This is a genomic window from Phenylobacterium sp. NIBR 498073 (genome assembly GCF_027286305.1).
Lineage (GTDB): Bacteria > Pseudomonadota > Alphaproteobacteria > Caulobacterales > Caulobacteraceae > Phenylobacterium.
In genome coordinates, this window is record NZ_CP114599.1 from 3195001 (window position 1) to 3308844 (window position 113844).

108 protein-coding genes, 1 tRNA gene and 2 pseudogenes (2 of these 111 cut by a window edge) are annotated in these 113844 nt (G+C 67.3%); 56 read left to right on the top strand and 55 right to left on the bottom strand.

The annotated features are described in order from the left end of the window. A protein-coding gene (locus tag O4N75_RS16025; protein WP_267230338.1) for an Rrf2 family transcriptional regulator crosses the window boundary here: on the top strand, window positions 1-96 show its end. Its footprint begins 342 nt before the window's first position; the window shows 96 of its 438 coding nt (coding positions 343-438); its start codon lies off the left edge, out of view; the stop codon is at window positions 94-96. 3 nt (window positions 97-99) lie between these two features. Here O4N75_RS16025 and O4N75_RS16030 read toward each other — a convergent pair whose 3' ends face one another. The 4 genes from O4N75_RS16030 to O4N75_RS16045 form a co-directional block, all read right to left on the bottom strand. Further along, window positions 100-498, bottom strand: a complete 399-nt coding sequence (locus tag O4N75_RS16030; protein ID WP_269626471.1) for a hypothetical protein — start codon at window positions 496-498, stop codon at window positions 100-102. 11 nt (window positions 499-509) lie between these two features. Next, the gene (locus tag O4N75_RS16035) at window positions 510-713 is read right to left on the bottom strand and encodes a hypothetical protein (protein WP_269626472.1); all 204 of its coding nucleotides are present in this window, start codon (window positions 711-713) and stop codon (window positions 510-512) included. A gap of 449 nt (window positions 714-1162) precedes the next feature. After that, complete coding sequence (locus O4N75_RS16040) at window positions 1163-1591, bottom strand: CBS domain-containing protein (RefSeq protein WP_267230344.1); 429 nt, start codon at window positions 1589-1591, stop codon at window positions 1163-1165. A 74-nt stretch (window positions 1592-1665) separates the two neighbouring features. Then, a complete protein-coding gene (locus tag O4N75_RS16045) occupies window positions 1666-2301 on the bottom strand; it encodes a rhomboid family intramembrane serine protease (protein WP_269626473.1) in 636 nt (211 codons plus the stop codon). Between the two features lie 272 nt (window positions 2302-2573). Between O4N75_RS16045 and O4N75_RS16050 the strand changes: the two genes are divergently transcribed. The 3 genes from O4N75_RS16050 to O4N75_RS16060 all read left to right on the top strand — a co-directional run bounded on the left by O4N75_RS16050 (window position 2574) and on the right by O4N75_RS16060 (window position 7060). Beyond that, entirely contained in the window at window positions 2574-5450 is a 2877-nt protein-coding gene (locus O4N75_RS16050; protein WP_269626474.1) for a M16 family metallopeptidase, read from the top strand. Window positions 5451-5661: 211 nt separating this feature from the next. Next, a complete protein-coding gene (locus tag O4N75_RS16055; RefSeq protein WP_269626475.1) occupies window positions 5662-6393 on the top strand; it encodes a VOC family protein in 732 nt (243 codons plus the stop codon). A 121-nt stretch (window positions 6394-6514) separates the two neighbouring features. Next, complete coding sequence (locus O4N75_RS16060; protein WP_269626476.1) at window positions 6515-7060, top strand: PAS domain-containing protein; 546 nt, start codon at window positions 6515-6517, stop codon at window positions 7058-7060. Window positions 7061-7063: 3 nt separating this feature from the next. Here O4N75_RS16060 and O4N75_RS16065 read toward each other — a convergent pair whose 3' ends face one another. The 3 genes from O4N75_RS16065 to O4N75_RS16075 all read right to left on the bottom strand — a co-directional run bounded on the left by O4N75_RS16065 (window position 7064) and on the right by O4N75_RS16075 (window position 10376). Beyond that, a complete protein-coding gene (locus O4N75_RS16065; RefSeq protein WP_269626477.1) occupies window positions 7064-7657 on the bottom strand; it encodes a TetR/AcrR family transcriptional regulator in 594 nt (197 codons plus the stop codon). A gap of 31 nt (window positions 7658-7688) precedes the next feature. Further along, window positions 7689-8642, bottom strand: coding sequence for an aldo/keto reductase (locus O4N75_RS16070; RefSeq protein ID WP_269626478.1), 954 nt, complete (start codon window positions 8640-8642; stop codon window positions 7689-7691). A 75-nt stretch (window positions 8643-8717) separates the two neighbouring features. Beyond that, window positions 8718-10376 carry a choline dehydrogenase gene (locus O4N75_RS16075; protein ID WP_269626479.1) on the bottom strand — a complete coding sequence of 553 codons (1659 nt, stop codon included), beginning with the start codon at window positions 10374-10376 and terminating at the stop codon, window positions 8718-8720. Between the two features lie 211 nt (window positions 10377-10587). Between O4N75_RS16075 and O4N75_RS16080 the strand changes: the two genes are divergently transcribed. After that, window positions 10588-12276, top strand: a complete 1689-nt coding sequence (locus O4N75_RS16080; RefSeq protein ID WP_269626480.1) for a sensor histidine kinase — start codon at window positions 10588-10590, stop codon at window positions 12274-12276. Here O4N75_RS16080 and minE read toward each other — a convergent pair. The 7 genes from minE to O4N75_RS16115 form a co-directional block, all read right to left on the bottom strand. Beyond that, entirely contained in the window at window positions 12273-12536 is a 264-nt protein-coding gene (minE, locus tag O4N75_RS16085) for a cell division topological specificity factor MinE (protein WP_269626481.1), read from the bottom strand. The two genes, O4N75_RS16080 and minE, sit on opposite strands and share 4 nt — an antisense overlap. After that, a complete protein-coding gene (gene minD / locus O4N75_RS16090) occupies window positions 12533-13351 on the bottom strand; it encodes a septum site-determining protein MinD (RefSeq protein ID WP_269626482.1) in 819 nt (272 codons plus the stop codon). The genes minE and minD overlap by 4 nt, the downstream gene beginning before the upstream one ends. 42 nt (window positions 13352-13393) lie before the next feature. Then, entirely contained in the window at window positions 13394-14125 is a 732-nt protein-coding gene (gene minC, locus O4N75_RS16095; RefSeq protein ID WP_269626483.1) for a septum site-determining protein MinC, read from the bottom strand. A 175-nt stretch (window positions 14126-14300) separates the two neighbouring features. Continuing rightward, window positions 14301-14765: a DUF1579 domain-containing protein gene (locus O4N75_RS16100; protein ID WP_269626484.1), complete on the bottom strand. Its 465-nt coding sequence runs from the start codon at window positions 14763-14765 to the stop codon at window positions 14301-14303. Window positions 14766-14845: 80 nt separating this feature from the next. Continuing rightward, entirely contained in the window at window positions 14846-16363 is a 1518-nt protein-coding gene (locus O4N75_RS16105; protein ID WP_269626485.1) for an acetyl-CoA hydrolase/transferase family protein, read from the bottom strand. Between the two features lie 105 nt (window positions 16364-16468). Then, window positions 16469-17251 (bottom strand): enoyl-CoA hydratase-related protein, encoded by a 783-nt coding sequence (locus O4N75_RS16110; protein WP_269626486.1) that lies wholly within the window; start codon window positions 17249-17251, stop codon window positions 16469-16471. 67 nt (window positions 17252-17318) lie between these two features. Next, window positions 17319-17849, bottom strand: a complete 531-nt coding sequence (locus O4N75_RS16115) for a gamma carbonic anhydrase family protein (protein WP_269626487.1) — start codon at window positions 17847-17849, stop codon at window positions 17319-17321. Window positions 17850-18171: 322 nt separating this feature from the next. Between O4N75_RS16115 and O4N75_RS16120 the strand changes: the two genes are divergently transcribed. Next, window positions 18172-18936, top strand: a complete 765-nt coding sequence (locus O4N75_RS16120; protein WP_267230366.1) for a PhoH family protein — start codon at window positions 18172-18174, stop codon at window positions 18934-18936. Window positions 18937-18987: 51 nt separating this feature from the next. Here O4N75_RS16120 and O4N75_RS16125 read toward each other — a convergent pair whose 3' ends face one another. Beyond that, on the bottom strand, window positions 18988-19194 hold the full coding sequence (locus O4N75_RS16125) for a DUF3126 family protein (RefSeq protein ID WP_267230591.1): 207 nt from the start codon (window positions 19192-19194) through the stop codon (window positions 18988-18990). Between the two features lie 136 nt (window positions 19195-19330). Between O4N75_RS16125 and O4N75_RS16130 the strand changes: the two genes are divergently transcribed. Both O4N75_RS16130 and O4N75_RS16135 read left to right on the top strand, forming a co-directional pair. Further along, window positions 19331-20401 (top strand): beta-N-acetylglucosaminidase domain-containing protein, encoded by a 1071-nt coding sequence (locus O4N75_RS16130; protein WP_269626488.1) that lies wholly within the window; start codon window positions 19331-19333, stop codon window positions 20399-20401. Between the two features lie 151 nt (window positions 20402-20552). Then, entirely contained in the window at window positions 20553-21710 is a 1158-nt protein-coding gene (locus O4N75_RS16135; protein ID WP_269626489.1) for an MFS transporter, read from the top strand. Here O4N75_RS16135 and cysE read toward each other — a convergent pair. Continuing rightward, on the bottom strand, window positions 21698-22528 hold the full coding sequence (gene cysE, locus O4N75_RS16140) for a serine O-acetyltransferase (RefSeq protein ID WP_267230370.1): 831 nt from the start codon (window positions 22526-22528) through the stop codon (window positions 21698-21700). The two genes, O4N75_RS16135 and cysE, sit on opposite strands and share 13 nt — an antisense overlap. A gap of 28 nt (window positions 22529-22556) precedes the next feature. Next, window positions 22557-23171 (bottom strand): NUDIX hydrolase, encoded by a 615-nt coding sequence (locus O4N75_RS16145; RefSeq protein ID WP_269626490.1) that lies wholly within the window; start codon window positions 23169-23171, stop codon window positions 22557-22559. Between the two features lie 82 nt (window positions 23172-23253). Here O4N75_RS16145 and O4N75_RS16150 point away from each other — a divergent pair, with 82 nt between their 5' ends. Continuing rightward, window positions 23254-23865, top strand: coding sequence for a nitroreductase (locus O4N75_RS16150; RefSeq protein WP_269626491.1), 612 nt, complete (start codon window positions 23254-23256; stop codon window positions 23863-23865). A gap of 312 nt (window positions 23866-24177) precedes the next feature. On the opposite strand, the gene queF is transcribed toward O4N75_RS16150, so the two are convergent. Continuing rightward, window positions 24178-24633 (bottom strand): preQ(1) synthase, encoded by a 456-nt coding sequence (queF, locus tag O4N75_RS16155; RefSeq protein ID WP_269626492.1) that lies wholly within the window; start codon window positions 24631-24633, stop codon window positions 24178-24180. A gap of 84 nt (window positions 24634-24717) precedes the next feature. Here queF and O4N75_RS16160 point away from each other — a divergent pair, with 84 nt between their 5' ends. From O4N75_RS16160 to O4N75_RS16175, 4 genes are all read left to right on the top strand, one after another. Then, complete coding sequence (locus tag O4N75_RS16160) at window positions 24718-25521, top strand: SDR family NAD(P)-dependent oxidoreductase (RefSeq protein WP_269626493.1); 804 nt, start codon at window positions 24718-24720, stop codon at window positions 25519-25521. Between the two features lie 236 nt (window positions 25522-25757). Beyond that, window positions 25758-26456, top strand: coding sequence for a TorF family putative porin (locus O4N75_RS16165; protein WP_269626494.1), 699 nt, complete (start codon window positions 25758-25760; stop codon window positions 26454-26456). A 217-nt stretch (window positions 26457-26673) separates the two neighbouring features. After that, a complete protein-coding gene (locus O4N75_RS16170) occupies window positions 26674-28602 on the top strand; it encodes a nucleoside-diphosphate sugar epimerase/dehydratase (protein ID WP_269626495.1) in 1929 nt (642 codons plus the stop codon). Between the two features lie 59 nt (window positions 28603-28661). Then, on the top strand, window positions 28662-29684 hold the full coding sequence (locus tag O4N75_RS16175; protein WP_269626496.1) for an NAD-dependent epimerase: 1023 nt from the start codon (window positions 28662-28664) through the stop codon (window positions 29682-29684). Between the two features lie 3 nt (window positions 29685-29687). On the opposite strand, the gene ccmD is transcribed toward O4N75_RS16175, so the two are convergent. From ccmD to O4N75_RS16190, 3 genes are all read right to left on the bottom strand, one after another. Continuing rightward, complete coding sequence (gene ccmD / locus O4N75_RS16180; RefSeq protein ID WP_267230378.1) at window positions 29688-29846, bottom strand: heme exporter protein CcmD; 159 nt, start codon at window positions 29844-29846, stop codon at window positions 29688-29690. Between the two features lie 72 nt (window positions 29847-29918). Then, window positions 29919-31208 carry a nucleotide sugar dehydrogenase gene (locus tag O4N75_RS16185; protein ID WP_269626497.1) on the bottom strand — a complete coding sequence of 430 codons (1290 nt, stop codon included), beginning with the start codon at window positions 31206-31208 and terminating at the stop codon, window positions 29919-29921. Window positions 31209-31222: 14 nt separating this feature from the next. Next, on the bottom strand, window positions 31223-32350 hold the full coding sequence (locus O4N75_RS16190; RefSeq protein WP_269626498.1) for an AGE family epimerase/isomerase: 1128 nt from the start codon (window positions 32348-32350) through the stop codon (window positions 31223-31225). Between the two features lie 241 nt (window positions 32351-32591). On the opposite strand from O4N75_RS16190, the gene O4N75_RS16195 reads away from it, so the two are divergent. Then, complete coding sequence (locus tag O4N75_RS16195) at window positions 32592-33323, top strand: hypothetical protein (protein ID WP_269626499.1); 732 nt, start codon at window positions 32592-32594, stop codon at window positions 33321-33323. Here O4N75_RS16195 and O4N75_RS16200 read toward each other — a convergent pair. The 8 genes from O4N75_RS16200 to O4N75_RS16235 all read right to left on the bottom strand — a co-directional run bounded on the left by O4N75_RS16200 (window position 33213) and on the right by O4N75_RS16235 (window position 41770). Beyond that, window positions 33213-34631 carry an oligosaccharide flippase family protein gene (locus O4N75_RS16200; RefSeq protein WP_348649549.1) on the bottom strand — a complete coding sequence of 473 codons (1419 nt, stop codon included), beginning with the start codon at window positions 34629-34631 and terminating at the stop codon, window positions 33213-33215. The genes O4N75_RS16195 and O4N75_RS16200 overlap by 111 nt on opposite strands. A 100-nt stretch (window positions 34632-34731) precedes the next feature. Continuing rightward, the gene (locus O4N75_RS16205; RefSeq protein WP_269626500.1) at window positions 34732-35907 is read right to left on the bottom strand and encodes a polysaccharide pyruvyl transferase family protein; all 1176 of its coding nucleotides are present in this window, start codon (window positions 35905-35907) and stop codon (window positions 34732-34734) included. A 114-nt stretch (window positions 35908-36021) separates the two neighbouring features. After that, window positions 36022-36717 (bottom strand): exosortase-associated protein EpsI, V-type, encoded by a 696-nt coding sequence (epsI, locus tag O4N75_RS16210; protein WP_269626501.1) that lies wholly within the window; start codon window positions 36715-36717, stop codon window positions 36022-36024. Further along, entirely contained in the window at window positions 36714-37529 is an 816-nt protein-coding gene (xrtV, locus tag O4N75_RS16215; protein ID WP_269626502.1) for an exosortase V, read from the bottom strand. Before xrtV ends, epsI begins: the two co-directional genes overlap by 4 nt. A gap of 63 nt (window positions 37530-37592) precedes the next feature. Further along, window positions 37593-38306 carry a CpsD/CapB family tyrosine-protein kinase gene (locus O4N75_RS16220; protein ID WP_269626503.1) on the bottom strand — a complete coding sequence of 238 codons (714 nt, stop codon included), beginning with the start codon at window positions 38304-38306 and terminating at the stop codon, window positions 37593-37595. Window positions 38307-38320: 14 nt separating this feature from the next. After that, a complete protein-coding gene (locus tag O4N75_RS16225; RefSeq protein ID WP_269626504.1) occupies window positions 38321-39664 on the bottom strand; it encodes a Wzz/FepE/Etk N-terminal domain-containing protein in 1344 nt (447 codons plus the stop codon). Window positions 39665-39691: 27 nt separating this feature from the next. Next, complete coding sequence (locus O4N75_RS16230) at window positions 39692-40549, bottom strand: polysaccharide biosynthesis/export family protein (RefSeq protein WP_267230390.1); 858 nt, start codon at window positions 40547-40549, stop codon at window positions 39692-39694. 18 nt (window positions 40550-40567) lie between these two features. Next, complete coding sequence (locus O4N75_RS16235; protein WP_269626505.1) at window positions 40568-41770, bottom strand: outer membrane beta-barrel protein; 1203 nt, start codon at window positions 41768-41770, stop codon at window positions 40568-40570. Window positions 41771-42037: 267 nt separating this feature from the next. Here O4N75_RS16235 and O4N75_RS16240 point away from each other — a divergent pair. The 6 genes and pseudogenes from O4N75_RS16240 to O4N75_RS16265 all read left to right on the top strand — a co-directional run bounded on the left by O4N75_RS16240 (window position 42038) and on the right by O4N75_RS16265 (window position 48335). Beyond that, window positions 42038-43053: pseudogene (locus O4N75_RS16240) on the top strand (IS110 family transposase). Window positions 43054-43684: 631 nt separating this feature from the next. Next, the gene (locus tag O4N75_RS16245) at window positions 43685-43930 is read left to right on the top strand and encodes a hypothetical protein (protein ID WP_269626506.1); all 246 of its coding nucleotides are present in this window, start codon (window positions 43685-43687) and stop codon (window positions 43928-43930) included. Window positions 43931-43963: 33 nt separating this feature from the next. Beyond that, a complete protein-coding gene (locus tag O4N75_RS16250) occupies window positions 43964-44839 on the top strand; it encodes a glycosyltransferase (protein WP_269626507.1) in 876 nt (291 codons plus the stop codon). Beyond that, complete coding sequence (locus O4N75_RS16255; RefSeq protein WP_269626508.1) at window positions 44836-45765, top strand: glycosyltransferase family 2 protein; 930 nt, start codon at window positions 44836-44838, stop codon at window positions 45763-45765. The genes O4N75_RS16250 and O4N75_RS16255 overlap by 4 nt, the downstream gene beginning before the upstream one ends. A 119-nt stretch (window positions 45766-45884) precedes the next feature. Then, window positions 45885-47011 (top strand): IS3 family transposase gene (locus tag O4N75_RS16260; protein WP_269629384.1). Its coding sequence is split into 2 segments (ribosomal slippage): window positions 45885-46104 and window positions 46104-47011, totalling 1128 coding nucleotides; the frame shifts between segments, so codons are not numbered across the junction. A 217-nt stretch (window positions 47012-47228) separates the two neighbouring features. Then, the gene (locus O4N75_RS16265; protein WP_269626509.1) at window positions 47229-48335 is read left to right on the top strand and encodes a glycosyltransferase; all 1107 of its coding nucleotides are present in this window, start codon (window positions 47229-47231) and stop codon (window positions 48333-48335) included. Between the two features lie 94 nt (window positions 48336-48429). On the opposite strand, the gene O4N75_RS16270 is transcribed toward O4N75_RS16265, so the two are convergent. The 3 genes from O4N75_RS16270 to O4N75_RS16280 all read right to left on the bottom strand — a co-directional run bounded on the left by O4N75_RS16270 (window position 48430) and on the right by O4N75_RS16280 (window position 54185). Further along, complete coding sequence (locus O4N75_RS16270; RefSeq protein ID WP_269626510.1) at window positions 48430-50493, bottom strand: right-handed parallel beta-helix repeat-containing protein; 2064 nt, start codon at window positions 50491-50493, stop codon at window positions 48430-48432. A gap of 322 nt (window positions 50494-50815) precedes the next feature. Continuing rightward, window positions 50816-52897 (bottom strand): right-handed parallel beta-helix repeat-containing protein, encoded by a 2082-nt coding sequence (locus O4N75_RS16275; RefSeq protein WP_269626511.1) that lies wholly within the window; start codon window positions 52895-52897, stop codon window positions 50816-50818. Between the two features lie 199 nt (window positions 52898-53096). Continuing rightward, window positions 53097-54185, bottom strand: a complete 1089-nt coding sequence (locus tag O4N75_RS16280; protein ID WP_269626512.1) for an acyltransferase — start codon at window positions 54183-54185, stop codon at window positions 53097-53099. 58 nt (window positions 54186-54243) lie between these two features. On the opposite strand from O4N75_RS16280, the gene O4N75_RS16285 reads away from it, so the two are divergent. From O4N75_RS16285 to O4N75_RS16300, 4 genes are all read left to right on the top strand, one after another. Continuing rightward, window positions 54244-55431, top strand: coding sequence for a Gfo/Idh/MocA family oxidoreductase (locus tag O4N75_RS16285; RefSeq protein ID WP_269626514.1), 1188 nt, complete (start codon window positions 54244-54246; stop codon window positions 55429-55431). 2 nt (window positions 55432-55433) lie between these two features. Next, on the top strand, window positions 55434-56720 hold the full coding sequence (locus tag O4N75_RS16290; RefSeq protein WP_269626515.1) for a Gfo/Idh/MocA family oxidoreductase: 1287 nt from the start codon (window positions 55434-55436) through the stop codon (window positions 56718-56720). A 50-nt stretch (window positions 56721-56770) separates the two neighbouring features. After that, window positions 56771-57661: a NosD domain-containing protein gene (locus O4N75_RS16295; protein ID WP_269626516.1), complete on the top strand. Its 891-nt coding sequence runs from the start codon at window positions 56771-56773 to the stop codon at window positions 57659-57661. A gap of 88 nt (window positions 57662-57749) precedes the next feature. After that, window positions 57750-58562: a glycosyltransferase gene (locus O4N75_RS16300; protein WP_269629385.1), complete on the top strand. Its 813-nt coding sequence runs from the start codon at window positions 57750-57752 to the stop codon at window positions 58560-58562. On the opposite strand, the pseudogene O4N75_RS16305 reads toward O4N75_RS16300, so the two are convergent. Next, window positions 58458-59419: pseudogene (locus tag O4N75_RS16305) on the bottom strand (IS481 family transposase). The gene O4N75_RS16300 and the pseudogene O4N75_RS16305 overlap by 105 nt on opposite strands. A 60-nt stretch (window positions 59420-59479) precedes the next feature. Beyond that, window positions 59480-60967 (bottom strand): O-antigen ligase family protein, encoded by a 1488-nt coding sequence (locus tag O4N75_RS16310; protein ID WP_269626517.1) that lies wholly within the window; start codon window positions 60965-60967, stop codon window positions 59480-59482. 605 nt (window positions 60968-61572) lie between these two features. Between O4N75_RS16310 and O4N75_RS16315 the strand changes: the two genes are divergently transcribed. Beyond that, a complete protein-coding gene (locus O4N75_RS16315) occupies window positions 61573-63000 on the top strand; it encodes a right-handed parallel beta-helix repeat-containing protein (RefSeq protein ID WP_269626518.1) in 1428 nt (475 codons plus the stop codon). A gap of 57 nt (window positions 63001-63057) precedes the next feature. Next, complete coding sequence (locus O4N75_RS16320; protein WP_269626519.1) at window positions 63058-64080, top strand: right-handed parallel beta-helix repeat-containing protein; 1023 nt, start codon at window positions 63058-63060, stop codon at window positions 64078-64080. Here O4N75_RS16320 and rfbA read toward each other — a convergent pair. The 7 genes from rfbA to O4N75_RS16355 form a co-directional block, all read right to left on the bottom strand. Beyond that, window positions 64077-64970 (bottom strand): glucose-1-phosphate thymidylyltransferase RfbA, encoded by an 894-nt coding sequence (gene rfbA / locus O4N75_RS16325; RefSeq protein WP_269626520.1) that lies wholly within the window; start codon window positions 64968-64970, stop codon window positions 64077-64079. The two genes, O4N75_RS16320 and rfbA, sit on opposite strands and share 4 nt — an antisense overlap. Then, entirely contained in the window at window positions 64971-65885 is a 915-nt protein-coding gene (gene rfbD / locus O4N75_RS16330) for a dTDP-4-dehydrorhamnose reductase (protein ID WP_269626521.1), read from the bottom strand. Continuing rightward, the gene (gene rfbB / locus O4N75_RS16335; protein ID WP_269626522.1) at window positions 65882-66946 is read right to left on the bottom strand and encodes a dTDP-glucose 4,6-dehydratase; all 1065 of its coding nucleotides are present in this window, start codon (window positions 66944-66946) and stop codon (window positions 65882-65884) included. The genes rfbD and rfbB overlap by 4 nt, the downstream gene beginning before the upstream one ends. Before the next feature lie 94 nt (window positions 66947-67040). After that, window positions 67041-68525, bottom strand: a complete 1485-nt coding sequence (locus O4N75_RS16340) for an ATP-binding protein (RefSeq protein WP_269626523.1) — start codon at window positions 68523-68525, stop codon at window positions 67041-67043. Between the two features lie 155 nt (window positions 68526-68680). Then, window positions 68681-71218, bottom strand: coding sequence for an AMP-binding protein (locus tag O4N75_RS16345; protein WP_269626524.1), 2538 nt, complete (start codon window positions 71216-71218; stop codon window positions 68681-68683). A gap of 175 nt (window positions 71219-71393) precedes the next feature. Next, window positions 71394-71639, bottom strand: a complete 246-nt coding sequence (locus O4N75_RS16350; protein WP_267230407.1) for an XrtV sorting system accessory protein — start codon at window positions 71637-71639, stop codon at window positions 71394-71396. 207 nt (window positions 71640-71846) lie between these two features. Continuing rightward, window positions 71847-72239 (bottom strand): GtrA family protein, encoded by a 393-nt coding sequence (locus O4N75_RS16355; RefSeq protein WP_269626525.1) that lies wholly within the window; start codon window positions 72237-72239, stop codon window positions 71847-71849. A 204-nt stretch (window positions 72240-72443) separates the two neighbouring features. On the opposite strand from O4N75_RS16355, the gene O4N75_RS16360 reads away from it, so the two are divergent. Together O4N75_RS16360 and O4N75_RS16365 are read left to right on the top strand one after the other, a co-directional pair. Continuing rightward, window positions 72444-73982, top strand: a complete 1539-nt coding sequence (locus O4N75_RS16360; protein WP_269626526.1) for a hypothetical protein — start codon at window positions 72444-72446, stop codon at window positions 73980-73982. A 100-nt stretch (window positions 73983-74082) separates the two neighbouring features. After that, window positions 74083-75141, top strand: a complete 1059-nt coding sequence (locus O4N75_RS16365; RefSeq protein WP_269626527.1) for a glycosyltransferase family 2 protein — start codon at window positions 74083-74085, stop codon at window positions 75139-75141. On the opposite strand, the gene O4N75_RS16370 is transcribed toward O4N75_RS16365, so the two are convergent. Together O4N75_RS16370 and O4N75_RS16375 are read right to left on the bottom strand one after the other, a co-directional pair. Beyond that, complete coding sequence (locus O4N75_RS16370; protein WP_269626528.1) at window positions 75138-75887, bottom strand: hypothetical protein; 750 nt, start codon at window positions 75885-75887, stop codon at window positions 75138-75140. The genes O4N75_RS16365 and O4N75_RS16370 overlap by 4 nt on opposite strands. After that, the gene (locus O4N75_RS16375) at window positions 75887-76654 is read right to left on the bottom strand and encodes a competence/damage-inducible protein A (protein WP_269626529.1); all 768 of its coding nucleotides are present in this window, start codon (window positions 76652-76654) and stop codon (window positions 75887-75889) included. The genes O4N75_RS16370 and O4N75_RS16375 overlap by 1 nt, the downstream gene beginning before the upstream one ends. Window positions 76655-76799: 145 nt before the next feature. Here O4N75_RS16375 and sfsA point away from each other — a divergent pair, with 145 nt between their 5' ends. The 4 genes from sfsA to O4N75_RS16395 all read left to right on the top strand — a co-directional run bounded on the left by sfsA (window position 76800) and on the right by O4N75_RS16395 (window position 80680). Further along, window positions 76800-77534: a DNA/RNA nuclease SfsA gene (gene sfsA, locus O4N75_RS16380; RefSeq protein ID WP_269626530.1), complete on the top strand. Its 735-nt coding sequence runs from the start codon at window positions 76800-76802 to the stop codon at window positions 77532-77534. After that, entirely contained in the window at window positions 77531-78349 is an 819-nt protein-coding gene (gene map, locus O4N75_RS16385) for a type I methionyl aminopeptidase (RefSeq protein WP_269626531.1), read from the top strand. The genes sfsA and map overlap by 4 nt, the downstream gene beginning before the upstream one ends. Window positions 78350-78428: 79 nt before the next feature. After that, window positions 78429-79178, top strand: coding sequence for a DNA repair protein RadC (gene radC, locus O4N75_RS16390; protein ID WP_269626532.1), 750 nt, complete (start codon window positions 78429-78431; stop codon window positions 79176-79178). Between the two features lie 50 nt (window positions 79179-79228). Next, window positions 79229-80680 (top strand): tetratricopeptide repeat protein, encoded by a 1452-nt coding sequence (locus O4N75_RS16395; protein ID WP_269626533.1) that lies wholly within the window; start codon window positions 79229-79231, stop codon window positions 80678-80680. 1 nt (window position 80681) lies between these two features. Here O4N75_RS16395 and O4N75_RS16400 read toward each other — a convergent pair. Next, window positions 80682-80765 (bottom strand) — tRNA-Leu (locus O4N75_RS16400). Window positions 80766-80890: 125 nt separating this feature from the next. On the opposite strand from O4N75_RS16400, the gene O4N75_RS16405 reads away from it, so the two are divergent. Continuing rightward, a complete protein-coding gene (locus O4N75_RS16405; RefSeq protein WP_269626534.1) occupies window positions 80891-81067 on the top strand; it encodes a hypothetical protein in 177 nt (58 codons plus the stop codon). Between the two features lie 7 nt (window positions 81068-81074). On the opposite strand, the gene O4N75_RS16410 is transcribed toward O4N75_RS16405, so the two are convergent. Then, the gene (locus O4N75_RS16410; RefSeq protein ID WP_269626535.1) at window positions 81075-81854 is read right to left on the bottom strand and encodes a M48 family metallopeptidase; all 780 of its coding nucleotides are present in this window, start codon (window positions 81852-81854) and stop codon (window positions 81075-81077) included. Next, window positions 81851-82486: a glutathione S-transferase family protein gene (locus tag O4N75_RS16415; protein WP_269626536.1), complete on the bottom strand. Its 636-nt coding sequence runs from the start codon at window positions 82484-82486 to the stop codon at window positions 81851-81853. The genes O4N75_RS16410 and O4N75_RS16415 overlap by 4 nt, the downstream gene beginning before the upstream one ends. Before the next feature lie 209 nt (window positions 82487-82695). Between O4N75_RS16415 and O4N75_RS16420 the strand changes: the two genes are divergently transcribed. Continuing rightward, the gene (locus tag O4N75_RS16420; RefSeq protein WP_269626537.1) at window positions 82696-83964 is read left to right on the top strand and encodes an MFS transporter; all 1269 of its coding nucleotides are present in this window, start codon (window positions 82696-82698) and stop codon (window positions 83962-83964) included. Between the two features lie 63 nt (window positions 83965-84027). Here the strand turns inward: O4N75_RS16420 and O4N75_RS16425 are convergent, their stop codons facing one another. Next, window positions 84028-84294 (bottom strand): hypothetical protein, encoded by a 267-nt coding sequence (locus tag O4N75_RS16425; RefSeq protein WP_269626538.1) that lies wholly within the window; start codon window positions 84292-84294, stop codon window positions 84028-84030. A gap of 209 nt (window positions 84295-84503) precedes the next feature. On the opposite strand from O4N75_RS16425, the gene O4N75_RS16430 reads away from it, so the two are divergent. The 4 genes from O4N75_RS16430 (at window position 84504) to O4N75_RS16445 (ending at window position 90255) form a co-directional block, all read left to right on the top strand. Further along, complete coding sequence (locus tag O4N75_RS16430) at window positions 84504-87464, top strand: TonB-dependent receptor (RefSeq protein ID WP_269626539.1); 2961 nt, start codon at window positions 84504-84506, stop codon at window positions 87462-87464. Window positions 87465-87554: 90 nt separating this feature from the next. Then, window positions 87555-88487 carry a nucleoside hydrolase gene (locus O4N75_RS16435; protein WP_269626540.1) on the top strand — a complete coding sequence of 311 codons (933 nt, stop codon included), beginning with the start codon at window positions 87555-87557 and terminating at the stop codon, window positions 88485-88487. Next, complete coding sequence (locus O4N75_RS16440; RefSeq protein WP_269626541.1) at window positions 88484-89338, top strand: ribokinase; 855 nt, start codon at window positions 88484-88486, stop codon at window positions 89336-89338. The genes O4N75_RS16435 and O4N75_RS16440 overlap by 4 nt, the downstream gene beginning before the upstream one ends. Then, on the top strand, window positions 89335-90255 hold the full coding sequence (locus O4N75_RS16445) for a 2-oxoglutarate and iron-dependent oxygenase domain-containing protein (protein WP_269626542.1): 921 nt from the start codon (window positions 89335-89337) through the stop codon (window positions 90253-90255). Before O4N75_RS16440 ends, O4N75_RS16445 begins: the two co-directional genes overlap by 4 nt. A gap of 2 nt (window positions 90256-90257) precedes the next feature. Here O4N75_RS16445 and O4N75_RS16450 read toward each other — a convergent pair whose 3' ends face one another. The 3 genes from O4N75_RS16450 to O4N75_RS16460 all read right to left on the bottom strand — a co-directional run bounded on the left by O4N75_RS16450 (window position 90258) and on the right by O4N75_RS16460 (window position 92002). Next, a complete protein-coding gene (locus O4N75_RS16450) occupies window positions 90258-90773 on the bottom strand; it encodes a DUF1993 domain-containing protein (protein ID WP_269626543.1) in 516 nt (171 codons plus the stop codon). 24 nt (window positions 90774-90797) lie between these two features. Continuing rightward, a complete protein-coding gene (locus tag O4N75_RS16455; protein ID WP_269626544.1) occupies window positions 90798-91718 on the bottom strand; it encodes a LysR substrate-binding domain-containing protein in 921 nt (306 codons plus the stop codon). A 62-nt stretch (window positions 91719-91780) separates the two neighbouring features. Beyond that, on the bottom strand, window positions 91781-92002 hold the full coding sequence (locus O4N75_RS16460) for a hypothetical protein (RefSeq protein WP_269626545.1): 222 nt from the start codon (window positions 92000-92002) through the stop codon (window positions 91781-91783). Between the two features lie 138 nt (window positions 92003-92140). On the opposite strand from O4N75_RS16460, the gene O4N75_RS16465 reads away from it, so the two are divergent. From O4N75_RS16465 to O4N75_RS16480, 4 genes are all read left to right on the top strand, one after another. Further along, window positions 92141-92506 carry a DUF4180 domain-containing protein gene (locus O4N75_RS16465; RefSeq protein ID WP_269626546.1) on the top strand — a complete coding sequence of 122 codons (366 nt, stop codon included), beginning with the start codon at window positions 92141-92143 and terminating at the stop codon, window positions 92504-92506. A gap of 110 nt (window positions 92507-92616) precedes the next feature. Then, window positions 92617-92937 (top strand): UrcA family protein, encoded by a 321-nt coding sequence (locus O4N75_RS16470; protein WP_269626547.1) that lies wholly within the window; start codon window positions 92617-92619, stop codon window positions 92935-92937. Between the two features lie 64 nt (window positions 92938-93001). Then, on the top strand, window positions 93002-93688 hold the full coding sequence (locus tag O4N75_RS16475) for a Crp/Fnr family transcriptional regulator (RefSeq protein ID WP_269626548.1): 687 nt from the start codon (window positions 93002-93004) through the stop codon (window positions 93686-93688). Window positions 93689-93841: 153 nt separating this feature from the next. Continuing rightward, window positions 93842-94222, top strand: coding sequence for a hypothetical protein (locus O4N75_RS16480; protein ID WP_269626549.1), 381 nt, complete (start codon window positions 93842-93844; stop codon window positions 94220-94222). 4 nt (window positions 94223-94226) lie between these two features. Here the strand turns inward: O4N75_RS16480 and O4N75_RS16485 are convergent, their stop codons facing one another. Next, the gene (locus tag O4N75_RS16485) at window positions 94227-95966 is read right to left on the bottom strand and encodes an adenylate/guanylate cyclase domain-containing protein (protein WP_269626550.1); all 1740 of its coding nucleotides are present in this window, start codon (window positions 95964-95966) and stop codon (window positions 94227-94229) included. Window positions 95967-96173: 207 nt separating this feature from the next. Between O4N75_RS16485 and O4N75_RS16490 the strand changes: the two genes are divergently transcribed. Both O4N75_RS16490 and O4N75_RS16495 read left to right on the top strand, forming a co-directional pair. After that, a complete protein-coding gene (locus O4N75_RS16490) occupies window positions 96174-97289 on the top strand; it encodes a histidine kinase (protein WP_269626551.1) in 1116 nt (371 codons plus the stop codon). Continuing rightward, complete coding sequence (locus tag O4N75_RS16495; RefSeq protein WP_267230435.1) at window positions 97289-98038, top strand: LytTR family DNA-binding domain-containing protein; 750 nt, start codon at window positions 97289-97291, stop codon at window positions 98036-98038. Before O4N75_RS16490 ends, O4N75_RS16495 begins: the two co-directional genes overlap by 1 nt. 64 nt (window positions 98039-98102) lie before the next feature. Here O4N75_RS16495 and O4N75_RS16500 read toward each other — a convergent pair whose 3' ends face one another. Further along, window positions 98103-98753 (bottom strand): PEPxxWA-CTERM sorting domain-containing protein, encoded by a 651-nt coding sequence (locus tag O4N75_RS16500; protein ID WP_269626552.1) that lies wholly within the window; start codon window positions 98751-98753, stop codon window positions 98103-98105. 236 nt (window positions 98754-98989) lie between these two features. Between O4N75_RS16500 and O4N75_RS16505 the strand changes: the two genes are divergently transcribed. From O4N75_RS16505 to O4N75_RS16530, 6 genes are all read left to right on the top strand, one after another. Next, entirely contained in the window at window positions 98990-99355 is a 366-nt protein-coding gene (locus O4N75_RS16505; RefSeq protein ID WP_269626553.1) for a YciI family protein, read from the top strand. Beyond that, window positions 99352-100602 (top strand): RNA polymerase sigma factor, encoded by a 1251-nt coding sequence (locus O4N75_RS16510; RefSeq protein ID WP_269626554.1) that lies wholly within the window; start codon window positions 99352-99354, stop codon window positions 100600-100602. The genes O4N75_RS16505 and O4N75_RS16510 overlap by 4 nt, the downstream gene beginning before the upstream one ends. Window positions 100603-100700: 98 nt before the next feature. Then, window positions 100701-101150, top strand: a complete 450-nt coding sequence (locus O4N75_RS16515) for a VOC family protein (RefSeq protein WP_269626555.1) — start codon at window positions 100701-100703, stop codon at window positions 101148-101150. Between the two features lie 18 nt (window positions 101151-101168). Then, the gene (locus O4N75_RS16520) at window positions 101169-101696 is read left to right on the top strand and encodes an SRPBCC family protein (protein WP_269626556.1); all 528 of its coding nucleotides are present in this window, start codon (window positions 101169-101171) and stop codon (window positions 101694-101696) included. Between the two features lie 23 nt (window positions 101697-101719). Further along, window positions 101720-102142, top strand: a complete 423-nt coding sequence (locus O4N75_RS16525; protein WP_269626557.1) for a DoxX family protein — start codon at window positions 101720-101722, stop codon at window positions 102140-102142. 14 nt (window positions 102143-102156) lie between these two features. Beyond that, window positions 102157-102528, top strand: coding sequence for a DUF1801 domain-containing protein (locus O4N75_RS16530; protein WP_269626558.1), 372 nt, complete (start codon window positions 102157-102159; stop codon window positions 102526-102528). A gap of 37 nt (window positions 102529-102565) precedes the next feature. Here the strand turns inward: O4N75_RS16530 and O4N75_RS16535 are convergent, their stop codons facing one another. Then, entirely contained in the window at window positions 102566-104053 is a 1488-nt protein-coding gene (locus tag O4N75_RS16535) for a PAS domain-containing methyl-accepting chemotaxis protein (RefSeq protein ID WP_269626559.1), read from the bottom strand. Window positions 104054-104337: 284 nt separating this feature from the next. Between O4N75_RS16535 and O4N75_RS16540 the strand changes: the two genes are divergently transcribed. Beyond that, window positions 104338-105825 (top strand): MFS transporter, encoded by a 1488-nt coding sequence (locus O4N75_RS16540; RefSeq protein WP_269626560.1) that lies wholly within the window; start codon window positions 104338-104340, stop codon window positions 105823-105825. Further along, window positions 105825-106424 (top strand): GNAT family N-acetyltransferase, encoded by a 600-nt coding sequence (locus O4N75_RS16545; RefSeq protein ID WP_269626561.1) that lies wholly within the window; start codon window positions 105825-105827, stop codon window positions 106422-106424. The genes O4N75_RS16540 and O4N75_RS16545 overlap by 1 nt, the downstream gene beginning before the upstream one ends. On the opposite strand, the gene O4N75_RS16550 is transcribed toward O4N75_RS16545, so the two are convergent. Continuing rightward, the gene (locus O4N75_RS16550) at window positions 106391-107824 is read right to left on the bottom strand and encodes a sulfatase-like hydrolase/transferase (RefSeq protein WP_269626562.1); all 1434 of its coding nucleotides are present in this window, start codon (window positions 107822-107824) and stop codon (window positions 106391-106393) included. The two genes, O4N75_RS16545 and O4N75_RS16550, sit on opposite strands and share 34 nt — an antisense overlap. An 81-nt stretch (window positions 107825-107905) precedes the next feature. On the opposite strand from O4N75_RS16550, the gene O4N75_RS16555 reads away from it, so the two are divergent. The 4 genes from O4N75_RS16555 to O4N75_RS16570 all read left to right on the top strand — a co-directional run bounded on the left by O4N75_RS16555 (window position 107906) and on the right by O4N75_RS16570 (window position 113428). Next, window positions 107906-108598, top strand: a complete 693-nt coding sequence (locus O4N75_RS16555) for a MarC family protein (RefSeq protein ID WP_269626563.1) — start codon at window positions 107906-107908, stop codon at window positions 108596-108598. Between the two features lie 62 nt (window positions 108599-108660). Beyond that, entirely contained in the window at window positions 108661-109983 is a 1323-nt protein-coding gene (gene purB, locus O4N75_RS16560; RefSeq protein ID WP_267230447.1) for an adenylosuccinate lyase, read from the top strand. A 195-nt stretch (window positions 109984-110178) separates the two neighbouring features. Then, window positions 110179-111405, top strand: coding sequence for a PLP-dependent aminotransferase family protein (locus tag O4N75_RS16565; RefSeq protein WP_269626564.1), 1227 nt, complete (start codon window positions 110179-110181; stop codon window positions 111403-111405). A gap of 118 nt (window positions 111406-111523) precedes the next feature. After that, the gene (locus O4N75_RS16570; RefSeq protein WP_269626565.1) at window positions 111524-113428 is read left to right on the top strand and encodes a BCCT family transporter; all 1905 of its coding nucleotides are present in this window, start codon (window positions 111524-111526) and stop codon (window positions 113426-113428) included. A 33-nt stretch (window positions 113429-113461) separates the two neighbouring features. Here O4N75_RS16570 and O4N75_RS16575 read toward each other — a convergent pair whose 3' ends face one another. Next, window positions 113462-113844, bottom strand: the 3' portion of a protein-coding gene (locus O4N75_RS16575) for an acetyl-CoA C-acetyltransferase (RefSeq protein ID WP_269626566.1). Its footprint extends 856 nt past the window's final position; 383 of the gene's 1239 nt are visible here — the last part of the coding sequence; its start codon lies off the right edge, out of view; its stop codon occupies window positions 113462-113464.

Below are 113844 nucleotides of genomic sequence, written 5' to 3' on the forward strand. Positions count from 1 at the left end.
CTCAAGGCCCGCGACGCCACGTCCGACGTGCTTGAGGGGTACAGCCTGGCCGACGCCGCGAAATCCGGCGGCGCCGAGGTGTTCACCGCGCCCTGACAGTCAACGGCAGGTCTTCACCGGCCTGATCGCCTCGCGCGGCAACGCCTGCCCGATCTTGAAGCCGTCGATCTCATCAAGCGAGATCAGATGCGCCGAGAAATCGGGCTCCAGCCGAACCCCCACACGATAGCGCACGCCCAGGCGTCCCAATTTTTCAGCGTCGCCATAGTCGTGGCTGCAGCGTCCCGCCGACACAACGAGACGTTCAGGAAACTCGTGCCAGTAAATAAAGCGCCTTTTGCCAGGTGCGACGTCGATTTCGAGAGGCGCCTTGGTCCCAGACCGCCAATTATTCTTCACAGCTTGAAAGCTGATCGGCGTACCAGTCTCGTTGACAACCAGCACCCCTGCGGGCGGCATGCATGCGGCCATCGACATAAGGCCGGCCACAGCAAGCATTCCCCCTCGCCTCATGGCTTCGTCACCGGCCACGGGCGAGGAGGATTCTGCAGCGGGCCAGTCTCATTCCAGTTGCCCGGCCCATGCCAGCCCTTGCCGCGCACAACCGAACTCAGTCCGCCAAGCACATTTGACGGCAGATAAAATGGCCCCAGTTGCTCCCCCTGATAGGTCTGCTGCTTCTCGTGCTCGATCGCATTCTGCGATCCGGCCAAGGCGGTCCCTTGGAATTCTTCGGATCATATGGATCCCCATTCCAGATGACGGTATTGCCCAGCGTGACCGCGCTCACGCCGCCGACCGGGTTGTTCGTGAACTGAATGGCGTTATCACGGACCCTGATACGTGGGTTCTTGCCCATGGCCTTGCCGACACCATGCCCCGCCAGGCCGACGAGCGTCCCTAGCGCCGTATTCGGCGAGTTCCAGATCTTGCCCAAGACATTTCTGTCGTCCTGCGGCTTCCGGTACTTGGCGAGTATGCCACGCCCCATTGGCGTCAACATCAAGTCGCCGGCAGATTTACCAGTCGCTCGCCACGCCGGCGCTCACCATCGTCACCTAAAGCCATCCTCAAGCTCCAACACGATTGTAGAGCTACAGCCTCTCACAACCACGCCGAAAGTCGAGAACAAAACAAGAATATCTGCGGGCGCCATCGGCCCTCAGCCCGTGGCGATGTAGGCCTTCAAGCCGTCGGCCTCAGCCTCGACCTCGGAGATCTTCCACTTCACCAGGTCGCCGATGGAGATGATCCCGACCAGGCGCTCCTCGACGCACACCGGCAGGTGACGGACGCGGCGGTCGGTCATTCGCCCCAGCAACGAATCCACCGTCTCTCCGGGCTCGGCGAAGATCACGTCGTGGGTCATGAAGGCCGACACCGGCTTGTCGAGCGCGGCCGCGCCTTCCTTGGCCATGGCGCGCACCAGATCGCGCTCGGAGACGATCCCGACCACCCGGTCGGCGTCCAGCACCACCATCGCGCCCACCCTGCGGGAATGAAGCAGGGCGCAGATCGCGCCGACGGTTTCCGCCGGGCCGACCGTGAACACCAGGTCGCCCTTGGCCTTGAGGATCTGAGACACAAGCATCTGCACGTTCTCCCTGACACCGTCAGGGAAGCGTCGCGCAGGACGCCAGCGAAATCAACGTTCTCGCGAAAACGTCAAGCTTGCTGGGCGCCCGCCACGCGGCCGAACGCGCTGATCAGCAGCAGCCCGGCGATATAGCCGAAGATGTGCGCTTCCCAGGCCACGCCCGCTCCGCCCAGGCCCGGCGCGAAGCCGACCAGGGCCAGGATCAGGTTCACCGCGATCCAGCCGAGCGTCATGCTGATCACCGGCGGGCTGAGGAAGGGACCGGGGGTCGGACGCCCGATCAGGCGCGCGGCCGCGCCAACCAGCCCAGCCACGGCGCCCGAGGCGCCGATCATCAGCGTCGTGCTGCCGGGATTGACCAGGCCATAGCCCAGGCTCGCGAGCCCGCCGCACAGCAGATAGAAGACCAGGAAGATCAGCGCGCCGCGGAGGCTGGCCCCGAAGTAGCGCGCGACCGGCGTGCCGAACGCCAGCGCCGCCCCGGCGTTCATGAGGGCGTGCGCCCAGCTGCCGTGCAGGAAGATGGCGGTGAACAGCAATGGCCAGCGCCCCTGCTCGAACGCCGCCGAGGAAAAGGCGAAGTTCGCCAGCAGCCAGTTCTGCGGCAGCAGGGTCTGTATGAAGTAACCGCCGACGATGACCAGGGTGGCCACGACCGCCGGCCACGGGGCGTTGAAGATCGGCTGCCGCTCGTCGTCGCTCAAAATCCGCACTCCGTATCCGGCCGGAGAGAAATGACCGGCGTTCACCCTGGCTGGCCCGCGACCAAATCGCGAGGGTCTAGCCCCTAGATACACTCAAGTTCAGTCAGTCTGAGCGCAATGTGCGCGCGGCTGTCGTCTTTTTCTGGGAGCCCCCGCCCTAAGGCCGCTCGGCCGCTCTTCGGGCCATCCTGCGCCGCAACCGCGCCTTGCGAAGGCCACGCTCGCCTGTGCATGGTTCCGTGGCTCAACTGGTCTCGGATCCGTAACACCTGATGCGACGTCTCTTCGGCGCGGCCTCCGTGCTCGCTATCGCCCTGTCCCTGCCCGTGGACGCCTCCAGCTTCCCCCTCCCGAAACTGGGACGCGACAAGGCGGCGGCCGACACGGCGCCGGCGGCGCTGAAGCCCGGCGAGTGGGCGCAAGCCCGCTCCGACGTCGCCCCCGACCCGACCATCCGCTTCGGCGCCCTGCCCAACGGCATGCGCTATGCGATCCGCAAGCAGACGATTCCCCCGGGCCAGGCGGCGATCCGGCTGCGCATCGGCGCGGGCTCGCTGATGGAGACCGACGCCCAGCAGGGCCTGGCCCACTTCCTCGAGCACATGGCCTTCAACGGATCCAAGGCGGTTCCGGAAGGCGAGATGATCAAGATCCTGGAGCGGCTGGGCCTGGCCTTCGGCGCCGACACCAACGCCTCCACCAACTTCGACGAGACGGTCTACAAGCTCGACCTGCCGCGCACCAACGACGAGACGGTCGACACCGCCCTGATGCTGATGCGCGAGGCGGCCGGAAACCTGACCCTCGACCAAGGCGCCATCGACCGTGAACGCGGCGTGGTGCTGTCCGAGGAGCGCGCCCGCGACACCCCGCCCTATCGCATCTACAAGGAGCGGCTCGGCTTCTTCCTGAAGGGCCAGCGTCCCCCGACCCGCTACCCGATCGGTCAGGTCCAGGTGCTGGAGGCCGCGCCGGCCGCCGAGTTCACCGATTTCTACAACCGCTACTATCGCCCCGAACGCGCCGTGCTGGTCGCCGTCGGCGACTTCGACCTCGATGCGATGGAGGCCAAGATCAAGGCCAAGTTCGGCGACTGGACGCCGACCGGTCAGGCCGGCGAGTCCCCGAATCTCGGGCAAGTGCAGCCGCGCAAGACCGAGGCCAAGCTGGTCATCGAGCCCGGTGCTCCGCTGTCGATGCAGATCGCCTGGATGCGCAAGCCAGACCTGGCCGCCGACACGGTCGCCAAGCGCAAGGCCGACCTCATCGAGCAGCTGGGCTTTTCGGTGGTCAACCGGCGACTGCAGCGCCTGGCGCGCGCCGGCCAGCCCCCGTTCCTGGCGGCCGGGGTCTTCAAGAACAACGAGTACGATGCGGCCGAGTCCACCCTGCTGATCGTCAACGCCGAGCCGGGCCGCTGGCGCGAAGCGCTGGCCGCCGTCGAGCAGGAGCAGCGCCGCGCCGTGCAGTACGGCGTGCGCCAGGACGAGCTGGACCGCGAGATCGCCGAGTACCGCGCCAACCTGAAGGCCGACGCCGCCGGCGCCGCCACTCGCACGCCGGCCCAATTGGCCGGCGAGATCGTCGCCTCGCTGGGCGAGCGCGAGGTCGTCACCGACCCGGCCCAGGATCTGGCGCTGTTCGAACAGACCGTGAAGGATCTGAAGGCCGAGAAGGTGTCCGCGGCGCTGAAGGCCAGCTTCGCCGGTGAAGGCCCGCTGCTGTTCATGGCCTCGCCCCGACCGATCGAAGGCGGCGAGGCGAGCGTGCTGGCCGAACTGGACGCCTCACGCAAGGTGGCGGTGGCCGAGCCGTCGGCCGCGACCGATGTCGCCTGGCCCTACACGTCGTTCGGCGGCGCGGGCAAGGTCGTGGAGACCAAGGAAGCGCCGGATTTCGACACGACCTTCATCCGCTTCGAGAACGGGGTGCGCCTGACCGTCAAGCCGACGCGCTTCAAGGATGACGAGGTCCTGGTGCGGGTGAACATCGGCGATGGCCGACTCGACCTGCCCAAGGACGTGCAGAGCCTGGGATGGGCCTCGGGGGCCTATATCGAAGGCGGCCTCAAGCAGATCAGCGCAGAGGACATGGAGCAGGTGCTCGCCAGCCGCGTCTACGGCGCGCAGTTCAGCGTCGCCGACGACGCCTTCGTGCTGAGCGGCTCCACCCGGCCTGAGGACCTGGATGTCCAGCTCCAGGTGCTGACCGCCTATGCGGCCGAACCCGGCTGGCGCGGCGAAGCCTTCACGCGGCTGCAGAGCGCATACAAGACCGCCAACGACCAGTACGAGTCCACCGACTCCGGCGTGCTCAGCCGTGACCTGTCGCTCTTGCTGCGCGAGGGCGATAAACGCTGGGCGTTCCCGAGCCGCGAGCAGATCGCCGACGCCAAGCTGGACGACTTCCGCAAGACGGTCGCCCCGGCCCTGGCCAACGGCCCGGTCGAGGTTGTCATCGTCGGCGACACCACGGTCGAGAAGGCGACCGAAGCCGTCGCCCGCACCCTGGGCGCGCTGCCGCCCCGTCCCGGAACCCAGGTTCCCGCGGCCCAGCGCGAGGTCGGCTTCCCGGCCGGCGTTCAGCAGCCGGTGGTCCTGACCCACAAGGGCCGCGCCGACCAGTCGATCGGCTACATCGCCTGGCGCACCAACGACTTCTTCGCCGACCCTCAAAAGGCGCGCGACACCGCCGTGCTAGGCGAGATCCTGGAACTGCGGCTGGTCGAGGAACTGCGTGAGGCGCAGGGGGCGACCTATTCGCCGAGCGTCGTCTACAGCCACAGCATGATCTGGCCGCGCTGGGGTTATGTCTCGGCCAGCGTCGAGATCCCTCCGGCCAAGCTCCCGAACTTCTTCGCCGACGTAAAGAAGATCGCCGCCGACCTGCGCGACAAGCCGGTGACCGCGGACGAGCTGGCCCGCGCCAAGAAGCCACGGATCGACCAGATCGAAAAGATCCGGGAAACCAACGGCTACTGGCTGTCCGAACTGTCCGGCGCGCAGACCGACCCACGCCGCCTGGACGCCACCCGCGCCCTGATCCCCGGCACCGAGCGGGTGACCGCCGCCGACGTCCAGCGCGCCGCCCAGGCGGTGCTGAAGGATGACGCCATGTGGATGCTAGAGGTCGTTCCGGCCAAGAAATAGGGAACGGCGCCGATCGTCGCGCCCCGCGCGGCATAGCGTCATATGGTCAAGCTGGCGCCGCTCTGGCTCTATGGCTCAAGCGAATCCGCGGCGCTGTCGCGGGGCTGGAACGGCAGTTGGGGGGCCTCGCCCGTATCAGCGACCCCATCGCGCAGGCTTGCACATGTTCGGGATTGGCCGATGATCGTTCCCCTGCCGAGGGGGCCGGCCCATGCTGCCGCTAGACCACATTCCATTTCCCGGCCCTGACCTGGCGGCGACAGCCGTGGCGTTCGCCGCGCTGGGCTTCAACGTTTCCCCCCGGTGCGCCTATACCTCCCCCGACGAGCCGGGCGCCCGCTGGGAAAATCACTGCGTCTTTCTGGACAAGGGCTGGTTCGACCTGCTGCAGGCGCACGGCGCCCCGCAACCTGTTCGGCCGGGCGGGGCGCTCTTCCTGACCGACGACCTGGACGCGGCGAGCGCGCGCCTTTCCTCGATGCGGCAGCTCCCGCCCTATCGGCTCACCCGCGGCTGGGACGACGCGCCGGGTCGCGGCCAGGAGGATTTCGCGATGTTCGCCGTGCGTGAACGGATCAGCCCGCTCGGCCTGGCGGTCATCCAGCACCACTATCCCTGCCTGGACGCCTCGCCTGCCTGGTTCATCCATCCCAACAGCGCCAAGGAAGTCGCCGGCGTGGCTTTCGCAAGCGCCGAGCCAGGGCCCTTCGCCCAGGCGGCGGCCGAAGCCCTGGACCTGTCGGGCTTTGAGTACTGGGAGCAAGCGGAATTCAGCGATGCGTTCGGCGAGGGCGTCGACTGTGCGGTCCGCGTCCGCGTGAGTTCGCTGGCGGCTGCGCGGGCGTCGCTGAGCCCCAGCCTGCCGGTGGTGGAATCAAAGGGGCGGCTGCATGTGACGCCGCCCTCCCCGCTCGGCTGCGGGTTCCTGTTCTTCGAGAGCTAGCGCCCTCGGTCTATCTCCGATCTGCAGGTTCCAGCGTCTCGTTCTGGCACGTCCGCGGCTTGGCCCTGAATCTGCTTGCAAGCCCCATGCGGTCGCCAAGGGCCGCCTCGGAGGCGTCGAGATGTTCCATTCGAACACGCAGCAGATGATCGACTACTGGCGCAGCAAAAGCGGCGTTTCGGGGCTGCCCGTGCGCGCCGACATCGATCCGACGGAGTTCGCCAAGCTGGCGCCCCAGGCGTTCATGCTCGGCCGCGAAAGCGCGGGGATCTATCCGCTGCGGCTGTCGGGGGCCCTGGTGTCCGAACTGCACCAGCGCGACCTGCGCGGGCGCAACTTCCTGACCCTGCTCGATCCGCTCGGCCGCCACGAAGTGCAGACCGCCCTGGAGACCGGCCGCCGCCGCCCCGAGCCGGTGGTCGCCCGTATCGACGCGCTCAGCGACAACGCCACGCTCGAACTGGAATTGCTGTTCGCGCCGATCGCCGGAGGCCGTGGCTCGCCGGAGCGCTACCTCGGCCTCTATCAGCCGATTTCGCTGGTCGCCGCCCTGCGCGACGAGCCGATCCGCCAACTGTTCGTGCGCGAGGTCCACGGCGTGGGCCCCGCCAACGAGGAAACCCACCGTCTGCGCCTGGCGACCCTCGACGGCCGCTGGGTCGCCTGAGGCTCAGAGTGCTTCGCCGGCGTCGTCCAAGATCCGGGATACGGCCTCTTCGGCCCGCGCGCGGGCGTTGGGGGCGTGGAACAGCTTGGCCTGCTGCTGGAACGCCAGGCTGACGCCCACCAGTTCGAAGACGACCTGCCGACAGTAGTCGGGCGGCGCCTTGCCCGCCTTAGGCAGGTCCGCGGCCACTCGGACGAGGGTGTCGTGCCACTCGCGCTGCGACTCGACCAGCCGGTCGCGGATGGCGCCGGGCCGGTCGTCGTACTCTTGGGCCGAGACCGCGAAGATGCAGCCGCGCATGTCGGGCTCACCCTCCAGCCAATCGAACCAACGGCTAAGCAGGGCGTCCATGCGCGCCCGACCGCGCGGCATGGCCAGGCTGGGCTCGATCACGCGGCTGCTGAACCGCGCGATCGCCTCCTCAAGCACCGCCAGCTGCAGCGCTTCCTTCGAGCGGAAGTGAGCGAACAGCCCGCTCTTGGAGAGCTCCAGGCTGTCGGCCAGCGGGCCGAGCGACAGTCCCTCCAGTCCTACCGCAACGGCCTGCTGGAGGGCCCGCCCGACGATAGCCTCTCGTGTCGCGGCGCCTTTTTTCATGCGCCGCACATTAGCACGATCGGTCGTTTTTTCAAGAATCGATAGCGGACGCCTTGTCCAGCGTAGCGAGGTCTTCGGCCGTCAGCGTCAGTCGGGCCGAGCCCATCAGTTCGTCGAGCTGTTCAAGGTTGGTCGCCGACGCGATCGGGCCGGTCAGACCCGGCTGGGCCATGACCCAGGCCAGGGCGACCTGCGCCTGCGACGCCGTCCGGGCGGCCGAGACCTCGTCGAGCGCATCCAGGATACGCATGCCGCGGGCGTCCATCATCCGCTTGACGCCCTGGCCGCGGGGGCTCTTCGAAAGGTCGGCCTCGGTGCGGTACTTGCCAGTCAGGAAGCCCGAGGCGAGGCCGTAGTATGGGATCACCCCCACCTCGTTCTCGATGCAGACCTGCTGCAGCCCGCTTTCGAAGCCTTGGCGGGCATAGAGGTTGTAGAGCGGCTGCTCGCTGTTGTAGCGGGCCAGGCCCTTGGCCTGGCTGATCTCGATGGCGGACTTCAGGCGCTCCGGCGTGAAGTTCGATGAGCCGATGGCGCGCACCTTTCCGGCCTTGACCAGCCGGTCGAAGGCCTCGGCGGTCTCTTCCTGCGGGGTGTCCGGGTCGTCGCGGTGCGACTGGTAGAGGTCGATGTAGTCCGTCTGCAGGCGCTTGAGGGAGGCCTCCACCGCCTCGACCATGTACTTGGCCGAGAGGCCCTTCATGCCCTCGCCCATTTCAGAGCCGAACTTGGTCGCCAGCACGATCTTGTCGCGCTTGCCGCCTTGGGCCAGCCACTTGCCGATCACCGTTTCGGACGCCCCGCCGCCGGCCGGCGCCCAGCGCGAATAGACGTCAGCCGTGTCGACCATGTTGAAGCCGCCGGCCACAAAGGCGTCCAGCAACTTGAACGAGGTGGCCTCGTCCGCAGTCCACCCGAACACATTGCCGCCGAGCACCAGCGGCGCGACCTTCAAATCGGACTTGCCCAGCCTGCGCAGTTCCATCGTCGCCTCCCATGAAAATTATTGAAAATATAAAGAAAAAGGCCCCCTCCAATCGGAGAGGGCCAAATCATAACGCTAGGCGGCCTTCTGGTCGCCCTCGTAGACCGGCGCGTCCTCCGCCGGCAGCGCGGCCCGCCCGCGGATGATGTCTGATATCTTTTCGGCGATCATGATGGTCGGGGCGTTGGTGTTGCCGCCGACCAGGGTCGGCATGACTGAGGCGTCGACCACACGCAGCCCCTCGATCCCGCGCACCTTCAACTCGCCGTCGACCACCGCCATCTCGTCGCCGTCCGCGCCCATCTTGCAGGTGCCGACCGGGTGATAGATCGTCTCGGCGTGCTTGCGGATCCAGGCGTCGATCTGCTCGTCGGTCTCGACGTCCTTGCCCGGGAACAGCTCCTGGGTGCGATAAGGATCCAGCGCCGACTGGGCGGCGACCTTGCGCATCATGCGCACGCCCTCGCGCAGGGCGCGGCGGTCTTCCTCGGTGGCCAGATAGTTCGCGAAGATCGCCGGATCGTCCGCCGGATTGGCCGAGCGCAGACCGACGCGACCGCGGCTCTCGGGCCGCAGCTGGCAGATGTGGAAGGTGAAGCCGTCCTTGGGAACCGCAACCTTGCCGTGGTCCTGCATGATCGCCGCGACGGTATGGACCTGCAGGTCGGGGCGGTCGAGGTCCGGCCGCGACTTCAGGAAGGCGCCCGATTCCAGGAACTGCTGGCGGCCCAGGCCCTTGCCGAAGAACATGTAGTTCATGCCGATCGCCAGGGTCTTGATCAGGCCCTTGCGCAGCGAGTGGGCGGTGATCGGCTGCGGGCACTCCCAGGACATGCAGACGTCCAGGTGGTCCTGGAGGTTGGCGCCGACGCCCTTCAGCGCCTTGACCACCGGGATGCCGAACTTGCCGAGTTCTTCGGGGTCGCCGATCCCCGACAGTTGCAGGATCTGCGGCGATTGCACGGCGCCGGCCGAGAGCAGCACTTCCTTGTCGGCGTGAACGACGCGCTTTTCGCCGCTCTTGGCGTCGGTGTACTCCACGCCCGTGGCGCGGCCGTTCTCGATGACGATCTTGCTGGTCCGCGCGCCGGTGATGCAGGTCAGGTTGGACCGCGACAGGGCCGGGTGCAGATAGCCGCGCGCGGCGCTCCAGCGCTGGCCGTCATGAATGGTCAGCTGGTACGGGCCCCAGCCCTCCTGCTGGAAGCCATTGAAATCGCTGGTGACCTTAAAGCCCGCCTGGCGGCCGGCCTCAACCGTGGCCGAGTAGATCGGGTTCGGGGTCGAGGCCTTGGAGACCTTCAGCGGACCATCGCCGCCGTGCCAGGCGTCGCCGCCGCCCTCAAGGCTCTCCGAACGTTTGAAATAGGGCAGCACGTCCCGATACGACCAGCCCTGGAGGCCCATCTGCCGCCACTGGTCGTAGTCGCGGGCATGGCCGCGGATGTAGATCATGCCGTTGATCGACGACGATCCGCCCCAGCCCTTGCCGCGCGGCCACCAGAGCTTGCGGTCTTCAAGATTCGGCTCGGCCTCAGTCCAGAACCCCCAGTTGTAGGTCCCTTGCTTGCTGATCAGCGCGCCGACGCCGGCCGGCATCTTCACCAGAATCGAGCTGTCCTTGCCGCCCGCTTCCAGCAGCAGCACCTTGACCTGCGGATCCTCCGTCAACCGATTGGCGAGCACGCATCCTGCGGACCCCGCGCCAATGATGACGTAGTCGAAGCGATCCATCTGTTCCGTCCCTAAACACTGTTAAGTTAGCCGCACACTGGCCGAACCCCGGGCGCGAGACAAGGCCCGCAGAACTCTGTTTTTGGGCGCCCCAGCGGCAGGTTTCCCCGGACGCCTGTCAGGAATCGGCCGGACGGCATGACGCCTTGAGTGCGATTGAGTTTCATGCGCCAATGGACTTAGGCGGCAATCCGGTCCTAACGACAGTCCCATGAGCGCCCAGCAGACGGCCTCGGCGGGAGGCGGACACCGCCTCCTTCGAGGCCTGCACCATCAGGTGACCGCCGGCCTGACCGTCGGCGTGATCGTCTTTCTCTCGGCGATCGCGGGAATCCTGCTGCGCCCCAGCGGACACCTCAGCACATTCTGGGCGGCCAATGCGATCCTGCTCGGCCTGCTGGTGCGGCGCCCCGACCTGGCGACCCCGGCCGGCTGGCTGGCGGCCGCCGCCAGCCTGATCGCGGCCGACACCCTCACCGGCAGCGGCTGGGCGCGTACGCTGCTGCTGACCGCCGGCAATCTGGCCGGCGTGCTGACCGGCTACCTGCTGTTCAAGCGCCTATCGCCCGAGGACCGGCTGCTGCAGCGGCCGGCGTCCCTGCTCTCGGTCACCCTGATCGCACTGGCCGCCTCGGCGGCGACCAGCGTGCTGGGGGCGACGGTCAACGCCCTGCTCTTCCACCGCGACCCGATCAGCGGCTTCTTCATCTGGCTGGCGACGGAACTGGCCAACTACATCGTCGTGCTGCCGGTGGCGCTGACCTTCCCGCGCCCGTCGGACCTGAAATGCTGGCTGACGCGCACCTTCACGACCCGCCCGCAGCTGCGCAAAGCCGCACCGCTGATTCTCTACCTGATCAGCCTGGCGATGGTGCCCTCGGTAGGCGGCCCCGGGGCCCTGGCGTTCCCCGTGCCGACCCTGCTCTGGTGCGCCCTCACCTATAGCCTGGCGGCCACGACGCTGCTGACGCTGTCCTTTGCGGTCTGGAGCCTGCTGTTTCTGTCGACGGCGTCGGCCTCGATGGGTTTCGTCTCGGTGATGGGTTTCGACCTCATGTCGCTGCGCCTGGGCGTGATGCTGGTGGCGCTGGCCCCGATCACGGTGGCCGGCGTCATGGCCAGCCGCAACGCCTTGCTTCGCGAAGCCGAGCTCGCCCGCCGCGCGGCCGAGGAAGCGATGAGCGCCCGGACGCTGCTGCTGGCGACAATGACCCACGAACTGCGCTCGCCGCTGACCGCCGTGGTCGGTTTCTCAGGCATGATGGCGCGCCAAGCCTACGGGCCGGTCGGTCATCCGAAATACCTCGACTACGCCCAGTCGATCGAGATCGCCGGCTCGCACCTCAGCGAACTGGTCACCGACCTTCTCGACACCGCCAAAATCGAGGCCGGGCAGATCGAACTGTCGCCGGCGCCGGCCTCTAGCCGCGAGATCGTCGAGCAGGCGTTGCGGCTGGTCCGGGGCCTGTCGATCGACGCCGGTGTCACGGTGGTGATGGAGCCCGGCGATTGGCCGGAGGTCCACGCCGACCACCGGGCCGTAAAGCAGATCCTGATCAACCTGCTGGCCAACGCAGTGAAGTTCTCGCCGGCCGCCGGCCTGGTCGAAGTCTCCTCCGAGATCAGGAACGAACGCCTGGTGATCTGCGTCCGCGACTTCGGCCAGGGAATACGCGAGGAAGACCTGGCTGTCCTCGGCCGCCCCTATGTCCAGATGGGCGATCGGGTGACCCGCGCCGAGGGCTGGGGCCTGGGCCTGGCGCTGTCGCACGACCTGATCGAACGGCATGGCGGGCGCCTGGAACTGGATAGCAAGCCCGGCGTAGGCACCCGCGCATGTTTCGACCTGCCGCTGGCCGACGCCGAGCCGGAAGCCCTGGCCGCCGGCTCGGCCCGCTAGTCTCGCGTCAGCGCCGTCTCCGGCATCTCGATGTCGATCTCCAGGGTCGAGACCTGATCGCCCCGGTCGAGCTTGACCACCACCCGATCGCGATCGATCGGGATGTGCTTGGCGATCACCGCAAGGATCTCCTGCTGCAGGATCGCGGCGAGATCCTCCCCACCGCCAAGCCCGCGCTCGTGGGCCAGCAGCAGTTGCAGCCGATCGCGCGCCACCGGGGCCGAGCGACGCCCGCGGCCAAAGAGATTCAGCAGGCTCATGCGACCGCCTTGCGGCCGAACAGCCGGCTCATGAAGCTCTGACGTTCCTTGGGCACGCTGACGGCGACGTTTTCGCCCATCAGCCGCCGCGCGGCCTCGCTATAGGCCTGGGCGGCCGGCGACACCGGATTGTGCAGGGTCACGGGACAACCGACGTTGGAGGCACTGAGCACGTCGGGGCTTTCCGAGACGATGCCGAGCAGCGGGATCGCCAGGATCTCCAGCACGTCGTCGACGCTCATCATCTCGCCCTTGGCCGCGCGGGCCGGGTCATAGCGGGTGAGCAGCAGATGCTTTTCGATCCGATCGCCGACCTCGGCGCGCTGCGTCTTGGAGTCGAGCAGGCCGATGATGCGGTCGGAGTCGCGGACCGACGAGACCTCGGGGTTGGTCACCACCACCGCCAGGTCGGCGTACCGCATGGCCAGGGTGGCGCCCTTCTCGATGCCGGCGGGGCTGTCGCAGATCACCCAGTCGAACTGCTCACGCAGATCGTCGATGACCCGTCCGACGCCCTCCTCGGTCAGGGCGTCCTTGTCGCGGGTCTGCGAGGCCGGCAGCAAGCTCAGCGTCTCGACGCGCTTGTCGCGGATCAGGGCCTGGGCCAGCTTGGCGTCGCCCTGGACGACGTTGACGAGGTCGAACACCACCCGCCGCTCAGCTCCCATGACCAGATCGAGGTTACGCAGGCCGACGTCGAAGTCGACGACCACCACTTTCTGGCCCGCCTGGGCGAGCGCAGCGCCCAGCGACGCCGAGGACGTGGTCTTGCCCACGCCCCCCTTGCCAGACGTGACGACGACTACCTTGGACATGTCTCACCGTTCCTTCCCCTCGCCCCACGACGAGCAACGCAACTAACCGAGCGCCGAGAGGCGCAAGGCCCCACGATCGCAGCGGACCTGGACGGCATGGCCATGGAGGTCGGCCCCCCAGTGCTCGGCCGTCCGATACAGATGATCGACCCCGACCAACTCGGCCTCGAGCCGGCGGCAGAAGATTCGGGCGTCGGCGCCGGTCCGCAGGCCGGCGATCGCCCGCCCCCGCAGCGCGCCGTAGACGTGGATCGAACCGCCGGCGAGCACCTCGCCCCCCGAGGCGACCGCGCCGACGATGGTCACGTCGCCCTCCTCGAAGATCACCGACTGCCCAGAGCGCACCGGCCGGTCGATCAGCAGCGACGGGGAGACCGGCGAGGCCGCGGGGACGTCGACGGCCTCGGGCGCGACCGCGGCCGCGACATCGCTGCGGGCCTTGCGTGCGACGTTGCCGTGCAGATTGGTCGGCAGGTGCGCCCACGGCGTTCCGTTGAGCCCGGCCGGGCGCAGTCCCTCGACACCGATCAGCTTGAGGCCGCGGGCGCTGATCCCATCGAGCGCGACCAGCACCGCTTCGGGCCCGACGCTCTCCAGGGCCGGGCCAAGATCGACGACGATCGGGCGGTTGTCGAACAACCCGGCCGAGGCGTGCAGTTGCTGGTCCAGCGCCGCGAACCACTGCGCGAACGGGGCTTCCGGCGCCAGGATCAGCGCCATGATGCTGCGCCCGCGCACTCGGATCTTGGGCAGGGAGAACGTGTCGGCGTTCACGTCGCGCGCCCGGCGATCCGATGCGAATTGTCGATATGCGCAGCCATGACGCCTCCGTCCGGATTGGGGGGACTGGGATCCCGCTCCGGGCGCTCCCTGGCGTCGTAAGTTCTAGATTCGTGGGGCTTTCTTGCGGCCTGATCCCGCCGCAGTTTCGGCGCCATGCGGCCAAGCTTCAACGCCCCGGGCGGCGAAATTCCATGATCCAGTTGGTCTCCCACGTGGCCCCGTCGTCATACGAGAAGGCCTGACTCCAGCGCGGGGTTTCGGTATCGGTCCCGCTCCAGTCGAACAGCACCTTCACCGGTTTGCCGTCATCGAAATCGTCGCCGGCGAAGACGCCCCGGCCGTTCTCGAAGCGACCGTAGACCGGCGGCTGCAGCTGACCGTCCCGGGAATTGATCCAGTAGATGGCCCAGCGATCCTGGCCGGGGTCGTATAGCCGCAGGGTCATGCCCCGGAAGCCCTTGGTCGGAAAGTCGCTCTCGTCGATCGAAACCGCGCCCTCCATCAGCAGCTGGGCGGTCTCGAAGGAAGGAAACACCTCCCAATCGTCCGAGCCGACGCCGCGGACCTTGAGCCGGCGGTTCGTCACGTCCCAGTCGCCGTGATTGAAATCGAAGTCGTGAGCCGCGCTCATCACCGGTGCTCCTGTCATGGATCGCCGGTCTAGCGAGGGGCTGCTGACAGGGATCTGTCAGCAGCGCGTCAGGACATTGGTCAGGGGCGCATCGAACCCGTCTCGACGAACCGTTGGTGCCAGGACAACGCCTCGTTCAGCAGCGATGGCGACTGCTGGCCGTAGGCGTGCTGGCGCGCGCGGGCGTAGTAGTCGGCCAGGGCCGGGCGATAGTCGGGGTGGGCGCAGTTGGCGATGATCACTTCCGCCTTCTGCTTGGGCGACAGGCCGCGCAGGTCGGCCAGACCCTGCTCCGTCACGATCACCTGGACGTCCTGGTTGATGTGATCGACATGGCTGGCCTGCGGCACGATCGACGAGATCTTGCCGCCCTTGGCCGTCGAGGGCGTGACGAACACCGAGACGTAGGCGTTGCGCGCGAAGTCTCCCGACCCGCCGATGCCGTTCTGGATGCGCGAGCCCATGATGTGGGTCGAATTCACGTTGCCGTAGATATCGGCCTCGATCATCCCGTTCATCGCCACGCAACCCAGCCGGCGGATCAGCTCGGGGTGGTTGCTGATCTCCTGCGGACGCAGGATCAGCTTGTCGCGATAGAAGCTCATATTGTCGTTCATCGCTGCGGCCGCCTCGGGGCTCAACGAGAAGGCGGTGGCCGAGGCCATGCGCAGCTTGCCGGCGTTCAGCAGGTCCAGCATCCCGTCCTGGATGACCTCGGTATAGGCGGTCATGTTCTCGAACGGTCCGTCCAGCAGCCCGGCCAGCACCGCGTTGGCGATGTTGCCGACCCCGGATTGCAGCGGCAGCAGATTCGCCGGCAGGCGGCCCTTGGCGACCTCGTGCTTGAAGAACTCGAGCAGGTGGCCGGCGATGGCCGAAGCCACGCCGTCGGGCGCGGCGAACGGCAGATTGCGGTCGGGGGCCTGCGTCTCGACGATGGCGACGATCTTATCCGGATCGCAGCGGAAATAGGCTTCGCCGATCCGGTCGTCGGGCTTCACCAGCGGGATCGGCACGCGATCCGGCGGCAGCGCCGTGCCGTAGTAGATGTCGTGCATCCCTTCCAGCGCTGGGTTTTGCCAGCTGTTGACCTCGAGGATCACCTGCTTGGCGCGGTCCAGCCAGGTCTTGTTGTTGCCGACCGACGACGACGGGATCAGCGAGCCGTCTGGACGGATGCCCGAGACCTCGATCACAGCGGTGTCGAGCGGGCCGAGGAACCCTTGCCAGGCCATGGGGGCGACCTGGCTGAGGTGCATGTCGAAATATTCCATCTCGCCGCGGTTGATCTTCTCGCGGGCGATCGGGTCCGAATTGTAGGGCAAGCGGAATTCGATGCCGTCGGCCTTGGCCAGGGCGCCGTCCAGTTCAGGCCCGGTCGAGGCGCCGGTCCAGACCCGCACCTGGAACTTGCGGCCGGCGGCGTGCTCGGCCTCGATGCGGCTGGCCAGGGCCAGCGGCACGGCCTTTGGATAGCCCGAGCCAGTGAAGCCGCTCATCGCGACGGTCGATCCCGACGCGATGAGCGAGGCGGCGTGGGCTGCGTCCGTCACCTTGGCGCGAAGCGTCTCGCAGCCGATCCGAGTGTTGCCTGCCATGGGTACGCCTCCGCTGAAACTCGCTCGTCTTTACTCCCCCAGGCAGGGCAAGGGCGGCGAAATCTTGTCGCAGCGTAAGGCGCCCATGAGACGGACAGTGCGGCCTCAGCGCCCCTTCCAGGCCGGGGCGCGTTTCTGGGCGAAGGCCATCGGCCCCTCGACGAAGTCCTCGGACTTGAACAGCGCGCTGACCGCCGGATAGCGGTTCTGGCCCTTGATCGCCGCCTCGAGGGTCGGCTCGTCCAGCCCCTTGTAGACGGCCTCCTTCGAGGCGCGGATCGACATCGGCGACAGCTCGCAGATCTGGCCGGCCCAGCGGCGGGCGGCGGCCATCAGTTCCTTGGGCGGCGTGACCTCGTTGACGAAGCCGAGCACCTGCCCCTCGGCGGCGCTGACCCGGCGGCCGGTGAGGATCATGCCCAGGGCCTGCTTCTGGCCGATCATCCGCGGCAGGCGGTGCAAGCCTCCGGCCAGCGCGGCCAGGCCGACCCGCGGCTCCGGCAGGGCGAAGGTCACGGTGTCCGCAGCCACGATCAGGTCGCACGCCAGCGCGATCTCGAACCCGCCGCCCATGGCCACGCCGTTGACCGCGGCGATCAGGGGCTTGGTCAGGTCGAAACGCGAGGTCAGGCCGGCGAAGCCCGACGGCGGAGATTTCATCTCGCCGCCGGTGGCCTGGTGCTTGAGGTCGTTGCCCGCCGAGAAGGCCCGCTCGCCCGCGCCGGTGACGATACCGACCCACTGGTCAGGGTCGGCCGCGAAGGCGTTGAAGGCGTCGTCCAGCTCAAAATGGGCCGGCGAATGCAGCGCGTTCATCACCTCCGGCCGGTTGAGCGTGAAGATGGTGATCGGACCCTCGCGGTCCACGCGGATGAACTCATAGGCCATCGAGGATCCCTTCCCTTTGCGGTCTGCGGCGCCCAGGGTCAGCGGGCGCCGCTACGTCGGTCAAGCGTCAGCCGACGGGACGCAGGCCGGCGCGATATCGTTTCCAGTTCTCGACATAGTGCATGGCCCCGCCGGCCAGCGCCTTGGCCTGGTCTTCGGAAATCTCGCGCACGATCTTGCCCGGCGCGCCCATGACCAGCGAATTGTCCGGGATCTCCTTGCCCTCGGTGATCAGGCAGTTGGCGCCGATCAGGCAGTTCTTCCCGATCTTGGCGCCGTTGAGCACGATCGAGCCGATGCCGATCAGCGAGCCGTCGCCGATGGTGCAGCCATGTAGCATGACCTTGTGGCCCACGGTGACGTTGGCGCCGATGGTCAGCGGATAGCCGGTGTCGGTGTGCAGGACGCTGCCGTCCTGGACGTTCGAGTTCTCGCCGATGGTGATCGGGTCGTTATCGCCGCGGATCGTCGCGCCGAACCAGACCGAGGCGTTCTTCTTGAGAATCACCCGGCCGATCACCGCCGCGTTCGGCGCGATCCAGTATTCATCTTCTTTAGGCAGTTGCGGGGCGACTTCGCCCAAGTTGTAGACACTCATCCGTACACCCCGTTTATTTAATCAAATGAGCCATTTAAGGATTCAGAAACCGCGTTAGCATCATTCTAGTGATGCGATTCGAGAGGGGCGAGAGCCCTTCCGCATCACGCCGCGAGTCGGCGTCCGGTTCGCGGCCTGCGTTATGGGGCGGGGTACTAAGGTGTCGCGTTTGCTACGGCGGGGCTTCCCGCCTGGATCACGAACCGAAGACGGACCTCCGGGCCGTTGCGCGCGGCCCCGCCGCACCATTGCGAACTTCATCGATCCTCGAGGGCGAGCCGTTTCGGCGTCGCCCTTTTTTCTTGCCCCTATGGAGGCCTAGATGACCAAGCGAGCTCTGAAGCGACAACTGCGCGAAGGCGCGTTCGACGCCGCCCAGTTCGAGGATGACGCGAAAGTCCGCCGCCTGCCGGTGGACCGCGCGTGGTCCCCCTTGGCTCATCACAACGACGACCGCGACCAGGCCTATCTCAAGACGATAAAGGCCAAGTCGCCGGGCCAGCAGGCGCTGATGGACGCGATCGACGCCAAGAACCTGGTCATGGCGCTCGGCCCGGCCGGCACGGGCAAGACCTATCTGGCGATCGCCAAGGCGGTGGAGGCGCTGGAGGCCGGCCGCGTCGGGCGCATCGTACTGTCGCGGCCCGCGGTCGAGGCCGGCGAATCGATCGGCTTCCTGCCTGGCGACGCCGAGGACAAGCTCGCCCCCTATCTGCGCCCGCTTTACGACGCGCTGTCGGACCGGCTGTCGATGAAGCGGGTGCGGGCGCTGATGGCCGAGGGCGCCATCGAGATCGCGCCGGTCGGATTCATGCGCGGCCGCACGCTGAACAACGCCTTCGTGGTCATCGACGAGGCGCAGAACTGCACCTACGGGCAGCTGAAGATGCTGCTGACCCGGCTGGGCTGGCATTCGACCATGGTGGTGACCGGCGACCCGGCCCAGTCGGACCTGCTGCCGGAGCTCTCGGGCCTGGGCCCGGTCGCCGACCGCTTCGAGGAGATCTCGAACATCGCGGTCGTGCGGCTGAAGGACGTCGACATCGTGCGCCACCCGCTGGTGGCCGAGATGCTGGGCGTGCTCTGACGCCGTCATAGAGCCCGGCCCCGGAGCCCGGGGCCGGCGCTCGACCTGCGCTTAAGGCAGGTCTTCGGCCAGGATGGCCATTTCGAACATAAACGAGCCGTCGCCGTCCTCGTCCTCGAAGACGACGCCGATGAACTCTTCGCCGATATAGACCTCGGCCGAGTCCTTCTGCTTCGGACGGGGGACCAGCGTGATCCGCGCATTGGCGAAGGTGCCGCGCAGGTGGCCTTCGACTCGGCGGATAGTTTTTTCGTCCAGCACGCTGGGCTCCTTCGTAGATTTCGGCGGGAACCTAAGGGTTTTGCGCCGAGCCGCAAAGCGCCTGCGTCCGAAAAAGCTGGGGACGCGGCGCCGGCGCCCGCTAGTCTGGCCGCCGAACGAGGGGGAGGACCGCGTGGCGGACGTCGAGCTGGGACTGGTCGAGGGTTATTACGGCAAGCCGTGGTCGTGGGCCGAGCGGCGCGCGGTGGTCGAGGCGTTGATCCCGCACGGCTACCGCTTCTTCCTCTATGCGCCAAAGGCCGACGCCTTTCTGCGCCGCCGCTGGCAGGAACCGCATCCGCAGGAAGCCGCCGCAGAGCTGCAGGCCTTTTCCGCCTTCTGCCGCGCCGCCGGGGTGCGGTTCGGCGTCGGCCTGAGCCCCTACGAGATCTATCGCGACTTCGGCCCGGCCGCGAAGGACGCGCTGGCCGCCAAGCTCGCCCAGCTCGACGCGCTGGGGCTCGATGACCTGGCGATCCTGTTCGACGACATGCGCGGCGACCTGCCGGACCTGGCCGCGAGCCAGGTCGAGATCGTTCATTGGATCGCCGAGCGGACCACCGCGCGCCGGGTGATCGTCTGCCCGTCCTACTACACCGACGATTCCATCCTCGACCGCGTGTTCGGCCAGCGGCCGGAGAGCTATCTCGAGGACCTCGGCGCGGGCCTCGCCCCCTCCATCGAGGTGTTCTGGACCGGCGAAGAGGTCTGCGCCCGCGAGTTCAGCCCCGGGCATCTGGAACGGGTCGGCCGCCAGCTGCGCCGCAAGCCGCTGCTGTGGGACAACTATCCGGTCAACGACGGACCTTTGATGTCGCCGTTCCTGCATCTGCGCGGCTTCACCGGGCGGCCGGCCAGCATCGGGGCCCAGATCGCCGGCCACGCCGTCAACCCCGCGCTGCAGCCAACGCTGTCGCTGATCCCGGCGATCACCCTGGCGCGGAGCTATGCGCAGGGCGAGGCCTACGAGTATGTCCGCGCCTTCCAGGACGCCGCCCGCCAGGTTCTGGGCGCCGACCTCGCCGCGGCGGTGGAGCGCAACATCACCCAGTTTCAGGGCTTCGGCCTCGACCGGCTGACGGACGAGAACATGAGCCGCATGCGGCCGCGCTATGCCGGCTTCGACCACCCCGCCGCGCGCGAGATCGTGGCTTGGCTGGACGGCGCCTATCGCATCAGCCTGGCCGAGATCGAAGCGACTTGAGCCGCGCCGCGCCGGAGGCCTAGACTGAATAACCGCGTTCGCGGGAGAGCCGAGAGAACCGCCCAGTGGCCGTCTGATTCCGTCCTGAACCGCCATCCGCCCGCGCAGGTCCTGGCCTGCGCCGCTCGACGCGCGCCTTCCGGACAGCCCCATGGCCTTCTTCCGCAACACCACCGTCAATCTGCTCAATCTGCACTATGGAATCCACGCCCTCGCGCTCAGCGGCGGCGGCGCGTTCTTCGCCGCCTTCCTGCTGAAGGCCGGCGTCCCGGCCCATGGGGTGCTGACGGCGATGGCCGCCATCCTGATCGGCCGCTTCCTGATCCGGCCGGCGATCCTGCCGCTGGGCCGCCGCTTCGGCCTGAAGCCGTTGGTGATCGTCGGGACGATCATCACCGCGATGCAGTACCCCTTGCTGGCCGAGGTGCACGGCGTGGGCTGGCCGCTATTTGCGCTCTGCGCGTTCTCCTCGGTCGGCGACACCTTCTACTGGACCGCCTACCACGCCTACTTCGCCTCGCTGGGCGACGCCGAGCATCGCGGCCACCAGATCAGCGCCCGCGAGGCTGCCTCGGCCTTGGTCGGCATCGCCGCGCCGCTGCTGACGGGCTGGGCCCTGGTGACGTTGGGGCCGCGCTTCGCGTTCGGGGCGACCTGCCTGGTGCTGATCCTCTCGGCCGCGCCGCTGCTGTGGACGCCTAATGTGGCGATCGCCGACGAGGCCCCGAACGCCCTGCGCGCCGCGATCCCCGGGGTGCTGCTGTTCGCCGCCGACGGCTGGACGGCCATGGGCTACGTCTTCGTCTGGCAGATCGCCCTGTTCGGCGCGCTGAAGGAGAGCTTCACGTCCTTCGGCGGCGCCATGGCCTTCGCCGCAATCGTCGGGGTGGTCAGCGGCCTTGTGCTCGGGCGGTTCATCGACGCCGGACACGGCCGGCGCGCGGTGTGGCTGGCCTGCGGGGTGATGGCCGCGACGATCTTGGCGCGGACCGGAGCCTACCTGCACCCGGCCACCGCGATCCTGGCCAACGCCGCCGGCGCGGTCGTCGTCGGGCTCTACACGCCGACCATGATGACCGCGGTCTACAACCTCTCGAAGCGCTCGCCGTGCGTGCTGCGCTTCCACATCGCCGCCGAGGGCGGCTGGGACGCGGGCGGGGCGAGCGCCTGCCTGCTCGCCGCCGGCCTCATCTGGGCCGGCGCGCCGCTGTCGGCGGCGATCGCCGTCTCGCTGTTGGGAACGGCCGCGGCGTTCGTCCTGCTGCGCCGGGCCTACGGCGCCGAGCAGCCCGCGCCTCAGATGACGTAGTCGTAGACCGCCTCGGCCAGGGTGTGGTCCATGCTGCGCGCCGGCTCCTCGCAGGTCGGGCAGTTGACCAGCCGGGCCGGCACGCCAGCCGCGGTGCAATGCGGCGGCACGGGCTTGAGCACCACCGAGCCGGAGGCGACCTTGGCGTAGTCGCCGATGGTGATGTTGCCGAGCACCTTGGCGCCGGCGCCCAGCAGCACGCCCTTGCCGATCTTCGGGTGACGGTCACCGCGTTCGGCGCCGGTGCCGCCCAGGGTCACGCCCTGCAGCAGCGAGACGTCGTCGCCGATCACCGCTGTCTCGCCGATGACGATGCCGGTGCCGTGGTCGATGAACACGCCCGAGCCGATCTTGGTCGCCGGGTGAATGTCGACCTGGAAGATCTCGGACATCCGGCTCTGCAGATAGTGGGCGATGGTCTCGCGGCCCTGATGCCACAGCCAGTGGGCCACGCGCTGGGTCTGCAGGGCCTGGAAGCCCTTGAAGAACAGGAACGGCTGGACATAGCCCTTGCAAGCGGGGTCCCGCTCGAACACGGCCTTGAGATCCAGTTCGGCGATCTCGACCAGCCGCGGGTCGGCGCGATAGGCCGCGTCGGCCAGTTCACGCAGGCTCATGGCGCGCAGTTCCTGGTCGCCCAGCTTGCGCGCCAGTTGATACGACAGCGCCGCGCCGAGGTCGTCGTGGCTGAGCACCACGGCGTTCAGCAGCGAGGCGAGCGCCGGCTCGGCCTTGGCGGCCCGTTCGGATTCCATGCGCAACGCGGCCCATACCGGCGGCGCAGCCGAGGGGTCGATCACTTCCAGGCGCTGGCTCAAAGGCTCCTCCCGTCCCAAAGGCGGTCCCCTATCCTAGCATGGCGCGCGCGAGCGGCGCCGACAAAAGCCCTTCCTGGGCCATGTGGTATGCCCGAAGCAGCATGGCAACCGTTAAGGCGTCGCGGATGTGGCCGTCGATCGCCGCCTGCAACGCCTCGCGGAACGGAACCCGGACCATGGCGATGTCCTCAGTGTCGTCGGCGTGAACAGTCCCGGAGGCCGGACGCAGATCGGTCGCGAGGTATCCGATCGCCAGTTCGTCCGTGACCGAGTTGGACAGCTGCACACGAAGGATCTCGCGCCATTTGCCCGCGGCCAGGTCGGCCTCCTCGGCCAGCTCGCGCTGCGCCCCCGCAAGCGGGTCCTCGTCCTTCGGGCCGCCGCCTTCCGGAATCTCCCAGCTATAGTCGGCGAATGGGAACCGGTGCTGCCCGACCAGCACCACCGCGCCGTCCCCGTCGATCGGCAACACCGCCAGGGCGTAGTTCTTGAACCCGACCACGCCGTAGAATGCGGCCGCACCGGTCGGCGCCGTGGCGTCGTGCTCGGTGATCCTGATCCAGGGATTCTCGTAGGCGACCTTGGATTCGCCACGAAGCCAGGGCTTTCCATGCTCGGTCAGCCACGCCGGTTTTTGCGACATATTCTCAACTAACCTTGCAGTTCACGCCCGCGGCCCCCAATAAAGGCCCGTGACGATCACTCATCCCAGCGAGAAGCCCGTCTTGTCCATCGCACTTCCCGACGCCCCGTCGTTCGGCGCTCCGGTCGACCAGCCCCCCTGCCCCGAGCTGCTGAGCTTTCTGGCCACCCGCCGCTCAGCCTCCGCAGTCACCCTGGCCGAGCCTGCGCCGGGCGACGACGACGTCGCCGCGCTGATTCGGCTGGCGGCCCGTGCGCCCGACCACGGCAAGCTGGCGCCGTGGCGCTTCATCGTGCTGCGCGGCGAGAACAAGGCCGCCTACGCCGCTCGCCTGGAGGCGTTGGCCCAAGGGCGCGGCGACGCGCGGGCGGCCGCAAAACTGGCCAAGCTGAAGACGCCGCCCCTGGGGATTGCGGTGGTGTCGGCGCCGCGCGCCCACGAGATTCCGGAATGGGAACAGGTGCTGTCGGCCGGCGCGGTCTGCACCGGACTGCTCTACGCCGCCCAAGCGCTCGGCTATGGCGCCAACTGGATCACCGATTGGTACGCCTATGACGCCGAGGCCAAGGCTGTCCTGGGGCTCAATGCGGGAGAGAACGTCGCGGGCTTCATCTTCATCGGGACGGCGAAGGAACCGCCGATGGAACGCGAACGGCCCGACAGCGCTGCGCTGACTTCGGTCTGGAAACCGTAGACCGACGGCGCCGCGCCGGAGACGCGGGGCCCAAGAATCACGGCGGCCGGACAGCGATGGCCCGCTGCCCGGCCTGATGTGACACGCCCGAGGAGAGATGGGCACGGTTCCTATATCACGCGGCGGACCGACCCGCTAGTCAATCGCGCCCGTCGGCCCCGCGGCCTGAGGCGGCTGCAGGTTCAAGAGCCGCCAAATCTACGGCCAATGCGATGTATTCAGCGGAATGAATACTGTCCGACGGCGGACCTATCCATATCCGTCAACCGTCCGGACCAAGATTACCCGGCCCCGAGCATCCAAGGATGCTGGTCAGCCCCGCCCGCGATACGTAGCGACACCCTGATCGGGAACCCAAAGGCCTTCCGGTGCGGGGCCGCTTTGCCAGAAAACGTCGATCGGAATCCCACCACGCGGAAACCAATAGCCGCCGATGCGCAGCCAGCGCGGCGCGGCGATCTCGACGATCTTGCGCCCAATGGCGACCGTGCAGTCCTCGTGAAACGCGCCATGGTTGCGAAACGAACCGAGGTACAGCTTCAAGGACTTCGATTCGATCAGCCAGTCCCCAGGCGCGTAGTCGATGACCAGATGCGCGAAATCGGGCTGGCCGGTCACTGGGCAGAGCGAGGTGAATTCAGGCGCCGTGAACCGCGCCAGATAGAGCGTGTCGCTCTGCGGATTGGGGACGCGCTCGAGGACCGCGGTCTCCGGGCTGTCGAAGCCCCGGATGTCCCGTCCCAGCTGGGTCAGATGCAGTTCTTCCATCGCCGGGATTTATCCCGACGGACGGTTTGCGGCAACCGAGCGACCCGCTATCAAACAAGCAAACAGACAAATGGGGAGAACGCCATGTCCGGCGGCGATTTCGAAGGCTTCGTAGTGGTGATCACCGGCGCGTCGACGGGGCTCGGTCGCGCCATCGCGGTGGAGACGGCCAGCCGGGGCGCCCAGGCCGTGGTCATCAACTACGCGCGCAGCGCCGACGAGGCCAAGGAAACCGCCCGCCAGGTCGAAGCGCACGGCGCTCAGGCGGTGCTGGTGCAGGGCGATGTCGCCAATGACGCCGACTGCCGCAAGATCGCCGCGGCGGCCGAGCCGTTCGGCCGCATCGACGCGCTGTTCAACAATGCCGGCGTCACCAAGTTCGCGCCTAACCACGCCGACCTCGACGCGGTGTCCGCCGAGGACTTCCTGAACCTCTACGGCGTCAATGTCGTGGGCGCCTTCCAGATGACCCGCGCCGCCCGCGCCCTGCTCGAGGCCGCCGAGCGTCCGGGCGCGGTGGTCAACACCTCGTCGATTGCCGGCGTCGCCGGCATCGGTTCCTCGGTCCCCTACGCCGCCTCGAAGGGCGCCATGAACACCATGACCCTGTCGCTGGCCCGCGCCCTGGCGCCGAAGATTCGCGTCAACGCGATCTGTCCCGGTTTCATCGACACGCCCTGGTTCGACAAGGGCGTCGGCGCCGAACGCGCCCAGAAGATGCGCGAGGGCGCGGCCGCCAGCACCCCGCTGAAGGCCGCCTCGACCGCCGAGGACGTCGCCGCCGCCGCGGTGTTCCTGGCCTCGCCCGGCTCACGTCACGTCACCGGCGAGACACTGCTGGTCGACGCTGGCACGCACCTCGGCTACGCGCCGATGGCCATGCGCTGAGCAGCAGGCAGACGCAATCTGGGGTAAAACCCTGGCTCGCAGGCAAGCCGTGGCGCCGAAGGCACAGTCATTCGCCCAAAAGCGCGGCGCCAGGGTTTGTTAACGCTCAAAAATCAAACAGCGAATACCCAGCGCAGGTGATCAGCTCCGCTCACGTTGATCTGCCGGTCAGCCGCATGGCGATCTCGGCTCGACGGTCAGCTGGAGCCTGATCGAACAATGGGGATACAACGCAAATGAAGACTCTCACCACCGCGCTTCTGGCCGCCGCAGCCACCGCCGCCATGAGCGGCGCCGCCTTCGCCCAGGACGAAAGCCCGCTGGACCTCTCGTTCAACGTCGGCGCGGCCACCGATTATGTCTGGCGCGGCGTCAGCCAAACCGATGAAAGCCCGCAGATCTACGGCGGCGTCGACGCCACCGTTGGCATGGTCTACGCCGGCACCTGGCTGTCGAACGTCGACTTCGGCACCGGCAACGACACCGACTTCGAACTCGACCTGTACGCCGGCATCCGTCCGCAGCTCGGCCCGGTGGCCCTCGACCTGGGCATCCAGTACTACGGCTACATCAACGCCCCGACCGGCTCGGACCAGGACTTCGTCGAATTCAAGCTGGCCGGCTCGGTTCCGGTCGGCCCGGCCACGGTCGGCGCGGCCGTGTTCTGGTCGGACAACTTCTACGGCGGCACCGGCAACGCGACCTATGTCGAGCTGAACGGTTCGAGCCCGATCGGGGAGAAGTTCAGCGTCTCGGGCGCCGTCGGCCATCAGGACGTCGACTATGACGGCGACTACACCACCTGGAACCTCGGCGTCGGCTATGCGCTGACCGACTTCCTGGGCGTGGACCTGCGCTACCACGACACCAACGAGCACGACTTCGGCGACCTCTATGAGAGCCGCGTCGTTCTGGGCCTCAAGGCCGCCTTCTAAGAGCCGCGAGATTTGAGGAAATGGAGAGCCGCCTCGGCGACGGGGCGGCTCTCTTGCTTTATTCCCGGCGACTACTGCGGGAATTCGGCCACAGGTTAAAAAAACATCGTTCTCCTACGGAGCGAAACCCTCGCCTTGGAGTTTCATTGGACGGTCGCGTTGACGCGTCTATGTTGCCAACCTTCGGACAGGACGCGGAGCACGATTCATGGAGCAGATGGCCAATCGGGCTCAGACCATCGCCGCTGACGCCCTGATTGCAGCTGGCGGTTTCTTCCTGGCGTACCTGCTGTCCTCTGGTCAGTTCCTGGATACTGTCGATCCTGATCTTCCTGCCTTGAAGCTACTTCAACTGATCGGAATCTATACCGGTCTGGCCGCGCTGTTTTCGACGCTGTTCCGCCGCGAGCTGTCGCCCTGGCGATACGTCTCGATCCCCGACGCCCTGGTCCTGGCCCGCACGGCCTTTCTCACCGCTGGCGTCTTCCTGCTGCTGGTGTTCGTGCTCAATCGCGCCGAAGGCCTGCCGCGCTCGGCCCTGGCCATGGCCGTGATCTTCCAGATGGGCGGTTCGATGGGCGCGCGCCTGATGCGCCGCGCCATGCACGAGCACGCACTCGACAGCTTCTCCCCGCTCAAGACCATCAAGGACCGCGCGCCGAACGCGCCGTCGCTGCTGCTGATCGGCTCGCCGGCGCTGGCCGACTCCTACCTGCGCGACGCCGCGCGCCGGCATGATCAGGCCTGGACCCCGGTCGGCATCGTCAGCCCCGACGCCCGCGACCTCGGCCAGCAAGTCCGCGGCGTCTGCGTCATCGAGAGCCTCGCCAACCTGGACGAGGCCCTGGCCGACCTGCGCCGGTGGAACCGCTATCCGCGCGCGATCCTGTTCCTCGACGAACCGGGCCGCTTGAAGGGCCTGACCGCCGACCAGTTGGGCCAGCTCAAGAACGACGGCATCCGCCTGCTGCGCCGCCCTTCGATCGTCGAACTGGCCCACCACGAGGGCATGCCGCTGCTGCCGATGCGCGAGATCAGCGTCGAGGAACTGCTGGCTCGCGATCCGATCGAGCTCGATCACGCCGCCGTCGGCGCGCTGATCCAGGGCCGCCGCGTCCTGATCACCGGGGCCGGAGGCTCGATCGGCGCCGAGTTGGTGCGCCAGGTCTCCCAGTTCCGCGCCGCCCACGTCACGGTGATGGATTTCTCCGAGACCTCGCTGTTCGAGATCGACCGTGAGATGTCCGAGACCTGGCCGCAGCTGTCGCGCACCGCCGTGCTCTGCGACGTGCGCAACGCTCACCGCCTGCACCAGGCGTTCCAGCGCGAGAAGCCCGACCTGGTGTTCCACGCCGCGGCGCTGAAACACGTCTCGATGGTCGAACAGCATCCCTGCGAGGGCGTGCTGACCAACGTCGTAGGCACCTGGAACGTGACCGAGGCGGCGCGCGCCTGCGGCGCGGCGCAGATGATCCTGATCTCGACCGACAAGGCCGTCGATCCTTCGAACGTCATGGGGGCCACCAAGCGCCTCGCCGAGGCGGTCATCCAGTCCCAGCAGTCGGGGCAAGGCACTCGCTTCTCGGCGGTCCGGTTCGGCAACGTGCTCGGCTCGGCTGGCTCGGTGGTGCCGATCTTCCGCTCGCAGATCGAGCGCGGCGGGCCGGTTCGGGTGACGCACGAGAACATCGAACGCTTCTTCATGACCATCCCCGAGGCCGCCCAGCTGGTGCTGCACGCCACCGCGCACTCGGCCGAGGGCGAAGAGACTCAGCACGCCCGCCTGTTCCTGCTGGAGATGGGCGAACCGGTGCGAATCATGGACTTGGCCCGCCAGATGATCGCGCTGTCCGGTCACGTGCCGGGCAAGGACATCGAAATCGAGGTGACGGGCCTGCGTCCTGGCGAAAAGCTCACCGAGCTGCTGCTCGACGAGACCGAGCGCTCCCTGCCCTGCGCGCCGAAGGTCATGGAGGTCGTCTCCTCCTCGGCGCTGCGGATCACCGCCAATCACCTGATCGAGCTGGAAGCCATGGCCCAGGGCGGCGACGTCGACCAGGTGCGCAGCAAGCTGTTCGACATCGTGGCCCAGGTGCGAGGCGAAAAGCCCTCGACCCCGGCCCTGCGGGTGGTGTCGAGCGCCTGAGGCCCCCTGCGGCGCGGTGCGGACGTGACGCGGCCGCGCCGAAAGTATAATCCGGCGATATGGCGATAATTCTGGTCACCGGCTCGGCCGGCTTCATTGGCTCCCATGTCGCGCATCGTCTGCTGGACCGCGGCGACACCGTGGTGGGCCTGGACAACCTCAACGCCTATTACGACCCGACGCTGAAGCAGGCGCGGCTGGCGCGGCTCGAGGCCCGCGAAGGCTATCGGCACGCCTTCATCGACCTCGCCGACCGCGAGGCCATGGCGCGGCTGTTCGCCGAGGCCAAGCCCGACCGGGTGATCCACCTGGCCGCCCAGGCCGGGGTTCGCTACAGCCTCGAACAGCCCGCGGCCTATGTGGACGCCAACCTCGTCGGCTTCGGGAACATCCTGGAAGGCTGCCGCGCGGTGCAGGCCCAGCACCTGGTGTTCGCCTCGACCAGCTCGGTCTACGGCGCCAACGGCAAGCTGCCGTTCTCCGTGCATGACAGCGCCGTGCACCCGATCACCCTCTATGCGGCGACCAAGCTGGCCAACGAGGCCATGGCCCACTCCTACGCCCATCTGTTCGGGATCCCGTCGACCGGCTTCCGGTTCTTCACTGTCTACGGTCCGTGGGGCCGGCCGGACATGGCCCTGTTCAAATTCACCAAGGCGATCCTGGACGACCAGCCCATCGACGTCTTCGGCCAGGGCAAGATGCAGCGCGACTTCACCTATGTTGACGACATCGTCTCAGGCGTGGTCGCCGCGCTCGACCGCCCGGCGCAGATCGATCCGAACTGGGACGCGATGGCCCCCGATCCCGCCACCAGCGGCGTCGCGCCGTACCGCATCCTCAACCTCGGCAACAGCCAGCGGGTCGAGCTGATGCGCTACATCGAGGTTCTGGAAGAGAAGCTGGGTCATAAGGCCAAGCTGAACCTGCTGCCGATGCAGCCGGGCGACGTGACGCGCACCGAAGCCGACGTCACCGACACCAAGGCCGCGCTGGACTACGCCCCCTCCACGCCCATCGAAGTCGGGGTGTCGAACTTCGTCGACTGGTATCGCGACTACTACCGCGTCGGATCGAACTGAGAATCAGCGGCCGCGGGCGCGGTCGCGGGCGGCGGCCGCTTCTTCCTTCTCGCGTCGGGCGGCCTCGCGCGTGGCGCGACGCTCGTCGAGCACCGACCAGACGATCAGGCCGATGATGCAGGCCGCCAGGAACGGCAGGGAAAACTGGCCAAGTCGTTCCATCCGGTAGGGTCCCTCACCGCCGCATCGAAGGTCTAGTCGATAACAGGGTTCCGCGCCCTGGCAAGCGGCCCGCTAGAGCCGCAGGTCCGCCGCCCCCTGCGGGAACATCGCCTTGACGTCGTAGAGCACCGCGCCGGGCTTGCCCAAGGCACGGATCGCCTCGACGCCCATCGCCTTGAACTCGTTGTGAGCCACGGCGACCACGATAGCGTCGTAGGCGCCTTGCTCCAGCGTCGCGACCGGCGCGACGCCGTATTCTGCCTCGGCCTCGGCCGGATCGGCCCAGGGCTCGTGGACGTCGACCGCGATTTCGTAGTCGCCAAGCTCGCGGACGATGTCGATGACCCGGGTGTTGCGCAGATCCGGGCAGTTCTCCTTGAAGGTCAGCCCCATCACCAGCACCCGCGCCCCGCGCACCTGGATCTCGCGGCGGATCATGGTCTTGACCAGCTCCTGGGCGATGTAGCCGCCCATGCCGTCGTTGATCCGACGTCCCGCCAGGATGACCTGCGGGTGATAGCCGGCGTCCTCGGCCTTGGAGGTCAGGTAGTAGGGGTCGACCCCGATGCAGTGCCCCCCGACCAGGCCGGGGGTGAACTTCAGGAAGTTCCACTTGGTGCCGGCCGCGGCCAGCACTTCCTGGGTGTCGATGCCCAGCCGATTGAAGATCAGCGCGAACTCGTTGATCAGCGCGATGTTCAGGTCGCGCTGGGTGTTTTCGATCACCTTGGCCGCCTCGGCCACGCGGATCGAGCTGGCCAGATGGGTGCCGGCCTGAACCACCGCGCCGTACAGTGCGTCGACGAACTGCGCGGCCTGCGGCGTAGAGCCCGCAGTCACCTTGATGATGGTCGACAGCCGATGCTGGCGGTCGCCCGGATTGGCCCGCTCCGGGCTGTAGCCTGCGAAGAAGTCCGCATTGAACTTCAGGCCCGAGACCTGCTCGATCACCGGCACGCAGTCTTCTTCTGTCGCGCCGGGATAGACCGTGGATTCGAAGATCACCACCGCGCCTTGGCTGATCGCCCGTCCGACCGTACGGCTGGCCGACAGCAGCGCGGTCAGGTCCGGGCGCTTGTAGCGGTCGATCGGGGTCGGCACCGTGACGATGAAGACGTTGCAGGCCTTCAGCGCCGCCTCGTCCGCGGCAAAGGTCAGACCGCCGGCTGCGGCCAGTTCCTCGGCCGACGTCTCCAGCGTGCGGTCGTGGCCGGCCTTGAGCTCGGCGATCCGCTCGGCATCGATATCGAACCCGACAACCGGGTACTTCTCGGCCAGCGCCACCGCCAGCGGCAGCCCGACATAACCAAGGCCGATCACGCCGATCGCGGCCGGCGTGCGGGTGAAGGGGTTCTGCAGCATCGCCGATAGGTCTCCTAGCGTCCGGTCGCCCGGAACAGCTCCGTGCAGGCGCAGAGGATATGGTAGAACGACGTGGCCGGCGCCGGCTCGTCGACAAAGGTTCCATCGGGCCGAAGCTTGTCGCGCCAGGCGCCCGCCGCGGGCGTGCGCAGGTAGCGCCGCAGCACCTCGGCCGCCTCGATCTTGCCGGCCTCGTCGCCGAACAGCAGCTCGGCCTTCAGGTGCTCGGTCTGCGGCCAGAGCCGCGCCGTCGCCTCGCGCACCGAAAAGTCGTCCCACAGTTCGTTCATGACCACCTGGCGGCCCGGGTCGATCCCCCGCCGGCCGGCGTCATAGAGGCCGCGGGCCGCGGCCAGGGCGTCCTCACGCCCGCGCAGGCGCCCCCACTTCTCCAACAGCCAAGCCCACTCGAACTGGTGGCCCGGCTCCACCAGCCGGCCGTCGTCTCCATCGACCAGCCGCCAGTCGGCGTCGAAGAACTCGCGCAGGAAGCCGCCCTTGGGGTCGATGAACACCCGCAGCGCCATCTCGACGATCTCGTCAGCCATGGCGTCCCAGACGCCGCCCTCGTTCTCCGCCCAGGCCAGCGCGCCTTCCAGCAGATGCATGTGAGCGTTGGCCTGGTAGGGATAGGCGATGTTCTCGGTGAAGCCGCCCGCCGGATTGCGCATCGCATCCAGGCCGTTCAGCACCCCGAGCGCGACCTGACGCAGGTCCAGTCGATCCGGATCGACCCGGTGCAGGGTCGCCGTGCCCAGCAGGGCGAAGGCCTGATCATAGAGCATCGGGGTGTCGTCGAGCGGCGCTCCGTCCAGTCCGACAAGCGTACGGAACAGGCCGTCCGGCCGCAGATAGCGGTCCAGGAAGAAGTCCATTCCGTACCAGGCCGCCTCGCGCCAGGGACCGTCCCAGCCCATCGCGCCGGCGGTGGCGAACACATAGGTCTGGCGGCCTTGCACGCGCGCGCGGCGCGGCCCCGGCCGCGGCTCTCCGGCGATGCTCAGCGCCTCGTGATAGCCGCCCCGCTCGCGGTCGGCGCCGTTCCGCCACCACAGCGGCAGCGCGGCCTCCCGCACCCAGCGGTCGTACCAGGCGCCGGCGGCGTCCAGGCTCTCGAAGGGGGCTTTGTCCCGAGGATCCACGCTCTCGTCCCGTCGCGGCGGCGAATCGACTTTCAACACTTCCAACCTTGTCCTCACAGCCCCTCGATAGCGCGTCGAGGCGTACGCGTCATCGCGATTGCGCCGGGGCCCGATAGGCGCAGCTTGAGGCGAAAATGCGGGCCTCAAACGACGCGCTCGGACGGCTGGCAACCTTTCCTCAGGGCGAAGCTGCTAAACAGGTCCCCTTCGGACGTCGCTTCTCACCCTCGACGCCTCGGAAATGCTCGGGCTGCTGAACTCCGCCGTTCTCAAGCTCAGGCTCTATCTGATGAAGCGGCGCCCGTTCGACAACCTCGCCCTGCGCCAACTGTTCCGCGAACGCTACGACATCGATGTCGGCATGTACTCATACGGATGCTTTGATCAGTGGCGGATGCCTGGACCTATCCGCATCGGACGCTACTGCTCCTTCGCGAGCACCGTCCGCTCCGCGCCGATCAGCCACCCCTTGGAAGCCTTGACCACCCACCCGGCGCTCCATGAGAAGAAGTTCGGCGTGGTCGACTCCGACATCACCTGGGACGAGCCGTTGATCGTCGAGTACGACGTCTGGGTGGCCCATAACGTCGTGATTCTGCCAAGCTGCAAGTTCATCGGTCGCGGGGCGGTGATTGGGGCCGGCGCCATCCTGACCAAGAATGTCGACCGCTATGCGGTGATGGTCGCAATCCGGCGCGCAAGATCCGCGATCGGTTCGAACCCGAACTGGCGGCGGCCATCGAGGAGAGCCGGTGGTGGGAGCTCGACACTCCCGAACTGCGGCGGCTCGTGCAGAGCCATGGCGACATGGTCAACCATCCGAGCGTCGCAGCGCTCGAAGCCTGGCGCCGAGGCGGGCGCGTCAGCGGCTAGCGGGCTTGAGGGTCCGCAGCAGGCCCACCACTTCAGTGATCGTTTCGCGTTCGCGCAGCGCCGCCCAGGCGGCGAAGCCCGCCAGCAGCATCGCAAATAGCGCGACATAGGCGTAGTGCCCGGCGTCGGCCGCCGCCGCCCCGCCGTAGGTCACGGCAAGGGCCGCGGCGAACAGCGCGACGCGGTCCCAGCCGTCCCAGCTTGAGAAGCCGACATGCCGATTGAGCAGCATCAGCGCAACGATCAGGGCCGTGAACTCGCCGAAGATAAAGCCGACCAGCACGCCCGGCAGCCCGCCCATGATGTTGAATCCGACGATCGCCGCGGGCAGCGCGACCATTCGGGCGATGTTGTTGCTCATCACGATGCGGCTCGCACCGACGCCTAGCGCCACATTGTTCGGCCACAGGCGGATGAACCGCACCGACTGCAACATGCCGATCAGGGCGACGACCGTGACCGGCAGGTGGAAGGCCGGTCCGTACAGCAGCTCAACGGCGAACGGCGCCACGAGAGCGAACCCGGCGGCGACGCCCAGCGCCAGCAGGACCGCCCGCCCGGCCAGCCTGTCCGCCGCCTGCTTGAGTTTCCCCACTTCGGCCCTGGCCGCGGAGATCACGGGCAGGTTCGTCGCGCCCAGCACCCGGCTCACCATGCCGGCCGGCGAACTGACCAACAACAGGACCGCCGTATAGTGACCGAGCTCGGTCACCCCCAGTTGATGTCCGATCAGGACCCGGTCGCCTTGCGAGCCGACAAACAGCAGCAGGCCGTTGACGACCAGCGGGCCGGCGAACATCGCCAGCCGCTGGGCGTATTCCTTGGCATATCCGATGGCGTATCGGCGCTTGGCGGTCAGGTGGGAGATGATCACCTGAACCAGCGGCCGGGTGATGAGGCCGTAGAGAATCGCCGTGAAGTCGCGGGTGAAATAGGCGGCGACGATGATCGCCGCCGTGCTCGCCAGTTCCGCCACCGCGATCCCCAGGGCCTCCGGCCGGAAATCGTGCGTCCGCTGCGCGCGCCTGAAATCAAGATGCATCCAGCCGCCGATCAACGGCGCGGCGGCCAGCATGATCAGGCCGGTGGCGAGCGCCGGCTCGTGATAGAGGCTCGCCATCGGATAGGCGGCGATGAGCAGGCCGAGCGCGATGAAGACGCCGCGCCCGACAAAGACCAGCTGGACGAGTTTCTGGACCTCAGGCTTGTCGCCATCGGGGTCCTGGATCATGAATCGGTCGCTGCCGTTGTCGCTGACCGATTCGAAGAAAGATGACGTCAGGATCAGCAGCGCCGCGAGGCCAAGCTGCTCTGGTCCCAGCAGTCGGGCCATGATCGTGTAGCGCGCCAACGAGCACACCTGCGCGAGGACCGACGCGGCGACATATGCTCTGATGCCTTGGCGAATGACTGCGCCCTCAACCTTCGATCAAGCCAACCGCCACTGCGACTGACGTCTCATCTGCACTCACGCCGGGGTTCACCCAGCGCCCCGGCTCGCGCCTCAATCAGGCCGTGGCCGCCTCGAAAATCCGACGCAACTCCGTCCTGTAAACGCCGAGCAGATTATCCACCTCACGCATTCCGCCCTTGATATCCGCCGCCATTTCCTGCCGCTGATCTAGGCAGTCCTCCAGGTACCCAAGCGCCGCCTCCAATTCGACGCCCGAGGTGGGGATCATCCAGTTGTACTCCAGCAAACCGAATAACCCGCTGAACTTTCGGCTGTAGGCCACGGGCACCACCGGCGTGCCCGTGGAAAAGGCTCCGATACAGGCATGCATCCGGCCCGCGACAAGGAAGTCCAGGCTCGAAATATACGATTTAGCGTCGGAAGGATTTGTGAAGTTCCCGACTCGAAGCGTGCTGGGGAATTCCGTCGCAAGTTTGTCCGCGATCCGACCATCGTCGTCCCAGGCATAGGCCTCGGCGGTCGCGTGGGGGACGAGATGCACCTCGACGTCGTCACGTGTCGCCAGTCGGCCGAGGAACCGGCGCATCAAGAGCGCATAGTCGATGCTGAGACCGAAGCGGTTGCGGCCGCTTTCAGCCTCATTGAACAACAGGCCCGACACATTGACGCCTACGCGCAGGCGTGCCCCCCCGCGCTCGCTGCTGCGATCGACGTAGGGCAAGGCGAACGCCACATCCACAGACAAGTTCCCCTTGACCGCCGGAGCCAGCTGACGGAGCACATCGAGCGAGGGCTGATCACGGGTCAGAACGCTGTCGGCCCGCTTCAGAGCCACCGACGCCAATTGGCGATAGGGCGAGCGCGTGAACGGGCCGATCGTCTGCGGAGACAACACGAGCGGCGTTCGCGCGGCCACCGCCTGCATCTTGGTCAGCCACAGGAACATGAAGCGGCGCAGGCCGTAGATGTCGGCGAAGCTGTCGCCGGCGCCGATGTCCAGGATGCAGTCCTGGTCGCCGATGACGCGGAGCGCTCCGCTCGGGTCCAGCAAGGTCCTGGTCGTCATCACGAAGACATCCGCCTCCGCCGGCGACACGTATACCGCCCCATCGTCCCGCATACCGATGATAGTGAAACGCGGGGTCAGCCCCATGTCCGTCGCAACCGCACGCGCGATCGCCATGTTGGCCACCGTCAGGGCGCCGACGCCGAGGTTGCCGGAATTCGGCGAGTGCCACAGCAGGCCGATCTTGATCGCCTTGTCCGCCATCGCCTTAACCCTCAACTCCAGTACTGCGGCGGCGTCATCCGGCGCGCCGCTTCGGGCGTCTCCGCCCGCTCTTCGATGATGTCGCGCCGCCGGCCCCCTTCGGCGCCGACGGGATCAGGCCTTGATGGCGCTCGCCAGCTGCGTCCCGATCAGTGCATTGCGACGCGAAGCCGGCGTCGCGGCCAGCAGCGCGGGCACGAACCTGTCGATCAGGGCGAACGCCGCCTCCGGATCCGAGCCGAGCGCGGAGAACCGCACCAGCACGCCGTCGGGGACATAGCCCTCCATCGCCGTCTTAAGGCGCACCGAGCGCTGGTCGCCGGCGCTCTTGGGCAGGTACTCGCCCATCCGCGTCCAGTAGGTGACGTACTCGATCCGGTCCGCACCCTTGGCGACGATCCGGCGCACCGGCAGCTCGGCCCCGCCCGGCAGCGCCATTTCACCGGCGCGCACCGACTGCAGTTCGAACCCCAACGCCGGATAGCAGGACTCCGGCCGGTGCAGTTGCAGCAGGTCGCTCTGGGTGTCGCCGTAAGCGATCAGCATCATGACCTGCTCGCCGGTTTCCAGGTCGCGATAAATGCGGCTGACCATCTCGCTGTAGAGCGTGGCGGCGAGCCCCTCGGTGTCCGGCTGCACCAGACCGTCGCTGTCTTCCGACGACCATTGGCCAAAGCGCACCGGGACGATCGCCTCGATCTTGTCGCCCGATTTCACCAGGCTGAGACGCCGGCGCGGCTTGAGGCCGTACGAGACCCCTGCGGCGCCGACGCAGGCGCCCAGGAACAGCAGTTCGCGCCGCCCGATCATGCCGCCGCTCCCTTCAACTTCAGCAGCCGCGACATCAGGTTGTCGACCGCGAAGACCAGCAGCAGGGCCGTGACGAACAGGAAGATGCCGGCCGCCATGTGGAGGAAGCCCTGGGCCACGGCGTCGCCGAAGAAATAGGTCAGCAGCACCAGCACGACGATCCGGATGATGTTGGCCACGATGGCGATCGGGATCACCAGAGCGACCAGGAACAGCGAGTAGCGCCAGGACGCATTGCGCAGCAGATAGATGTAGAACAGGCTGATCGCCACCAGTCCGGTGATGGAGTTCATGCCCGAGCAGGCGTCCTCCACCAGCAGCTGATAGTGGCCTATCATCAGCGTGACGCCCTCCCGGAACACCGGAATGCCCACGGCCTGCAGGCCTTCGGTGGCCGCGAACGAGACGAACAGTTTCAGCGGCGCGGTGATGCCGTCCATGAACCAGCCGGGCGGTGGAACCAAGAAGCCCAGATAGAACAGCGGGAACCAGTTGGTCAGCAGAACCCGCAGACCAAAGCAGGCGTAGAGCAGCGACAGGCCGACGCCGTAGAGCCCCACCACCTCAAGGCTGATGAAGTCGTAGGCCCGGCCGAAGATGTAGAGCGCCAGCGATGCGATCATCGCCGGAATGGTCAGCCAGTCGCTGCCGGGAGCCGCGGCCGCCAACATCTCGTCACGCTTGCGCCAAAGCAGCCACAGGCCGGTGACCAGCACGATCGGGCCGTGCGCGCCGGACTCCTTCGACCAAACCTGCTCACCCAGGGTGGCGATCGTCGGGATCGCCAACAGCGCCATACCCAGCGCGATCACCCAAGCGCCAGTGACCGCCAGGCCGGAACGCGGCGCGTTGTCTGATACCGCGGAGGCCACTGATCAGCCTTCGTTCATCACCGTGCCGACAATGCGGGCGCGGTCTTCGTTCAATTGGGCGGCCAGGGCCTGCATGTCGCCGATGAAGCTGCGATTTCGCCGAACCACGATCAGACTATAGCCGACGACCGTGCTGATCCGCCGCGCGTCGGCGCAGCTGTTGGCGGCCGGGGTATCGATGATCGTCATGTCGAAGTCGCGCAGCTGCTGGTCGACGAGGTCCTTGAAACGGTCGCTGGCGAGCAGTTCCTGCGCGTCGGGGGCTGCGCCGCCCGAGAACATGATCGACAGGTCCGGCAGGACCGACGACTGGATGACGCCGTCCAGCGGTTCTTCCGAACTCAGCGCCTGACGCAGGCCGATGACCGGCTTGGCCGGGCGAATAAGATCCTGAACGGTCGGATGGCGCAGGTCGCCGTCGATCAGCAGGGTGTTGACGCCAATCTGCGACAGCGCCACCGCCAAATTGACGGCCGTAAAGGTGCAGCCCACGCCAATGCTCGGGCCGCAGATCGCCAAGCCCCGACGGCCGTCGTCGACGTGCTGGGCCATGATATGCGTGCGCAGGGTGCGGATAGCCTCGGCCTGCTCGCCGTGCGGCGCGGACAAGCTGACGACCGAGGGCGCGAAGGCGAAGGCGCCCTCCCCGCTCCTGGGAAAGCTCGTCTCGCCGATCGAGGCGCCGCCGACAGGGACGGCTTCATTGGTCCGAGGCACTTGCGTTTCCTTGCTCATGCGTTCGCGAGCTTGCGACGCGCCGGTCCCCGGGCGCCGCCGCCGGACGGCAGCGAGAAGCCCATGAAGGTGCGCGGCTTGCGCGGGGCGGCGATCACCGCCAACAGCGGTGCGTCGATGATGGCGGTGACATCCTCAGCGCCGCGGACGCGGCGGCCGAACAGTTCGATCAGCAGGGACACCAGCACCCCGAAGCCAAGGCCAAAGCCAAGGGCGCCGAACATGATCAGCGGCATGTTGGGGAAGCTGGGGCTCTGCGGCGTCACCGCGCTGCCGAGCGGGACCAGGTTGGTTTCGCCGACCTCGGCTTCCTGGCGCAACTCGGCGGTGCGCGCGGCGGCCTTCTCAAACTGGGCCCGGCGCAGGTCGACCTCGGCCTGTAGCTGACGCAGACGCTCGACCTGGTCGCGTTGACCGATGACCTTGCTCTTCTGGCGCTCCAGGGCGCCAGCGCTGACCGCGTTGGCTCCGGCCATGCCGGCTGCGGCCGACCGCTCCTGCGCGACCTGCTGAGCCATCACGTTGCGCTGCTGGCGCATGGCGATCAGGTCGGGGTGGTTCGGGCCCAGCACGCGCGAGGCCTGGGCGATCGACGCGTCGATCTGGGCCAGTTGCAGCGCCGCCGCCGACGGGCCGGTGATCACCGGCGCGGCCGACGCGGCCGAGGCCTGGGCCAGGGCGCTCAGCTTCGCGCTTTCGATGTCGGGACCGCCGTCCTGCAGCACGATGCCGGTCTGCTTTTCGTAGGCGGTCTTGGCCGCTTCGGCCGAGACCAGCACGTTTTTGGCCTTCGCGGTCTGCTCATCGTACCACTCGGCGGTGCGGCGCGCGCCCTCGCGGCGGAACGCCAGGCTCGTGTCGATGTAGGCCTTGCGCAGGGCGTCGGCGACTGTGCGCGCCGATTCCGGAGAATTCGAGGTGTAGCTGATCTCGAGGATGTTGCTGCCCTCGATCAGCGAGGCCGAGGTGCCGTCGATCACGCGCTGAGCGGCCCAGCGGCGGAAGTCGCGGTCGTCGCCCGGTCCGCGCATGTCGTACTGAGTGATCAGGTTGGGGTCCTGGAGCCAGCCGAGGTCTTCGACCACCTGGCCAGCGACCCGATAGTCCTTGATCAGCTCGATCTGGGTCTTGGTGTAGGCGCGCGCGAAGCTCGGCGCGGCGGTGACCTGGCCGGTCACCGGGTCCGGCTTCACCAGATCCATCATGACCCGCGAATAGGCAGAGTACCGCGGCGGGACGATCAGGGTGACGATGAACGCGCCGAGGACGCAGCTGACCGTCGCGGCGATGGTCACCCAACGCCGGGCCCAGAGGATCCGCAGGAACTGGATAATGCTCATAGCCTGTCTCCGGCCCCCAAAGCCGCCTTAGAACAAACGCTCGCCGATGACGATCACGTCGCCCGGCTCGACCTTGTCGTCGAGATTGACCTTCAGTTTCTCGCCGGCCCGGGTGACCTTCAGCCGCCGATCAGAGCCCGCTGGCCCGAGGCCGCCGGCCTTAGCGATCGCCAGCCGATAGGTCAGGCCCGTGGCTACCGCATAGGAACCCGGCGAATTGACCTGGCCGCTGATGTAGAAGAGCTCGGCTTGCGGGGCGAAGATCTTGTCCCCCGCCGCGACCACCGGATCCTGCGAGGGATCGCCCGTCGCCAGATCCTTGATCAGCAGGCGCTTCTCAGCGCTGCCGTCGGCCGGACGCAGGATGATGTAGTCGGCGCCGGACGAGTTGACCCCGCCGACCCGCGCCAGGATTTCCGACAGGCGGTACGAGCGGTTGACGGTGACAAGACCCGGCGAGGTGACCGCCCCAAGCACCGTCACGTAACGGCTCGAATACGAAACCACTTCGACATTGACGATCGGGCTGGCGAAGTAGCCGCCCGCCTGCAGCGCCGCCCGGACCTGCTCGCTCAGCGCACGGGCCGTGCGGTCGCCGGCCGCGATGCGCCCGATCAGCGGCAGCTGGATGGTGCCGTCGGCGCCGATCCGCGCCCGGGTCTTGAAGTCCGCCCGGCCCAGAACCTCGACGTCGACGACGTCGTCCGGCCCCAGGATGTAGTCAGGCGACGGCGCCGGTTGTGCGTCGGGCGCCGCCACTGACGGAGCGACGGCCGGAGCCATGGCAGGGCCTGCCGCGGGGCTGTTCGTCTGCGCCTGCACGCTCAGCGGCACGGCGAGAGCAGCGCCGATGGTGACGATCAGTTTGGGCAGGCTATTGCGCATGGTCAGGCCTCGGTCCGATTAAAACGCGACCCCCGCCGCCAGCGCGACGACAGTCCGGTCATAGGTATACTGCGGGGCGTTGGCGTCCCGATCCTCGTAACGCGCAGTCAGGGACCAACGGATCCGTTCGCTCTGCGCGAACGTGACGCCCCCGAACACGGCGTAGCTCTGAGAGTCCGTCAACACCGGGAACACCGCGGCGAATGAGCCGTCGGTTTCGTTGTCCACGAACTCCGTCCCGAGCGACAATGCAATTCGCGAGCCAAGATCGTAGTCGCCGGCGAACCTGTAGGAGGTGGCGATGGTGTAGAGGCCGCCGATGCTGCTGGCGGGCATCACCGCCCGGCCCATGCTGACCTCGACGCGCATCCGCTCGGTCGGGCGATAGGTCAAGGCGACGTCCCAGGTCGATCCTTCGAAATCGCTGTCGGGGACCAGGCTGTCGGTCTCGACAGTCGTGTAGCCGTAACTGATCACGCCCTGCAGGCGGCTGCTGATCCGGCGCTCAAAGGAAACCCCGAGGGTCGTGCTCTGATAGCCGCTGGCCGAGGTCGGCAGGATCCGGTTCGGATATTCGGTGTCGGCATAGCCGGCATAGACAGTCAGCGTTCCCAGGGCGGGACGCGAATAGGTCATGCCGACGGTGGCGTCCCAGGTCTCTGAGTCATTTTGGAACACCACGGCGTTGCTGTTCTCGGACCAGGTCTTGTGGGCGGCGGCCGTCACGCCAAGGCCCGTCCCGCGCGTACAGCCGACCGTTCCGCCGATAGTGCTGCTTTCGATCGCGTTTTCGGAAGCCACCAGCGTCACGGTCTGCACATTGGCCTGGCCATGGTTGAACGCCGCGGCGAGTTGGCCCTCACACGGACCGAAGCGCAGGTTGAGCCCGCCTTGGAGGTCCAGATTCTCGCTATCGAGCTGGGTGTTCTTGTCGTGGAAATCGTAGCCGGCGCTGCCACGAAGAAAGAGCGACTGGCGGCTGAGCGGCAGCAGCACGTCGGCGGTGATCGCTGGGCTGAAGATCGTGTCTTCGCGCTGAATGCCGCGAATGGCCGCGGTCGCGGCGTCCGAGCGCGCGACGTTGCTGTCATGCACGACCGTGGCCTGCACGCCGAACTGGACGCTACGCGTCTCCTGCGCGAGCGCGGGCGTGGTCAGCGCCGCGACACCAAGCAAACTACCACAGACGATCTTTCCGTAATGCATGCGCGTGCCCCCCAATTCGTAACGCCTTCTGACGGGCCCAAAGCCCATCAGAGAGATAGCGCCCGCGATTTGCGCGTGCACTAACAAAGTAGGCCGGAGTTTGTGAACAATCTGCTGATGAGCAGTTCGGTTAACTAGCGCCTCCTAGTGAGCGTCCGGCGAACCCCACCTGCTGCGGCTGCGCGCAGAGCGCTACGCTTGACGTGATGGTGTGGACGACCTCCACCCAACCGGGTTCGCTGATGTGTCGTCGATAGGGACGTCACGTCTAGGGAGCGGGTCATGCAAGAGGTCGCCGTCGTCGGGTTGGATCTGCCGAAGAACGTCTTTCAGGTGCACGGGATCGACGCGGCGGGCGTCGTGGTGATGCGCAGGCAGTTGCGACGCAACCAGGTTCTCCCCTTCTTCGAGGGTTTGTCGCCCTGTTTGGTCGGCATTGAAGCCTGTGCGTCGGCCCATCACTGGGGTCGGCAGCTGATGGCGATCGGGGCATGAGGTGCGGCTGATGCCGCCAGCCTACGTGAAGGCCTATGTGAAGCGTGGCAAGACGGACGCGGCCGACGCGGAGGCCATCGCAGAGGCCGTCACCCGGCCGACCATGCGCTTCGTGGCCGTGAAGAGCGAGGCCCAGCAGGCGGTGCTGATGCTGCACAAGACGCGTGACTTGCTCGTCCGCCAGAGGACGATGTTGATCAACGCCCTTCGAGGTCACATGGGCGAGTTCGGATTGTAACCGCGCAAGGGGCCGCCGGCGTCCGCGCGGCCCTGGAGGCTTTGGTCCTCGAGCGGGATCGGTTGCCTGAGCTGGGCCTGACCGCGCTTCGCGGGCTCGCGGGTCAACTGGAGACGCTCCGAGGGGAGATCGAGCAGCTGGAGCATCAGATTCTTGACTGGCATCGGCAGGACGCGACCAGTCGTCGGCTCGCCACTATCCCCGGCATCGGGCCGATCACCGCCAGCGCCATGGCCGCAAGTGCGCCGGACCCCGCACTCTTCCGCTCTGGCGCCAGTTCGCCGCCTGGCTTGGCCTCACGCCTCGCGCTCACAGCAGCGGCGGCAAGGAGCGGCAGGCTGGGATCAGCAAGATGGGCGATGGCTATCTGCGACGGTTGCTCGTTGTCGGAGCGACGGCCGTGCTTCGCATGGCCCGCCAACGCGGCGTGGGAGGCGCTGGGATCCGGGGCCTGCTTGAGCGCAAGAAGCCTAAGGCCGCCGCCGTCGCACTGGCGAACAAGACGGCGCGGATCGCCTGGGTGCTCATGGCCCGACAGGAGGTCTATACGCCTGCGACGACTTAGAGATCGGCGAGAGCCCCCCGCAAGAGATCCCTGCCGTAGACGCCAGAGTGATGAGACGTGATGACGAACCGGCCGCAGCCGGGGACGGGCGAAACCCAGGGGGTCAGAGCGCTTCGAGCGCGTTGACGTGATTAGGGAGCCGGTCCGCGGACTTCATCAAGGCCAGCAGCTTCGACCGCTGCAGCAACAGGCCGAACACATGACTGCACTCGACCGAGCGCCGAATGTCCACTTCACCCTTGCGTCTTGGAGGTCGTCCACGCATGACGTCCCTATCGACGACACATCAGCGAACCCGGTTGGGTGGAGGTCGTCCACACCATCACGTCAAGCGTAGCGCTCTGCGCGCAGCCGCAGCAGGTGGGGTTCGCCGGACGCTCACTCGAGGTCGAGGTTGCTCACGTAAGCAAAATTTTCTAGCGGTGCTGTGTGTCGTGGCACATCATTTGCTCAGTCTGAATCCGGTGTCCAGCACGGAGCTGTTCCGGCCATAGTTGAGAAGCGCGCTGAATGAGCTTCCTCAGAATGCGCCCCTCTTGATAGAGGACGATGTTTGGAAATAGAGGACGATGTTTAGATTGGGCACAATGCAATCATTCTGCCAGGTTGTCGGCACATTGGACGCGGCGCGGTGATTGGCGCCGGTGCGATCGTCAACCATGATGTCGCCTCCCATTCGATTGTTGTCGGCAATCCGGCGCGAAAGTCACGAGACAGGTTCGAACCGGCGTTGGTCGAAGCCATCGAGGCGACGAAGTGGTGGGAGCTAAGTATCCACGAACTGCGAGAATTGATCGTCCGTGACAGTGAGATTGCGTTCGCCCCAACGGCGGCCAACGTCGGTGCTTGGCAGAATGACCACCGCGCTTTGGGTTAAGGGGGGCGGCCCGGTACAATGAGTATGCCGCCAATGAACAGCGCCCCGAAGGTCAGTGTGATTATACCACACTACAGCGACCTAGAACGGTTGGATATTTGTCTGGATGCGCTTCGACACCAGAGTCTTTCAAGTGACTTCGAGATCATTGTTGCGGACAACGGCTCGCCAGAAGGTCCCGACGCCGTTCGCGCAGTCATATGCGAGCGCGCGAGACTTGTTGTGGTGAGTGAGAAGGGGGCCGGACCTGCCCGAAACGGCGGAGTGGGGGTGTCAACTGCTCCCATTCTCGCCTTTACCGATTCCGATTGTGTTCCCGAGCCAGGATGGCTCGAAGCGGGCCTCAAGGCGCTCGAACGCTGCGATTTCGTGGGGGGGCGCGTGTGTGTGCTGGTTGAGGACCTTCAGCGCATGACAGGGAGCGAAGCCTTCGAAAGAGTTTTCGCATTCGACTTCAAGTCTTACATCACGCGTAAAGGGTTCACTGGCGCGGGAAATCTGTTCTGCAGGCGCGAGATGTTTGACCATGTCGGCGGCTTTGGCGTGGGCGTTTCGGAAGATATCGAGTGGTCTCATCGCGCGCGGAGTATGGGTTACCGCTTGGCGTACGCTCCGCAAGCCGTAGTCGGCCATCCAGCGCGCCATAATTGGAGCGCGCTCTGGGCAAAGTGGCGGCGCGTGAATCTAGAAACCTATGGCCTTTATCGCGAGCGGCAGTTTGGTAAGTTGCTGTGGCTCCTCCGGAGCTTGGCGCTACCGCTCTCAGCCGTGGTGCACACACCAAGGATACTCTTAAGCGATCAGTTGACTTCCTTTGAACAGCGCGGCCGTGCAGTCGGCACGTTGTTCAAGCTCCGGAGCTGGCGCGCTTGGCACGCCATATCTCTATTGGCTCGCACACGTTCATGAACACGCACGTAGCAATTTGCATTGTCGCCTTTCAGAACGCGGAGGACATAAGGAGATGCCTCCGGGCGGTTGAGCAATCCTCGCATACTGCATTCGAGGTGATAATTTGCGAGAACGGCGGGCCCATAGCTTTTGAGCAGCTCAAGGCCTCACTCCCGGAAAAGCTGCGGGGCGGGCAGCCGGTCTCGGTGATTTTGGCAGAACGAAATTTGGGTTTTGCAGGTGGCGTGAACATCTGCATCTCAGCGACGCCCGATGCCGACGCATGGTGGATCCTAAACCCGGACACTCAACCGGACCCCACAGCCCTTGAGCTCATGGTGGAGCGGCTTGGGCGCGGCGACTGCGATGCCGTCGGGGGGACAGTCTATCTTCCCGATGGGCGGGTGCAGTCGTTCGGCGGCAGATGGCGAGGATGGATGGCGCGGGCCGAATCCATCGGCCACGGTAGCCCAACATCCGCCAAGCCAGATCCATGCCGAATCGAGAGTGAACAAAATTATCTGAACGGCGCGTCGATGCTTGTTAGTAGGCGGTTCCTTGAAATTGCTGGCCGCATGCGCGAGGAGTATTTTCTATACTGCGAAGAAGTGGAGTGGTGCTTACGCGCTGTAAAGCGTGGCCTTCGTCTTGGATATGCGGAGGGCTCCATGGTTCTTCATCATGCGGGATCTACTACAGGTTCATATGAGCAGATTCGGAAGAGGCCCAGAACGCCAATATACCTAAACGAACGCAACAAGATGCTAACAACGCGCGACGTGTATCCGTTATTATTGCCGGTCGCCGCGTTTTCCTCGTTGGCGCTCATTTTCCTACGCTTTGGTCGGCGTGCTGCTTGGCGTCAGGTCGCTTATGGACTGGCTGGTTGGGGTGCCGGGTTAGCAAATGTGCGCGGCGTTCCGCACTTTTTGCAGAGAACCTAAGTCTAGATCTGTAGGCAGAGCCGATATTGACCTGCCCCCTTCCTGATCCCGCGTTTCGAGCGAGAGTCCGTCACCTAGAGGAGACGGACGTGAAGTAGAGCAGGTTCAACGAGGCGCAGATCATCGGCGTGTTGCGTGAGCAGGAGGCCGGGAGCCCGACGGCGGATGGGTGCCGGCGGCACGGGATCAGCGAGCAGACCTACCGCTGGAAGGCCAAGTACAGCGGGATGAGCGTGTCGGACGCGCAGAAGCTGAAGACGCTGGAGGACGAGAACCGGCGGCTGAAAAAGCTGCTGGTGGAGTCGATGCTGGACGTGTCGGCGCTGAAGGACCTTCTGGGAAAAAACTGATCGGGCCTGCAGCGCGCCGTGAGGCCGTGCTTCGCCTGCTGGCGGAGCGCGGCGTCTCGCAGAGGCGCGCCTGCGGGCTGGTCCAGGTCGATCCGAAGACGGTGCGTCGCGTGGCCCAGCCGGGTGACGCGGACGTGCGCGAGCGGCTGCGAGGGCTGGCGGCGGAGCGACGCCGCTTCGGCTACCGGCGGCTCGGCATCTTGCTGCAGCGTGAAGGCGTCAGCATGAACAAGAAGAAGCTCCTCCGGCTCTACCGCGAGGAGGGCCTGGCGGCGCGTGGCCGCAAGCGCGCCACCGGCACGCGTGCGCCGATGGCGCTGCCGGACGGGCCCAATCAGCGCTGGAGCCTGGACTTCGTCGCCGACACGCTGAGCTGGGGCCGGCGCTTCCAGATCCTCTGCATCGTCGACGACTTCACCCGCGAGGCCCTGGCGCTGGTCGTGGACACCTCGATTGGCGGCCATCGCATGGCCCGCGAGCTCGACGCCCTGATCGCCCGGCGCGGCAGGCCCGCGACCATCGTCAGCGACAACGGCACGGAGATGACCAGCTGGGCCATGCTGGAATGGACCAACCGCACCGGCGTCGACTGGCACTACATCGCGCCAGGCAAGCCGCAGCAGAACGGCTTCGTCGAGAGCTTCAACGGCAAGCTGCGCGACGAGTGCTTGAACGAGGAGGTCTTCGCCAACCTGGTCGAGGCCCGCACCGTGATCGAGCGCTGGCGGCTCGACGACAACCATGTCAGACCGCACTCGGCGCATGGCGGGCTGTCGCCGGAAGCCGTGCGGCTGAACCCCGCGGCCGGCCGACTGCGCAACTTGATCAGCTCCACCGGCCGGCCGCTACCGCCGACGATGGAGATCAACTATCAACCCCCTGGGCTCTCACAATGATCGAGGGAGCGGCGGGGGGCAGGTCACCGCGAAGGACGCGTTTCGACCGTAGGTGACGCCGGCAAGGCCATACTGCTTTCCCTGAACTGCGCCGACCGCACGTGGTCTCCCTACGACAAGAAAGTTTCGCGGCGGTTTAGCGGCGACTGGCCAACAAAAGTCGAGCCACGTAGTAACCCGTCTTTAGATGTCTGCCTGGTAGTGAGAGATTTCACGCGTGAACAGTGATGGCGAGACAGTGGCGGTTTCAGACGTCGTAGCTGCAGAAGCAGCGCCAGCGAACGGCGCCAAGCCCGTCGGCCGTCGGCTTCGGCTATGTCTGGCCGCCTCGGGCGGTGGTCACGTCCGCCAGTTGCTCGACCTGGAAAGCATCTGGTCGAAGCACGACTATTTCTTCGTCACCGAGGACACTGCGCTCGGCGCGACCCTCGCCGAACGCCACCGCACGCACTTCGTCCCCCATGTCGCCGTCGGCCAGGCGCGACTGGGCGCGCCCTGGCGGATGGTCCGGGCCGGCGTCAGCAACTTCTTCCGCTCCGCTGCGATCATCGCGCGCGAACGCCCCGACGTCGTCATTTCGACCGGAGCCGGAGCGGTGTTCTTCGCGGTCGCCTGGGCCCGCCTGCGTGGCGCGCGGACCGTCGTCATCGACTCTTTCGCGCGCTTCGACCGCCCGTCGCTGTTCGCCAGGATCGCTGCCCCGATCGCCCACGACGTCGTGGTGCAGTCCAAGGCGCTGGCGCCGCATTTCCCCAAGGCCAGGGTGTTCGACCCCTTCCGGCTGCTGGACACCCCGCCGCCGCCCAAGAAGCCGCTGCTGTTCGCGACCGTCGGCGCCACCCTGCCGTTCGATCGCCTGGTTTCATCTGTCGCCGAACTCAAGGCGCGAGGCGACCTGGCCGAGGACGTCATCATCCAGACCGGGGTCGGCGCCCCGCGACCGCAGGGTGTCACCGCGGTGGAAACCCTGCCGTTCGACAAAATCCAGGAACTGCTCACCGACGCCGACATCGTGGTCTGTCATGGCGGAACCGGCTCGCTGATCACCGCGCTGCGACAAGGCTGCCGGGTGATCGCGTTCCCGCGGCTGCTGGAGAAGGGCGAGCACTACGACAATCACCAGGCCGAGATCACCAGTGCCTTCGCCGCGCGCGGTTTGATTGAGGTCGCCAACGACGCCGACGAACTCGCCCTGGCGATCGAGCGGATCAAATCCCGGCCGCCGGTGCTGGCCACCACCGATCCCAGCGAGTTGATGGACTATCTCGACGGCGTGCTCGACCAGGAACGCCGCAAGCGCAGGCCGCAAACACAAAGAGCGTGACGACCGTTCGGGCCGTCACGCTCTTCGATATTGCAACCGGTCGCTCCGGACCTGGGCATGGCGGCCGGGTCCGGAGCAGTCCGAGTGGGCTGGCTTAGAGTGCGAACTCCGAGCCATCCAGGCTGTGAACGCCCGTCAGCTTGATGTGCAGGTCAGCCACCTTGTCGCCATTCATATCGCCGTAGACGTGAGTTTCGCCCTTGGTGACCTCGTAGCGAAGTTGGCCGGCCTGGCCGCTGAACGCCTTGGTCCCGATGAAGGCGAACTTGTCGTTCGCCGCCGTATTGGTGTTGGCGTCCAGCTCGCTGAGCAGGATCTTGTCGCCCTGCGCCTTCGAGAAGTCGGTGATCGTATCGGTCGCCGCCAGGTCGGCCGGGCGGAACGCGAAGCTGTCAGCGCCAGCGCCGCCGGTCAGGGTGTCGGCGCCGGAGCCGCCGTCCAGGCGGTCGTTGCCGGCTCCGCCGATCAGAACGTCGTCACCGTCGAGGCCGTTGAGCGTGTCGTTGCCATTGCCGCCTTCGAGACGGTCAGCGCCGGCGTCGCCCAGCAGACGGTCATTGCCGTCGCCGCCCGACAGGGTGTCGTTGCCTTCACGACCGCGCAGGATGTCATCACCACCCATGCCCGACAGGCTGTCGGCCTTGGTGGTGCCGGTGATGTCGTTGGCCAGCGCGTTGCCGGTGCCCGACGTGGCGCCCTCCCAGAGCCTTAGGTTCTCGACGTTGTCGGCCAGCGTGTGATTGACGTAGGCATAGACCTGGTCGACGCCGCCGTTCGCGGACTCGACGACCTTATCGTCGGCGTCCTTGATCACGTAGGTGTCGTTGCCGGCCCCGCCGATCAGGACGTTGGCGCCCTTGCCGCCGGTCAGCACGTCGTTACCGGCGCCGCCTTCCAGTTGCATGTTCTCCTTGCCGTTGACCGTCAGACGGTCGGCGCCCGAGGTGCCCTTGACCACCGTCAGCGAACCATTGCCCTCGCCCGGACCGGGATCCGGCGTCGGGTCGGGAGTCGGATCCGGCGTGGGATCCGGCGTCGGGGTCGGATCCGGGGTGGGGTCCGGGGTCGGGGTCGGATCCGGGGTGGGGTCCGGGGTCGGCTCAGGCTTCGGGTCCGGAGTCGGAGCGCCGCCCGGCAGCGGGAAGGTCGAGATGTCGCCAGCTTCACCTTCGTGCGCCTTGATCCACGCGTTGATCTTGGCGATGTCGGAGGCCGTCAGGGCGCTGATCTTGACGTTGCCGCTGTTGGCCGTCGTCGTCGTGCCCGACAGGATGAAGCTGCCCGCCTCGTTGTTGGTGACCTTGACGTTCGTCGAGTCGTTGATGCGGACCCACGACGTCATGTCGCCGTAGGGCGCGATGGTGTTGCCGTCGACGACCAGGCCGTTGGTGCTGGACACCATGATGCCGTTGTACATCCCGCCAGCGACCACGTTGTCGGTCACGGTCACGTTCTTATAGGCGTAGCCGGTCTGGTCGGTGATGAAGATGCCCTGGATGATGCCGCCTTCGCCGCGCGCAATCACGTTGCCGCTGACCACGATGTTCTCCGCCGACGAGGTGGCGCCGCGGGTCAGGAACTGGATGGCGTCCGGGTGGTCGCCGGTGGACGGGGCGAAGTCATGGAAGGAGTTATTGAGCACCTGCACGTTCGAGGTGCCCAGCGACATCACGCCGTCAGCGCGCATGTCGTGCATGTTGTTGCCTTCGATGCGCACGCCGTTGCTGTTCATCATGCTGACGCCGTGCGAGAGTTCTTGGAACTCCGAATTGGTCACCGTGACATTCGTGCTCCCACGAATGAGCATGGCGTTTTCATCATCGGCCGGGTTGTTGTTCAACGACCCATGGAAGTTCATGTTGTCGAACGAGATATTCTTGGAATTGTTGACCTGAGTGTTCCACACGGTCCACGGATTGCTGTAATCCATGTGCAGGTTCTCGAACGATAGGCCCTGGCTGTTGGCCACGGTCAGACCGGTCAAGGTCGCTGGATTACCTGCATCCTTCGAGGTGATGGTCACCTCGCCGTTGAAGACAATGCCGTTCAACGAGACATTGCCGTAATTACCGGCCGAAAGCAGGATCGTGTCGCCAGACTTAGCAGTCGTAAGAGCGGCACGCAGCGAATCTGCACTATTAACAGTAATATTAGTCACGTAGGGAGACCCTCACTATTGGTGGCAAAAGTCCGATACACTTGCGTGCACCAAAGCCACTGAATGTGAGCGTCTATCTACATACTCATATTGCACCCATCCAGGTGACGGAACGTCGCAACAAACCTGAAATGTCGCGCACTTAGACTGTCATATATCTGGATGTTGCCCGTCGATTCGCGTCCAGGCCATGTCCTGAATGGGGCGAAAACGGGGCAATCTCCAACTAATCTTCAGGTCTCCTTGGCGATAACCAAAAGAAAACCCGCCGCTGCGGGGGACGCAGCGGCGGGATGGTGTTCGAACCCGGTTTTCAGCTCGGTCAGAGCATGAAGTCGGCGCTCGTGAGCTTGGTGACACCCACGACGTTTATCTCGAAGTCGGCGATGCGATCGCCATTCATGTCGCCGTAGACGTGCGCATCGCCGTTGATGACCTGGAACCGCAACTCGCCGGCCTTGCCGCTGAAGGCGCTCGAACCGATGAACGAGAATTTGTCGTTGGCGGAGGTCTTGAGGTTGGCGTCCAGCTCCGCAAGCAGGATGCGGTCGCCCTGCGCGGAGGAGAAGCCCTCGATCCTGTCCACATCGACCAGGTCCCACGGACGGTAGACGAAGCTGTCGGCCCCCGAGCCGCCAACCATGGTGTCGGCTCCGGGCCCGCCTTCAAATCGGTTGCTGCCGGCGCCGCCGATCAGGATGTCGTTGCCCTCGCCGCCGTACAGGCTGTCATTGCCCGCGCCGCCGTCGAGGCGGTCGCCGCCCGCTTCGCCGAAGAGCTTGTCCGCGCCGTCGCCGCCGACGAGCGTGTCGTTGCCGTCGCGACCACGCAAATCGTCGTCGCCGCCCAGGCCCGACAGACTGTCGGCCTGGCCCGTGCCGACGATGCTGTTGGCCAGATCGTTGCCGACGCCGACGGTGGCGCCTTCCTGCAGCCTCAGCGTCTCGACGTTGGCGGCCAGCGTGTGATTGACGTAGGCATAGACGACATCGGCCCCACCGCCCGCGGCCTCAACGATCCTGTCGTCGCTGTCGCGGATGATGTAGGAGTCGTTGCCGGCGCCGCCGATGAGCGTGTTGACTCCCGCCCCGCCGGTCAGCGTGTCGTTGCCCGCGCCGCCCTCAAGCTGCATGTTGGCCTTGCCGCTGACGGTCAGGCGATCGTCGCCAGCCGTGCCGGTCAGCACGATCACCTCGCCTTTGATCGGGTCCGGATTGGACACGATCGGCTCGGTCGGCGTGGTCGGGACCGTCGGCGCGGTCGGAGTCGTGGGCGCGGTCGGAACCGTCGGAGACGTCGGATTCGTGGGCACGGTCGGGACCGTCGGCGCGGTCGGTTCGACCGGCGCGGCCGCACCGTCCAGCATACCCACCAGCGTGCTGGAAATGTCCGTGTTCGCGGCCAACCAGGTTTTCAGGTTCGCGACCTGCTCGTCGGTGAGCGCCGAAAGGACGATGTCGCCCGACTGCGTCAGATTGGTGTTGTTCTGCAGGACATAGGATCCCGCCTGATTGTTGCTCAGCTGAGCGTTCGTCGAATCGACCACGCGGATCCAGGACTTCTGGTCGCTGTACGAGGCCACGACATTCCCATCGATGACCACGTTGTTGGCCAGCGCGACCATGATGCCGTTGTACATCCCGCCAGTGACGACGTTGTCGGTGATGGTGACCCGCTCGTAGCCGATGCCGATCTGGTCGGTGACGAACACGCCCTGGATGACGCCGCCCTCACCGCGGGTGATCAGATTGCCGCTGACCAGGATGTCGTGGGCCTTTTCGGTCGTGCCCCGGGTCAGGAACTGGATAGCGTCAGGATGATCGCCGTCCGACGGGTAGAAGTCGGTGAACACGTTGTCGACGATCTGGACGTTCGACGTTCCCGCCCCCATCACCCCGTCGGAGCGCAGGTCATGGAAGCTGTTACCCTCGATGCGCACGCCGCTGCCGCCCATCATGCTGACGGCGTGGGAGAACTCCTGGAATTCCGAGCCCGTAATCTTGACGCCTTCGCTGTTGCGGATCAGCAGCGCGTTCTGGTCGTCAGCCGGGTTGTTGTTCAGCGAACCATGGAAATCGAGATTGTTCAGCTCGATGTTCTTCGAGTTGACGATCTGAGCGTTCCAGACCGTCCACGGCGAACTGAAGTCCATGTGCAGGTTCTGGAAGGACAGGTTCTCGCTGCCCGTCACCACCAGGCCGGTGAAGGTCGCCGGGTTGCCTGGATCCTTAGAGGCGATCGTTACCGTGCCATCAAACACCAGGTTCTTGATCTGGACGTTCGAGTAGTTCCCAGCCTCAAGAAGGATCGTATCCCCAGCCTTCGCGGAATTAAGCGCCGCGGTCAGGGTTTGAGCGCTATTCGCCGTGAGTATCACGATATCTCTCCGCCACCAGATCCGCACACGGCCATGTATTGCCGAGTAGGGGATGCCCCGTTGTGGACTTACGAGTAGCAAACGACGGCTTGAACCGACCTTAATCAGTTAGGTTAATTGAAGTATAACATAAACATCCGGAAACCATGTCTTCGGGACTAGACAGGCACGCCAAGTTTCGCCGCGTCGACGCGCAGCGTAGGGGCCCGATTTGGAGGGTTTCGACCTAGGTCTGCTGGGCGGCCAATCGGCCCGCGCGCCGATGGCGACGATAGACGTCGAGGGCCGGCCGCTCGACCAGATGCCAGGATAGCGCCGCCAGCGGAACCGTCGCGGCCATGGTGACCGCGGTCAACGCCAGGTGCGACGACATCGGCCAGAAGGCGTGGATCAGGACCATCACCGGATAGCCGTAGATGTACATGCCATAGCTGTAGTCCGGCCACGTCGCCGCGAAGACCCTGCGTTGGGCGGTCAGCAGCCCCAGGCAGAGCACCGCATAGCCGATCAGCAGCGCCCGCATGTGCAGACCGACGCCCAGGACTTGTGCGGCGAGCGTAGCGAGAAACAGCGCCCCCAGCGCCCACCAGGAGAGCGGGATGCGCTCCCGGAAAAGGTAGGCGGCGATCCCCATGGCGAAGGCCGCCCACAGCCGGTCGAAGGTATCGATCAGATAGACCGCGCCGTCGCCGGCCAGGCTGCGCGCGAGCTCCTGCACCTGCGGAATGTCCCAGACCAGTACGCCGATCAGGCTGAGCGGCAGCACCGCCCACTTCATGATCGTGGGCCGCGCCAGCCCCAGCACGCCCAGCAGCGCCAGGACCGCATAGCAACGGACCTCCCAGGGCAAGGTCCAGAGCGAGCCGTTGAGCACGCAGGCCTCTCCACCGCACTCCACGCCGGTCAGGCGGTAGGAGGCCACCGTGAAGGTCAGGTTGCTCAGAATGAAGCGCGCCGTATCGCCGCCGAGATAGCTCCCCGGCGGGGCCGACGTGAAGAAGGCGCCGGCCAAGACAGTTAAAAGCACGCAGAGCGCCAGCCCCGGCCAGAGACGCACGAAGCGCGCGGTCAGGAAACGCACCGAACTGCGCAGCCGCAGCAGGCTTGGGTAGACGAGAAATCCGCTGAGGAAGAAGAACCCGTCGACCGCGTAGGCCGAAATCGGCGCCCCCAGAATTCCGCTGAGGTCGTCGGCGTTCCTCACCCCGAAGACCGTAAAGTAGCAATGCGTGTAGATGACCGAGGTCGCCAGCAACAGCCTCACCGCAGTGAAGTTGTTGGCGTCGGCGTCCAGACGCTCGTCAGTGACCCGCATAGCGCGCCCCCTCCAGCTGGCCTGACCTCGTTGGGTGATCCGCGTTCGATGTTAGTGCATGGCTGGCCATGACGCCACGGTTTGGGCGCCTACCAAACTCAAAGTAGGATCATTTGACAAAATTGGAGTGCTAGTTGCAAAGGTGGGCCCAGCAGGGGAATTGCTTTTGCAGTCGATTAGGTGGGGAATATTCGGGACCGGTCCAGTCGCCGAGAAGTTTGTGCTGGCGCTCAAGAGCCTGCCCGGGGCGTCCGTTGAACTCGTGGTGTCGCGGACCGCAAGCAAGGCCGGGGCGTTCGCCCAGCGCCATGGGATTCCGATCGTTCGCACGCAGTACGTTCTGGAGCCGAGCGATCCAGTCGACATCGTCTATATCGCCACGCCGCCCAGCGAGCACCTAGCCCACGCCCTCGCCGCGATCGCGGCGGGCAAGGGCGTCCTGATCGAGAAGCCTTTCGCGGCCAGTCGGGCCGACGCGGCGCGCATTCTTGAGGCTGCACGCGCTGCAGGCGTCTTCTGCATGGAGGCGATGTGGACCCGCTTTCTTCCAGCGCTCACCAAGGCCCGGCGCCTGCTTGCAGACGGCGCAATCGGCGAGGTGCGCAGCCTCTGGGCCAGCTTCGCGGTGTCTCAGCGGGTTGAGCCCGCCAGCTCCCTCTTCAGCAAGGCGAGTGGCGGCGGGGCGCTTGCGCATCGGGGCGTCTATCCGGTCTCCCTCGCGCTCGACCTCCTGGGCCCGGCGCAACTCGGCGCCGCCGCCGCTCGGATCGGCGAAACCGGCGTCGACGAGGATGTCTCGGCGACATTGATCCACTCGTGCGGGGCGGTGTCGCATGTTCACGCCGGGCTTCGCAGCCAGGCGGACAACACCCTTGTGATCCTGGGCGACCACGGCCGCCTCGCCTTTCAAGGCCCGATCTACCGCCCCACGGGCATCGTGATCACTCGGTTCCAGCCGCGCGGCCCGGAGCAATTCCGAGGGGGTTTGATCTCTCGACTTAAGGAGACGTCGGCGGCGCAAGTCACGCGGACGCACCTGGCTTCGCTGCTCGCCCGGCCTCGCGTGCACGCCGCGCCCTATGCGGGCAACGGCTATGGGCACGAGGCCCTGGCGGCCATGGAGGCGATGCGTGCAGGCGAGTTGGAGCACACCGGCATGTCGCACGCCGATACGCTCGCCACGGCCGAACTCCTGGATCAAATTCGAGACAGCTGGCGCACGACAAGCCGCTCAGAGGGGAGCTAGCGATGCGGGTTGGGATCATCGGCTGCGGCTATGTGTTCGACCACTACTTGTCGACGTTCCGCAACCATCGCGGCCTTGAACTGGCCGGCGTCACGGACATCGATCGGCCGCGCGCCGAACACGTCGGGCAAGCCTACGGCCTCAAGGTCTATGCTTCGAACGAAGAACTTCTCGCGGATAGTTCCATCGAACTGGTTCTGAACCTCACGAGCATCGAGAGCCACTACGAGGTCACGCGGGCCGCGCTCCTGGCCGGCAAGCATGTCTACAGCGAAAAGCCGTTCACGCCGGACCTGGCGAGCTCTCGGGAGCTAGTGGCCCTGGCCAGGGAACGAGGGCTCCACGTGTCGGGAGCGCCTTCCAACGCCATGTCCGACACGGTGCAGACCATGTGGCGGGCGCTGCGCGCCGGCGCAGTCGGCAAGGCCCGGGTGGTGTACGCCGAGTTCGACGACAATCCGGTCTACCTGATGCACCCCGAGACGTGGCGAAGCCGCACCGGGGCTCCCTGGCCCTACCAGCACGAGTACGAGGCCGGATGCACCTTTGAGCATGCCGGCTACTATCTCAGCTGGCTTTGCGCGATGTTCGGGCCCGCCGAGCACGTTTCGGCGTTCTCCAGCTGCCTCGTGCCGGACAAGGCGCCGGGCGTGCATCTCGATCCGCCGGATACGCCGGACTTCTCGGTGGCCTGCATCACGTTCCGCTCGGGCGTCGTGGCCCGCCTGACGATCAGCATCGTCGCAACCTTCGACCAGCGGATGCGTATCATCGGCGACGAGGGCGAGCTGTCGGTGAACACCTATCGCGACTACTACTGCCCAGTGCGGCTCGAACGCTATTCCGGCCTCTCCCTCAATGCGCGCAAGGCGCGCTGGGTGCGCGAGAATTCGCTCCTGCAAATGCTTCTGGGCGTCGGAGGACGTTCGGTCCCATTGCTGTCCAGCGGCCTGCGGCCCTCGTGGCTCCGGCGCTGGAAGAACCCGATCGCGGCGCTCAAGCGCATGCAGCTCGGCCAACAGGACAAGAGCGTGGGCGTCGCCGAAATGGCGGCGGCGATCGAGGCCGGGCGCGAACCGTGGCTGAGCGCCGATTTCGTGCTGCACGTGACCGAGCTGACGCTCGCCATTTCGGCTGCGCGAGAGGGCAAGGTCACTCGCCTGGAGACCACCTTCAAGCCGCTTGAACCGCTGGACTTCGCCGCCGACGAACGCCCCCTCAAGCTGCACCTGAAGCCCGGGCTGGCGGCCCGCCTTGTGGAACCGATCCTGATCCGAATGCACGGCTAGAGCGGCGTCCCACCTGACTGCATCTCGCGGGATTCCGAGGAGCGATCCAAATGAGCATCTCAGCCACATGCGCGACCATCCTCGGCGTGCTCGCCGCCGCCAAGGGCGGTGAGACCATCACGCTGAAAGGCGATTGCGCCAGGATCACGATCACGCGGAGCTATTCGCGGCCGGTGACCATACAGGCTGACGGCGCCAAGGTTCGCGGCCTGGTCGTCACGGGGGGCCAGAACATCTCCTGGCGCGGCGGAGCCATTTCGGCGCCGCAGGGCCCGCATGGCTCCGGGCGCGACGGCTACGGCGTTCTCATCCGCGACGCCGCCAAGGTGTCGATCACCGGCGCGCTGATCACCAGCGCCAAGAAAGGCGTTGTGCTGGACGGCGCCAGGGAGGTGACGCTCAACGACAATCGCTTCCAGCACTACGGCGAGGACGGGGTCATCGCGTCAAATACCAAGGGCCTGACGATCCTGCGGAACACCTTTGCCGATCAGATCGGCAAGCCCACCCAGTGCAATGTGGCCGGCAAGATCACCCTCGGGGTCAAACGGCGCGACTGCGTCGCGCTCGGCGGCGCCTGGGTGGACGGCTACCACAACGACGCCGTGCAGATGCGCAACGGCGTCGCCGACGCCGTGATCGCCTACAATCGGGTCGAGGGCGAGACCCAGGGCCTCACCCAGATGGACAAGGACGGCGATGCGCCGCTTGAGAACATCCGGATCGAGTTCAACACCATACAAACCGACGGCTATCATCAGATCACCCTGGGCGACTGTAGGTCTTGTTCCATCCGCATGAACACCGTTCAGCGCGCCAAGGGCTCAACGAAGAAGGCGGTGATCCGCGCCCAGGCGGGCGCAATGGTCTGCGGCAACACCGTGCCGGACATGCCCTCGAGCGCCGGGCCGCGTTGCAACGACGCGCCGGCGGCCAAGTAGGCTCAGCGCCGCGGATTGCGGGCGGAAAGCAGCGACCTCGACTGGAGACGCCCTCGCCGCCGGCACGCGCCCCTATGTCAGCGTGATCGTGCCGCACTATGACGACCTCGCGTCGTTGGATCGCTGTCTTGCGGCGCTGCAGGCCCAGTCCTATCCAGCCGAACGCTTCGAGGTCATCGTCGCCGACAACATGTCGCCTGTGGGCGCCGAGGCGGTCGCCCAGCTCATCGGCGATCGCGCCCGACTGGTCAGCGTGGCCGAACGCGGCGCGGGCCCTGCCCGCAACGGCGGCGTGGCGGCCGCTTCGGGCGAGATCTACGCCTTCACCGACAGCGACTGCATTCCCGACTCCGAATGGCTTGCGGAAGGCGTTTCGGCGCTGGCGCGCAGCGACTTCGTCGGCGGCGGCATGCGCGTACTGGTCGGCGACACGAGGCGCGTCACGGCCGCCGAGGCGCTCGAGCTCGTCTTCGCGTTCGACAACCAGGCGTATGTCGAGCGCAAAGGGTTCACGGTCACCGCCAACCTGTTCTGCCCGGCGGCGGTGTTCGCTCAGGTCGGTGATTTCCGAGTCGGGGTGTCGGAAGATATCGAGTGGTCCCACCGCGCCCGCGACACCGGCTTCCGCATCGGCTACGCGCCGGCCGCGCTGGTCGCCCATCCTGCTCGCCGCGACTGGCGCGAGTTGTCGGCCAAATGGCGGCGAGTCCATTCGGAGATCTTCGGCATCGTCACGGCGCGCCCACGCGGCCGTGGACGTTGGCTGGCCCGCAGCCTTTTGCTGCCGCTCTCGGCGCTAGGTGTTTGGTCCCGAGGTCAAATGGACCAGGTCGAGCCTGAAGCGCTCCGGCGTCTCGACCCAGGCTTGGCAGATGGCTTCGTAGGGCGTGAGGCCGCGTAGGGTCTTCAGCCGCTTGGCGAAGCTGTAGGCGTCGAGGAAGGCGGCGAGGTGATCCTCGAGCTGCTGGTGGGTGTCGTAGTGGTGCCGCCGGACGGTAGCTTCCTTGAGGGTGCGGTTCATCCGCTCGACCTGGCCGCTGGTCCAGGGATGGTTGGGCTTGGTCAGGCGATGCTCGATGCCCAGCTCGTGGCATGTTCGGTCGAAAGGATGGCCGCGCCACATGGCCGTCGGGCCGGTTCGGTTCTTCGGCAGATCGGCGAACTGGATGCCGTTGTCCGTCAGCACGGTGTGGATCTGGCAGGGGACGGCTGCAAGGAGCTCTTCCAGGAACGCCCTGGCGGCCATGCCTGTGGCTCGCTTGACCAGTCGAGCGAAGGCGTACTTCGACGTCCGGTCCACGGCCACGAAGAGGTGCAGCTTGGCCTCCTCTGTGCGGATTCGGCGATGTCGATGTGGAAATAGCCCAGCGGGTAGCGCTTGAACGTCTTCTTGGCAGCCTTATCGCCCAGGGTCCCGGGCAGCCGGCTGATGCCGTGTCGCTGGAAGCAGGCAGGGCTGAGCGGGTGAGGTGCGGGATCGTCGCCTGGAGCGCGTACAGGCAGTCGTCCAGCGGCAGCAGCGCGTGCTTGCGGAAGGCGACCGCCACCGCCTCCTCTTCTGCGCTCATCACCGTCGAGCGAGGCGCCTTCGGTCCCCATCGGCGCGTCGTGGAGGAAGCTCCGCTTCCTCCACTTGGCTACGGTCTTGCGTTTGAGGCCGTACCTGGCGGCTAGCTCTTTGAGCGGAGCCTTCGATCGCTGTATCGCCGCTCGGATGGCGTACGTGGTCGTGGCGCCGCCGTGGAGTATCTGGCCCATAGCTCCTCCCGATGTGAGCACTCAGCTAAGCTGAGTCCCCCACACACCAGGACTAAACACCTAGGCTCCGGTCCGAGCCGCTACGTCGGGATTCTCGCGGGTCGCGCGGTAGACCATCGCCGTGACAATACCCATCAGCATGAAGATCAGCGGGTGATTGTCCTGCTGGCTGAACACCGACTTGATGACAATGAAGTTCACCAATGCGATGGCGGCGGGCATAAAGTAGCTAAGTTCGCCCTTGGGGGATCGGACCGCGTATTTCGCGGCATAATAGGTCGAGGCGACCAACATCCCGTAATAGACGACAAAACCGATCACGCCGTACTCTAGGCCGATAGTCAGATAGTAGGTGTCGATGGTCTGGATGCCGATCGGACTCAAGAAACCCAACGTGTCCCCGCCCGTCCCCGCGCCATGTCCCCAAGGCGCCTCGAGGATCTTGGGGATGCCCATTTCCCACTGCGTCCCGCGCGCCTCGGTGCTCGCCGCGCTGTCGCCGCCGCCCCAGACCATGTTGCGCAGCCGCCTGACAACCAGGGTCGCGGCGATGAACAGGGCGAAGATCGCCGGATACGCCAGCACGATGGCGGGCGCGAGCAGGCTGGCCTTGTCCGCCCGCCAGCGCAGCCAACTCCACAGTAGCAGATAGAGCATGAACGACAGCAGGAAGCCGACCATCCCCAGCCGTGAATCGGTGACGATCACGATGTAGAGCATCAACGGCATGGTCGCCGCCGCGGCGATACGCGTGGCGAGGTTCTTCCCGAACATCACGAAGTGGAGGATGAACGGGGCGGTCAACGCCAAGAACTCCGCCAGGCCGAGCGGCGTGGAGAAGGTGCTTTGTACGCGGTACTGACCGGTCGCCGAGCGGGAGCTCCCGGTCAGCGAACGGATCACGCTTTCGTCTTCGATTTTTAGGAAGTTGGGCACATACGCGCCCCAGGACGGGCGGCTGACCTTGTACTCAAGAAGCCCCATCAGACAGGCGATGATCGTCACCGCCCAGAGGATCAGGGCCCAGCGGTGCACGCGCCCAGGCTTGAGAAACACGAACGCGCTGGCGAAGTAGATCGCAGTCCAGGTCAGCTGCGAGTTCAGGACCCGCTGGATCGAAAGGTCCTTCGAACTGGAGAAGGCGATCGTGACGACCTGGATCAGGACAAAGCCGGCCAGCAGCTTGTAGACCTGCGGTGTGGCGTTCAGCGAGTCCTTCATCTGCGTTCGGAAATCCGGCGACATCGAGTAGCTGATGATGAGCACCAGGGTCATCGGGACGCCGACCAGCCGCATCAATGTTATCCAAGGCAGGCCCGGCAGCGCCACCGCCAGGTAATTCGGCCATAGGAACAGCACGATGAGGAAGGCGAAGCTGAGCCCGTACAGCGCTCCCGTCGGCGCAGTCTTGACGTCGGGCAGAGCCCAGACAGCGATCAGCGCAAGCAGAATGATCGGGATGACCAGCTGCTTGATCAGGAACGGCGTGGTGAGCCCGTAGAAGAAACCGAAGAACAGGCAAAAGGCCATGAACGCGAGCAGGAGCACCGCCTGCACCATGCGCCCCGGCCCTGGACGAGTGTAGGGCCTCAGGATAATCGGCCGCGAACCCCGGCCGTTATTGTCGCTGCGCGCCCACATCGGGCCTCTCCCAGTCGTTTTCAATCGCCGGCCCGCAGGTGCGCCGAAGCTAGGCGTTCACAACCTGACGCTCATGAATTAACATTCCTATCAGCGCTCGCTAAGTCGCGACGGTGCGCGACGGCGGATTTCCGGCGCTGGGCTGAGGGGCGAGTTGCGCCCCAGATTTAAGCATTTCTTAGGTATGCCAGGGCCCCATCTGGTCCGGACGGAGGCGGTACGCCTCCTGCGTCAATTTAGCCTCAGTGACCGCTGAGCTTCACACGCTATGGTCGGACGAGTTCAGCGGGGGCTGCGACCAGAATAGAGAAGACGCGAACCTCATGGCCGATATCCTGTGCGCTAGCGCCACCGAACTTACCGCTGCACTTGGCGCGGCCAAGGCCGGCGACAGAATCCTCCTCGAGGCGGGAAACTACTCTAACGTTCAACTGAGGAACCTCGTATTCGATGGCGAGGTGACGATAACGTCGAGGGATCCTGGCAATCCGGCGACCCTGACCGGACTTACGGTGACCAGCAGTCAGGGGCTGAACTTCAGCAACCTGCATATGGACTTCAGTTCGCCGTGGACGGTCTGGAATGCGCAGATCGTCAATTCCAAGAACATTACCCTGACCGGCCTCAATTTTCACGGGTCTCTGAACAACAACCCCGCTGACGACCAGAACGCGCTGCTGATCCGCAACAGCACCGGCGTCAAGGTGACCGGCTCGGAGTTCCAGGAGTTCTCCCACGCTGTCAGCTTGATGGGCGGCAGCGATGTGCGGGTCGAGAACAACAGCTTCCACGACTTGCGGTCGGACGGGGTGATGAGCGCCGGGACCTCGCGGGTCCAGGTCATCGGAAACGCTTTCACCGACTTCTTCCCGTCGAATGGCGATCACCCGGACGCCATCCAGTTCCTGACCCAAGGCACGACCGTCAAGGCGCAGGACATCCTGGTCAGCGGCAACCTGATCACGCGCGGCGCCGGCGGCGTCGTCCAAGGCGTGTTCGTCACCGACCAGATCGGCATCGGCTATGAGGGGGTCACCATCGCCGCCAACGTCGTCGTCGGCGGGATGTACAACGGCATCATGGTGGCCGGCGCAAACAACGTGGTCATCGACGGCAACCTGGTGGCCTCGTATGGCGACCAGAGGTCTTGGATCCGCGTCACGGAATCGACCAACACCCAGCTCAGCAACAATCAGGCGCCGAGCTACGTCCTTGAATCTAACGTCAACCTGAGCCAGTCGGGGAACGCGGTCATCCCGGCGCTGACGGACAACGGAGCCAACGCGCTCGCCCACTGGATCAAGGGCGGCGACGGCGATGACCAGCTCAGCGCCCGGATCGACGGCGGCAGCCGGATCGAGGGCGGGGCCGGCAACGACATCATCACCGGCCGCGAGTACGCTGACTATCTGCGTGGCGGCGACGGCGCAGACAGCATCTCAGGCGGCGGCGGCTTCGACGACATCAACGGCAACACCGGCGACGACACGCTCCACGGCGGTGCAGGCGACGACTGGGTGGCCGGCGGACAACACAACGACCTGCTGCTCGGCGGGGCGGGCTCCGACCTCGTGCTCGGAAATCTCGGCAACGACACGATTTACGGCGAAATCGGCGCAGACACCCTGCGCGGCGGCCAAAACAACGACGTCGTCATCGGCGGTGACGGCGACGACTGGCTGTCCGGGGACCTCGGCGACGACACCGTAACCGGCGGAGCCGGAGCCGATACCTTCCACATCTTCGGCCAAGCCGGCCTTGACCTAGTCACCGACTTCAACCGAGCCGAAGGCGACCGCGTCTTCGTCGGCGACGGCGCCCGCTACACGGTGAGCCAGGTCGGCGGCGACGTCGTCATCGACCTCGTGGGCGGCGCGCGCATGGTCCTGGCCAATGTCCAGATGTCGTCGCTTTCCGACGGGTGGATCGTCTCGGCCTGACGTTCAGGCCGCAACGTCTGATAGGGTGGCGCTCCGTCGCAGCGAACGGAGCGCACCATGCTGGAAATCCTGCTCTGGGCCCTCAGCGCGGACGCCGCGCCTAATCAAGCGCAGCACGCCGCGCCACCGCCCGAGCGCGTCGCCGAACTCAGACCGATCACGGTCCGTGACGCCCCAGCCCTGACCCTGGCGATGACCGCGGCCGGCCCTGGCGCGACCGTCGTTCTGGCGCCCGGCGACTACAGTCAGATCGCGCTCAGCGATCTCAGCTTCGCCACGCCGGTCACCCTGATCGCCCGGGATGCGCGAACCACCGGCTTCGTGCTGACCAACGTCGCAGGCCTGCGGATCATCGGCCTGGGCGTGGTGCTCGACCAGCCGGGCGCCGGCCGGCTCGCCGTGAACAACAGCCAGGATATCCAATTCAGCGAAGTGACAGCGCGCGGCCTGCGGACAGGCCAGGGCCTTGTCTTCACCAACTCGCGCAACGTGCGCGTGGAGAAGTCGTCCTTTTCAGGCTTTCGGAACGGGATCGTCCTCTCCGGCGGATCCGACGTGGCGATCGAGGGCAACACCTTCCGAGGGCTCGGGGCCGACGGCGTCACCAGCAATGGCGCCTCGCGGTTGCTGATCAAGGGCAACGACTTCGCCGACTTCGACCCGACGCCGGGAGCGCACCCAGACGCCATCCAGCTGTTCAGCCGCAACGCCACGGCCTCTGCCGAAGACATAACCATCGTCGACAACCGCATTCGCCGCGGCTCGGGCGGCATCATGCAGGGCATCTTCATAACCGACCAGACCGGAGCCCTGCCCTATCGCCGGGTGGTGATCCGCGACAATCTCATCGAGGGCTCGATGTACAACGGCATCGCCGTGGCGCACGCCGAGGACGTCGAAGTCTCGGGCAACACCGTCCAGCCCTACGAGGGCATGAACGCGCGCATCAGCCTCACCTACGTCACCCGCGGCCAGGTGTTCAAGAACCGCTACTGGAAGCTGCTCCAGAGCGACAACAAGAACCTCGCCGTCAAGGACCGGCCGAGCCTCAGCCCGATCCGGCCGCCGACCGCGCCCTAGATCAGCCGGCGGCTGGGCGGGGCGGCCTGCTCGGCGATGTCGAGCAGGTATTTGCCATAGGCGGTCTTCTCGAACAGCTTGCCGCGCACGCGCAGCTGGTCGCGGTCGATGAAGCCGTTGATGTAGGCGATCTCTTCGAGGCAGGCGATGTGCACGCCCTGGCGCTTCTGGACCGCGCGCACGAACTCCGACGCCTCGACCAGGCTCTCGTGCGTGCCGGTGTCGAGCCAGGCGTAGCCGCGCGACAGCTGCTCGACGAACAGGTCCCCGGCTTCCATGTACATGCGGTTGAGGTCGGTGATCTCGAGTTCGCCGCGGGCCGACGGGCGCACCCGCTTGGCGAATTCGACCACACGGTTGTCGTAGAAATAGAGACCGGTGACCGCTTGGCGCGACTTCGGCTCGGCGGGCTTTTCCTCCAGGCTGATCGCCCGGCCGGTGTCGTCCAGCTCGACCACGCCGTAGGCCTGGGGCTGGTCGACCTCGTACGAAAAGATCGTCGCCCCGTCCTCACGGTCCGCCGCGTTCTTCAGCAACCGGCTCATGCCCGCGCCGAAGAAAATGTTGTCGCCCAGCACCAGGGCGGCGCGGTCATCGCCGACGAAGCTCTCGCCGATCAGGAAGGCCTGGGCCAGACCCTCGGGCTTCGGCTGGATCGCGTACTCGATATTGAGCCCGAAGTTCGAGCCGTCCTCGAACAGCCGCCGGTAGTTGTCGATGTACTCGGGCGACGAGATGATCAGGATGTCCCGGATGCCGGCCAGCATGAGCACCGACAGCGGATAATAGATCATCGGCTTGTCGTAGATCGGCAGCAGTTGCTTGTTCACCGCCAGCGTCGCCGGATGCAGCCGGGTGCCCGAGCCGCCGGCCAGGATGATGCCCTTCATCTAAAGTCCTTGTTCCTGCGTGGCGGGAAGCAGCGCCTCGACAATATCTTCCACCACCGCCCGCCAGGGGCGCGGTTCGATCCCGTAGTCGGCCTGCAACTTGGCCGTATCCAGGCGTGAATTGGCCGGCCGGCGGGCCGGGGTCGGAAACTCAGCGGTGGTGATGGCTTCGAGCCGCGGCGCCGGGGCCCCGCGCGCCTGCGCCATTTCGAACACCGCCCGGGCCAGTTCGCACCAGGTCGCCTCGCCGGCGTTGACGAAGTGATAGGTGCCGGTCGGCGCCGACGGCTCGGCGATCATTCGGCCGGTTATCTTGAGCAGGGTCGCGGCGATGTCGGCGGCGCTGGTCGGGCAGCCGCGCTGGTCATCGACCACCCGCACCTCGGGCCGCGTCTGCGCCAGCCGCAGCATCGTCTTGATGAAGTTGGATCCATGCGGACTGACCACCCAGGCCGTACGCAGGATGAGATGGCGGCGATTGCCTGTTCGCACGGCCTGCTCGCCGGCCTCCTTCGAGCCGCCATAGACGCCCAGCGGCGCCACCGGGTCGGATTCGCGATAGGCGCCGTGCCGGGAGCCGTCGAACACATAGTCGGTCGAGACGTGGATCAGCGGAATCTGCGCGGCGGCGGTCGCCTGCGCCAGGGCCGCAGGGCCAAGGGCGTTGGCCCGCCAGGCCTCGACCACCTCGCTCTCGGCGCGGTCGACCGCGGTATAGGCGCCGCAGTTGATCACCGCTGCCCAGGGCCGCGAGGCGACCATCGCCAGGATCGCATCGGGATCGCCCAGGCTCAACGCCGCGCTCGACGGCGCGACAATGTTCATCGTCGCCGGAGCCTGGCGGCGTATCTCGGTTCCGACCTGACCGCTGCCGCCGGTCAGCAGCACGGCCGCCGTTGCGGTCGAAGAAGTCATGCGCCGACGGTCTTCAGGCCCAGCCGTTGGCCCACGTCGCTGCTCGCCAGGATCGGGGCCCACCAGGCATCGTTCTCGAGGTACCAACGGACGGTCTTCTCGATGCCGGTGTCGAAGCTTTCGGCTGCCCGCCAGCCGAGCTCCCGGTCGAGCTTGGTCGGGTCGATGGCGTAGCGGTGATCGTGGCCCGGCCGGTCGGCGACGAAACTGACCTGCTCCTTGTAGGACTTGCCGTCCCCGCGGGGCCGCAGGCGGTCGAGCGTCTCGCAGATCGCGTGCACCACCTGCAGGTTGGTGCGCTCGGCCCGCCCGCCGATGATGTAGCTCTCGCCCGGCGTACCGGCCTCGAACACCCGGGTCAGGGCCCGGGCGTGGTCATCGACATAGAGCCAGTCGCGGACATTGGCGCCCGCGCCGTAGACCGGCAGCGGCTCGCCCGCCAGGCACTTGACGATCATCAGCGGGATCAGCTTCTCGGGGAAGTGATACGGGCCGTAGTTGTTCGAGCAGTTGGTGACCAGCACCGGCAGGCCGTAGGTATGGTGCCAGGCCCGCACCAGGTGGTCCGATGAGGCCTTCGAGGCCGAATAGGGCGAGCGGGGGTCGTAGGCCGTCGTCTCAGTGAAGAAGCCGGTGTCGCCCAGCGAACCGAACACCTCGTCGGTCGAGATGTGGTGAAAGCGGAAGGCGTCCTGGGCCGCCCTGTCCAGGCCGCGCCAGTAGGCCAGCACCTCCGACAGCATTACGAAAGTGCCGACGATGTTGGTCTGGATGAACTCCGCCGGGCCGTCGATCGAACGGTCGACATGAGACTCAGCCGCCAAGTGGGTCACCACGTCCGGGCGGAAGTCGCGCAGGGCCGCGCGCACGGCGCCGCCGTCTGCGACATCGACCTTGCGGAACGAATAGCGGTTGTTCCCCGCCACGCCGTCCAGCGAACGCTCGTCCCCGGCATAGGTCAGCTTGTCGAGGTTCAGCACCTCGTGCTCGGTTTCGGCGATCAGGTGCCGGATCAGGGCCGAGCCGATGAAGCCGGCGCCGCCGGTGACAAGAATGCGCAAAACCTACTCCCCCAGAGATCGCTGGCGTCGAAGGCTACTCCATACCGCCTGCGCCGCCCTTGGCGAAAGGGCCAGCGGCCCTTTCGGTTCCCGATCAGGACCGACCGGCGGCCCTGGGGGTGACGACGGCGGCCGATGTCGCCTTCTCGGCGGGCTTGTCCGTCGCCGGCGCCTTGTCGGTGGTCGGGACCACGGGCCTGTCGGCCGGCGCGCCCGACTTGCGGTTTTCCAGGAAGCGCTGCTGCGCGGCCAGGATCCACAGATAAGGCAGCACGGCCTCTTCGGCGAAGCGATAGCCGCGGCCGAACTCGTCGTCGTGGGCCTCCAGCAGCACGTGCTTGGCGGCCAGGTCTTCGAGCGTCGCCTTGAAGCTCGAGGCGTTGGCCACGCTCGGATAGAGCGCGTCCACGTCGCGGTCGTCGAAACGGCCGTTGTTGAAGATCGCCGCGCCGGCCATCACGCCCAGCACATGGCGCACGCCGCTCTTGGCCGCCTGGTCAATCTGAACCAGCGAATGCTTGGAGATCCGGCCGCGGAATTCGGTCAGCGCCTGGTCCACGGCCTGCGACACGTCCTCGACCGTGACGTTGGTGCGCCCCTTGTCGATCGCGGCCAGCCCCGAATGGTGGCTCAGCAGGCTGGCGAAATAGGGCGAGCCATTGGCGACGAAGACAATGAAGTCGGTGGCCGACTTGTCATAGGTCAGGCCGCTGAGCTCCTCGCCGTTCTCGACCAGGTGGTTGACCTCCGAGGCGCTCATCTTCGGCACCTGCAGAGCGAAGATGTTCCGGCGGATCGACGGGATATGTTCGACCAGTTCGGTCAGGTCCGCGGCCACGCCGGCGATCACCAGTTGGGTGCGGATCGAGCGGTCCGAGAGGTTCTTGATCAGCTCGGCGATATTGCGACGGAACTCCGGGGAGTCGCAGACATCGAATTCGTCGAGCACCACGAGCACGCGGGTGCCGGTCAGCTTGGCGAAAAGATCCGCGACCAGCCGCGGCGTCAGAGTCGTGGCCGGCAGCAGGTCGGCCAGGGTGCCGCCGCGCTCAGCCTCGTTGGTCGTCGGCGCAAAGCCGCTGTGGAACAGCAGTGGAATGTCGGCGGCGACGGCGCGGAAGATCTCGTCGAAGGTCGAGCCGGCCCCGCAGGAGCAATAGACCACGATGTAGCGGGCCTCTTCGGCCGCCTGGGTCAGCACATGCACCAGCGAGGTCTTACCGATGCCCCGCTCGCCGTACATGATCACGTGGACGCGCTGGTCCTCGATCGACCGGATCAGCGTCGTCAGCACGTCCAGACGACCGGCGAACATCCGGCGGTCGGTGATCGGCTGCGAGGGCGTGAACGCGCTGCGCAGCTTGATCCGCGCGCTGGCGAAACGGTCGTTCAGGCGCGGGCTCAGCTGGTCGCCGGCCATGGACTGGAAGCGCGGAAACGCCGAGTCAGTCTGCTTTTTGACCGGGATGCCCTCGCGCGGCGCCGGCGGCGCTGCGAAGACGAGGTTCGGCTGGGGGTTCGTGGCGGCTTTCGGCTTACGCCCGAAAGAGCGCGCCATCACGCTATTGATCCAACTCACGGCGCCTCCAAGCACGCATGCTGCGGTGCATCTGCGATATCGACGGTCTACGACCGCAGGTTTGAACCCGCCACCCGTAAACACGCCGATTGTGGCGAAATCTTAAACCGGTCCGAGTTGAGTCAACGTTAATCGCCAGCTCTGCTCGACAAGCTCTACTGAACAACTTCTCGCCGCCGGCCCTCCTGGCCGCGGGCGAGCCGCTCCAACACCTTCTCCGAGACCTTGTAGGCCCCCACCCCCAGCGCGACCGACACCGCCACGATCAACGGCACGTTCTGCACGTGCAGAACGTGCAGGAAGCCGTGCACCGGCACGCCGTGGGTCAGGTAGATATAGAAGCTCGCCGCCGCGATCAGGCCAACAAAGCCGTGCAGCAGGTTAGGCAGGAAAATTCGCGGCGCCCATAGGATCAGGCCCGCCGCGGACGCCAGCCACAGGGCGTGGGTCACGTTGGCAGGATACTGGAAGTGCTCCCAGATCGCCTGCGGCCCTGCGAACTGCAGCGCCGCGATCACCAGACACACCAGGGTCAGCAGCAGCTTGCGCGGGACGGTCGTGGCCCGGTGCAGGCACCACCCGAACGCCAACAGATAGAACACGGCGTCGGGCGTGCGCTCCAGCAAGTACTCGTGCGGCATGATCAAGGAGGCGATCACCCGGACGGCCAGCGCCGCGGCCAGCAGCGCAAGGCCAAAATCCCAAGGTCGTCGCACCGCGAACCGACGCACCGGCCCGATGGCGAACAACGCCGCGAAGATCAGCATGCATTGGAGCAGCGCCTCCAGGAACCAGTACGGCTCCAGGAAGCTGCCGAAGCGGCCGAAAAAGTTGCTCACCAACAGCAGCGACGGAACGTCGAAGGTCTTTTCGGAGATCAGGTAGAGGCAGAGGATCACGTAGTAGGGTGCGATGATCCTCTGGAAGAAGGTGGCCAGCATCGAGCGCCCCCCGCCGTCGTTGAGGCGTGAGCCCTGGTAGCGGGACAAATTGTAGCCTGAGAGCAACAGCAGCACATGCGCGCTGCCGCCGATCGGCCAGGCCGAGGCGTGCGAGATCACCACGCTGATGATCGCAGCCGCCCGAATGGCGACCTCCGACTCGACGCCGCGCAGGCTGAAGACCCCGCGGCGGCGGGTGACAGCCTTGTCGGCCAGCGCCTGCAGGTCGGCGATGCTCGTCTCTTCCCACCGCTCCGGCAGGAAGCCCAGACGCCCCTCGATGTCGAGCGACAGCGCCACATAGCCCAGGGAGTCGCCGCCCAGGCTGACGAAGCTGTCCGCTGGGGTGATGGCCGCCCGCGGGAAGGCGCGGCGAAACGCGCTCTCGATGGCCCTGCCCCCGCCGCCCCGGGCCGGCGGTCGGCGCGACGGCGCAGCCCGCGCCGCGGCCAACAGCGCCTGATAGTCCATCTTGCCCGAACTCAGGGTCGGCAACTCGTCATAGCCGATCGCCACGATGCCGGAGACGGGTAGCGACAACACCTGTGACAGACCTTCGGCCACGACCTGCGGCTCGGCGGCGACCACGCCCACCGCCAGCATTTCGTCGTCGCCGGTGACGATCGCGCTCACACCCTGCCGCCGCAGCTGGTCTTCGACCTCATCGAAGCTGATGCGCAGCCCGAACAGCTTGGAGAACCGGGTCTTGCGCCCCACGATCCGATAGAGGCCCTGCGCATCGCGCATCGCCAGGTCGCCGGTCGGAAGCTCGGACAGCTCGCGCCCCTTGGCCAGGTCCGCCTCGACCAGCGCATAGCCCGACATCACGTTGGCGCCGCGGTACACCAGCTCGCCCCGAACCTCCGCACCTTCCACGACCCCGCCGGCCTCGTCGACGAGATGAAAGGCGCCCCCCGGGATCGCCATCCCGATGCAGCCCGGATTGTCCAACAGCAGCTCGGGCGGCACATAGGCCATCCGCGCCGTCGCCTCGGTCTGGCCATACATGACGAAGAAGCGCACGCCCGTCCCTCGCGCCCACTCGGCGTAGGTCCGCGCCGTCTCCGGCGGCAGGCGCCCGCCAGCCTGGGTCATCGTCCGCAGCGAGGGTAGCCGGCGGAGCCGCAAGCCGATGCGCTCGAAAAGCTCGTAGGTATAGGGAACCCCGGCCAGGGAGGTCGCCTCCTCGGCCGCGAAGAAGTCCCAGAACGCATCATCGACCACCGAGCGAGCGGTCAGCAGGATCGCACCGCCTGCCGCCAGGTGCGAATTCACGACCGACAACCCATAGCTATAGTGGATCGGCAGGGTGGTGATCGCCCGGTCGTCTGACGTCAGGCCCAGATACTCACCGATCGACTTCGCGTTGGCGTCGACCGCGGTGCGATCCAGGCGCACCAGTTTGGCCGCACCGGTCGAGCCCGAGGTCGAGAGCAGCACCGCCAGATCGGGATGCAGGTTCCGCGCACCGGGCGCGCCGGGCTCAGCGACCCAGCGCGCGCCGTCCTTACGGAAACGGACGCTTGGCCGATAGATCTCAATGGTCCGCTGCGACTGTCCGGCGCCGCCGTCGCCGGCCATGATCACCGGATGCCCGTGACGCAGCGCCGCGATGTAAGCGACCAACGGGGCCAGTTCATTGGCCGCCTCGATCAGCAGCAGGTGCCGCCCCGGCGGCAGGCTGGCGGCGAACTCGTCGGCGCGGGCGGCGAGCTCAATGTAACTGAGACGCTCGCCGGCGTCGGTGGCCACCGCCAACGCGTGGCCATGCGCCTCAAGGCGTCCGGCGAACGTGGCCGTGAGCGGGATGGACGGAGCGGCAATATCGGACGCACTCAACGGTTCGGCCCCCGCCTGTCTGGTCTGGCCGCGTCGTCAGCCCCATGCCTTGCGCGACCGAAGGGGATATGCCGGACGCGAGGTCCGGTCAGAACTTCAAGTTGAACGGCTTCAGGACATAAGCAACATAGGCCAGAACCGCGACGATGATCGCGAAGGCCGCCGCTCCATACCCTTCATTACCGACATAGTTGGCCAGCGCGCAGCCAATGCACGCCGGCAGATACTGATAGATATTATCCCTCGGCTCTTCCTGAGCTGTCGACCTGTGCAGAAATAGGACGATCAAAGCGCCGAAGATCGCGACCGTGACCCAATCGTAGATAGTCTGCAAGACACCAGCCCCTAAGCAATACTGTTAATTTCGAGCAGCCACGCCCCTGCACAATTCGGGCCAGACCGGAGGTCGCAACGGCAGGATAGCCGAATCCGGAACATCGCTACGCGAAAATAACTTGCAGATGATGAACCCGGACGACGCCCCGATCCAGCCCCGAGATGATCGCCGGCGGCGGGACGTCGCCAACGCCGGATCGGCCGGCTAGCGGAAGATCAGCCGCTTCGAGGCGGCGAAATTCAGGAACAGCCCGGCCGCCGAGCCCGCCGCAACGCCAACATAGGGGAGGTAGGCCAGCAACTCGGCGCGGCCTGCGAGCATCACCGCGCCCTGATGCAAAACGGCGACATAGACGGCGAAATTGACTAGGCCGCCAACCGCATTGACGCTCAGAAACTTCAGCCATTGGCCAAGCAGTCCGCCGCCGCGCGCCTCCCGGAACGTGTAGAGGCGATTGCAACCCCAAGTGAACGTAGCGGCGACAAGAAACGAGAAGATGCGCCCGCCATAGAGATTGAGCGACAACGCGTTCAGCGCGAACCAAAGCGCGCCCATATCGACGAACAGGCCGAAGAAGCCGATCGTCGTGAACCTCACAAACTCGCCGACTACAACGGCGTATCCACCACTGGCCTTAATGGCACACCCCCTCGCCCGCCGTATCGTCACACAAACAGCAGCAACGCTTGACGTTCCTGCTGACAATCGTCATGGCGCTACCAGAAATTGAAGCTAGACTGTTAAGAAGATCGCGCTAAGCGCCTAGTCGTTACATTTTTCAAACCGCCGCGGACTCCCTGCATGATCGATACCAACGCCACGCGGATCCAGGCCGCCTTGAGCCTCGACGTGACGGACGCCGGATCCTGGGGCGCGGCGAAGGCGATCATCTACCTCAGCTTGGCGGGCCTACTGCTCTCGGTCGTGGCGCTGATCAACCATTTTCCGGTGATCTTCTTCGACACGAGCAACTACATCGACCGCGCCAGCGCCGTGATGAAGCTGCTGCTGGGAAGCTCCACCGCCGCCCAGGAGATCGGGGTCGCCATGTCGGGCGCCGGAAAGCCGACCACGGGGGAGACCTATAGCAACCCCTTCTTCCTGCGGCCCTTCACCTACAGCGCCTTCCTGATCCCGTTCGCCACCCCGCTCACTTTCCTGTTGGTCCCGTTCGCGCACGGCGTGCTGTCGGCCTATGTGATCCGGCGGCTGCTGGTCGCCGTGGGCCTCGCCTCGACCGCCGCCTTCGCCGCCTGCATCCTGCTGCTGACCGGCTTCTCGAGCTTGCCGGTCACCGCGGCCTACGTGATGCCCGACGTCTTCACCGGCCTGCTCATCGCGTTCTCGTTCGCCGTGGTGCAGGGCTGGGAGCGCCGTTCGGCCTGGGGACGGCTGTTTGACACCGGCCTCATGACCTTCCTGGTCGCAGTGCATCTGAGCCACATCCCCATCACTCTGGCGATTGCGGTGATGTTCTTGCTGTCGCTGGCGGTGTTCCGCGGGGCCTTCCGCGCGCCCTATATTCTCGGGGGCGTCGTCGTCCCGCTGATCGTCGCGCCGCTGGTCCTGATCGCCTCGAACGTCGCGGTGGCCGGAAAGCCGGTGATCTCGGAGAGCTCCTCCCTCTTCCTGCTCGCGCGGTTCGTCGGCGACGGCGTCACCGAGCAGTACCTGCGCACCGCGTGCCCGCAGAAGGACTACGTCCTCTGCTCCGAACTCGACCGCCTGAAAGACGCCGACCGCCACGGCTCGGTCTCCGACTACTTCCTCTGGGACAAGGACGGGACGGTCTCGCGCCTGTCGAACCCCCGCCTCGTCGACGAGGCTCCGGAACTGAACCGCGAAACGCTCCGCGCCTATCCGGGCCAGATCACGATGAACGCGATCGGCAACACCATCGACCAGTTGCTGACTTTCCAGATCGACGACGACATCAACAATCCGCCCGCCGCGTTCGTCACCCAATCGATCGCCAGCGTCTCGCCCGCCCTGGCCGATCAGTACCTGAACTCGCTGCAGTCGCACGGCGTCTTCCCGTTGGAGATCGCCCGCGGCCTCGCCAACGCCGGCCTCATCGCCTCGCTGGCGGTGATCGGCTACATCGCCGCGTTCCGGCGCCAGCTGATCGACCGTCGGCTGTGGCTTCTGGGACTGTTCGCCCTGGCCGGGATCGCCGAGAACGCCCTGGCGATCGGCGCGCTGTCCGAGGTGCACAATCGCTATCAGAGCCGGGTCATGTGGCTGGTTCCCCTGGTCGCCATCATCTTTGCGGCCAGCGTGATCTCGAAGCTTCGTCAGGGAAGCGCAGCGAGCACCGCGCCGGCCCACGCCTTGAGCTGACCCGCCGCCGTTGGCCCGCGCCTTGCAGCCGATCGGATCGGCCGCGCCCGGCGCGTCGCCACCGTCCCGTCACCCACTCGCGTTTGCATAGAGTTCATTCATGTTCCAAGGCGACACGCTTGAGAAACAGGCCCGTAACGCTGTCCTCTATGCGGCCTCCAATTTCGACCTCAGCAACGGCAAGGTCTGGATCGTAATCCCCTGCTACAAGGTCAAGGCGCACATCGCGCGCGTGATCGACGCTGTCCCGGAATGGGTCGAGGGCGTGGTCTGCGTCGACGACAAGTGCCCGGACGGCAGCGCCGACTTCATTGAAAGCACAATCGCCGATCCCCGCGTGGTCGTGCTGCGTCTGCCTCAGAACCGCGGCGTCGGCGGCGCGGTGATGGCCGGCTACCTTGAGGCCGAGCGCCGCGGCGCCCGCACGGTGGTCAAGGTCGACGGCGACGACCAGATGGACCTGGCCTACCTGCCCCAACTGGTGGCTCCGATCCTGCTCGGCGAGGCCGACTACACCAAGGGCAACCGCTTCACCTCGATCAGCCACATTTCGGAGATGCCGCGCATCCGCATCTTCGGCAACGCCGCGCTGAGCTTCCTCGCCAAGCTGTCGACTGGCTACTGGAACATCTTCGACCCGACCAACGGCTACACCGCGATCGACGCCAGCCTGATCCCGCGGTTGGCGACCCGGCGCGTGGCCCAGCGGTTCTTCTTCGAAACCGACGTCCTTTACCATCTTGGGACGCTGCGGGCGGTCGCCCGCGACATCCCCATCCCGGCCAAGTACGGCGACGAAGTCAGCAACCTGAAGATCACCTCGATCATCGGGCCGTTCGCGCTCAAGCACCTGAAGAACCTGGTGAAGCGGATCATCGGCCAGTATTTCGTGCGCGACTTCAACGTGGCCACGCTGGAATTCCTCTTCGGCCTGGCTTTCCTCGGCTTCGGCAGCACCTATGCGCTGCGCTGGTTCCTGGTCCGCGCGCCGGGCGAAGACGCGTCCGCCGGGATCGTCATGGCCGCGGCCCTGCCGATCATCGTGGGGGCCCAACTGCTGCTTCAGGCGATGAACTTCGACGTGCTGAACGTCCCCAACCGCGCCATCCACCCCTATCTGAGGGCGATCGCGGCCATCACCAAGCAGGGCAAATCCTAAGACGGCGCGCCGAGCACCCGATCGCGACAGTCCTGAAGCGCCGCATAGGACACCCCGAACTGGCGCTCATAAAGCAGCGCCCCCTCGTGCGGGCGCTCGCCGACCCGCCCGGCCGCCAGCTGCTGGCTGCCGAACCCGCGCAGCAGGTAGGTCAGGAACATCGTGGGCCAAAGACCCAGCCAGGTCTTCCACTGCGAGGGATAGAACCGCACGCCCAGCGCAAAGCGCGCCCAGTCGGCGAGCGGTAGGCGCACGCGTCGGACGGGCCCGTTCTCGGGCAGCGGGCTGCCGGCCCGGAACAGGCGTCCGCGCAGGCCGCGGCCGCTGTAGAGGGCGAACTGGTCGACTCGCACGCCGCCGAGGTCCTGCGCCAGCCGCACGGCGATCAACGCGCAGGCGTCGTGATCGGGATGCCCGCCCTCCCAGGCCGTGACCACCAGACGGTCTAGCCCCGGAATCGCAGCCAGAGCCGCGCGGGCGGCGGCCAGGGCCGCCGGCGCACCGGCCCGCACGTCACCGTCCATGGCGCCGGTCCCTGCGCCGACATGCACGATGTCGGCCTCCGCCACGCCCTGGCTCTGCAGAAAGGCGCGGGTCTCGCCCAGCCGTCGTTGCGCCAGGTCCGCCGACGCGTAGTCGGCGACATAGAGAAACTTCTGGGCCACGCCGGCGCGGCGCTCTTCCAGGATCATCGGCAGCGCGAAATATTCGTCGTCGAAATGCGCCAGGATGTACGCCGTCGTCATCAGGCGTTCTCGACCTCGCGCACATCGGTGACGCCGGCCTCGCGCAACGCCGCCACCAGTTCGTCCAGCGCCCGCGCCAATTCTTCCGGGTCGCGGCTGCGCAGCACCAGGTTCGACCCATAGCCGCCGTCGCCGAAGAACGGATAGCTCCCCAGCGACATGTCCGGATGGGCCTTGGCCACCGCCTCCAGCGGCGCGGCGATCACCCCCTCGCCCGAGCCCTCGACCCGCACCGTGCGCGCCACGGTGACCGCGCCGCCGCGCAGGCGCCAACCCACGTCCTCCAGCATGCCGCGCATGATCGTCGGCACCCCGGCCAGCACGAAGACGTTGCCGATGGTGAAGCCGGGCGGGCCCTGCACCGGGTTCTTGACCAGCTCGCCGCCGACCGGCACCCGCGCCATCCGGCGGCGTGCGGCGTTCAGCTCCACGCCCCAGCGGGCGGTCATCATGGCGATGATCTCGGGATGCTCGATCAGCTCGACGCCGAAAGCCGCGGCCACCGCGTCGGCGGTGATGTCGTCATGGGTCGGGCCGATGCCGCCGGTGGTCACCACATAGTCGTAGCGCTCGCGCAGGGCGTTCAGCGCCGCGACGATCTCGTCCTGCACGTCGGGCACGGTCCGCGCCTCGGCCAGGTCGACGCCCAGCACGCCCAGATACCGGGCGATGTCGCGCAAGTTGGTGTCCTGCGTGCGCCCCGACAGGATCTCGTCGCCGATGATCAGCACAGCAGCGGTCACCCGGCCGTCCGTCGAACCCGCCATACGCACCTCCGCAACGCCCGCCATTGTGTCGCACCTGACTAGAGGCCCGAGCAGGCGCGCACAACCTGTCATGCGCCCGCCGCTTTGCGCAGCACCCCGCCCAGATGCTAGCCACCGCCTGCCCGACCCGTTCAAGGAACGCCCATTGGAATTCGCTCAGCCCCTGGTCCGCGGCCAGCTCGTCAGCCGCTACAAGCGCTTCTTCGCCGACGTGCTGCTCGATGATGGAACCCCGGTGACCGCGCACTGCCCCAATCCGGGGGCGATGCTCGGATTGAACGTCCCGGGCCTGCCGGTCTGGCTCTCGAAGTCGGACGATCCCAAGCGCAAGCTCGCCCACACCCTGGAGCTGGTCGAAGCCGACGGCGGCCTGGTCGGGGTCAACACCATGCATCCCAACCGCCTGGTCGCCGAGGCCCTGGCCGCCGACGCGATCCCGGAGGTCGCGGGCTACGCCGTTCACCGGCGCGAAGTGAAGTACGGCGCGGCCTCGCGCGTCGACTTCCTGCTCGAGCATGACGGCCGCCCGCCCTGCTGGCTGGAGGTCAAGAACGTCCACCTGCGCCGAGGCGGAACCCTGGCCGAGTTTCCTGACTGCGTCGCCGCCCGCTCGCTCAAGCACCTGGCCGAGCTGACGGCCATGGTCGACCAGGGCCATCGGGCGGTGATGCTGTTCGTCGTCCAGCGCACCGATTGCGACGGCTTCGCCGCCTGCGCCGACCTCGACCCCAAGTACGCCGCCGGCCTGATCGACGCGGCGCGGGCCGGGGTGGAAGTCCTGTGCTATGACTGCGATATAAGCCCCAGCGCCATCGCCATCGCCCGCCCGCTTCGCTGGCGAGACGCGGCGCTCACGGAAGCCGAAAGAGTACTGCCATGACCGACGTCCTCGAAGCAGCGCATCGCACAGGCCAGATCCGCATCCATGGGCCTGAAGGCTTTGAGGGCATGCGCGCCGCCGGCAAGCTGGCCGCCGAGTGCCTCGACATGCTGACCCCGCACGTGGTTCCCGGCGCGGTGACGGAAAAGCTCGACGACCTGGCGCGCGAGTTCATCCTCGACCACGGCGCCGTCCCGGCCTGCCTGTTCTATCGCGGCTACGGCAAGACCACCTGCATCTCGCCCAACCACATCGTCTGCCACGGCATCCCCGGCGAGCGGGTCCTGCGCGACGGCGACATCGTCAACATCGACGTCACGGTCATCGTCGACGGCTGGCACGGCGACACCAGCCGCATGTACGGCGTCGGCCCCATCGCCCCGCGCTCCAAGCGCCTGATCGACATCACCTACGAGGCGCTGCAGCGCGGCCTCGACCAGGTCAAGCCGGGCGCCCGCACCGGCGACATCGGCTACGCCATCCAGCAGTATGTGGAATCGATGCGCTGCTCGGTGGTCCGCGACTTCTGCGGCCACGGCCTGGGCAAGGTGTTCCACGACGCCCCAAACATCCTGCACTTCGGCCAGAAGGGAACCGGCGAGGTCCTCGCGCCCGGCATGTTCTTCACGATCGAGCCGATGGTGAACCTCGGCAAGTACCAGGTGAAGCTGCTCGCCGACGGCTGGACGGCGGTCACCCGCGACAAGTCGCTCTCGGCCCAGTGCGAGCATTCGATCGGGGTCACCGACGACGGCTACGAGATCTTCACCGCCTCGCCGGCCGGCCTCTTCAAACCGCCGGTCCAGGCCGACTGACGAGCGCGCGGCAGGGTTGCGAACACCCGCCGCCGCACGCCTCTTGCCAAGCCCGAACAAATGACGAACAGTGTTCGGCATGGATGGATCGCGCCACCTTGCCGAGGCCCCGCAGCCTGACCTCTGGTCGGCCGCGCCGACGCGCCCGGTCAAAGCGCCGCGGCCGCACTTCCACGGCCACCGCGAGCGGCTGCGCGAGCGCGCCGGCCGCGAGCTCGCCGCCCTGCCCGACTACGAACTGCTTGAGCTGCAGCTGTTCCGCTCGATCCCGCGCGGCGACGTCAAGCCGCTCGCCAAGGCGCTGCTGACTCGGTTCGGCTCGCTCGCCGGGGTGCTGGCCGCCTCGCCGGCCGAGCTGCGCAGCGTGCCCGGCGTGGGCGAGGCCGTCGCCTTCGACCTCAAGCTGATGGCCGAGGTCGGCCTGCGTGTCGGGCGCGCGAGGGTCGGCAAGCGGCCGGTGATCTCCTCGTGGAGCCAGCTGCTCGACTATGTGAAGCTCGGCCTCGCCCACGCCCCGCGCGAGCAGTTCCGCGTCCTCTTCCTCGACAAGAAGAACCAGCTCATCGCCGACGAGGTGATGAACCACGGCACCGTCGACCATGCCCCGGTCTATCCGCGCGAAGTCGTGCGCCGGGCGCTGGAGCTGTCGGCAAGCGCCGTGATCCTGGTGCACAACCATCCATCCGGCGACCCGACGCCGTCCCAGGCTGACATCGCCATGACCAAGGAAGTCGTCGAGGCCGCCCGCGCCCTGCGCATCGCCGTCCACGACCACCTGGTGGTCGGCCGTGACGGGACCGCCAGCTTCCGGGCGCTGGGCCTCTTCTGAAATCCGCTACAGCTACGCTTCAACGAACACCGCCTTGGGGGGCGCCCGCCATGATCCGTAAGTCTCTTCTCCTCGCCGGCGTCATGGCCCTAGCCCTGACGGGCGCGGCCGCGGCGCAAACTGAGGAGGAAAAGCCTGACCCGGTCGTTCAGGCCTGCATGGGCAAGGGCGGAGAGGCGGTCGAGGCGCGCCTGAACGCCTGCAACGAGCTCCTCGCCGACAACCTCGATGACGAGTTCCGCACGGCCGTGCTCAACCTGCGAGCGATACTCTTTGTCGAGATGGGTCTGAACGACCGGGCCCTCGCCGACGCCAGCACCGCCGCGCGCCTGAGCCCCAACGACCCCGGCTCCTACTACATTCGCGCCATCGTCCTGAACGCCATGGATGACCATAAGTTGGCCCTCGCCGACATTGGCCGCGCGATCAAGCTTGAGCCGAACAGCGGCCATTATCTGTCGATGCGCGGCCAATTGCGCGCCGCGACGGGCGACATGGCCGGCTCACTGGCCGACTATTCGCGCGCCATCGAACTGGAACCCGACGACCTCGATCACCGGCTCGATCGGGCCGCCGTTCGGCAGATGATGGACGACGACACTGGCGCCCTGGCCGATCTCGACGAGGCGGTGAGGCGATCGGACGGAGCGCCCAAGGCGCTGGTAATGCGGGGTGACTTCCTGCTCGACGCAAACCGCCTGGACGACGCTCAAGCCAGCTACGACCGCGCCCTGGCCAAGCAGGCTGACTTCGTGCCGGCGCTGATCGGGCGCGCACGCCTGGCTCAGGATCGCGGCGATCTGGCGGCGTCCAGAGCCGATCTCGACCGCGCCATCGCCCTCGATGCGACAGATCCCTACACCTATCGCTCGCGCGGCTGGCTGCGCTACCAGTCCGACGACGTGGTTGGAGCGCGCGCCGACCTTGATCGCGCCGTGGAACTGCAGGGTGATGCGGACTTGCTGTTGGATCGCGCCTCCTTCTTTGGAGGACAGAAGCAGTACGATCTGGCGTTCGCAGACATCGCCGAGGCCGAAAAGGCGCTTCCGAAGTCGGCGTCCATTCCGATGGCGCGAGCCAAGGTCTATGCTGTTCAGCAGGACTGGGCCAAAGCGCTCGCCGAGGCCGACCGGGCGGTGAAACTCGCGCCCGACGATGTCTATGCGCTCAACTCGGCCTGCTGGATTCGCGGGGAGGCGAACCGTGATCTGGAGCGGGCCGTCAATCTCTGCACCAAGGCGATCAGCGCCGAGCCCAGCAACTTCATGCCGCTCGACAGCCGCGCCTTCGCGCACCTTCGGCGCGGCGATCTCACAAAGGCGCTCGCTGACGCTGACGCGGCTCTGGCGCTGTTCCCAGCCTCGGCGGAAACGCTCTACCTGCGCGGCGTGATCAAGCTGCGCCTGGGCCAGAAGGCCGAAGGTGACGCCGACATCGCCGCCGCCCGAAAACTGCGCCCCAAGATCGAAGCCGAGTACGCCAGCTACGGCCTACTGCTCTAGTTGGTGCCCCCTCCCGGACTCGAACCGGGACGCCTTACGGCAAAGGATTTTAAGTCCTCTGCGTCTACCATTCCGCCAAGGGGGCGCCGATCGCTCGGTACACGTGATCGCGCGCCGTCCGCAAGCGCGCCGCTCAGGCTGTGGAACCTTTGGCGTCCGACTTGCTTATCTCCGTCCTGTGGTCCCGATCCGGGACGCCAGGAGGAACGCATGGGCGAACTGGCTTACGCGATCGATCCGGCCGACGACGGCTGGCGCTGGCGCTGGCGGGTGTTCGACGTCGAGGGCGAACTGGTCGCCGGCGGCGTGGAGCCCAGCCAGGCTGCGGCTGAATCCGCCGCCGTCGCCCTGTTCCACGACGGCGTCTGCGCCGCGTCCGCCATCTAGCCCTTGGCTATCCCTCCGGCAGGGCGGCGACCGCCTCGCGCAGCGCCGCCAGGCGCGGTCCGTCGGCCGGATGGGTCGACAGCACCTCCGGCGGCTGCTGCCGCGTCCCGCTCTCCGCCGCCATCCGCTCGAAGAAACGCACCGCTCCGGCCGGATCCATGCCGGCCCGCTGCGCCAGCTCGACTCCGACGCGGTCGGCCTCCAGCTCGTGATTGCGCGAATAGGGCAGGATCACCCCGTACATCGCGCCCATGCCCAAGGCGCCCGCGACCTCGCCGGCGTGTTCAGCGTATTCGCCATTGGCAAGGATCGCCTGCAGCACGTTGACGCCCACCTCGACCGCCATCTGCTGGCTGACCCGCTCGGACGGATGGCGCGCCAGCACATGGCCGACCTCGTGGCCCAGCACTCCGGCCAGTTCGTCGTCGTCCTGCACGAAGTCCAGCAACCCCTTGAACGCCCCCACCTTGCCGTTGGGCAGGACGAAGGCGTTGATCTCGGGCCGGTCGAAGACCACGAACTCCCAGGCCAGGTCCGTGCGGCCGCTGGCCTCGACGATCTTCCAGCCGATCTTCTCCAGGCGCGCCTGCGCGGCCGGGTCGGCGGCGACCGGGGTCTGAGCCCGCAGATCGCTCCACGCCTGGTCGGCCATCTGAGTCAGCGCCTCGTCCGGCACGACGGCGAACTGGCTTCGGCCAGTCTGCGTGTTCTGCGAACAGCTCGCCAGCAGCAGGCCCGCCGCCAGCAACGCCAGCAGACTGCGCGCCCGGCCGCGGGTCACGCTCACGTCTCCGCCCGCGCCGCCGCTTCCCATTCGCGGAATTCAGGCGTCGCCAGCAGCCGCGTCGCATAGGCGCCGCACGTCCCGTCGTCGCCATAGTCGGACAGATGCACGCCATAGGTCCGGAACCGCGTCGCCACGGGGGTGTAGAACGCATCGGCGATCGACCATTCGCCCGCCAGGAACGGTCCGCCCGAACGGCCCAGCAGGTCCGACCACAGCGCGACGATACGGCGCACGTTCTTCTGGGTGGCCTCCGACAGGCTCGTCACCTTCGGTTCGGCCTCCAGCGCCATCGGGCATTCTCCGCGCAGCGACTGGAAGCCGGAGTGCATTTCCGACGCCGCCGCGCGGGCCATGGCGCGCATCGCCGGGTCGTCCGGCCACAGCTTCGCCGCAGGAAATTTTTCGGCCAGGTATTCGCAGATGGCCAGGGAATCCCAGACGGTCAGGCCCCCGTCCTTCAGCACCGGCACCAGGCCCGACGGCGAGTGGGGCAGGATCGCCGCCTCGGTTCGTCCCTCGTCCTGGCGCAGGCCGACCAGCGTCTCGGTGAAGGTCGCACCGGTGTGCTTGAGGGCCAGCCAGGGGCGCAGCGACCACGTCGACCAGCGTTTTGTTCCGACAACCAGTTCCATAGGCCGCTCCATTTCGTTACGTCAGCCTATTGCCCAAGCCCGGGCTCCTCGTCTAGAGTGGCCCCAACAATAAGATTTCAGTTCCCAATTTTTTGCAGGAAACGCCTTTCATGACCGAGACCGTCGCGCCATCGGTTGACTCGACCGCTCCGCCGGCCGCGCCCGCGGCAAGCGCCCAGCCATACTCCGCCTCTTATACCCGGTATGCGATGTTCCTCCTTCTGGGGATCTACATCGTCAACTTCCTGGATCGCGCGGTGGTCAACATCCTGGCCGAGCCGATCAAGAACGACCTGGGCCTCCACGACTGGCAACTCGGCCTGATGAGCGGCCTGGCCTTCGCCATCTTCTACACCGTCCTCGGCATTCCGATCGCCCGGATGGCCGAGCGCAAGAACCGCCCGATCATCATCGGCACCGCCGTCGCCGTCTGGTCCGGCTTCACCGCCCTGTCAGGCATGGCTCAGAACTTCGCCCAGCTGGTTCTGTTCCGCATCGGCGTCGGCGTCGGCGAGGCGGGCTGCACCCCGCCCGCCCACTCGCTGATCGCCGACTACGTGCCGAAGGAAAAGCGCGCCTCGGCCCTGGCCTTCTATTCGATGGGCACCCCGCTCGGCGGCCTGCTCGGCCTGGTGATGGGCGGCCTGATCGCCGACGCCTACGGCTGGCGCGTGGCCTTCTTCGTGGCCGGCGCGCCGGGCATTCTCTTCGCCCTGCTCTGCTGGTTCACCCTCAAGGAGCCGCGCAAGCAGATCGCCCAGCACTCGGCCGCGATCCAGGCGACCCAGGCCACCTTCGGCGAGACCCTGAAGTACCTGGGCACCAAGAAGACCTTCTGGCTCATCGCGCTCGGCGCGGCGATCAAGGCGTTCATCGGCTACGGCCACGCCCCGTTCACCGCCTCGTTCTTCCTGCGCGTCCACGGCGAAGAGGTCGCGGGCCTGGCCTCGATGTTCAACCTCCAATCCATCGGCTTCCTGGGCCTTGCCCTGGGGCTGATGGGCGGCACCGCCGGCGCCATCTCGGCCTATCTCGGCGGCCAGATCGCCGACCGCTACGCCAAGAAGGACCTGCGCGGCTACGTGTCGGTCCCGGCCATCGCCTCGCTGCTGGCCGTGCCGATCTACATCATCGCCGTCAGCGTTCCGTCGGCCTCGATCGCCCTGTGGATCCTGGTGATCAACGGCCTGCTCGGCTCGCTCTGGTACGGCCCGGTCTACGCCATCGGCCAGTCGATCGTGCCGCCGCACATGCGCGCCACCACCTCGGCCATCCTGTTGTTCACGATCAACCTGATCGGCCTGGGCCTCGGCCCGCTGGCGGTCGGCATCCTGTCCGACATCATGAGCAACGGCGTCGGCCTCGGCTCGGCCCAGGGCGTGCGCTGGGCGCTGATGCTGTCGACCTGCTTCGGCTTCGTCGCGTTCGGCCTGTTCTGGATGGCCCGCAAGACGATCCGCGAAGAACTGGTCAGCTAAGACCCAGCGCGGGGGCGCTCCGGCGCCCCCGCGACCTCGCTCCGCCAGTGGAGCGTCGCCGCCTCAGGGCTGCAGGAACATCAGCCAGATCGCGGTCGCCGCGAAGATCACGCCGAACACCAGGTTCAGCCATCGCGCCCGCCGCACCGGCCGCCCAGTCGCCGCCTGGATCAGGAACACCGCCGCGGCCAGGGCGCAGCCGGCCCCGGCCAGCCAGAACTTGGCCGGCGGCGCGACGAAGATCGCTCCCGCCACCATCGCCAGCGCCACGGTCCGCCCGATCAGTTCAGGCGCCAGTCGCCTGCCGTTCCCGCCGCCGTCCGCCGCCATCGTCGCCCTCACTCGCAAACTACGCCGCCGGTGTGCCACGCGCGCCACCGGCCGCAAAGTGCAAGCCTGGCCCCGAAACCTTCCCATGCGGAAGCCTTCACCGAACCGTCATCTGTGGCTTTGGCGCCATGGCGCGGCCCGAGGCGATCTCATAGAATCCTGACCGAACACCCGCGAGGGTGGAATCGCGCCAAATCCCGAGGGGGGAAATGATCTCCAAGCGTTCCGGCTTGCTCTGTGCAAGCGCCCTGGCCAGCGTCATGGCCATCTACGCTGCGCCCGCCGCCGCCCAGGACACCGAAGTCTCTGAAGTCGTCATCACCGGCTCGCGCATCGCGCGCCAGGACTACGTGTCCGAAAGCCCGATCGTCACCCTGGGCCAGGAACGCATCACCCAGGCCGGCATGGTCACGGTCGAGAACACCCTGAACCAGCTGCCGCAGTTCGTGCCGTCTAACGGCGCGGGCACCAACACCACCAACTTCGTCTCCACGCCGGGCCAGGCCTACGCCAACCTGCGCGGCCTCGGGCCGACGCGTACCCTGGTGCTGGTCGACGGCCGCCGGATGGTCGCCGGCAACCCCAACGCCGTGGTCGACCTGAACACCATTCCGACCTTCCTGGTCGACAGCGTCGAGACCATCACCGGCGGCGCTTCGGCCGTCTACGGTTCGGACGCCATCGCCGGGGTCGTGAACTTCAAGCTCAAGAAGGACTTCGAGGGCCTGGTCATCGACGCCCAGCTGGGCGCCACCGACGAGAACGACGCCGGTCAGCAGAGCTTCTCGATCGGCTATGGCCACAACTTCGCCGGCGGCCGCGGCAACATCTCGGCCGGCGTCAGCTATGACCGCCGCGAGGGCCTGGTGGCCTCCGACCGCGACTGGTCGGCGATCGGCTATTCGGTGCTGACCACCGGCCTGACGCCTTCCGGCGCGGCGACGATTCCCGACGGCCGCTTCGATCCGTCGTCGAACGCCGGCGGCGCCGCCAACCTGCCGACCCAGGCGGCGATGGACGCGGTCTTCGCCAAGTACGGCCTGGCTCCGGGCAGCGTCGCCCGCGGCGCCAACCTGTCGTTCAACGCCGACGGCACCCTGTTCTCGACCTCTCCGGTGCGCAACTACCGCGGCGAGCAGATGCCCGGCTTCTCGGCCAGCAGCTACACCTTCAACAGCGCCGACTACCGCTACCTCAACCTGCCGCTGGACCGCTGGTCGCTCTACGCCGCCGGCCGCTACGACCTGACCGACAGCATCGAGGCCTACGGCACGGTCAGCTACACGACCTACGACGTCTCGCGCCAGCTCGGCCCGGCCTCGGCCTCGGACGGCGCCTTCCCCGGCCCCGACATCGTGGTGCCGACCACCAACCCGTTCATCCCGGCCGACCTCAAGGCGCTGCTGGACTCGCGCGCCAACCCCACCGCCGCCTTCTATCCGCGCCGCGCCTTCAACGAGGTCGGCGGCCGCCTGTCCAACAACACCTACGAGACCTACCAGCTCGTCGCCGGCCTGCGCGGCGACGTCGGCTTCAAGGACTGGAAGTGGGACGTCTACGCCGCCTATGGCGAGATGAACCACACCGAGAACCAGCACGGCAACGTCAGCCGCGCGGCCATGCGCGAACTGACTTTCGCCCATGACGGCGGCGTGGCGATCTGCGGCGGCTTCAACATCTTCGGCGCCGGCAAGGTCAGCCCTGGCTGCGCGGCCTACATCGCCCGCGAAGTCACCAACGAGACCAAGATCCAGCAGACCGTGCTCGAAGGCTTCGTCACCGGCTCGGTGTTCGACCTGCCCGCCGGGGCCGTGAAATTCTCGGCCGGCGCCCAGTACCGCAAGGACGAGGTCGGCTACTCGCCGGACCTGCTGCTCCAGGGCCCGGACATCGTCGGCTTCAACCCGGCGGTGCCGATCAACGGCGACATCTCCTCGACCGAGGCTTACGCCGAACTGCTGGTGCCGATCCTCGCCCAGGCGCCCTTCGCCTACAGCCTCGACCTGTCGCTGGGCGGCCGCATCGCCGATTACAACACCACCGGCACGATCAACGCCTACAAGGCCGACCTAACCTGGCGTCCGGTCGAGAGCCTGATGGTCCGCGGCGGCTATCAGCGCGCGGTCCGCGCCCCGAACGTCGCCGAGCTCTACTCCCCGCAGTCGTTGGGCTTCTCGGGCATCGGCACGCCGGGCCTGGCCACCACCGCGGGCGATCCCTGCGACGTGCGCTCGTCGTTCCGCAACGGCGGAAGCGCCGCGGCGGTCCGCGCGCTCTGCGTCGCTCAGGGCGTTTCGACCGGCATCGTCGACACCTTCCAGCAGGCTTCGACCCAGGTGGAGATCCTGGCCGGCGGCAATCCGGACCTGTCGGAGGAGAAGTCCGACAGCTTCACCCTCGGCGCGGTCTGGACGCCCAAGTTCGACGCGCCGCTCCTGCGTCGCTTCAGCGTCAGCCTTGACTACTACAAGATCGAGCTGGAGGACGTGATCGGGAACCTCTCGGTGCAAACCATCGTCGGCGAGTGTTTCAACACCGGCGGCGCCAACCCGACCTTCGACAACTCCAACTTCTACTGCCAGCAGTTCAGCCGCATCCCGAACGGCAACATCACCGGCGTGCTGACCACCCAGGTCAACCTCGCCGCCTGGAAGACTTCGGGCTACGACGCCCAGATCGACTGGGGCTTCGACCTGGCCGACCTCGGCCTGCCGGACGGAGCCGGCGCGCTGGACTTCAACCTGGTGGTCTCCAAGCTGGAGAGCTTCGAGCGGCAGGCGCGGCCCGGCGCAGCCTTCCTGCAGAACGCCGGCACCATCGGCGGCGAACTGTCGGGCGGCGCCTATCCGGAATGGAAGTCGGCGATGTCGGCGACCTATTCCGTCGGCCCGGCCAAGGTCACCCTACGTTGGCGCCACATCGACGCCATGACCGACTTCCGCAACGTGCCGGTGTTCTCGCCGACCGCGGTCAACACGCCCGACTACGACCTGTTCGACCTGACTGGGACCTGGCGGTTCGACGAACGGGTGACCATGCGCGCCGGCGTCAACAACCTCGGCGACAAGGACCCGCCCTTCTACACGTCGTACTCCAACTCCAACACCGACCCCTCGACCTACGACGTCCTGGGCCGCCGGTTCTTCGTGGGCGTCACCGCCCGCTTCTAGTCCTGGCGACATGACGAGAGCCCCGCCCGCCCGGGCGGGGCTTTTTCATGCCCGCTTGCCGAGCTTGCCGTTCCTCCAGAGAATGCGCCGGTGACCAAGCTGATTTTCGACTGCGACCCCGGCGTTGACGACGCCGTCGCCCTCTTCATGGCCTTCGCCGCGCGCCAGGACCTGGAGCTTCTCGCCATCACCACCGTCGCCGGCAACGTCGGCGGCGAGCTGACCGCCCGCAACGCCGCGATCATCCGCCAGATCGCCGGGCGCGAGGACGTGCCGATCTTTGCAGGGGCCAGCGCGCCGCTGTACCGGCCGCCCTTCGACGCCGGCGCCTTCCACGGCGAGAGCGGCCTGGGGACCCTGCCGCTGCTTGAGCCGGAGAAGGGCCTGGCCGCAGGACGCGCCGCCGACGTCATCGTCGACCTGGTGATGGCCCACGCCCCCGGCGAGATCACCCTGGCGGTCACCGGCCCATGCACCAACCTAGCGCTGGCCATACGGCTGGAGCCAGCGATCGTAGAGCGCCTTGGCCCTGTGGTGGTCATGGGCGGCGCCCGGCGCGAAGGCGGCAACATCACCGCCTCGGCCGAATACAACATCTGGGCCGACCCGCACGCCGCCGACATTGTGTTCGCGTCGGGCGCCCAGTGCGTGGTCATGGGCCTGGACGTCACGCACCAGGTCCGCTCGGATCCAGCCCGCACGGCCGCGATCGCCGCCATCGACACCCCGGCCGCCCGGGCGACCCTCAACCTGCTGGAATTCTCCAACGCCCTGGAACGCGACATCGTCGGCGGGACCGGCGCTCCGATCCACGACCCCTGCGTGATCGCCTACCTGCTGGCGCCCGAGCTCTTCACCCTGCGGCCCTGCCAGCTGCGGGTCGAGACCGCCTCGGCCCTCACAGTCGGCCACACGGCCGTCGAGTTCCGCTTGCATGATCCCGCCGCGGCGCGGATTCTGTGGGCCACCCACGCAGACGCCGACGGCGTCTTCGCCCTGCTGAACGACCTGCTCGCCCGATGAGCGCCATCACCGTCATAGGCTCGGTCAACCTCGACTTCGTGGCCACCGCCGCCCGCCTGCCCGCGCCCGGCGAGACGGTGACCGGCGCGACCCTGGCCCGCCATCCTGGCGGCAAGGGCGCCAACCAGGCCCTGGCCGCCCGCCGGCTCGGCGCCGACGTCAGCCTGGTCGCCCGGGTCGGAGCCGACGGCCTCGCCGACGAAGCCCTGGCCCTGTTGGCCGCCGAGGGCGTCGATCTTGAACAATGCGACACGGACGCTTCCGCCGCCACCGGTGTGGCGCTCATCGCGGTGGCCGCCGGCGGAGAGAACCAGATCATCGTCGCCCCCGGCGCCAACGCCGCGTTCACCCGGGACCATCTGACCGCCCCGGCGGCGGGCGCGCTCATCTGCCAGCTTGAGCTGCCCCTGGAGACGGTCGCCGCCGCCGTCGCCCAGGCGAGCGGATTCGTCTGCCTGAACCTCGCCCCCGCCGCGCCGCTGGCGCCCGCCGCCCTCGCGCGCGCCGATCTGATCGTCGTCAACGAGACCGAGGCTGCGTTCTATGGCCCGGCGCTGCACGACCTGCCCGGCCTGATCGCCGTGACCTGGGGCGCCCGCGGCGCGGGGCTGTTCCAGGGCGGGCGCCAGCTGGCCGCCGCCGCCCCGCCGCCGGTCGAGGCCGTGGACGCCACCGGCGCCGGCGACGCCTTCGTCGGCGCCCTCGTCGTCGCCCTGCTCGAAGGCCAGCCGCACGCAGCCGCCCTCGCCTTCGCCTGCACGGCCGGCGCCCTGGCCGCCAACCGCCCCGGCGCCCAGCCCTCGCTGCCGACCAGAGCCGAAGTCGAGGCCTGCCTGGAGACCGTCCGATGAGCGTTCCTACACTCAGCTTCAAGGCCTTCACCGAAGGCTCACCCGCCGACCGCGCGGCCTTTTCCGACGCTCTCATGCAGGGGCTGCAGCAGTACGGCTTCATCATCTTGGCCGACCACGGTGTTTCCGAAGACTTGCTGGAGCACGCCTACCAGCACGCGCAGGAAGTCTTCGCCCTGCCCTATACGGCCAAGCGCCATTACGCGGCCGGCATGCGCGGCTACACCCCGTTCGGGACCGAACACGCCCGCGACTCCAGTCTGCCCGACCTCAAGGAGTTCTGGCAGATCGGCCGCGATCCCGCCCCTGGCCTGCCGGCCGAGGACTTCCCGCCCAACGTCTGGCCGGCCGAGCACCCCGCCTTCGAGCGGACCTTCAGCGACCTGTTCTCGTCACTCGACGCAATCGGTCGCGCCCTGCTCTCGGCCCTGGCGCCAAAGCTTGGCCTGCCCGGCGACTACTTCGACGCCAAGGTGGCGAACGGCGCCTCGATCCTGCGCGTGCTGCACTATCCGCCGGTGCCCGACGACGCCCCCGAGGGCGCGGTGCGTTCGGCCGCGCACGAGGACATCAACTTCATCACCCTGCTGGTCGCCGCCAAGGGCGCTGGGCTGCAGCTGCTCGACCGCGACGGGACCTGGCTGCCGGTCGAAACCGAACCTAAGAACCTGATCGTCGATTCCGGCGACATGCTGCAGCGGCTGACCAACGGCGTGATCCCTTCGACCACCCACCGCGTGGTCAATCCGATCGGCCCCAATGTCAGCCGCTACTCCATGCCGTTCTTCATGCACCCGGCCTCGGACGTCTCGCTGAAGTGCCTGCCCTCCTGCGAAGGCGATGGGGCGAAATGGCCCGAAATCACCGCCGGCGAGTTCCTGGCCCAGCGCCTGCGCGAGATCGGCCTGGCCAAGTAGCCTCAGCGCGGCGGCGCGCCGATGAAGTCCATCTTGCCCACCGGCACGCCCTGGCTGCGCAGAATCCCGTGGGCGATCGCCACGTGGAAATAGAAGTTCGGCAGGGCGAAGCCGAACAGGTAGTCGTCGCCGCGGAACACGTGCCTGTTGTCCGGACCGAAGTTCAGCTCGACCGTGCGGTCCTCCGCGCCGTCCAGGGCCTTGGCGTCGATCGTCTCCAGATAGGCGATGGTGTCATTCACCCGCTGGATCAGCTGGTCGAGGGTGGTCTCGGTGTCGGGCATCGAGGGCGCCTGCACGCCGCTCAGCCGTTGCCCCGACAGTTTCGAGGTGTCGCTGGCCCGCTGCACCTGGCCGGCCAGGGTCAGCATGTCGGGCGCGAGCTGCGCGGCGACCAGCGCATTCGGGTCGCTCCCGCTCGCCGCCGCATGGCCCGCGCCCTTCTGCAGCAGGCCGCGGAGCGCGGTCAGCCCCCTTACGAAGACGGGGATCGAGGCTTGATACATGGTCAGGGACATGGCGCGCTCCAGCGATGGGAATAGTCAGCGCCGGATATGGTCGGCCTCAAGCTCTGCCGCAACGGGGGCGGCCGGCGGCGGCGGAGCGGCGGACGCCTCTTCCAGCAGCCAGTCGCGGAAGGCGGTCGTCACCGGTCGCGCGGACGCCCTGGGCGTCACGAAATGGAACCGCGCCGGGGTCGGTACGAAGCCGTAGGGCGCGGCCAGCCGCCCCGATGCGATATCGCCGGCCACGTAGATCCATGGCGAGACCCCGATCCCCAGACCCGCGACCGCCGCCTCGAGCATGTAGAACAGATGCTCGTACTCGCGGTGCTCGCCGCCGGGACCGACCGGCACGCCCGAATGGTCGGCCCACTCGCGCCAGGCCTGGCGGTGCGGGCGGGTGTGCAGCCGCGGGGCGCTCGCCAGGTCGTGCTCGGCTAGCTGCGGCGCCATCACCGGGCCGTGGTAGTTGTCGAGGAAGGGCGTCGCCTCCAGCCCGTCGCCGGCGATAGTCTCCGCCAGCCGGATCGCCGCGTCGAACGGATCGCGCCCGAAGTCGACAGGCCCGTAGGCCTCCGTCACCCGGATGCTCAGGCCCGGATGGCGCGCGTGGAAACCCGGCAGCCGCGGGATCAGCCAACGCATGGCCAGCGTCCCGACGCAGGAGACGTGCAGCTCCCGCTCGGCGGCCGAGCGCAGGGCGGTGAACGACCGCTCGATACCGTCGAAGGCGCCGCCCAGGCTCTCGGCCAGGCTTAAGCCCGCCTCGGTCAGCCGCAGGCTGTTGCGCGGCCCCTGGGTCAGCCGCACGCCGCACAGCCGCTCCAGGCTGCGCACCTGGCGGCTGATCGCCCCATGGGTGACGCAGAGCTCGTCTGCGGCCAGGTTCATTCGTCCCAGGCGCGCGAACGCCTCGAAGGCGCGCAGGGCGGTCAGCGGCGGCAGATTTCGCTTCGGCATGTGACCTCAGATCACAGACATATCGTGGTTATACGCTACGCCCGGACCCGCGAAAGCCGGCCTTACCGATCCATGTCACCAGGTCCCTGCATCACCTTCATCCAGGCGTGCGGGGGCTCTTCCAGGCAGTCGCGCGGAATGCCGTTGCGGGCCGCGACATCCACCCGGAGAATCCACCACCAGCAGGCCCAGAGCTGGTGCAGTTCGTAGACCATCCGATCGAGGAGCCAGCGGGCGACGCCACGTTCCTCGCCTGCCGCCATCGTCATCTGCTCGACCAGCATCGGTCCGTCCTCGATCTGCAGCCGGAGGATGCAGGCGCCCGTCGACGGCCGCAAACGACTACTTGGCCGCTGGTCAGTGAGCTCAACTCACTAGGCCGGGCGGTTGACAGCCCCGCCGCAGGCTCCACCCTTCACGGCATGGAAACGACGCAGATCGCCGGCCATCGCGTGCTCCTCTGGCCCGAGGACGGCCAACCCCTGGCGAGCGGCCACGACGCCAGCGACATCATCGGCGACGCCTTCTCCACCCAGGCGCAGATCGTGGCGCTGCCGGCCGCGCGGCTGTCGCCGGACTTCCTGCGCCTCTCCACCGGGCTGGCGGGCGACGTGCTGCAGAAGTTCGTCAACTACGGCCTGCGCGTCGCCATCGTCGGCGACGTCTCGGCCGCGGCCGCAGCCAGCGCGCCGCTGCGCGACTTCATCGGCGAATCCAATCGCGGTCGCCACGTCTGGTTCGTTCCGGACCTCGCCGCCCTCGAAGCCAAGATCGCCGAAATCGCATAACGACGTTTCGTGACGTGACCCAGGTCACAGCGACCGGCCTGCGCCGGGCCTACGAATCTGCCTCACAAGACGGCCGCATCCCGTGGCCCTTCACTCCCCTGGAGGCAGTCATGCATCGCTTGGTTCTCCCGACCCTCGCCGTTCTCGCCCTGTCCATCGCGGGCGGCGCTCATGCCGAAGAAGGCGTCATGCGGGTCAAAGTCGGCGACATCAACGTCCATTCGGACGCCGGCGCCCGCACCGCGTTCAAGCGCATCAACCTCGCGGCCCGCGACTTCTGCGGCCCGCTGCAGGGCTACTCGGCCGCCTACCCGGCCGAGGTCCGCGCCTGCCGCAAGGAGATGGTGGAAAAGGCGGTCACGAAGCTCGACGCCCCGCTGGTCACCGCCCTCTACTCGCCCCAGACCGCGACCCAGCTGGCGCGGCGCTGAACTGAACGGCCCACGGTTCGGCCCGCTATGATAGCCTCCGCTCTCACGAGCGGAGGCTATTGCCTTGTCCGATCTGGCCGCGAACGCCGTCCTGACGAGCCTCGCCAGAAGCCCGGTGCTCGCGCACTTCTCGCAAGGAGGCCTTGAGCGTCTGGCCGCGTCCGGCGGCTGGCTGGCGCTTGAACCGGGAGAGCTCTTGTTCCAGGCCGGGGATCCTGGCGATGCGGTCTATGTCATCGTCGACGGAGAGGTCGAGGTGCGCAACTCCACCCTCGACGGCCGCGAGGTCCGCCTGGTCGCGCTCGGCCCCGGCGCCTTGGTCGGCGAAATGGCCGCCCTCGACGGCGGACCGCGCTCGGCCGATGTAGCCGCCACCCGCCGCGCGCGGCTCTGGCGCATCGCCCGCAGCGCCATGCTCGCGGCTCTGGAGGCCGAACCCAAGGCCGCCGTTGCGCTCGTCATCGAACTCAGCGCCCGGTTGCGGGTCGCCGACGGCGCGATCAGCGACAAGACGGTGCTCGACCTGGCCGGTCGCCTCGCCCGGCTGCTGCTGACCGAGGTCGGCGCAAGCGGACTCCTCCCCCTCACCCAGACCGAAATCAGCCGCCGGCTCGGCTTCTCTCGCGAAAAGGTGAACCGCAAACTCCACGAGTGGGCGCGCGAAGGTTGGGTGGAAATCACCCCTGCTGGGGTGCGCGTCACCTCGCTCGAACGCCTCCAGGCCTTGATCGGCCGCCGATTGGGCCAATAGTCCGCCGCCGCCCGGCAGGGCGGCAGTGCGCTCGCGCGCTCTAATCCCCTTAATAGAGTTCAATCCGAAGACACGGTATGGTTAGCCAACTCGGCGCCGCCGGCCTCCCCCTGGCGCTCGCTCGGCGCTGATCCCACGACTGAGGGACGACAGATGCCTGCGCTTCAAACCGCCATGTCCAAGCTCAACACCTCGTTCACACCGGGCGAGATCGACAAGTTCGCCGCCAGCGCCGAGGCCTTCGCGCCCGGCAAGAAGATCGATCCGGGCCTGCTCGCCACGCCGGGTACGGTCCTGCATCGCGCCCTGGGAACCTATCTGGACACCCTGCCGGGCTCGTTCCACGAGAGCCTGCGCGGCATCATCTACTATGCGCTCAAAGCCACGCCCCCGATCCCGGTCACCTTCGCCTGGGCGCCGGGCTACGACTTCGAACTGAACGTCTGGCAGGCTCCCGACACGACCGAGACACGCGGCGGCGTCACCGTGCTGATCAAGAGCCGCTATCCGGCCGACAAGCACCCGCTGGCCTGAGCGCTCAAGGCTCGTCGCCCAGGAACGCCATCCGCACGCCTTCGCGCAGATGACGCTCGTCCTCGGGATTGGCGTAGGTCACCAGCCGCGGCGCTTCGGCCCGCGCGCGCGCGCGCACGTCCAGCGGATAGGCCGCGCGGGCGTCGTCGAACCGGCCTAGCCGCGCCAGGCCGGCCGCCAGGATCGCCGCGGCGCGGGAGTCGTTCAACCGCACCGCCGACTGCGCATGGCGCACCGCCTCGCCGTAGTTGCGCGCCTGATAGTGGGCCAAGGCCAGCAGCTGCAGCATCGGGGCGATCTGCGGATCGTAGGGACTGAGCCTCAGGCTGCGCTCGATCGGCTCCACGGCCTGCGCCGCGCGGCCCGAATAGATCAGCACCTGGCCTAGCCGGAAATGTCCGAACGCGAAGTTGGGGTTCAGCGACAGGGCCCGCTGGGCCTGCTCCAGCGCCTCCTCGTGGCTGCCGAGATAGAGCGCCGCCCCGGCGGCGGCGAAGTAGCCATAGGCATCGCGCGGGTCGAGCGCCACCGCCCGCAGCGCCGCCGTTCGCGCGTCCTCCAGATCGGCCATCGGCACGCGCGACCAGCCGTAGATCGCCCCGCCATAGAGCATTCGCGCCAGACCGACATAGCCCAGCGCCAAGGCCGGATCGCGGTCGATGGCCTGGCGGAACAGTTCCAGCGCCTGATGATAGTCGTCCCGGCTCATCCGGTTAAAGTGCCACATGCCGCGCTGGAAGCAGTCGAGCGCGCTGAGGTCGGCCAGGCTCTTGCGGACGCTGCGCGAGGCCTCGGTGTCGAGCATGGCCGGCTCGATGGCGGCCACGACGTGCTCGGTCACCTCGTCCTGCAGCGCGAAGAGATCGACGATGTCTCGGTCAAGGCTGTCGGCCCAGATCTGCTGGGCGCTGGCGGATTCGATCAGCCGGACATTGACCCGCACCCGCTCCCCGGCCCGCCGCACGCTGCCTTCCAGCACGTAACGCACCCCAAGGTCGCGCCCCACCTGGCGGGCGTCCACGGTCCGGCCCTTGTAGGTGAAGCTGGTGTTGCGATCGATGACGAAGAACCAGCGCCAGCGAGACAGCGCGGTCACAACGTCCTCGGTGATCGCGTCCGTGAAGTAGTCGTGCTCGGCCTCGCCGCCGAAGCTCTGGAACGGCAGCACCACGATCGAGGGCTTGTCCGGCAGGGCCAGGGCCGGACGCCGGCCCAGCTCGACGGCGCCGCCATCCAGCAGCACGCGATACACCCGCACCGGCCGCGCCAGGTTCTTCAGCGTCTGCTCGCCGACATCGTCGAACCCCACGTCGACCCGGCCCTGGGCGTCCTCCTGGACGCGGGCCGAGACCCAGATGCCACCGGGTTCGGCGAGCCCCTCCAGCCTGGCGGCGACATTGACCCCGTCGCCGAGGATGTCCTCGCCGTCGATGACCACGTCGGCGGCGTTCAGCCCGACCCGGAAGCGGATCTGGTCGCGCTCGGCCACGCCGTCGTTGCGCGCGAGCATCCCGCGCTGAATCGCGATGGCGCAGTTCAGCGCGTCGACCACGCTGGCGAACGCCGCCAGCAGCCCGTCGCCTGCAGTCTTGATGATCCGGCCGCGGGCGGCGGCGATCGACGGTTCGACCAGTTCGTGCAGGTGCTCGGCGAAGCGCGCCAGCGTCGCCTCTTCGTTGGCCTCGATCAGCCGCGAATAGCCGACCACGTCGGCGATCATGATCGCGGTGAGCCGCCGCTCCATCCAGGCCAAGCCTCCTTCGGCCCGCCCCCGCACAAGCGCGGACTATATCAGGACTGGCTCACCGCCAAACGCCTCGATGCCGAATTGCCCGCGCAAAATCATCGGCTTACGCTCACGCTGCGACAAATCCCGACTTCTGGGCGACCGGCGGGGACGCCTCGCGCAGGGGTTTGGTCTAGTCTGCCCCGATTGGACGCGAGAGGCCCGATGTTCAAGTCCGCTGAATCCCGCCAGGCCGCGTGGCTGACGCTCGGCATCTGGCTGCTGTCCGGCTCGCTGGCCTCGACGATCGCGACCATCGTCGGCGTGCAGATGACTCCGGCCTTGATCGGCACTGCTGTCGCCATCAACCTGGTCGGCATTCTCTCCTCGGTCGGGCTCTACCGGGTCGCCGTTCACGTCCGCGACAAGAGCGCGTTCCAGCGCATCGGGCTCATGGCGGCCGCGGTCGTGGTCCTCGCGAGCGTGCTGTCGGCGTCCGACATGCTGATCATGGACCTGTCGAACACGGCCAAGCAGTGGTCGCCCAACCGCACCCTATGGATGCGCTTCGCCAACAACGCCGGCGGCTTCTTCTGGATCCTCGGCGCGCTGGGCGCGATCTACACCACCCTGCAGGCCAACCACATGGTCCGTGAGCGCGAGCGTCAGCTCGCCGACGCCCGCACCGCCGCCAGCGAGGCCAACGCCGCGGCCAGCGCCGCGCGCCTGGCCGCCCTGCGCTACCAGCTCAACCCGCACTTCCTGTTCAACACGCTCAACGCCGTCTCGTCCGCGGTGATCACCGGCCGCAACGACGAGGCCGAGAGCATGCTGTCCAAGCTCGCCGACTTCCTGCGCGTCACCCTGGTCGCAGATCCCGAGGCGATGATCTCGCTCGACGATGAGATGGCCACGCTGCAGGCCTACCTTGAGATCGAGAGCGTCCGCTTCCGCGAGCGGCTGGCCCTGGAGTTCGTCTGCCCCGACGACCTGCGCACCGCGCTGATCCCGTCCTTCCTGCTGCAGCCGCTGATCGAAAACGCCATCAAGCACGCCGTCTCGCCGACCAGCGCCACCGTCACCATCCGCCTCGAAGCGACCCGCGACGGCGAGGATCTCGTGGTCCTGGTCCAGGACGACGGCGACGGCGGTCATGGCGGCGAGGTCCGCCCCGGCGCCGGCGTCGGGCTTGGCAACGTGCGCATGCGGCTTGAGGCGCTCTACGGCCCGCGCGGGGTTCTGCAGGCCGCCCCGCTCGCCCGCGGCTTCCTCGCCATGGTGCGCCTGCCGTTGCAGCGCGCCGCCACCGTCACACCCATCCGTTCAAAGGCCGCCGCCTGATGCGTCTCCTGCTCGTCGACGACGAACCCGCTGCGCTCGAGCGGCTGTCGGCCCTGCTGACCCAGGTCAGCGACGTCGAGGTGGTTGGAACCGCCCGCAACGGCCGCGAAGCCGCCGAGGCGGTCGAGGCTCTCAAGCCGGACCTCGTGCTGCTCGACATCCAGATGCCTGAGCGCAGTGGCCTGGACGTCGCCGCCGGCCTGCCGCTGGACGAGCGGCCGGAGATCGTCTTCGTCACCGCCTTCGAGCTCTACGCCGCTGACGCCTTTGAGGTCGAAGCCGCCGACTATCTGCTCAAGCCGGTCCGCTTCGATCGCCTGCGCCAGGCGATCGAACGCGCCCGCCGCCGCCGCGCCCTGCGCGCGGCCGCCGCCCGCGCCGAGGAAGCCGCCGCCAATCCCGTCGACGAGGACCCCGACGGCTTCTGGGTCCAGGTCCGCACCGGCTTCGTGCGCGTGCCGTTGGGCGAGATCGACTGGATCGAGGCGGCCAAGGACTATGTGCTGCTGCACACCGCCACCCGCAGCCACATCCATCGCGCCACCATGACCGCCCTGGAGCGCAAGATGCCGCCCGCTGAGATGATCCGCGTGCACCGTTCGGCCTTCGTGCGGCCGGCCAAGGTCAAGGAGGTCAAGCGCCTGGGCAAGGGGCTGATCTCGCTGGTGCTGGAGGACGGCGTGAACGTCGCTGTCGGCCCCTCCTACGTCAACGCCGTCACCGAGCGCCTCGCCCTCTACCAGGACTGAGCCGCCCAAACCAAAACGCCGCCCCGGGGGAGGGACGGCGTTCACAGCGGTGGGACGTTCGGGCTCAGCCGATGGCCAGGCTCCGCCGGCGGCTGCGGATCGCAGTCCCGGCCAGGCCGAAGCCCATGATCATCATCGCCCAGGTCGCCGGCTCAGGCACCGCGCTCGGCACGTTCCCGGTGACCAGCAGGTTGTCGAACTTCACCCCACGGCCCATCGCCGCATAGTCGCTGGCGAACTGGAAGCGGATGTCGACGACCTGGCCGGCCAGCGCGCTCAGGTCGTACGCCGCCCGCCCCGACTGGGTGCCGGAGAAGCCCTTGCCGCCCATCAGCGTCGCCGCCCGGCCCGACAGGTTGTAGTATTGGTCCGTCGAGACGGGGGTCAGCATCGCGCCCGGGCCGAACACGCCGGTGGTCGAGAAGGCCAGGTTGAACGCGTCGTAGCCGTACTCGCTGACTATGTCGTAGTCGAAAGCCAGCAGCACGTCGGTCGCCTTCGTCAGGTCCAGCCGCACCTGGTAGAAAGAGTACTCGTTGTTCGTGTAGGCCACCTGATGGCCGACGACGCCGCCCCCGGCGCTGAACTTGCCGCCGATGCTCTCGTTCGCCCCCAGCCCGGTGTTGAAGTTCTGCGAGAAGATCGTCGCGGCCTCGGCCGCCCCCGTCATCAGGGCGCTCGCGGCCACCGCCGCCAACACTATGCTTGTCTTCATGAGAAGCCCTCATTGAGCGCCGCGACGGTCGCGGCCCCTTTTCCGGGGACTGCTCTTGCGGACCGCCAGCCCGGGCGTCAGCGGCGCTGCGCCCAAACCCGACCGGCCGGCGCTCCGCGCGACGAAATACGACGCACGGTCGACCAGTCCTGGGCGGCGTTCATCTCTGGTTTTATATCTGGCCGATGTCGGGAACGGGCGCCCTGGCCCGTCCTTAGGGAGAACGAGACAGACCCATGCGCTACGCCATCCTTTGCTACAACGACGAAACCGTGACCTCCGCCTGGAGCAAGGAGGAGGACGACGCGGTGATGGAAAAGCTGGAACTGGTCCAGGAGCGCCTGCGCCAGGAGGGCAAGCTCGGCCCGGCCATCCGGCTGCTGCCGACCACCGCGGCCACCACCCTGCGCAAGGCCCAGAACCTGGTCGTGGACGGTCCGTTCGCCGAGACCAAGGAACAGCTGCTCGGCTTCTACATCGTCGACGTTGAAACCCTTGAGGACGGTCTGCAGATCGCCCGCGACCTCGCCGTGGCCAATCCCGGCGGCGCCTACGAGCTGCGCCCGATCGCCCTCTTCCTGCCCGGAATCGAGATGACGTGACCACCGACCCTGCCTGGATCGACGCCGCCCTGACCTCCGCCCGGCCGCAGGCGGTCAGCGCCCTGCTGCGCTACTTCCGTGACCTCGACCTGGCCGAGGAGGCGTTCCAGGACGCCTGCCTGCGGGCGCTGAAGTCCTGGCCGGAAAAGGGCCCGCCCCGCGACCCGGCCGCCTGGCTGATCCTGGTCGGGCGCAACAGCGGCATCGACGGCGTCCGCCGGCGCTCTCGCCTCCAGGCCCTGCCCTCCGAGGAAGTCCTCTCCGATCTCGACGACGTCGAGGCGCCCCTCGCCGAGCGTCTCGACGGCTCGGACTATCGCGACGACATCCTGCGGCTGCTGTTCATCTGCTGCCATCCGGACCTGCCGGCGGTGCAGCAGGTGGCCGTCGCCCTGCGCATCGTCAGCGGCCTGTCGGTCCGGCAGATCGCCCGCGCCTTCCTGGTCAGCGAGGCGGCGATGGAACAGCGCATCACCCGCGCCAAGGCCAAGATCGGCCAGGCCAATGTCGCCTTCGAAGCCCCCGGCCCCGCCGAGCGCGCCGAGCGCCTGGCCGCCGTCGCCGCGGTCGTCTACCTGATCTTCAACGAGGGCTATTCCTCCACCGTCGCCGAGGCCGACGCCCGCGCGCCGTTCGCCGAGGAGGCCATCCGCCTCGGACGCCTGCTGCTGCGCCTGTTCCCGACCGAGCCGGAGATCATGGGACTGGACGCCCTGATGATGCTGCAGCACTCACGCGCCGCCGCCCGCTTTGACGAGAACGGCCAGATCGTGCTGCTCGATGACCAGGACCGCGGACTCTGGAACCGCACTCTGATCTCTGAGGGCCTGGCCCTGATCGACAAGGCGATGCGCCACGCCGCGCCCGGCCCCTACCAGGTCCAGGCCGCTATCGCCGCCCTGCACGCCCGCGCCGCCAACGCCGCCGACACCGACTGGCCGCAGATCGACCGACTTTACGCCGCGCTGGAGCAGATGAATCCCTCGCCGGTGGTCACCCTCAACCGCTCGGTCGCGGTCTCCAAGACGCAGGGACCGGAGGCGGCCCTGGCGATGATCGCCCCGCTGGAGGGTGAGCTCGGCAGCTACTTCTACTTCCACGGCGCGCGCGGCAGCTATCTCAAGCAACTGGGGCGCAAGGAGGAGGCCCGCGTCGCCTTCGACCGCGCCATCGCCCTCGCAAACAGCGCCCCGGAGGCCGCCCACATCCGCCAGCACCTCGACGGTCTGGCCGGCGAAACCGGCTGAGCGCATTTTTTGCGGGCCCGGCTGTCGGAACGGGCTAACCTCGTTCGTCCTTGGATCAGATGCTCCTCATAAGGAGCCAGCCAGGAAGGATCGACGCCATGTCCGTCACCGCGACCATGGACTCCGCCGCCGCCGACATCGCCGCGCTCGCCGCCCCGCCGATGACGGGGATCACCCCGCACCTCAACCTTGTCGGCGCCAGCGAGGCCTCGGCGTTCTACCAGAAGGCCTTCGGCGCCCGCGAAACGTTCCGCCTGCCCGCCGACGACGGCCAGCGGCTGATGCACTGCGCGCTGGTGATCAACGGCGGCGACCTGATGATCTGCGACTGCTTCCCGGAGATGGGGCACGGCTACGAACATCAGCCGTCGGCCTCGTTCACCATGCACCTGCAGGTCGACGACATCGAGGTCTGGTTCGCGCGCGCCGTCGACGCCGGCGCCGAGGTGCTGCAGCCGATCGAGGACATGTTCTGGGGCGACCGTTACGCGCGCCTGCTCGATCCCTATGGCGTCCACTGGTCGATGGGCCAGACCAAGGCCGCCTGAACCGCAAAGGAAACCGCCATGCTCGCCGCGCTCATCGGCGTCCTGATCATCGCGCTGCTGGGCCTCATCGCCTACGTCGCGAACCATCCCTCCGATTTCCGGCTCGAGCGGTCGACCACGGTCCGCGCCGCGCCGGAGAGGTTGTTCGACCTGATCTCGGATTTTCACCGCTGGACCGCCTGGTCGCCGTTCGAAACCATCGACGCCGACCTCAAGCGCACCTACGGCGGCGCCGAACGCGGGGTCGGGGCGACCTACGGCTGGGAAGGCAGGAAGTCCGGCGTCGGCAGCATGGCGATCACCGAGGCCGACGCCCCCTCGCGGGTGCTCATCGACCTCGTCTTCGTCAAGCCGTTCCAGGCTCACAACAAGGCCGAGTTCACCCTCGAACCGGACGGCGATGCGACCAGGGTCACCTGGGCGATGTCCGGCCATAGCGGCTTCTTCGCCAAGATGATCGATGTCTTCCTCCCCATGGAGAAGATGGTCGGACCGCAGTTCGAACAGGGGCTCGCCAAGCTCAAGACGGTCGCCGAACAGGGCTGACCGCCGCTCGAAGGATCACCACCATGACCTCCCTCGACACCGCGCGCGCCGCTGCGCCGCGCCCTGCCCCCAAGGCCATGACCTGGGCCGGCTGGGCCCTCACGGGCTTGGCCACGTTGTTCATGACCTTCGATATCGCCATCAAGCTGGTCGATCTCCAGATCGTCCGCGACACCATGGTCCAACTCGGCTACCCGCCGCAGCTCGGCCGCACCATCGGGGTGATCGAGCTGGTCTGCCTGGCGCTCTACCTCAATCCGCGCACCTCGGTGCTCGGGGCGGTGCTGTTCACCGGCGTCATGGGCGGGGCGATCGCCACCCACATGCGGGTCGGCGACCCGCTGTTCAGTCACGTCCTGTTCGGCGTCTATCTCGGTGCGGTGCTCTGGGGCGGGCTCTGGCTGCGCGAGCCGCGCCTGCGCGCCCTCTTCCCCGTCCGTCTCTGACCTGGAGCCCCGACATGTCCGACAAGGTCGACGCCTACCTCGCCGCCCTGCCCGACTGGCAGGCCGCCGCCCTCCGAATGGTCCGCGCCGAGGCGCAGGCCGCCGGGCTCTCGGAAGACTTCAAGTGGGGTCACCCGATGTGGTCGTCAGCCGACGGCGCGGTCTGCCTGCTCAAGGGCTTCAAGACACACATGAACCTCGGCTTCTGGCGCGGCGCCCAGATGACCGCGCTCGACGCTCGGCTGACGCCCAGCGGCGGCTTCCAGATGGCGACCATAAAACTGACCGATCCGGTCGAACTCACAGCCGGCCAGATTCGCGGCCTGATCGAGGCGGGCGCCGCACTGAACACCCAGCACGGCGACCCGATGAAAGCCAAGGCCTGAACCCGACGGCGGCTGCGCCGCCGCCGGACCTGACCCCCTAGAACTCCTCCCAGGTGTCGGCCGCCGCATCCAGTTTGCGCGCCGTGGCTGCGCCGGAGGCCGCGATCCGCTGCGGAGCCTGGGCCGCGCGGCGCGGCTGGGCCTGCGGCGGCGCGGCGCGGGCGCCGCCCAGATCGAACTGGGCCATCGCCTGATCCAGGTCCGCCGCCTGTTGGGCCAGGGCGTGGCTGGCGGCGGTGGACTGCTCGACCATCGCCGCGTTCTGCTGGGTCATCTGGTCCATGTCGTTGATGGCGGTGTTGACCTGGCCCAGGCCGACGGCCTGCTCCTGCGCCGACGCGGCGATCTCGGTCACCAGGTCGGTGATCTTGGCGACTTCGCCGACGATCCGCCGCAGCGCCTCGCCGGTCTTGCCGACCAGGTCGACGCCGGAACTCACCTGAGCCGTGGAAGCCGTGATCAGCGCCTTGATCTCCTTGGCGGCCTCGGCCGAACGCTGGGCCAGGGCCCGGACTTCCGAGGCGACGACCGCAAAGCCACGGCCGGCTTCGCCCGCCCGCGCCGCCTCGACGCCGGCGTTCAGCGCCAGCAGGTTGGTCTGGAAGGCGATCTCGTCGATCACTCCGACGATCTGGCTGATCTGGGTGGCCGACGCCTCGATCTTACCCATCGCCGAGATGGCGTCCGCGACGACAATTCCCGAGGTCTCGGCGTCGCCGCGCGCGGCGTTGACCACGCTCTGGGCCTCCCTCGCGCCCTCGGCAGTCTTCTTGACCGTCGCGGTGATCTCGTCGAGCGCGGCGGCCGTCTCCTCGAGGTTGGCCGCCTGCCGCTCGGTGCGGCGCGACAGGTCGTCGGCGGCCGTGGTGATCTCCCCGGTCCCCGCCTGGATCGCCCCGGCCGCGGCCGAGACGCCGTCCATGACCTCGTGCAGGCGGCCGATGGCGACGTTGAAGTCGGCCTGCAGGCGGAGGTATTCCTCAGGGAAATCCCCGTCGATGCGATAGCTCAGGTCGCCCTTGGCCAGCCGCGCCAGCGCCTTGGCCGTAGCCTCCACGGCGAACACCTGCTGCTCGCGCGCAGCCGCCCGTTCGGTGTCCCGCTTCTGATGCTCCAACTCGGTCGCGGTGATGTCGGTGGCGAACTTGATGACCTTGTAGAGCCGGCCCGACTTGTCGAACATCGGATTGTAGGTCGCCTGCAGCCAGATCTGCCGGCCGCCCTTGGCGACGCGAAGGAACTTGTCGGACAGGAACTCGCCGCGGTTCAGGCCGCGCCAGAACTCGCGATACGCCTCGCTGGCCCCGTATTCGGGCGTGACGAACAGGCTGTGCTTGCGTCCCACCACCTCGCCGGGGGTGTAGCCCATCGCACTATAGAAATTGTCGTTGGCCTTGATGATCGTGCCGTCGAGTTCGAACTCGATGACGGCTTGAGACTTATGCACCGCGCCCATGATCGCCTCAAGCTCGGCGACCGCACTGGCCGCCGCCTCGTCGGCGGGCGTCCTTCTCTTGAACACCATGTCTCTGCTCCCCCGCAGTGCGGCGGCGAGGAGCCGCCTCACCCCATGAGGGTTGCGCCCACAGAGTAAATGAAACGGTAAGGTCGCAAGAGCAAATTTTACGTATTTTCCGTAGCTTAGCTCGCCATGCTGCATCACTTTTAGGCAGGCGCACGCCCCGCCCGGCCGCAGCGTCGACGCCCGCCGCCCGCGTCCGGCCGCGCTGCGACGCATCGGCCCTTTCCCTCGGCCCCGGCTGCGGCCATGCTCGCAGCAACGAACAAGTCGGGGAGGGAACCACACTCATGGCCGCCACAGATGCGGGCGCCGCCGCGCCGCCGCGCCAGCCGTTGTTCTCGGAGGGCTACAAGCAGTCCGTCCTGTGGCTGCTGGTCCTGGCCTACACCTTCAATTTCATCGACCGGACGATCATTTCGACGATCGGCCAGGCGATCAAAGTCGACCTGAAACTGACCGACACCCAGCTCGGCCTGCTCGGCGGCCTGGCCTTCGCCCTGCTCTACACCACCCTCGGCATCCCGATCGCCCGCATCGCCGAGCGCCGCAGCCGGGTCAACATCATCACCATCGCCATCGTGATCTGGTCCGCCTTCACCGCGCTCTGCGGCATGGCCACCAGCTTCCTGCAGCTGCTGCTGTTCCGGGTCGGCGTCGGCGTCGGGGAAGCGGGCCTCTCGCCGCCCGCCCACTCGCTGATCTCCGACTATTTCGAGCCCAAGAAGCGCGCCTCGGCCCTGTCGATCTACTCGTTCGGCATTCCGCTGGGCACCATGTTCGGCGCCGTCGCCGGCGGCTGGATCGCCCAGAACCTCGACTGGCGCATGGCCTTCATGATGGTCGGCCTGCCCGGCATCCTGGTCGCCATCCTGCTCAAGGTCTTTGTGAAGGAGCCCCCGCGCGGCTACTCCGACCGTCTGGTGGCCCAGCAGGCGGCCGACGCGCCGGTCTTGGAGGGCGACGAGACCGCGCCCGCCGTGCACGCCAAGCCGCCCTCGATCCTGGCCGTGGCCAAGCGGATCTTCGGCAAGTGGGGCTTCTTCCACATGGTGGCCGGCATCACGCTCGCCTCCTTCGCCGGCTACGGCACCGGCCAGTATTCGGCCCCCTACTTCATCCGCATGTTCGGTCTCGACCTGGCCACCGTCGGCCTGATCTTCGGGGTCATCGGCGGCGTCGCCGCCGGCATCGGCACCCTGCTCGGCGGTTTCCTCACCGACTGGGCGGCCAAGAAGTCGGGCCGCTGGTACGCTCTGGTGCCGGCCATCGGCCTGCTGATCGCCTGCCCGCTCTACATCCTCGTCTACACCCGCGACGACTGGAAGCTGGCCGCCGGCCTGCTGCTGATCCCGGGCATCTTCCACTACACCTATCTCGGCCCGACCTTCGGGGTGATCCAGAACGCCGTCAGCCTGCGCATGCGCGCCACCGCCACGGCGCTGCTGTTCTTCGTGCTGAACCTGATCGCCCTGGGCTTTGGTCCGCCCTTCTGCGGCTGGGTCATCGACACGCTCAGCCAGGCGCATTTCGCCGCCAAGGACCTCGGCCCGTTCTTCGACATGTGCCCGGGCGGCGTCGGCAAGGAAGGCGCCGGGGCGATGATCGACGCGGCCTGCAAGGCGGCGGTCTCGCAAGGCACTCGCGACGGCATCGTCTGGAACCTGCTGATCTACGGCTGGGCCGGCGTTCATTACCTGCTGGCGGCTATCACCCTGCCCCGCGACATGGCCGACGCGCTGGCCAAGACCGAGGCCGAAGCCGCAGCGGGCGCCTGATGGACGGCCAGATGGCGCAGGCCGGCCGCCTGATCGGTCTTCCCGAGCGGATGAGCGACGACGTGGTCCTGCTCGACGGCCACGTCCTCGCCGACGCCGAGGCGCACCTGGCCGGCGAGGACGCCGAGATGCTGCTGCGCTTCGAGGCGCCGCACGCCTCGACCCTCGACCAGACCCGCGCGGCCATCGGGCGCTGGATCGCGGCGCGCGCGGCTGGCGGCCCGATGTTCGCCTACGCCGTGCGCAGCGCGGCCGGCGAGCTGGTCGGCGGCTGCGAGCTGCGCCTGGCCGCCCCCGACAGCGCCGACGTCTCCTACTGGGTGTTCCCGGCCTTCCGCGGACAAGGCTACGCCCGCCGGGCGCTGACCCTGCTCTGCCAGGCCGCCGCCAAGCTGGACGGCGTCTGCTGGGCCGAGGCCCATATCGACGCCGACAATCTCGCCTCGCGGCGGGTCGCCGAGCGGGCTGGCTTCGTCGAGACGGGCGTGGTCAAGGATCAGGCCCGGTCCGGCGACCTCGTCCGGCGCGTGCTCTACACGCTGGCGCTCAAGCCCGAGACGGGTCGCTACTCGGGCCAGCGGCCGACGCCGCCGTCCTGAACCAGCAGCCCGCTCAGGGTGCGGTCGGCGTGCTGGGCCCGCCAGGCCAGCATCGCCTGGGCCTGCGTCAAAACCCGCCCCGGCTCGCTCGCCAGCGTACGCCAGCTCGGATCGGCCGCCAGGTCGAAGCACAGCCAGTCACCGTCGGCGAATTGCACATAGGCCTCGGTCTCGGTTCGCCGCACCGCCAGACTCTGGCGCTCCAGCCGCCGGTCCCAAGGCCAGACGTGCGGCCCGCGCGGAATGTTCCCGAACCGCCAATCGAACTCCCAGTGCGCCGCCTCGCGCCACCAGGGCGGATCGCCCCCTTCGAGGAACGGCGTGAGCGGCAGCCCGTCGCACTGGGCCGGGACCGCGATCCCCATCGCCTCGCACAGGGTCGGCAGCACGTCGACGTTCTCGGTGAAGCGCTCGACCACCGAGCCATGCGCCTCGCGCCGGCGCGGATCGCGCACGATCCCCAACACGTGATAGCTGGCCTCGAAGTAGCCGGCCTTCTGGACCAGCCCCTGGTCGCCCAGCTGCTCGCCATGGTCGGCGGTGACCAGGATGAAGGTGTCGTCCCATTGGCCAGCCGCCTCCAGCGCCGCCCAGACCCGCCCGAGCTGGTGGTCGACCTCGCTGACCATGCCGAAGTACTGCGCCTGCAGCCTGGCCATCTCGTCCGGGTCGCTCGGCGCGGCCAGCCCCGAGGCCAGCAGGCCGTCGTGCAGCCGGTGCCGCGCCTCGCCCGCCGGGACCGGCGGCGGGACCTCGGCCGGATCGTACAGAGAGGCGAACGCCCCTGCCGCGGCGTATGGCGGATGCGGGCGCAGCTGCGAGAGATGTGCGAACCAGGGCCGGTCCTGACGCCCCAGCCACTCGAGGAAAACGTCGGTATGGAACGCCGACAGGCTGTGCTCGGCCGGCCGGTCCGGCTCGCCGGCCAGCGCTCCGTCGCTATCGTCAGGTACTTGGTGGCCCAGGTCCCTTAACCAGCCGATCCAGGCGCTCGGGTCGTGAGTCGTGAAGTCCAGCCCGACCTCGAAGCCGGGCAGCACGCCCTCATAGGTGAAGAGGCGCGGATCCTTGCGGTCATTGACGTCGCGGGGGTCGACCGCCTGATCGGTGTAGCCGAACAGGGTCGGGGCGTATCCGGCGCGAGCGGCGGCTTTCGCCACGTTGTCGAGTCTGCGATCCAATGGCGTCCCGTTGGCGACCACCCGGTGATTGAGTTGGTAGGTCCCGGTGTAGAGGCTCGCTCGCCCCGGCCCGCAGGGCGCGGCCTGGCTGTAGTGCCGGGCCAGGCGCACCCCTTGCTGGGCCAGGCGGTCCAGGTTCGGCGTGCGCACGATTGGATGGCCGGCGCACGACAGGCAGTCGGCGCGGAACTGGTCGAGGGTGATGAAGAGGATGTTCACGCCCGCCACACTGGACGCTGCGCGCCTTCAGGGGAAGCGGCCTAGCCTCGCGACCACGCTTGCGCTTACCCTCGCGCCCGCATGACTCTCACCGACCTCAGCCCGCTGCCCCTGACCACCGTCGTCGGCGCCTTCCTCCTGGCGTTCCCGGCCCTGTTCTCGATCGTCAATCCAGTTGGGGCTGCGATCACCTTTCACCAGGTCACCGAGGGACGCACCGACCGCCACGAGCTGGCCTGGCGCATCGCCTTCAACGCCTTGCTGATCCTGCTTGGGTCGCTGCTGCTGGGCGGCTACATCCTGAACTTCTTCGGGGTCAGCCTGGGCGCGCTGCGGGTCGCGGGCGGGCTGGTCGTCGCCATCCGCGCCTGGCAGCTCCTCATGCAGCCCGAGGCCCAGGAGAACCGCAAGGCCAACGCCGCGGCCTCGGCCGAACAGCACGTGCAGGAGGACGTCGCCTTCTTCCCGCTGACCATGCCCTTCACCACCGGCCCTGGCGCGATCTCGGTGGCCATCGCCCTGGCCTCGCAGCGCCCGGCCGACGGCCACGGCGTGTTCTCCTTCTTCGCCGGCGTCAGCATCGCGGCTGTCCTGGTCGCCCTGCTGGTCGGGATCTCCTACCGCTGGTCCGGCAAGGTGCTATCGCTGCTCGGCGCGTCCGGCGCCCGAGTGATGTCGCGGCTGGTGGCCTTCCTGCTGCTCTGCGTCGGCGTCCAGATCATCTCCAGCGGCCTGGAGAGCCTAGTCACGTCGTACCTCAAGGCCGCGACTTAGGGGCTCCGAACATTGCGATTCCGACCTCGGGGGGCTAACACGCGCCCCGAAGGAGCCCCGCCATGATCCCCCGTTACGCCCGCCCGGAAGCCGCCGCCATCTGGGACCCGCAGACGCGGTTCAAGATCATGTTCGAGATCGAGGCCCACGCCGCCGACAAGATGGCCGAGTTGGGCGTGATCCCGAAGCAGGCCGCCGAGACCATCTGGGCCAAGGGCCGCGACGCGGTGTTCGACGTCGAGCGCATCGACGCCATCGAGCGTGAAGTGAAGCACGACGTCATCGCCTTCCTGACCCACGTCACCGAGATCGTCGGCCCCGAGGCCCGCTTCCTGCACCAGGGCATGACCTCGTCGGACGTCAACGACACCGCCCTGGCCGTTCAGCTCAGCCGCGCCACCGACCTGCTGATCGACGACGTCGACCTGGTCCTGGCCGCCCTGCAGAAGCGCGCCTTCGAGCACAAGCTGACCCCGACCGTCGGCCGCAGCCACGGCATCCACGCTGAGCCGACCACCTTCGGCCTCAAGCTGGCCGGCCACTACGCCGAGTTCCAGCGCGCCAAGGAACGCCTGGCCATGGCCAAGTTCGAGATCGCCACCTGCGCGATCTCCGGCGCGGTCGGCACCTTCGCCAACGTGTCGCCGGAAGTCGAAGCCCACGTGGCCGAGAAGATGGGCCTGGCCGTCGAGCCGGTCTCCACCCAGGTGATCCCGCGCGACCGCCACGCCGCCTATTTCGCGGCGCTCGGCGTCGTCGCCAGCTCCATCGAGCGCCTGGCGGTCGAGATCCGCCACCTGCAGCGCACCGAAGTGCTTGAAGCCGAAGAGTTTTTCGACGTCGGCCAAAAGGGCTCGTCGGCCATGCCGCACAAGCGCAACCCGATCCTCACCGAGAACCTGACGGGCCTCGCCCGCCTGGTCCGCTCGGCCGTGGTCCCGGCCATGGAGAACGTCGCCCTCTGGCACGAGCGCGACATCAGCCACTCGTCGGTGGAGCGCGGCATCGCCCCGGACACCACCATCCACCTCGACTTCGCCCTGCGGCGCCTGGCCAACGTCGTCGACCGCCTGCTGATCTATCCGCAGAACATGCTGAAGAACCTCGACCGTCTCGGCGGCCTAGTCCACTCCCAGCGCGTGCTGCTAGCCCTGACCCAGAAAGACATCAGTCGCGAGGGCGCCTACGCCGCCGTCCAGCGCAACGCCATGAAGGTGTGGCGCGGCGAAGGGAACTTCCTCGACTTCCTCAAGGCCGACCCGGAAGTGATCCTGTCCGACGAAGAACTCTCCGAGCTGTTCGACAACGGCTACCACTTCAAGAACGTCGACGTGGTCTTCGCCCGCGTGTTCGGCGAAGACGCCATGAAGGCCGCGGCGGAATAGTTCCGTCGCGCGCCAAGTCAGGCTAGAGATCGGTCATGATCACCACCGCATGTGGTCGGCGGCGCTTCTGGCTCCGCCGCACCCAGGGTCCGACCTGCAGCGTATGACGCTCCTGAGCTGATCAGGCGACGCTGCGCGCCCGCGCCGCGTCAATGGACGGCCCAGCGCCGTCGGCGACATTTTCGAGATCCCATCATGACCGACCACTCCACCGCCTGGGCGCAGCGCTTCAGCGAGCGCATGTCCCGCGTCCGCGCCAACGAGATCCGCGAGCTGCTCAAGCTGCTCGACCAGCCCGACATCCTCTCCTTCGCCGGCGGCATTCCCGACCCCGGCCTGTTCCCGTCCGAGCGCATCCAGGCAAGCTACCAGGCGGTCCTGTCCGACCCGGAGCTGTCCCAGCAGGCGCTGCAGTACTCGGTCAGCGAGGGCTATCTGCCACTGCGCGAATGGCTGGCCGAGCGCATGGCCGCGCATGGCGTCGCCTGCGGCCCCGAGAACATCATGCTGACCGCCGGCTCGCAGCAGGCGCTCGACCTGCTGGGTAAGCTGTTCCTGACCCGCGGCGACACCGTGGTGGTCGCCCGCCCGACCTATCTGGGCGCTCTGCAGGCCTTCACCGCCTACGAGCCGAACTATCTCGACCTGCCCGACGGCGCCCTGGACGGCGACTTCGACGCAAAGAGCCTGATGGCCGGCCGGGCGCCGAAGCCGCTCGGCTATTTCGTGCCCGACTACGCCAACCCGACGGGCGAGAGCCTGACCATCGCCCAGCGCCAGGCGCTGCTGGAGCTGGCCGACGCCACGGACATGACGCTGATCGAGGACGCCGCCTATCGCGAGCTGCGCTTCGCCGGCGAGGCCCTGCCCAGCCTGCTGACCCTCGACATCGCCCGCTCCGGTTCGATCGAGCAGGCCCGCACGCTCTACTGCGGCACCTTCTCCAAGACCATTTCGCCGGCCCTGCGGCTGGGCTGGGCCTGCGGCCCCAAGGCGGTCATCGAGAAGCTGGTTCTGCTCAAGCAGGGCAGCGACCTGCACGTCTCGACGATCAACCAGATGGTCGGCTGGCGCACCGTCACCGAGGACTATGAGCAGCACCTGTCGCGACTGCGCAACGCCTACGGCGCGAAGGCTCAGGCGACGCTGGACGCGCTCGCTCGCCACATGCCGCAAGGCGTGTCCTGGTCCAAGCCGCAGGGCGGCATGTTCGTCTGGCTGCGCCTGCCGGAAGGGTTCGACGGCAAGGATCTGCTGGCCCGCGCCATCGCCGAGGAGCGTGTCGCCTTCGTGCCCGGCGCGCCGTTCTTCGCCGAGACCGCCGCCGACAACACCATCCGGCTCAGCTACTCGCTGCCGTCCGCGGACGAGATCGACGACGGCGTGGCCCGCCTGGCCCGGCTGATCGCCCGACAAGCGTAGGGGCTGCTGGAGAGACCGCCCCTTCGCGCCACTTCGCAGGTGCGCGTAGGCGGCTCCTCGCGAGGCCGTCATTTGGTCAAGCCTCGCCTGGGCGCTAGGTTCACGCATGAAAACAAGGATGAACCCCCGCGTCTTTTGGGGCGCGAGCGCGATCATCGGCATCTTGCTGGCCCTCGCGACGTTGGCGCCAGGAGCCTCTGATTACGTCTTTCAAGCGGCCCAAGGCTGGGTGATCGACACCTTCGGGTGGTTCTACGTCGCGGCCGTCGCCGGCTTCCTGTTCCTGGTGCTGGTGCTGGCCTTTGGCCCGAGCGGCAAGCTCAAACTCGGCCCCGACGACGCCGAACCCGAGTTCCCATACCTGTCCTGGTTGGCGATGTTGTTCGCCGCCGGCATGGGCATCGGACTGATGTACTTCGCGGTCGCCGAACCCATTCAGCACTATGCCTCGCCGCCCGAAGCCGCGCCGAAAACCATGGACGCCGCGCGCGAAGCGATGGTCATCACCTTTACACACTGGGGGGTTCACGCCTGGGCGATCTACGCCCTCGTCGGCCTCAGCCTCGCCTACTTCTCGCACCGCAAGGGCCTGCCGCTGACGTTGCGCTCGGGGCTTTCACCGCTGCTGGGCAAGCGGGCGGATGGGCCGATGGGCGACGCCGTCGACATCTTCGCAATCTGCGGCACGCTGTTCGGGATCGCGACCTCGTTGGGTCTCGGCGTCGCCCAGATCAACAGCGGCCTGAATTATCTCACCGGCCTTCCGGCCGGTCCGGCCGTACAGGTCGGGCTGATCTTGCTGGTGATGGCGGCGGCGACCATCTCGGTTCTGACCGGCCTCGACAAGGGTGTGCGTCGGCTTTCTGAACTCAACCTCATCCTGGCCGTCGGGTTGATGCTGTTCGTGCTGATCGCCGGCCCGACCGGATTTCTCGCCAAGGCGTTGGTACAGAATTTCGGTCTCTACCTTGATCACTTCTTCGTCCGCACCTTCACGCTCTACGCCTACGAGCCGAGGGCCTGGATGGCGGATTGGACGCTGTTCTACTGGGCCTGGTGGATCGCCTGGTCGCCCTTCGTCGGCATGTTCATCGCCCGCATTTCACGCGGACGCACGGTCAAGGAGTTCATCGTCGGCGTCCTGCTGGTACCGACGGCCTTCACCTTCCTCTGGATGACAGTGTTCGGAAACACCGCGATCAGTCTGGACATGGGTCAGGCCGCCGGCGCCATCTCCGAGGCCGTCGCAGCCGACCTCTCGACGGCGATCTTCCATTTTCTCGAGCACCTGCCCGGAGCCGGCTTCACGTCTGCGCTAGCAGTCGCCCTTGTGGCGGTGTTCTTCGTCACCTCCGCGGACTCCGGCTCCTTGGTCATCGACACCATCGCCTCGGGCGGCGCGGACGACACGCCGCGCTGGCAGCGCGTCTATTGGTGTTCGCTGGAGGGGCTCGCCGCCGCCCTTCTGCTGCTGGCCGGCGGTCTTGGCGCGCTCCAGGCCGCGACCCTCGTGGCGGCCTTGCCGTTCGCGATCATCATGATCCTGCTGGCCTTCGGCCTCGTGCGCCAGATGAACGCGGACCTGGCCGGCGTCAGCGTCGCGACCGAAGCCCCGCCGCTCGCCGAGCGCGTCAAACGCATCCTGGCTCCGGCGCGCCGTCGGGACATCGACGCCCAGTTGAACCGCCACGGCGTTCCGGCCCTGAATGAGGTATGCGCCGCATTGGCCGCAGAAGGGGTGGACACCGCCGAAGTCATCCTCGACGCAGCCACCGCGGCGCTGAAGGTGCGCCACGCAGGCGGCGCCGACTTCGACTATCGGTTGACGGCCATGTCGCGCCCGTTGCCGGCGTTCTCGGCGCTGGAAGCGCCGGAAGGCCGCCGCACTCAGGAGTGGCGGCTGATGTCACAGACCGGCGCATCTCGGCGCCGCGACGTCACCGGCTTCACCCGCGACCAGCTCGTCTCGGACATTCTGGCGCAGCTGGAACTTTGGCGCCGCGACGATCGCCCCGCGCCCTGAGCGGAGGCCCCCGCCGGGGGCCTCCGGGGAAGACTAGACGCGCTCGACGATGATCGCCGGGGCCATGCCGCCGGCCGCGCACATGGTCACCAGACCGCGCTTGAGGTCGCGGCGTTCCAGTTCGTCGAGGACGGTGCCGATGAGGATCGAGCCGGTGGCGCCGATCGGATGGCCGAGCGCCATGGCGCCACCGTTCACATTGACCTTCTCGCGGTCCAGCTTCAGGTCGCGGATGAACTTCTCGGCCACCACCGCGAAAGCTTCGTTGATCTCGAAGAGGTCGATGTCGTCGATGGTCAGGCCCGCCTTGGCCAGCACCTTCTGCGCCGCCGGCACAGGGGCGTTGAGCATCAGGGTGGGGCTGTCGCCCATGTTCGCCATCGCCACCACGCGGCCGCGGGCCTTGAGGCCGTTCT

Coding starts and splice junctions, on each gene's coding strand:
- O4N75_RS16530 (WP_269626558.1), top strand. CDS start 102,157: ATGTCCGACAAGGTCGACGCCTACCTCGCCGCCCTGCCCGACTGGCAG.
- O4N75_RS16295 (WP_269626516.1), top strand. CDS start 56,771: ATGAGCATCTCAGCCACATGCGCGACCATCCTCGGCGTGCTCGCCGCC.
- O4N75_RS16075 (WP_269626479.1), bottom strand. CDS start 10,376: ATGGATCGCTTCGACTACGTCATCATTGGCGCGGGGTCCGCAGGATGC.
- O4N75_RS16145 (WP_269626490.1), bottom strand. CDS start 23,171: ATGTCGCAAAAACCGGCGTGGCTGACCGAGCATGGAAAGCCCTGGCTT.
- O4N75_RS16425 (WP_269626538.1), bottom strand. CDS start 84,294: ATGGCGGCGGACGGCGGCGGGAACGGCAGGCGACTGGCGCCTGAACTG.
- O4N75_RS16065 (WP_269626477.1), bottom strand. CDS start 7,657: ATGAAAAAAGGCGCCGCGACACGAGAGGCTATCGTCGGGCGGGCCCTC.
- O4N75_RS16515 (WP_269626555.1), top strand. CDS start 100,701: ATGTCCGTCACCGCGACCATGGACTCCGCCGCCGCCGACATCGCCGCG.
- O4N75_RS16450 (WP_269626543.1), bottom strand. CDS start 90,773: ATGTCCCTGACCATGTATCAAGCCTCGATCCCCGTCTTCGTAAGGGGG.
- O4N75_RS16430 (WP_269626539.1), top strand. CDS start 84,504: ATGATCTCCAAGCGTTCCGGCTTGCTCTGTGCAAGCGCCCTGGCCAGC.
- O4N75_RS16070 (WP_269626478.1), bottom strand. CDS start 8,642: ATGGAACTGCGCAGGCTGGGCAAGTCCGATTTGAAGGTCGCGCCGCTG.
- O4N75_RS16135 (WP_269626489.1), top strand. CDS start 20,553: ATGGCCTTCTTCCGCAACACCACCGTCAATCTGCTCAATCTGCACTAT.
- O4N75_RS16250 (WP_269626507.1), top strand. CDS start 43,964: ATGAACAGCGCCCCGAAGGTCAGTGTGATTATACCACACTACAGCGAC.
- O4N75_RS16285 (WP_269626514.1), top strand. CDS start 54,244: ATGGCTGGCCATGACGCCACGGTTTGGGCGCCTACCAAACTCAAAGTA.
- O4N75_RS16225 (WP_269626504.1), bottom strand. CDS start 39,664: ATGAGCATTATCCAGTTCCTGCGGATCCTCTGGGCCCGGCGTTGGGTG.
- O4N75_RS16405 (WP_269626534.1), top strand. CDS start 80,891: ATGGGCGAACTGGCTTACGCGATCGATCCGGCCGACGACGGCTGGCGC.
- O4N75_RS16505 (WP_269626553.1), top strand. CDS start 98,990: ATGCGCTACGCCATCCTTTGCTACAACGACGAAACCGTGACCTCCGCC.
- O4N75_RS16205 (WP_269626500.1), bottom strand. CDS start 35,907: ATGGCGGACAAGGCGATCAAGATCGGCCTGCTGTGGCACTCGCCGAAT.
- O4N75_RS16525 (WP_269626557.1), top strand. CDS start 101,720: ATGACCTCCCTCGACACCGCGCGCGCCGCTGCGCCGCGCCCTGCCCCC.
- O4N75_RS16465 (WP_269626546.1), top strand. CDS start 92,141: ATGGAAACGACGCAGATCGCCGGCCATCGCGTGCTCCTCTGGCCCGAG.
- rfbA (WP_269626520.1), bottom strand. CDS start 64,970: ATGAAGGGCATCATCCTGGCCGGCGGCTCGGGCACCCGGCTGCATCCG.
- O4N75_RS16040 (WP_267230344.1), bottom strand. CDS start 1,591: ATGCTTGTGTCTCAGATCCTCAAGGCCAAGGGCGACCTGGTGTTCACG.
- O4N75_RS16545 (WP_269626561.1), top strand. CDS start 105,825: ATGGACGGCCAGATGGCGCAGGCCGGCCGCCTGATCGGTCTTCCCGAG.
- ccmD (WP_267230378.1), bottom strand. CDS start 29,846: ATGGAACGACTTGGCCAGTTTTCCCTGCCGTTCCTGGCGGCCTGCATC.
- O4N75_RS16535 (WP_269626559.1), bottom strand. CDS start 104,053: ATGGTGTTCAAGAGAAGGACGCCCGCCGACGAGGCGGCGGCCAGTGCG.
- radC (WP_269626532.1), top strand. CDS start 78,429: ATGGATGGATCGCGCCACCTTGCCGAGGCCCCGCAGCCTGACCTCTGG.
- O4N75_RS16365 (WP_269626527.1), top strand. CDS start 74,083: ATGTTCCAAGGCGACACGCTTGAGAAACAGGCCCGTAACGCTGTCCTC.
- O4N75_RS16500 (WP_269626552.1), bottom strand. CDS start 98,753: ATGAAGACAAGCATAGTGTTGGCGGCGGTGGCCGCGAGCGCCCTGATG.
- O4N75_RS16290 (WP_269626515.1), top strand. CDS start 55,434: ATGCGGGTTGGGATCATCGGCTGCGGCTATGTGTTCGACCACTACTTG.
- O4N75_RS16555 (WP_269626563.1), top strand. CDS start 107,906: ATGACTCTCACCGACCTCAGCCCGCTGCCCCTGACCACCGTCGTCGGC.
- O4N75_RS16185 (WP_269626497.1), bottom strand. CDS start 31,208: ATGCTGCAGAACCCCTTCACCCGCACGCCGGCCGCGATCGGCGTGATC.
- O4N75_RS16520 (WP_269626556.1), top strand. CDS start 101,169: ATGCTCGCCGCGCTCATCGGCGTCCTGATCATCGCGCTGCTGGGCCTC.
- minE (WP_269626481.1), bottom strand. CDS start 12,536: ATGAGCCTGCTGAATCTCTTTGGCCGCGGGCGTCGCTCGGCCCCGGTG.
- O4N75_RS16280 (WP_269626512.1), bottom strand. CDS start 54,185: ATGCGGGTCACTGACGAGCGTCTGGACGCCGACGCCAACAACTTCACT.
- O4N75_RS16570 (WP_269626565.1), top strand. CDS start 111,524: ATGAACCCCCGCGTCTTTTGGGGCGCGAGCGCGATCATCGGCATCTTG.
- purB (WP_267230447.1), top strand. CDS start 108,661: ATGATCCCCCGTTACGCCCGCCCGGAAGCCGCCGCCATCTGGGACCCG.
- O4N75_RS16050 (WP_269626474.1), top strand. CDS start 2,574: ATGCGACGTCTCTTCGGCGCGGCCTCCGTGCTCGCTATCGCCCTGTCC.
- O4N75_RS16080 (WP_269626480.1), top strand. CDS start 10,588: ATGAGCGCCCAGCAGACGGCCTCGGCGGGAGGCGGACACCGCCTCCTT.
- O4N75_RS16415 (WP_269626536.1), bottom strand. CDS start 82,486: ATGGAACTGGTTGTCGGAACAAAACGCTGGTCGACGTGGTCGCTGCGC.
- O4N75_RS16495 (WP_267230435.1), top strand. CDS start 97,289: ATGCGTCTCCTGCTCGTCGACGACGAACCCGCTGCGCTCGAGCGGCTG.
- O4N75_RS16360 (WP_269626526.1), top strand. CDS start 72,444: ATGATCGATACCAACGCCACGCGGATCCAGGCCGCCTTGAGCCTCGAC.
- O4N75_RS16165 (WP_269626494.1), top strand. CDS start 25,758: ATGAAGACTCTCACCACCGCGCTTCTGGCCGCCGCAGCCACCGCCGCC.
- O4N75_RS16540 (WP_269626560.1), top strand. CDS start 104,338: ATGGCCGCCACAGATGCGGGCGCCGCCGCGCCGCCGCGCCAGCCGTTG.
- O4N75_RS16460 (WP_269626545.1), bottom strand. CDS start 92,002: ATGCTGGTCGAGCAGATGACGATGGCGGCAGGCGAGGAACGTGGCGTC.
- O4N75_RS16175 (WP_269626496.1), top strand. CDS start 28,662: ATGGCGATAATTCTGGTCACCGGCTCGGCCGGCTTCATTGGCTCCCAT.
- O4N75_RS16120 (WP_267230366.1), top strand. CDS start 18,172: ATGACCAAGCGAGCTCTGAAGCGACAACTGCGCGAAGGCGCGTTCGAC.
- O4N75_RS16370 (WP_269626528.1), bottom strand. CDS start 75,887: ATGACGACGGCGTACATCCTGGCGCATTTCGACGACGAATATTTCGCG.
- O4N75_RS16170 (WP_269626495.1), top strand. CDS start 26,674: ATGGCCAATCGGGCTCAGACCATCGCCGCTGACGCCCTGATTGCAGCT.
- O4N75_RS16105 (WP_269626485.1), bottom strand. CDS start 16,363: ATGGCAGGCAACACTCGGATCGGCTGCGAGACGCTTCGCGCCAAGGTG.
- queF (WP_269626492.1), bottom strand. CDS start 24,633: ATGGAAGAACTGCATCTGACCCAGCTGGGACGGGACATCCGGGGCTTC.
- minD (WP_269626482.1), bottom strand. CDS start 13,351: ATGTCCAAGGTAGTCGTCGTCACGTCTGGCAAGGGGGGCGTGGGCAAG.
- O4N75_RS16110 (WP_269626486.1), bottom strand. CDS start 17,251: ATGGCCTATGAGTTCATCCGCGTGGACCGCGAGGGTCCGATCACCATC.
- O4N75_RS16565 (WP_269626564.1), top strand. CDS start 110,179: ATGACCGACCACTCCACCGCCTGGGCGCAGCGCTTCAGCGAGCGCATG.
- O4N75_RS16375 (WP_269626529.1), bottom strand. CDS start 76,654: ATGGCGGGTTCGACGGACGGCCGGGTGACCGCTGCTGTGCTGATCATC.
- O4N75_RS16060 (WP_269626476.1), top strand. CDS start 6,515: ATGTTCCATTCGAACACGCAGCAGATGATCGACTACTGGCGCAGCAAA.
- O4N75_RS16320 (WP_269626519.1), top strand. CDS start 63,058: ATGCTGGAAATCCTGCTCTGGGCCCTCAGCGCGGACGCCGCGCCTAAT.
- O4N75_RS16195 (WP_269626499.1), top strand. CDS start 32,592: ATGCTCGGGCTGCTGAACTCCGCCGTTCTCAAGCTCAGGCTCTATCTG.
- epsI (WP_269626501.1), bottom strand. CDS start 36,717: ATGATCGGGCGGCGCGAACTGCTGTTCCTGGGCGCCTGCGTCGGCGCC.
- rfbD (WP_269626521.1), bottom strand. CDS start 65,885: ATGACTTCTTCGACCGCAACGGCGGCCGTGCTGCTGACCGGCGGCAGC.
- O4N75_RS16030 (WP_269626471.1), bottom strand. CDS start 498: ATGCTTGCTGTGGCCGGCCTTATGTCGATGGCCGCATGCATGCCGCCC.
- O4N75_RS16455 (WP_269626544.1), bottom strand. CDS start 91,718: ATGCCGAAGCGAAATCTGCCGCCGCTGACCGCCCTGCGCGCCTTCGAG.
- O4N75_RS16255 (WP_269626508.1), top strand. CDS start 44,836: ATGAACACGCACGTAGCAATTTGCATTGTCGCCTTTCAGAACGCGGAG.
- O4N75_RS16485 (WP_269626550.1), bottom strand. CDS start 95,966: ATGGAGCGGCGGCTCACCGCGATCATGATCGCCGACGTGGTCGGCTAT.
- O4N75_RS16440 (WP_269626541.1), top strand. CDS start 88,484: ATGAGCGCCATCACCGTCATAGGCTCGGTCAACCTCGACTTCGTGGCC.
- O4N75_RS16470 (WP_269626547.1), top strand. CDS start 92,617: ATGCATCGCTTGGTTCTCCCGACCCTCGCCGTTCTCGCCCTGTCCATC.
- O4N75_RS16055 (WP_269626475.1), top strand. CDS start 5,662: ATGCTGCCGCTAGACCACATTCCATTTCCCGGCCCTGACCTGGCGGCG.
- O4N75_RS16100 (WP_269626484.1), bottom strand. CDS start 14,765: ATGAGCGCGGCTCACGACTTCGATTTCAATCACGGCGACTGGGACGTG.
- O4N75_RS16480 (WP_269626549.1), top strand. CDS start 93,842: ATGCCTGCGCTTCAAACCGCCATGTCCAAGCTCAACACCTCGTTCACA.
- O4N75_RS16490 (WP_269626551.1), top strand. CDS start 96,174: ATGTTCAAGTCCGCTGAATCCCGCCAGGCCGCGTGGCTGACGCTCGGC.
- map (WP_269626531.1), top strand. CDS start 77,531: ATGACCGACGTCCTCGAAGCAGCGCATCGCACAGGCCAGATCCGCATC.
- O4N75_RS16115 (WP_269626487.1), bottom strand. CDS start 17,849: ATGAGTGTCTACAACTTGGGCGAAGTCGCCCCGCAACTGCCTAAAGAA.
- O4N75_RS16230 (WP_267230390.1), bottom strand. CDS start 40,549: ATGCGCAATAGCCTGCCCAAACTGATCGTCACCATCGGCGCTGCTCTC.
- O4N75_RS16445 (WP_269626542.1), top strand. CDS start 89,335: ATGAGCGTTCCTACACTCAGCTTCAAGGCCTTCACCGAAGGCTCACCC.
- O4N75_RS16395 (WP_269626533.1), top strand. CDS start 79,229: ATGATCCGTAAGTCTCTTCTCCTCGCCGGCGTCATGGCCCTAGCCCTG.
- O4N75_RS16160 (WP_269626493.1), top strand. CDS start 24,718: ATGTCCGGCGGCGATTTCGAAGGCTTCGTAGTGGTGATCACCGGCGCG.
- O4N75_RS16420 (WP_269626537.1), top strand. CDS start 82,696: ATGTTCCTCCTTCTGGGGATCTACATCGTCAACTTCCTGGATCGCGCG.